Source organism: Terracoccus sp. 273MFTsu3.1, assembly GCF_000383675.1.
Taxonomy (GTDB): domain Bacteria; phylum Actinomycetota; class Actinomycetes; order Actinomycetales; family Dermatophilaceae; genus Terrabacter.
Genome location: NZ_KB911820.1, coordinates 512698 through 626753 on the forward strand (window position 1 = coordinate 512698; position 114056 = coordinate 626753).

Annotated in this window: 106 protein-coding genes and 1 pseudogene (1 of these 107 running past the window's edge); 58 read left to right on the top strand and 49 right to left on the bottom strand. The window is 72.4% G+C overall.

All coding sequences use genetic code 11. From position 1 onward, the window contains the following. The 14 genes from H283_RS0102355 to H283_RS0102420 form a co-directional block, all read left to right on the top strand. On the top strand, nucleotides 1-3154 hold the 3' portion of the coding sequence (locus H283_RS0102355; protein ID WP_020141907.1) for a PQQ-dependent sugar dehydrogenase. Its footprint begins 104 nt before the window's first position; the window shows 3154 of its 3258 coding nt (coding positions 105-3258); its start codon lies off the left edge, out of view; it ends in the stop codon at nucleotides 3152-3154. 77 nt (nucleotides 3155-3231) lie between these two features. Then, the gene (locus tag H283_RS0102360) at nucleotides 3232-4389 is read left to right on the top strand and encodes an inositol-3-phosphate synthase (protein ID WP_020141908.1); all 1158 of its coding nucleotides are present in this window, start codon (nucleotides 3232-3234) and stop codon (nucleotides 4387-4389) included. Beyond that, nucleotides 4359-5282 carry an SCO3242 family prenyltransferase gene (locus H283_RS0102365; RefSeq protein WP_020141909.1) on the top strand — a complete coding sequence of 308 codons (924 nt, stop codon included), beginning with the start codon at nucleotides 4359-4361 and terminating at the stop codon, nucleotides 5280-5282. Before H283_RS0102360 ends, H283_RS0102365 begins: the two co-directional genes overlap by 31 nt. Next, nucleotides 5279-6133 (top strand): sugar phosphate isomerase/epimerase, encoded by an 855-nt coding sequence (locus H283_RS0102370; protein ID WP_020141910.1) that lies wholly within the window; start codon nucleotides 5279-5281, stop codon nucleotides 6131-6133. The genes H283_RS0102365 and H283_RS0102370 overlap by 4 nt, the downstream gene beginning before the upstream one ends. Next, entirely contained in the window at nucleotides 6130-6705 is a 576-nt protein-coding gene (locus H283_RS0102375) for an EboA domain-containing protein (protein ID WP_020141911.1), read from the top strand. The genes H283_RS0102370 and H283_RS0102375 overlap by 4 nt, the downstream gene beginning before the upstream one ends. Before the next feature lie 9 nt (nucleotides 6706-6714). Beyond that, a complete protein-coding gene (locus H283_RS0102380; RefSeq protein ID WP_020141912.1) occupies nucleotides 6715-7602 on the top strand; it encodes a TatD family hydrolase in 888 nt (295 codons plus the stop codon). A gap of 3 nt (nucleotides 7603-7605) precedes the next feature. Then, entirely contained in the window at nucleotides 7606-8805 is a 1200-nt protein-coding gene (gene eboE, locus H283_RS0102385) for a metabolite traffic protein EboE (RefSeq protein WP_020141913.1), read from the top strand. Further along, nucleotides 8802-10208: an alkaline phosphatase family protein gene (locus tag H283_RS0102390; RefSeq protein ID WP_020141914.1), complete on the top strand. Its 1407-nt coding sequence runs from the start codon at nucleotides 8802-8804 to the stop codon at nucleotides 10206-10208. The genes eboE and H283_RS0102390 overlap by 4 nt, the downstream gene beginning before the upstream one ends. A 32-nt stretch (nucleotides 10209-10240) precedes the next feature. Next, nucleotides 10241-11251, top strand: coding sequence for a sugar phosphate isomerase/epimerase (locus H283_RS0102395; protein WP_020141915.1), 1011 nt, complete (start codon nucleotides 10241-10243; stop codon nucleotides 11249-11251). 33 nt (nucleotides 11252-11284) lie between these two features. After that, complete coding sequence (locus H283_RS0102400) at nucleotides 11285-11656, top strand: VOC family protein (RefSeq protein ID WP_020141916.1); 372 nt, start codon at nucleotides 11285-11287, stop codon at nucleotides 11654-11656. 173 nt (nucleotides 11657-11829) lie between these two features. Beyond that, nucleotides 11830-12846 (top strand): alpha/beta hydrolase, encoded by a 1017-nt coding sequence (locus tag H283_RS26420; RefSeq protein ID WP_156022925.1) that lies wholly within the window; start codon nucleotides 11830-11832, stop codon nucleotides 12844-12846. Nucleotides 12847-12927: 81 nt separating this feature from the next. Then, nucleotides 12928-13356: a YciI family protein gene (locus H283_RS0102410; protein ID WP_020141918.1), complete on the top strand. Its 429-nt coding sequence runs from the start codon at nucleotides 12928-12930 to the stop codon at nucleotides 13354-13356. 13 nt (nucleotides 13357-13369) lie between these two features. Then, the gene (locus H283_RS23775) at nucleotides 13370-14614 is read left to right on the top strand and encodes an RNA polymerase sigma factor (protein WP_020141919.1); all 1245 of its coding nucleotides are present in this window, start codon (nucleotides 13370-13372) and stop codon (nucleotides 14612-14614) included. Between the two features lie 9 nt (nucleotides 14615-14623). Further along, the gene (locus tag H283_RS0102420; protein WP_020141920.1) at nucleotides 14624-15565 is read left to right on the top strand and encodes an alpha/beta fold hydrolase; all 942 of its coding nucleotides are present in this window, start codon (nucleotides 14624-14626) and stop codon (nucleotides 15563-15565) included. A gap of 16 nt (nucleotides 15566-15581) precedes the next feature. Here the strand turns inward: H283_RS0102420 and H283_RS0102425 are convergent, their stop codons facing one another. After that, complete coding sequence (locus H283_RS0102425) at nucleotides 15582-16103, bottom strand: flavodoxin family protein (protein WP_043648223.1); 522 nt, start codon at nucleotides 16101-16103, stop codon at nucleotides 15582-15584. A gap of 135 nt (nucleotides 16104-16238) precedes the next feature. Here H283_RS0102425 and H283_RS0102430 point away from each other — a divergent pair, with 135 nt between their 5' ends. The 4 genes from H283_RS0102430 to H283_RS0102445 all read left to right on the top strand — a co-directional run bounded on the left by H283_RS0102430 (nucleotide 16239) and on the right by H283_RS0102445 (nucleotide 17990). Then, nucleotides 16239-16859 carry a bifunctional 2-polyprenyl-6-hydroxyphenol methylase/3-demethylubiquinol 3-O-methyltransferase UbiG gene (locus tag H283_RS0102430; RefSeq protein WP_020141922.1) on the top strand — a complete coding sequence of 207 codons (621 nt, stop codon included), beginning with the start codon at nucleotides 16239-16241 and terminating at the stop codon, nucleotides 16857-16859. Nucleotides 16860-16915: 56 nt separating this feature from the next. Beyond that, complete coding sequence (locus H283_RS0102435; RefSeq protein WP_020141923.1) at nucleotides 16916-17314, top strand: VOC family protein; 399 nt, start codon at nucleotides 16916-16918, stop codon at nucleotides 17312-17314. 2 nt (nucleotides 17315-17316) lie between these two features. After that, nucleotides 17317-17652: a YnfA family protein gene (locus tag H283_RS0102440; protein ID WP_020141924.1), complete on the top strand. Its 336-nt coding sequence runs from the start codon at nucleotides 17317-17319 to the stop codon at nucleotides 17650-17652. A gap of 77 nt (nucleotides 17653-17729) precedes the next feature. Next, nucleotides 17730-17990: a metal-sensitive transcriptional regulator gene (locus H283_RS0102445; RefSeq protein WP_020141925.1), complete on the top strand. Its 261-nt coding sequence runs from the start codon at nucleotides 17730-17732 to the stop codon at nucleotides 17988-17990. Nucleotides 17991-17992: 2 nt separating this feature from the next. On the opposite strand, the gene H283_RS0102450 is transcribed toward H283_RS0102445, so the two are convergent. Then, nucleotides 17993-19633 carry an FAD-dependent oxidoreductase gene (locus H283_RS0102450; RefSeq protein WP_020141926.1) on the bottom strand — a complete coding sequence of 547 codons (1641 nt, stop codon included), beginning with the start codon at nucleotides 19631-19633 and terminating at the stop codon, nucleotides 17993-17995. A 107-nt stretch (nucleotides 19634-19740) separates the two neighbouring features. Here H283_RS0102450 and H283_RS0102455 point away from each other — a divergent pair, with 107 nt between their 5' ends. Further along, on the top strand, nucleotides 19741-20280 hold the full coding sequence (locus H283_RS0102455; protein WP_020141927.1) for a hemerythrin domain-containing protein: 540 nt from the start codon (nucleotides 19741-19743) through the stop codon (nucleotides 20278-20280). Here the strand turns inward: H283_RS0102455 and H283_RS0102460 are convergent. The 3 genes from H283_RS0102460 to H283_RS0102470 are packed head-to-tail and all read right to left on the bottom strand — an operon-like array spanning nucleotide 20277 to nucleotide 23678. Then, on the bottom strand, nucleotides 20277-21557 hold the full coding sequence (locus tag H283_RS0102460) for a class I SAM-dependent methyltransferase (RefSeq protein WP_043647920.1): 1281 nt from the start codon (nucleotides 21555-21557) through the stop codon (nucleotides 20277-20279). The genes H283_RS0102455 and H283_RS0102460 overlap by 4 nt on opposite strands. Then, the gene (locus H283_RS0102465; RefSeq protein WP_231372208.1) at nucleotides 21554-23005 is read right to left on the bottom strand and encodes an FAD-binding oxidoreductase; all 1452 of its coding nucleotides are present in this window, start codon (nucleotides 23003-23005) and stop codon (nucleotides 21554-21556) included. The genes H283_RS0102460 and H283_RS0102465 overlap by 4 nt, the downstream gene beginning before the upstream one ends. 46 nt (nucleotides 23006-23051) lie before the next feature. Beyond that, a complete protein-coding gene (locus tag H283_RS0102470) occupies nucleotides 23052-23678 on the bottom strand; it encodes a LysE family translocator (RefSeq protein ID WP_020141930.1) in 627 nt (208 codons plus the stop codon). A 72-nt stretch (nucleotides 23679-23750) separates the two neighbouring features. Between H283_RS0102470 and H283_RS0102475 the strand changes: the two genes are divergently transcribed. Next, nucleotides 23751-24293: a DinB family protein gene (locus H283_RS0102475; protein ID WP_020141931.1), complete on the top strand. Its 543-nt coding sequence runs from the start codon at nucleotides 23751-23753 to the stop codon at nucleotides 24291-24293. Here the strand turns inward: H283_RS0102475 and H283_RS0102480 are convergent. The 4 genes and pseudogenes from H283_RS0102480 to H283_RS28655 all read right to left on the bottom strand — a co-directional run. Then, a complete protein-coding gene (locus H283_RS0102480; RefSeq protein ID WP_020141932.1) occupies nucleotides 24280-25533 on the bottom strand; it encodes a DUF6596 domain-containing protein in 1254 nt (417 codons plus the stop codon). The genes H283_RS0102475 and H283_RS0102480 overlap by 14 nt on opposite strands. Then, the gene (locus tag H283_RS0102485; RefSeq protein WP_020141933.1) at nucleotides 25534-25962 is read right to left on the bottom strand and encodes a YciI family protein; all 429 of its coding nucleotides are present in this window, start codon (nucleotides 25960-25962) and stop codon (nucleotides 25534-25536) included. A 118-nt stretch (nucleotides 25963-26080) separates the two neighbouring features. Then, the gene (locus tag H283_RS0102490) at nucleotides 26081-27136 is read right to left on the bottom strand and encodes a GTP pyrophosphokinase family protein (RefSeq protein ID WP_020141934.1); all 1056 of its coding nucleotides are present in this window, start codon (nucleotides 27134-27136) and stop codon (nucleotides 26081-26083) included. 166 nt (nucleotides 27137-27302) lie between these two features. After that, nucleotides 27303-27596: pseudogene (locus tag H283_RS28655) on the bottom strand (helix-turn-helix domain-containing protein); the annotation flags it as partial. A 177-nt stretch (nucleotides 27597-27773) separates the two neighbouring features. Between H283_RS28655 and H283_RS0102495 the strand changes: the two are divergent. Next, nucleotides 27774-28307, top strand: a complete 534-nt coding sequence (locus H283_RS0102495) for a GNAT family N-acetyltransferase (RefSeq protein ID WP_020141935.1) — start codon at nucleotides 27774-27776, stop codon at nucleotides 28305-28307. 18 nt (nucleotides 28308-28325) lie between these two features. Here the strand turns inward: H283_RS0102495 and H283_RS0102500 are convergent, their stop codons facing one another. Both H283_RS0102500 and H283_RS0102505 read right to left on the bottom strand, forming a co-directional pair. Beyond that, nucleotides 28326-30245 carry an APC family permease gene (locus H283_RS0102500; protein ID WP_020141936.1) on the bottom strand — a complete coding sequence of 640 codons (1920 nt, stop codon included), beginning with the start codon at nucleotides 30243-30245 and terminating at the stop codon, nucleotides 28326-28328. Nucleotides 30246-30313: 68 nt separating this feature from the next. Beyond that, nucleotides 30314-31612: an APC family permease gene (locus H283_RS0102505; RefSeq protein WP_020141937.1), complete on the bottom strand. Its 1299-nt coding sequence runs from the start codon at nucleotides 31610-31612 to the stop codon at nucleotides 30314-30316. A gap of 80 nt (nucleotides 31613-31692) precedes the next feature. Here H283_RS0102505 and H283_RS0102510 point away from each other — a divergent pair, with 80 nt between their 5' ends. Then, on the top strand, nucleotides 31693-33165 hold the full coding sequence (locus H283_RS0102510; protein ID WP_020141938.1) for a PLP-dependent aminotransferase family protein: 1473 nt from the start codon (nucleotides 31693-31695) through the stop codon (nucleotides 33163-33165). On the opposite strand, the gene H283_RS0102515 is transcribed toward H283_RS0102510, so the two are convergent. From H283_RS0102515 to H283_RS0102530, 4 genes are read right to left on the bottom strand one after another with little or no spacing between them, the layout of a single operon-like run. Beyond that, nucleotides 33128-34318 carry an MFS transporter gene (locus H283_RS0102515; RefSeq protein WP_020141939.1) on the bottom strand — a complete coding sequence of 397 codons (1191 nt, stop codon included), beginning with the start codon at nucleotides 34316-34318 and terminating at the stop codon, nucleotides 33128-33130. The two genes, H283_RS0102510 and H283_RS0102515, sit on opposite strands and share 38 nt — an antisense overlap. A gap of 58 nt (nucleotides 34319-34376) precedes the next feature. Next, on the bottom strand, nucleotides 34377-35009 hold the full coding sequence (locus H283_RS0102520; RefSeq protein ID WP_231372210.1) for a cation transporter: 633 nt from the start codon (nucleotides 35007-35009) through the stop codon (nucleotides 34377-34379). Then, the gene (locus H283_RS0102525) at nucleotides 35006-35929 is read right to left on the bottom strand and encodes a cation diffusion facilitator family transporter (protein WP_020141941.1); all 924 of its coding nucleotides are present in this window, start codon (nucleotides 35927-35929) and stop codon (nucleotides 35006-35008) included. The genes H283_RS0102520 and H283_RS0102525 overlap by 4 nt, the downstream gene beginning before the upstream one ends. Continuing rightward, on the bottom strand, nucleotides 35926-36309 hold the full coding sequence (locus H283_RS0102530; RefSeq protein ID WP_020141942.1) for a helix-turn-helix transcriptional regulator: 384 nt from the start codon (nucleotides 36307-36309) through the stop codon (nucleotides 35926-35928). The genes H283_RS0102525 and H283_RS0102530 overlap by 4 nt, the downstream gene beginning before the upstream one ends. Nucleotides 36310-36396: 87 nt before the next feature. On the opposite strand from H283_RS0102530, the gene H283_RS0102535 reads away from it, so the two are divergent. Next, complete coding sequence (locus tag H283_RS0102535) at nucleotides 36397-37377, top strand: DUF389 domain-containing protein (RefSeq protein ID WP_020141943.1); 981 nt, start codon at nucleotides 36397-36399, stop codon at nucleotides 37375-37377. Between the two features lie 21 nt (nucleotides 37378-37398). Continuing rightward, nucleotides 37399-38400, top strand: a complete 1002-nt coding sequence (locus tag H283_RS23780; RefSeq protein WP_156022926.1) for a phosphotransferase — start codon at nucleotides 37399-37401, stop codon at nucleotides 38398-38400. Here the strand turns inward: H283_RS23780 and H283_RS0102545 are convergent. The 4 genes from H283_RS0102545 to H283_RS0102560 all read right to left on the bottom strand — a co-directional run bounded on the left by H283_RS0102545 (nucleotide 38354) and on the right by H283_RS0102560 (nucleotide 40780). Further along, a complete protein-coding gene (locus H283_RS0102545) occupies nucleotides 38354-38992 on the bottom strand; it encodes a hypothetical protein (protein ID WP_020141945.1) in 639 nt (212 codons plus the stop codon). The genes H283_RS23780 and H283_RS0102545 overlap by 47 nt on opposite strands. An 85-nt stretch (nucleotides 38993-39077) precedes the next feature. Continuing rightward, a complete protein-coding gene (locus H283_RS0102550; protein ID WP_020141946.1) occupies nucleotides 39078-39866 on the bottom strand; it encodes a pentapeptide repeat-containing protein in 789 nt (262 codons plus the stop codon). After that, entirely contained in the window at nucleotides 39863-40342 is a 480-nt protein-coding gene (locus H283_RS0102555) for a hypothetical protein (protein WP_028785280.1), read from the bottom strand. The genes H283_RS0102550 and H283_RS0102555 overlap by 4 nt, the downstream gene beginning before the upstream one ends. A 42-nt stretch (nucleotides 40343-40384) precedes the next feature. Beyond that, nucleotides 40385-40780 (bottom strand): DUF2237 family protein, encoded by a 396-nt coding sequence (locus H283_RS0102560; RefSeq protein ID WP_020141948.1) that lies wholly within the window; start codon nucleotides 40778-40780, stop codon nucleotides 40385-40387. 41 nt (nucleotides 40781-40821) lie between these two features. Here H283_RS0102560 and H283_RS0102565 point away from each other — a divergent pair, with 41 nt between their 5' ends. The 6 genes from H283_RS0102565 to H283_RS26425 all read left to right on the top strand — a co-directional run bounded on the left by H283_RS0102565 (nucleotide 40822) and on the right by H283_RS26425 (nucleotide 47505). Beyond that, the gene (locus H283_RS0102565; protein WP_156022927.1) at nucleotides 40822-41268 is read left to right on the top strand and encodes a hypothetical protein; all 447 of its coding nucleotides are present in this window, start codon (nucleotides 40822-40824) and stop codon (nucleotides 41266-41268) included. 53 nt (nucleotides 41269-41321) lie between these two features. Then, nucleotides 41322-43490 carry a penicillin acylase family protein gene (locus H283_RS0102570; protein ID WP_043647922.1) on the top strand — a complete coding sequence of 723 codons (2169 nt, stop codon included), beginning with the start codon at nucleotides 41322-41324 and terminating at the stop codon, nucleotides 43488-43490. Between the two features lie 412 nt (nucleotides 43491-43902). Further along, entirely contained in the window at nucleotides 43903-45009 is a 1107-nt protein-coding gene (locus H283_RS0102575; RefSeq protein WP_156022928.1) for a hypothetical protein, read from the top strand. 105 nt (nucleotides 45010-45114) lie between these two features. Then, entirely contained in the window at nucleotides 45115-45549 is a 435-nt protein-coding gene (locus H283_RS0102580) for a hypothetical protein (RefSeq protein WP_156022929.1), read from the top strand. 34 nt (nucleotides 45550-45583) lie between these two features. After that, complete coding sequence (locus H283_RS0102585) at nucleotides 45584-46666, top strand: DNA polymerase IV (protein WP_020141952.1); 1083 nt, start codon at nucleotides 45584-45586, stop codon at nucleotides 46664-46666. Nucleotides 46667-46704: 38 nt separating this feature from the next. Further along, nucleotides 46705-47505 (top strand): phosphatase PAP2 family protein, encoded by an 801-nt coding sequence (locus H283_RS26425; RefSeq protein ID WP_081633752.1) that lies wholly within the window; start codon nucleotides 46705-46707, stop codon nucleotides 47503-47505. Here the strand turns inward: H283_RS26425 and H283_RS0102595 are convergent. After that, nucleotides 47467-47910: a MarR family winged helix-turn-helix transcriptional regulator gene (locus H283_RS0102595; RefSeq protein ID WP_020141954.1), complete on the bottom strand. Its 444-nt coding sequence runs from the start codon at nucleotides 47908-47910 to the stop codon at nucleotides 47467-47469. The genes H283_RS26425 and H283_RS0102595 overlap by 39 nt on opposite strands. Nucleotides 47911-48056: 146 nt before the next feature. On the opposite strand from H283_RS0102595, the gene H283_RS23790 reads away from it, so the two are divergent. Beyond that, nucleotides 48057-49283, top strand: coding sequence for an MFS transporter (locus H283_RS23790; protein ID WP_020141955.1), 1227 nt, complete (start codon nucleotides 48057-48059; stop codon nucleotides 49281-49283). Here the strand turns inward: H283_RS23790 and H283_RS0102605 are convergent. Together H283_RS0102605 and H283_RS0102610 are read right to left on the bottom strand one after the other, a co-directional pair. Continuing rightward, entirely contained in the window at nucleotides 49199-50845 is a 1647-nt protein-coding gene (locus tag H283_RS0102605; RefSeq protein WP_020141956.1) for an FAD-binding dehydrogenase, read from the bottom strand. The genes H283_RS23790 and H283_RS0102605 overlap by 85 nt on opposite strands. 25 nt (nucleotides 50846-50870) lie before the next feature. After that, entirely contained in the window at nucleotides 50871-51419 is a 549-nt protein-coding gene (locus H283_RS0102610) for a DinB family protein (protein ID WP_020141957.1), read from the bottom strand. A 127-nt stretch (nucleotides 51420-51546) separates the two neighbouring features. Between H283_RS0102610 and H283_RS0102615 the strand changes: the two genes are divergently transcribed. The 6 genes from H283_RS0102615 (at nucleotide 51547) to H283_RS26430 (ending at nucleotide 58081) form a co-directional block, all read left to right on the top strand. Continuing rightward, nucleotides 51547-52155 (top strand): ATP-dependent Clp protease proteolytic subunit, encoded by a 609-nt coding sequence (locus tag H283_RS0102615; protein WP_020141958.1) that lies wholly within the window; start codon nucleotides 51547-51549, stop codon nucleotides 52153-52155. Beyond that, entirely contained in the window at nucleotides 52152-52763 is a 612-nt protein-coding gene (locus tag H283_RS0102620) for a ClpP family protease (RefSeq protein WP_020141959.1), read from the top strand. The genes H283_RS0102615 and H283_RS0102620 overlap by 4 nt, the downstream gene beginning before the upstream one ends. A 212-nt stretch (nucleotides 52764-52975) precedes the next feature. Then, a complete protein-coding gene (locus H283_RS0102625; protein ID WP_020141960.1) occupies nucleotides 52976-55054 on the top strand; it encodes a hypothetical protein in 2079 nt (692 codons plus the stop codon). A 204-nt stretch (nucleotides 55055-55258) separates the two neighbouring features. Next, nucleotides 55259-56008 (top strand): D-Ala-D-Ala carboxypeptidase family metallohydrolase, encoded by a 750-nt coding sequence (locus H283_RS28615; protein WP_020141961.1) that lies wholly within the window; start codon nucleotides 55259-55261, stop codon nucleotides 56006-56008. 2 nt (nucleotides 56009-56010) lie between these two features. Then, nucleotides 56011-57114 carry an N-acetylmuramoyl-L-alanine amidase gene (locus H283_RS0102635; protein WP_196805891.1) on the top strand — a complete coding sequence of 368 codons (1104 nt, stop codon included), beginning with the start codon at nucleotides 56011-56013 and terminating at the stop codon, nucleotides 57112-57114. A 13-nt stretch (nucleotides 57115-57127) separates the two neighbouring features. Further along, nucleotides 57128-58081, top strand: coding sequence for a phage tail tip lysozyme (locus H283_RS26430; protein ID WP_020141963.1), 954 nt, complete (start codon nucleotides 57128-57130; stop codon nucleotides 58079-58081). Between the two features lie 33 nt (nucleotides 58082-58114). Here the strand turns inward: H283_RS26430 and H283_RS28620 are convergent, their stop codons facing one another. Further along, complete coding sequence (locus tag H283_RS28620; protein ID WP_020141964.1) at nucleotides 58115-58492, bottom strand: helix-turn-helix domain-containing protein; 378 nt, start codon at nucleotides 58490-58492, stop codon at nucleotides 58115-58117. A gap of 218 nt (nucleotides 58493-58710) precedes the next feature. Between H283_RS28620 and H283_RS0102655 the strand changes: the two genes are divergently transcribed. Together H283_RS0102655 and H283_RS0102660 are read left to right on the top strand one after the other, a co-directional pair. Continuing rightward, complete coding sequence (locus H283_RS0102655) at nucleotides 58711-59751, top strand: ATP-binding cassette domain-containing protein (protein WP_020141965.1); 1041 nt, start codon at nucleotides 58711-58713, stop codon at nucleotides 59749-59751. After that, nucleotides 59748-60602 carry an ABC transporter permease gene (locus H283_RS0102660; RefSeq protein ID WP_020141966.1) on the top strand — a complete coding sequence of 285 codons (855 nt, stop codon included), beginning with the start codon at nucleotides 59748-59750 and terminating at the stop codon, nucleotides 60600-60602. The genes H283_RS0102655 and H283_RS0102660 overlap by 4 nt, the downstream gene beginning before the upstream one ends. 36 nt (nucleotides 60603-60638) lie before the next feature. On the opposite strand, the gene H283_RS0102665 is transcribed toward H283_RS0102660, so the two are convergent. Next, nucleotides 60639-61676 carry a class I mannose-6-phosphate isomerase gene (locus H283_RS0102665; RefSeq protein ID WP_020141967.1) on the bottom strand — a complete coding sequence of 346 codons (1038 nt, stop codon included), beginning with the start codon at nucleotides 61674-61676 and terminating at the stop codon, nucleotides 60639-60641. A gap of 23 nt (nucleotides 61677-61699) precedes the next feature. Beyond that, nucleotides 61700-62731, bottom strand: coding sequence for a LacI family DNA-binding transcriptional regulator (locus tag H283_RS0102670; protein ID WP_231372211.1), 1032 nt, complete (start codon nucleotides 62729-62731; stop codon nucleotides 61700-61702). Between the two features lie 225 nt (nucleotides 62732-62956). Between H283_RS0102670 and H283_RS0102675 the strand changes: the two genes are divergently transcribed. Beyond that, complete coding sequence (locus H283_RS0102675) at nucleotides 62957-68077, top strand: GH92 family glycosyl hydrolase (protein WP_028785285.1); 5121 nt, start codon at nucleotides 62957-62959, stop codon at nucleotides 68075-68077. Nucleotides 68078-68137: 60 nt separating this feature from the next. Here H283_RS0102675 and H283_RS0102680 read toward each other — a convergent pair whose 3' ends face one another. Together H283_RS0102680 and H283_RS0102685 are read right to left on the bottom strand one after the other, a co-directional pair. Then, on the bottom strand, nucleotides 68138-68539 hold the full coding sequence (locus tag H283_RS0102680; RefSeq protein ID WP_020141970.1) for a DUF3224 domain-containing protein: 402 nt from the start codon (nucleotides 68537-68539) through the stop codon (nucleotides 68138-68140). Further along, nucleotides 68533-68967 (bottom strand): DUF6855 family protein, encoded by a 435-nt coding sequence (locus H283_RS0102685; RefSeq protein WP_020141971.1) that lies wholly within the window; start codon nucleotides 68965-68967, stop codon nucleotides 68533-68535. The genes H283_RS0102680 and H283_RS0102685 overlap by 7 nt, the downstream gene beginning before the upstream one ends. Before the next feature lie 99 nt (nucleotides 68968-69066). Between H283_RS0102685 and H283_RS23810 the strand changes: the two genes are divergently transcribed. Next, on the top strand, nucleotides 69067-69897 hold the full coding sequence (locus tag H283_RS23810; RefSeq protein WP_020141972.1) for a DUF4118 domain-containing protein: 831 nt from the start codon (nucleotides 69067-69069) through the stop codon (nucleotides 69895-69897). Nucleotides 69898-69971: 74 nt separating this feature from the next. Here the strand turns inward: H283_RS23810 and H283_RS0102695 are convergent, their stop codons facing one another. Further along, nucleotides 69972-70769 (bottom strand): deoxyribonuclease IV, encoded by a 798-nt coding sequence (locus H283_RS0102695; protein WP_020141973.1) that lies wholly within the window; start codon nucleotides 70767-70769, stop codon nucleotides 69972-69974. 80 nt (nucleotides 70770-70849) lie between these two features. Between H283_RS0102695 and H283_RS0102700 the strand changes: the two genes are divergently transcribed. After that, on the top strand, nucleotides 70850-72367 hold the full coding sequence (locus tag H283_RS0102700) for an MFS transporter (RefSeq protein ID WP_020141974.1): 1518 nt from the start codon (nucleotides 70850-70852) through the stop codon (nucleotides 72365-72367). Nucleotides 72368-72442: 75 nt separating this feature from the next. Then, nucleotides 72443-72979 (top strand): DUF4395 domain-containing protein, encoded by a 537-nt coding sequence (locus tag H283_RS0102705; RefSeq protein ID WP_020141975.1) that lies wholly within the window; start codon nucleotides 72443-72445, stop codon nucleotides 72977-72979. A 3-nt stretch (nucleotides 72980-72982) separates the two neighbouring features. On the opposite strand, the gene H283_RS0102710 is transcribed toward H283_RS0102705, so the two are convergent. After that, nucleotides 72983-73969: an LLM class F420-dependent oxidoreductase gene (locus tag H283_RS0102710; RefSeq protein WP_020141976.1), complete on the bottom strand. Its 987-nt coding sequence runs from the start codon at nucleotides 73967-73969 to the stop codon at nucleotides 72983-72985. 86 nt (nucleotides 73970-74055) lie between these two features. Further along, nucleotides 74056-74775 carry an MBL fold metallo-hydrolase gene (locus H283_RS0102715; RefSeq protein ID WP_020141977.1) on the bottom strand — a complete coding sequence of 240 codons (720 nt, stop codon included), beginning with the start codon at nucleotides 74773-74775 and terminating at the stop codon, nucleotides 74056-74058. Between the two features lie 124 nt (nucleotides 74776-74899). Here H283_RS0102715 and H283_RS0102720 point away from each other — a divergent pair, with 124 nt between their 5' ends. Continuing rightward, complete coding sequence (locus tag H283_RS0102720) at nucleotides 74900-75460, top strand: type 1 glutamine amidotransferase domain-containing protein (protein ID WP_020141978.1); 561 nt, start codon at nucleotides 74900-74902, stop codon at nucleotides 75458-75460. Between the two features lie 16 nt (nucleotides 75461-75476). Here H283_RS0102720 and H283_RS0102725 read toward each other — a convergent pair whose 3' ends face one another. Next, nucleotides 75477-77060: an LLM class flavin-dependent oxidoreductase gene (locus H283_RS0102725; RefSeq protein WP_020141979.1), complete on the bottom strand. Its 1584-nt coding sequence runs from the start codon at nucleotides 77058-77060 to the stop codon at nucleotides 75477-75479. A 28-nt stretch (nucleotides 77061-77088) separates the two neighbouring features. Here H283_RS0102725 and H283_RS0102730 point away from each other — a divergent pair, with 28 nt between their 5' ends. The 4 genes from H283_RS0102730 to H283_RS0102745 all read left to right on the top strand — a co-directional run bounded on the left by H283_RS0102730 (nucleotide 77089) and on the right by H283_RS0102745 (nucleotide 80714). After that, nucleotides 77089-78414, top strand: a complete 1326-nt coding sequence (locus H283_RS0102730; protein WP_020141980.1) for a M20/M25/M40 family metallo-hydrolase — start codon at nucleotides 77089-77091, stop codon at nucleotides 78412-78414. 31 nt (nucleotides 78415-78445) lie between these two features. Continuing rightward, a complete protein-coding gene (locus tag H283_RS0102735) occupies nucleotides 78446-79900 on the top strand; it encodes an MFS transporter (RefSeq protein WP_020141981.1) in 1455 nt (484 codons plus the stop codon). Nucleotides 79901-80001: 101 nt separating this feature from the next. Then, nucleotides 80002-80352, top strand: coding sequence for a TfoX/Sxy family protein (locus H283_RS0102740; RefSeq protein ID WP_020141982.1), 351 nt, complete (start codon nucleotides 80002-80004; stop codon nucleotides 80350-80352). Between the two features lie 2 nt (nucleotides 80353-80354). Further along, on the top strand, nucleotides 80355-80714 hold the full coding sequence (locus tag H283_RS0102745; RefSeq protein ID WP_020141983.1) for a TfoX/Sxy family protein: 360 nt from the start codon (nucleotides 80355-80357) through the stop codon (nucleotides 80712-80714). A 113-nt stretch (nucleotides 80715-80827) separates the two neighbouring features. Here the strand turns inward: H283_RS0102745 and H283_RS26435 are convergent, their stop codons facing one another. Continuing rightward, nucleotides 80828-82237, bottom strand: coding sequence for an HNH endonuclease signature motif containing protein (locus H283_RS26435; RefSeq protein ID WP_231372212.1), 1410 nt, complete (start codon nucleotides 82235-82237; stop codon nucleotides 80828-80830). Between the two features lie 580 nt (nucleotides 82238-82817). On the opposite strand from H283_RS26435, the gene H283_RS23820 reads away from it, so the two are divergent. Both H283_RS23820 and H283_RS0102760 read left to right on the top strand, forming a co-directional pair. Beyond that, on the top strand, nucleotides 82818-83528 hold the full coding sequence (locus H283_RS23820) for an esterase family protein (RefSeq protein WP_020141985.1): 711 nt from the start codon (nucleotides 82818-82820) through the stop codon (nucleotides 83526-83528). A 72-nt stretch (nucleotides 83529-83600) separates the two neighbouring features. Beyond that, the gene (locus H283_RS0102760; protein WP_020141986.1) at nucleotides 83601-84896 is read left to right on the top strand and encodes a RimK family alpha-L-glutamate ligase; all 1296 of its coding nucleotides are present in this window, start codon (nucleotides 83601-83603) and stop codon (nucleotides 84894-84896) included. On the opposite strand, the gene H283_RS0102765 is transcribed toward H283_RS0102760, so the two are convergent. Further along, nucleotides 84893-85531 (bottom strand): DUF1345 domain-containing protein, encoded by a 639-nt coding sequence (locus tag H283_RS0102765; RefSeq protein WP_020141987.1) that lies wholly within the window; start codon nucleotides 85529-85531, stop codon nucleotides 84893-84895. The genes H283_RS0102760 and H283_RS0102765 overlap by 4 nt on opposite strands. Before the next feature lie 149 nt (nucleotides 85532-85680). Between H283_RS0102765 and H283_RS0102770 the strand changes: the two genes are divergently transcribed. From H283_RS0102770 to H283_RS0102780, 3 genes are read left to right on the top strand one after another with little or no spacing between them, the layout of a single operon-like run. After that, nucleotides 85681-86709, top strand: coding sequence for a diacylglycerol kinase family protein (locus H283_RS0102770; RefSeq protein WP_020141988.1), 1029 nt, complete (start codon nucleotides 85681-85683; stop codon nucleotides 86707-86709). Continuing rightward, nucleotides 86702-87445, top strand: coding sequence for a phosphatase PAP2 family protein (locus H283_RS0102775; protein ID WP_020141989.1), 744 nt, complete (start codon nucleotides 86702-86704; stop codon nucleotides 87443-87445). The genes H283_RS0102770 and H283_RS0102775 overlap by 8 nt, the downstream gene beginning before the upstream one ends. Continuing rightward, nucleotides 87442-88173: a phosphatase PAP2 family protein gene (locus H283_RS0102780; protein ID WP_020141990.1), complete on the top strand. Its 732-nt coding sequence runs from the start codon at nucleotides 87442-87444 to the stop codon at nucleotides 88171-88173. The genes H283_RS0102775 and H283_RS0102780 overlap by 4 nt, the downstream gene beginning before the upstream one ends. An 81-nt stretch (nucleotides 88174-88254) precedes the next feature. On the opposite strand, the gene H283_RS27505 is transcribed toward H283_RS0102780, so the two are convergent. From H283_RS27505 to H283_RS0102800, 4 genes are all read right to left on the bottom strand, one after another. Then, nucleotides 88255-88425, bottom strand: a complete 171-nt coding sequence (locus H283_RS27505; protein ID WP_020141991.1) for a hypothetical protein — start codon at nucleotides 88423-88425, stop codon at nucleotides 88255-88257. 151 nt (nucleotides 88426-88576) lie between these two features. Then, entirely contained in the window at nucleotides 88577-89362 is a 786-nt protein-coding gene (locus tag H283_RS0102790; RefSeq protein ID WP_020141992.1) for a DUF1206 domain-containing protein, read from the bottom strand. A 106-nt stretch (nucleotides 89363-89468) separates the two neighbouring features. After that, a complete protein-coding gene (locus H283_RS0102795; RefSeq protein WP_020141993.1) occupies nucleotides 89469-89648 on the bottom strand; it encodes a hypothetical protein in 180 nt (59 codons plus the stop codon). Nucleotides 89649-89772: 124 nt separating this feature from the next. Then, entirely contained in the window at nucleotides 89773-90615 is an 843-nt protein-coding gene (locus H283_RS0102800; protein ID WP_020141994.1) for an acyl-CoA thioester hydrolase/BAAT C-terminal domain-containing protein, read from the bottom strand. Nucleotides 90616-90649: 34 nt separating this feature from the next. Between H283_RS0102800 and H283_RS23825 the strand changes: the two genes are divergently transcribed. Next, entirely contained in the window at nucleotides 90650-91090 is a 441-nt protein-coding gene (locus H283_RS23825; protein WP_020141995.1) for an SRPBCC family protein, read from the top strand. Between the two features lie 26 nt (nucleotides 91091-91116). Here H283_RS23825 and H283_RS0102810 read toward each other — a convergent pair whose 3' ends face one another. The 4 genes from H283_RS0102810 to H283_RS28340 all read right to left on the bottom strand — a co-directional run bounded on the left by H283_RS0102810 (nucleotide 91117) and on the right by H283_RS28340 (nucleotide 95399). Next, nucleotides 91117-93666, bottom strand: a complete 2550-nt coding sequence (locus H283_RS0102810; RefSeq protein WP_020141996.1) for a DEAD/DEAH box helicase — start codon at nucleotides 93664-93666, stop codon at nucleotides 91117-91119. Between the two features lie 82 nt (nucleotides 93667-93748). Next, nucleotides 93749-94234, bottom strand: a complete 486-nt coding sequence (locus tag H283_RS0102815; protein WP_020141997.1) for a DUF4333 domain-containing protein — start codon at nucleotides 94232-94234, stop codon at nucleotides 93749-93751. Between the two features lie 98 nt (nucleotides 94235-94332). Then, complete coding sequence (locus tag H283_RS23830; protein WP_020141998.1) at nucleotides 94333-95100, bottom strand: FUSC family protein; 768 nt, start codon at nucleotides 95098-95100, stop codon at nucleotides 94333-94335. Further along, complete coding sequence (locus H283_RS28340; protein WP_020141999.1) at nucleotides 95055-95399, bottom strand: hypothetical protein; 345 nt, start codon at nucleotides 95397-95399, stop codon at nucleotides 95055-95057. The genes H283_RS23830 and H283_RS28340 overlap by 46 nt, the downstream gene beginning before the upstream one ends. A 129-nt stretch (nucleotides 95400-95528) precedes the next feature. Here H283_RS28340 and H283_RS0102825 point away from each other — a divergent pair, with 129 nt between their 5' ends. The 3 genes from H283_RS0102825 to H283_RS0102835 all read left to right on the top strand — a co-directional run bounded on the left by H283_RS0102825 (nucleotide 95529) and on the right by H283_RS0102835 (nucleotide 103797). Beyond that, on the top strand, nucleotides 95529-96542 hold the full coding sequence (locus H283_RS0102825) for a family 43 glycosylhydrolase (RefSeq protein ID WP_020142000.1): 1014 nt from the start codon (nucleotides 95529-95531) through the stop codon (nucleotides 96540-96542). Between the two features lie 46 nt (nucleotides 96543-96588). Then, the gene (locus H283_RS0102830) at nucleotides 96589-101505 is read left to right on the top strand and encodes an ATP-dependent helicase (RefSeq protein WP_020142001.1); all 4917 of its coding nucleotides are present in this window, start codon (nucleotides 96589-96591) and stop codon (nucleotides 101503-101505) included. Between the two features lie 192 nt (nucleotides 101506-101697). Beyond that, nucleotides 101698-103797: a multicopper oxidase family protein gene (locus H283_RS0102835; protein ID WP_081633754.1), complete on the top strand. Its 2100-nt coding sequence runs from the start codon at nucleotides 101698-101700 to the stop codon at nucleotides 103795-103797. A 6-nt stretch (nucleotides 103798-103803) separates the two neighbouring features. On the opposite strand, the gene H283_RS0102840 is transcribed toward H283_RS0102835, so the two are convergent. After that, on the bottom strand, nucleotides 103804-104691 hold the full coding sequence (locus tag H283_RS0102840; RefSeq protein WP_020142003.1) for a hypothetical protein: 888 nt from the start codon (nucleotides 104689-104691) through the stop codon (nucleotides 103804-103806). A gap of 93 nt (nucleotides 104692-104784) precedes the next feature. Here H283_RS0102840 and H283_RS0102845 point away from each other — a divergent pair, with 93 nt between their 5' ends. After that, on the top strand, nucleotides 104785-105558 hold the full coding sequence (locus tag H283_RS0102845) for an isocitrate lyase/phosphoenolpyruvate mutase family protein (RefSeq protein ID WP_020142004.1): 774 nt from the start codon (nucleotides 104785-104787) through the stop codon (nucleotides 105556-105558). Between the two features lie 33 nt (nucleotides 105559-105591). Here H283_RS0102845 and H283_RS0102850 read toward each other — a convergent pair whose 3' ends face one another. From H283_RS0102850 to H283_RS27510, 7 genes are read right to left on the bottom strand one after another with little or no spacing between them, the layout of a single operon-like run. Further along, on the bottom strand, nucleotides 105592-106878 hold the full coding sequence (locus H283_RS0102850; protein WP_020142005.1) for a nucleotide sugar dehydrogenase: 1287 nt from the start codon (nucleotides 106876-106878) through the stop codon (nucleotides 105592-105594). Next, a complete protein-coding gene (wecB, locus tag H283_RS0102855; RefSeq protein WP_051103518.1) occupies nucleotides 106871-108100 on the bottom strand; it encodes a non-hydrolyzing UDP-N-acetylglucosamine 2-epimerase in 1230 nt (409 codons plus the stop codon). Before wecB ends, H283_RS0102850 begins: the two co-directional genes overlap by 8 nt. A gap of 14 nt (nucleotides 108101-108114) precedes the next feature. Beyond that, a complete protein-coding gene (gene wecC, locus H283_RS0102860; protein WP_020142007.1) occupies nucleotides 108115-109374 on the bottom strand; it encodes a UDP-N-acetyl-D-mannosamine dehydrogenase in 1260 nt (419 codons plus the stop codon). A gap of 18 nt (nucleotides 109375-109392) precedes the next feature. Then, nucleotides 109393-110595 (bottom strand): glycosyltransferase, encoded by a 1203-nt coding sequence (locus H283_RS0102865; protein ID WP_020142008.1) that lies wholly within the window; start codon nucleotides 110593-110595, stop codon nucleotides 109393-109395. Then, on the bottom strand, nucleotides 110592-111371 hold the full coding sequence (locus H283_RS0102870; RefSeq protein ID WP_020142009.1) for an ABC transporter ATP-binding protein: 780 nt from the start codon (nucleotides 111369-111371) through the stop codon (nucleotides 110592-110594). Before H283_RS0102870 ends, H283_RS0102865 begins: the two co-directional genes overlap by 4 nt. A 1-nt stretch (nucleotide 111372) precedes the next feature. Then, nucleotides 111373-112296, bottom strand: a complete 924-nt coding sequence (locus tag H283_RS0102875) for an ABC transporter permease (RefSeq protein ID WP_020142010.1) — start codon at nucleotides 112294-112296, stop codon at nucleotides 111373-111375. After that, complete coding sequence (locus tag H283_RS27510) at nucleotides 112293-113990, bottom strand: glycosyltransferase family 4 protein (RefSeq protein ID WP_020142011.1); 1698 nt, start codon at nucleotides 113988-113990, stop codon at nucleotides 112293-112295. Before H283_RS27510 ends, H283_RS0102875 begins: the two co-directional genes overlap by 4 nt. Between the last annotated feature and the right edge of the window lie 66 nt (nucleotides 113991-114056).

Genomic DNA, 114056 nt, shown 5'->3' on the forward strand with positions numbered 1-114056 from the left:
TGAGCCGATCGACATGGCCGTGCTGCCCGACCGCCGCGTGCTGACGACCGCCCGCAACGGCGACGTCCGCCTCGTCGACCCCGACACCGGTGTCACCAAGGTGGTCAACACCCTTCCCGTCTACAACAACTCGGAGGACGGTCTCCAGACCGTCACCATCGACCCCGACTTCGACACGAACAAGTGGGTCTACCTCTACTACGCACCGCGCACCATGACGGCGCCGTACGTGACGACGACCCCGACCGGGTCGGCGCCGAACAGCCTGCCCGCGGGTGCGGACGCCTCCTACTGGGACCAGTGGAAGGGCTACAACCAGCTGAGCCGCTTCAGGTGGGACGACGCGGCCGACAAGCTCGACCTCGCGAGCGAGCAGGTCATCCTCAAGGTGGAGACGCAGCGCGGCCAGTGCTGCCACGTCGCTGGTGACGTCGACTTCGACGCCGACGGCAACCTCTACCTCTCGACCGGTGACAACACGCCGGCGAGCGCGCCGGGCGCCAACGGCTTCGCGCCGAACAACAACGCCCCCGGCTTCAACCCGGGCTTCGACTCGCGTCGCGGCGCCGGCAACACGAACGACCTGCGCGGCAAGATCCTGCGCATCCACCCCGAGGCCGACGGGTCTTACACGATCCCTGCGGGCAACCTCTTCGCGCCGGGCACCGCCAAGACCCGTCCCGAGATCTTCGTCATGGGCGTGCGCAACCCGTTCCGCATGGACGTCGACCCGGTCACGAACTCCGTCTCGTGGGGCGACTACGGTCCCGACGCCGGCGCCGCCGACCTGCAGCGCGGCCCGATGGGCTACGTCGAGTGGCAGACGACGGCGATCACCAAGCCGGTCAACGGCGGCTGGCCGTACTGCCACGGTCCGAACGCCAACTACAACGAGTGGAACTTCGCGACGGCGACACCCGGTCCGTGGTTCGACTGCGGTGCCGGCGCCAAGAACAACTCGACGTGGAACACCGGTCTCGCCCAGGTGCCCCCGGCCACCGCGCCGACGCTCTACTACGGCGACAACAACACGCACCAGCCGTGGCCCGAGCTGACCGACTTCGACCCGCAGGGTGGCCAGGGACCGATGGGTGGCCCCGTCTACCACTACGACGCGACCAACCCGTCGACGACGAAGTTCCCGGCGTACTGGGACAAGAAGGCGTTCTTCGCCGAGTTCTCGCAGGACTACCTCGCGGTCTTCGACGTGCAGTGGCCGAACGGACCCGTCGACCACATCCAGCACTTCCTGCCCAACAAGGCCCTCGAGACGAACGGCCAGCCGATCACCGACAGCCCGATCGACATCGAGTTCGGGCCGGACGGCTCGCTCTACGTCCTCGACTACGGCGACGGCTTCTTCCGGCAGAACCCCGACGCCGGCCTCTACCGCATCGACTACTCGCCCGGGAACAAGGCACCGCAGGCCAGCATCAAGGCCACCCCGGTGAGCAGCAGCACCGCGCCGCTGACGGTCGCCTTCGACGCGTCCGGCTCGGTCGACCCCGAAGGCGGGGCCCTCACCTACGAGTGGGACTTCAACGGTGACGGCACGTTCGACGCGACCGGTGTCACGGCGAGCTACACCTACAGCGAGCTCGGCAAGTACACGGCGCGACTGCGGGTCACCGACCCACAGGGCCGTCGCGGCCTGACGAGCACGTCGATCAGCGTCGGCAACGTCGCCCCGACCATCACCATCGCGACGCCGCCCAACGGTGGCTTCTTCGACTGGGGCCAGGCCGTGCCGTTCGACGTCAAGACCTCGGACCCCGAGGACGGCGCCGCGACCGTGTGCTCCCGCGTCAGCTGGACCTTCGGTCTGGGCCATGACGCGCACGCCCACCCGCTGAGCCAGGGCACGGGCTGCCAGTTCGCGATCCCGACCCCGGCCGATGCGACGCAGCACGGTGAGACCGAGAACATCTTCGGCGTCGTCGTCATCACCTACACCGACAACGGCGCCAACGGCCTGCCCGGTGCGACCACCACCGAGCAGCTGATCCTCAACCCGAAGAAGCAGGAGGCCGAGTGGGCCGACGCGACCCAGGGCGTGGAGATCACGAACGACGACTCGGCGAGCGGCCTGCGCAAGGTCACCTCGTTCGACGCCGGTGACTGGCTGGCCTGGGACCCGGCGAACCTCGTCGGCGTCACGGGCGTCACGGCCCGCGCCTCCGGCAGCGGCACCCTGTCGCTGCGGTGGAACTCGCCGACGGCGGCTCCCTTCGGCACCATCGCGGTGAACGGCTCCGGCTGGACCGACGCGGCAGCGACCCTGTCGTCGAAGCCCACCGGCACCGGGCGGCTCTACGTCACCTCGTCGGGCGGGGTCGTCCTCGACTCCCTCACGTTCGTGGGCAACGGCGTCGCGGATGTCACGCCCCCGGTCGTCTCGGCGACGCTGAACCCGGCGACGCCGAACGGAGCGAACGGCTGGTACACGAGCAACGTCACCGTGACGGTCAACGCGACCGACAACGGCACCGTCGCCTCGCGCCAGCGCTCCACCGACGGCGGGGCCACGTGGGTCAACGCCAACACGGCGCTGACGATCTCGACCGAGGGCACGACGACCGTGCTCTACCGCGCCACCGACAACGGCGGCAACGTCTCGCAGGTCGGGTCGGTGACGGTCAAGCTCGACAAGACGGCCCCGACCGTCGCGGTCTCCGGCGCGGCTGAGGGGGCGTCCGTCAGCAACGCGGGAGACGTCACCTGGACGGCGACGGACGCCACGAGCGGCATCGACTCCGTGACGGCCACCGTCGACGGCGTCGCCGTCGCGGCCAAGCCGCTGGCGCTGTGGACGCTCTCGCTCGGGAGCCACACGCTCGTCGTCAAGGCGACCGACAAGGCCGGCCTCGTCACGACGACGACGAGGACGTTCACGACGACGACCTCCATCCTGTCGCTGACCGCCCTGACGGAGCGGCTGGCCCGTGAGGGCCTGGTCACTCCGGCCGGTGAGAAGGAGCTCGAGAAGCGGCTCCAGCAGGCCGAGAAGCACGTCGCCGGTGGTCGCACCGCGGCAGCGATCTCGCAGCTCGAGGGCTTCGTCGCAGCAGCGAAGTCCAGCTCCAACGTCCGCGACGCGGCGGCCTCGGCCGCCCTGCAGCGCGACGCCAACGCGGTCATCGCCTCGCTGCGCTGACCCATCCCGGTGGCCCGGCGGCGGGCACACGCCCCCGCCGCCGGGCCACCGGCCCCACCACGTAGAGGAGAACGACCATGACGGACGAACGAACCGGACTCTGGCTCGTCGGCGCGCGCGGCTCGGTCGCCACGACCGTCGCGACCGGCCTCGCCCTCATCACCGCCGGCGGCGCCGGACCCGACGGCCTCGTCACCGAACAACCCGACCTGGCGGGCGCCGGCCTCGTCGCGCTCGACCACCTCGTCGTGGGCGGCCACGACGTCGCCGACGTGCCGCTCGTCAAGCGCGCGGCGCAGCTCGCCGACGCCGGCGTCATCCCGCACACGGCCCTCGCGCTCGTCGCCGACGAGCTCGACCGCACCTGCAGCCGGATCCGCCACGGGCACCGGGACGCGGAGGAGCGCCAGGCCGATGCCGTCGAGCGGCTGGCCGCCGACATCCGCGACTTCGCGCAGGCCGAGTCGCTGACACGCGTCGTCGTCGTCAACGTCAGCTCCACCGAGCCGGTCGTCACCGACGACCCCGCTCACGCCTCTCTCGACGCGCTCGAGCAGGCCTGGGCCGCAGGGGAGTCCCCGCTCCCACCGAGCGCCGTCTACGCGGCGGCCGCGTTCATGGCCGGCGCCGCCTTCGTCGACTTCACCCCCTCGACGGGCGCGCGCCTGCCGGCGCTCGAGCAGCTGGCCGTGCGCCATGGCGTGCCGTGGGGCGGGAGCGACGGCAAGACGGGCGAGACGCTCGTCAAGTCGGTCCTCGCGCCGATGTTCGCAGCGCGCTCGCTCCGGGTCCGTTCCTGGGCCGGCACGAACCTCCTCGGAGGCGGTGACGGTGCCACGCTCGCCGATCCGGAGGCGATGGAGAGCAAGGCCCGCAGCAAGGCCCGCGGCCTCGAGGCCATGCTCGGTCACCCCGTCGACAGCCCCGTCCACATCGACAACATCGCCGACCTCGGGGACTGGAAGACGGCCTGGGACCACCTGACCTTCTCCGGCTTCCTCGGCACGCGGATGTCGATGCAGTTCACGTGGCAGGGCTGCGACTCGAGCCTCGCCGCGCCGCTCGTCATCGACCTGGCCCGCCTCGCCGACCTCGCGCTCCGGCGTGGCGAGGTGGGGCCGCTGCCGGCGCTCGGCTTCTTCTTCAAGGACCCCGTGGGCTCCGACGAGCACCGCCTCTTCGAGCAGCAGCGGGTGCTGACCGCATGGGCGACGGAGCGGGCGACGGCGTCGTGACGACCCTGCGCGACCTCGTGGAGCTGGTGCGTGCACCGGCCGCCCTCACCGTGCCCGGCGACACCCTCGCGGGTGCGGCGAGCGCGGGGTGGCCGGCCGGCGCGCGCTCAGCGGCGCTTCCGGTCGCGTCGACGTGCCTCTATTGGGCGGGGATGGCGCTCAACGACTGGGCCGACCGGCGCACGGACGCCGTCGAGCGCCCCGAGCGACCCATCCCGTCCGGCCGCGTACCGGCGCGCACCGCACTCGCCGTCGCCACCGGCCTCACCGCCACCGGCGTCGCCGTTGCCGCGGCCGCCGGTGGTCGTCGCTCGGCCGCCACGGCCGCGGTGCTCGCGGCGGCGGTCTGGGCCTACGACCTGTCCCCCAAGCAGGGGCCGCTCAGCGTCGCGACGATGGCCTCGACCCGAGGGCTCGACGTGCTCCTCGGCGCGAGCGCGGGCGGACTGCCCGGTCTGCGGGCCGCGGCCGTCCCGGCCGCGCTCGTCGCCGTGCACACGGCCGGGGTGACGGCCTTGAGTCGCGGTGAGGTCCACGGCGGATCCACCGGTGTGGCCCGGGCCTGCGTCGCCGCGACGGTGCTCGTCGCCTCGGCATCCGCCCTGCGGTCGGTCCCTGCCGCCGGTCGTGGACGCGCCGGGGGAGCGCTCGGCGCCGCGCTCTCCGTGGCCCTCACGGGGGCGTATGCCGTGAGCGTCCTCCGTGCCCAGCTGCCCGCCGCGCGCACCCCCGATGCCGGCACGGTGCGCCGGGCCACGGGCGCCGGCATCCGCGGCCTCGTGCCGCTCCAGAGCGCGGCTCTCGCGGCGACCGGCCACCATGCGGCTGCCCTCGGTCTCGTCGCGTCCGCACCGGTCGGTGCGGCGGCCATGAGGCGGGTGTCGGCGACATGAGCCTGCGTTTCGGCTACGGCCTCAACGGCTTCACCGACCATCGGCTCGATGACGCGCTCGCGCTCCTCGCCGACCTCGGCTACGACGGTGTCGCCCTGACCCTCGACCACGCCCACCTCGACCCCTTCGCGCCCGACCTGGCCGGCCGCACGGCCCGGGTCGGGGCCCTGTTGGAGCGTTACGGACTCGCCGTCGTCGTCGAGACCGGTGCGCGCTACGTGCTCGACCCTCGTCACAAGCACGAGCCGACGCTCGTGTCCCAGGCCGGTCGCGAGCGACGGATCGACCTGCTGGAGAGGGCGATCCGTGTCGCAGCGGAGCTCGGCTCGCCCGCCGTGTCCTTCTGGAGCGGCATCGCCCCCCGTGGCACGAGCCGGGACGAGCTCTGGGCCCGTGTCGAGGCCGGCGTCAGCGCCCTGCTGCCCGTCGCCGAGTCCCATGGCGTCGACCTCGCCCTCGAGCCGGAGCCGGGCATGGTCGTCGAGCGCATCGCCGACGTGCTCGAGCTGCGGCGCCGACTCGGCTCGCCCGACCGGCTGCGCCTGACCGTCGACGTCGGTCACCTGCGCTGCACCGAGGACGTCGAACCGGCGGCCTGTGTGCTCGGTGCGGGTGACCTCGTCGCCAACGTCCAGATCGACGACATGCGGCGCGGCGTCCACGAGCACCTGCCCTTCGGGGAGGGCGAGGTGGACTTCCCGCCCGTGCTCGCCGCGCTCGAGGCCGTCGAGTTCACCGGCCTCGTCGCCGTCGAGCTGCCCCGCCACTCGCACGCCGCTCCGTCGCTCGCGGCGTCGAGCCTCGCGTTCCTGCGCGAGGCCGCCCGACGACCCCAGGAGGTGGGCCGATGAGCCCCGTGACCACGCAGGACGCGATCGCCGAGGTGGCGTCCGACCCCACGAGCCTCGACCGGCTCTTCCCCGCGGCCGCCCGCACCGCGGCCCGCGAGGGTCTCGACGGCGACGCCGCACGCGAGGCGCTGCTGCTCGCGGTGCCCGGCCCGGCGGCATACGTCATCGACGCCGTGCGTCGCGTCTACGACCACGGCGACGCGGCCGAGCGGCGCGCCGTCCTGCTCGCGCTGCCCGCCCTCGACGCGCCCGGACGCCCCAACGCCATCGGGGACGCAGCGCTCCCCATCGTGCGGGACGCCCTGCGCACCAACGACACCCGCCTGGTCGCCGCCGCCCTCGGGCCGTATGCCGCCGTGTACCTCGACGCCGACGCGTGGCGCCAGGCGGTGCTCAAGGTCCTCTTCACCGGCATCCCCGTCGAGCAGGTCGCCGGCCTCGCCGACCGCGCCGACGCCGAGCTGGCCCGCATGGTGCGCGACTACGCCGCCGAGCGCGAGGCCGCCGGTCGCGTCGTGCCCCCGGACGCCCGAACGGTCCTCGACCTCTCCCTTGCCCACCGAGCCGACTGAGGAGCAGCCGTGCGCATCTTCGACCCCCACATCCACATGACGTCCCGCACGACCGACGACTACCAGCGCATGCACGCCGCCGGGGTCCGCGCCGTCGTCGAGCCCTCCTTCTGGCTCGGCCAGCCGCGCACGAGCGTCGGCTCCTTCTGCGACTACTTCGACGCGCTCCTCGGGTGGGAGCCGTTCCGGGCCTCGCAGTACGGCATCGCTCACCACGCGACGATCGGCCTCAACCCCAAGGAGGCCAACGACGCCCGGTGTCGCGAGGTGCTCGACGTCCTGCCCCGCTATCTCGCCAAGGACCGCGTCGTCGCCGTCGGCGAGCTCGGCTACGACTCGATGACCCCGGAGGAGGACGACGTCTTCGCGGTCCAGCTCGCGCTCGCCGCCGAGCACGAGCTGCCCGCCCTCGTGCACACGCCGCACCGGGACAAGCTCCCCGGCACGCGGCGCACCCTCGACGTCGTGCGCGAGTCGGCGCTCGAGCCGGGCGCCGTCCTCGTCGACCACCTCAACGAGATGACGGTCGGTGTCGTGGCCGAGTCCGGTTGCTGGATGGGCTTCTCCGTCTACCCGGACACGAAGATGGACGAGCACCGGATGGTCGAGATCCTCCGCCGCTACGGCCTCGACCGGATGATCGTCAACTCGGCCGCGGACTGGGGCAACAGCGACCCGCTCAAGACCCGACGCGTGGCCGAGACGATGCTCGCCGCGGGCTACACGGCCGACGACGTCGACCGGGTGCTGTGGCGCAACCCCGTCGAGTTCTACGGCCAGAGCGGTCGCCTCGAGCTGCCCGAGACGGACTCGCCGGTCGAGACCGAGCCGGGTGACCTCGTCGGGGCCGGTGCGACGTTCATGGGCAACTCCGTGCTCCGCGGCGCGAGGGAGTGAGCCGTGCGCCTGCTCCACGCCGACGGCCAGACCGTCCACGTCGCCTACTGCACCAACGTCCACCCGGGTGAGGACCTCGACACGATCATCGGGCAGCTCGACCGCTTCGCCCTGCCCGTGCGCCACCACCTCGGCGCAGACCTCCTCGGTCTCGGTCTCTGGCTGAGCGCCCCGGTCGCCCGTGGTCTCGCCGACGACCCGCGCCAGACGGACCGGCTCCGCGCAGCCCTCGACGAGCGGGGTCTCGAGGTCGTCACCCTCAACGGCTTCCCCTACCGCGGCTTCCAGGACGAGGTCGTCAAGCACCGCGTCTACCACCCGGACTGGACCGAGCCGGCCCGCCTCGCCTACACGACCGACCTCACCGAGGTGCTCGCCCGCCTGCTGCCCGACGACGCCGCGCGGGGCAGCATCTCGACGCTCCCCCTCGGGTGGCGGCACCCGTGGTTCGGCGACCGGCAGGTCCTCGCCGCCGAGCAGCTCGACCGGCTCGCCGACCACCTCCACGCGCTGCGTGACCGCACCGGACGCGAGATCCGCGTCGGCCTCGAGCCCGAGCCCGGCTGCGTCATCGAGACGACGACCGAGCTCGTCGACCGGATGGCGGGCTGGGACGAGGAGGTGCTGGGGGTCTGCCTCGACCTCTGCCACCTCGCGGTCGGCTTCGAGGACGCGGCCGTCGCCGTGCCCCGGCTCGCCGCCGCCGGTCGCCGGGTCGTCAAGGCCCAGGTGTCCGCCGCGCTCCAGGTCGACCATCCCGGTGACCCGGCCACCCGCGAGGCGCTCGCGGCCTTCGACGAGGACCGCTTCCTGCACCAGACCCGCTCGCCCGGCCAGCCGGGTGAGGGCCACCTGCTGCGCGCCCGTGACGACCTCGGCGACGCCCTCGGTGGCCCGCGCCCCCTCGACCCGTGCCCGGGTGGCACCGAGCGGCCGTGGCGGGTCCACTTCCACGTGCCGCTCGACCACGCGCCCGAGCCGCCGCTCTCCGCGACGACCTTCGACCTTCAGCACTCGCTCGACGTCCTCGTCGGCGGCGACACCGCCCTGACCGACCACCTCGAGGTGGAGACCTACACGTGGACCGTCGTCCCCGAGGCGGTGCGCCCGACCGACGACGCCGCCCTCGCCGTGAGCATCGCCGGCGAGCTCGCCTGGCTCCGCGACACCCTCATCGACCTCGGCCTCAAGGAGTCCGCATGACCACCCCGAACACCGTGCCCACGAAGGTGCTCCTCCTCGACGTCGTCGGCCTGACGCCGCGCGCGCTCGCCGACATGCCGCGACTGCGCCGCCTGGCCGGGTCCGGCTGGCAGTCGTCGCTCGAGACCGTGCTGCCCGCCGTCACGTGCTCCGTGCAGTCGACGATGCTCACCGGCCGCCCTGTCGCCGACCACGGCGCCGTCGGCAACGGCTGGTACTTCCGCGACCTCGGCGACGTGTTCCTCTGGCGTCAGCACAACGCGCTCGTCGAGGGCGAGAAGGTCTGGCACGCCCTGCGCCGCGCGCACCCCGGAGCCCGCGTCGCCAACGTCTGCTGGTGGTACGCCATGGGCATGGACGTGGACTCGATCGTCACGCCGCGCCCGATCTACCACGCCGACGGGCGCAAGTCGCCCGACTGCTACACGCGCCCTGCCGCGCTGCACGACCGCCTCACGGAGCGGCTCGGTGACTTCCCGCTCTTCCACTACTGGGGTCCCACGGCGTCGATCGCGTCGTCGCGCTGGATCATCGAGGCGACCCGCATCCTGCTGCCCGAGCACGACCTGACCCTGTCCTACGTGCCGCACCTCGACTACGACCTCCAGCGCTTCGGACCGGAGTCGCCCGAGGCCCGCGCCGCGGCGCGCGAGCTCGACGCCGCCCTGACGCCGCTGCTCGACGACGCCGAGCGGCTCGGCGTCAGCGTGGTGGTCGTCAGCGAGTACGGCATCACCGCCGTCGACCAGCCCGTCGACGTCAACCGGGTGCTGCGCCGGGCCGGGCTGCTCGAGGTCCACACCCAGGCCGGGATGGAGTACCTCGACCCGTGGGCGTCCGACGCCTTCGCCGTCGCCGACCACCAGGTCGCCCACGTCTACGTGCGCGACCCCGCCCGCCTCGACGAGGTCCGTGCGGTCCTCGCGGCGACCCCCGGCGTCGAGCAGGTGCTCGACCGGGCCGGCCAGGCGGCATACGGCCTCGACCACGAGCGCAGCGGCGACCTCGTCCTCGTCGCCGAGCCACGCGCGTGGTTTACCTACTACTACTGGCTCGACGACGAGCGCGCGCCCGACTTCGCCCGCGGCGTCGAGATCCACCGCAAGCCCGGCTACGACCCCGCCGAGCTCTTCTTCGACCCCGCCGACCGCTCCGCCAAGGCGCGGGCCGGGCTCGGGCTCGTGCGCAAGAAGCTCGGCCTGCGGTATGCCATGAAGGTCGTCCCGCTCGACCCGCGGTGGGTGCGCGGCAGCCACGGACGGCTGCCCGCGGACCCCGCGGACGGACCCGTCGTCATCGCCTCCGACGCGAGCCTGCGCCGTGAGACGGTGGCGGCAGCCGACGTGCACGACCTCGTCCTCGAGGCTGCCGGCGTCCCCGTTGTCGCAGCCGCCCACCACTGACCCAGCACCTCACAGCAGCAAGGAGATCCACGATGGCTCGACCGATCACGCTCTTCACCGGACAGTGGGCCGACCTGCCCTTCGAGGAGGTGTGCCGCCTCGCAGGGGAGTGGGGCTACGACGGTCTCGAGATCGCCTGCTGGGGCGACCACTTCGAGGTCGACCGGGCCCTGTCCGAGGACGGCTACATCGAGTCACGACGGGAGATCCTCGAGCGCCACGGCCTCCAGGTCTGGGCCATCTCGAACCACCTCGTCGGCCAGGCGGTCTGCGACGACCCCATCGACCAGCGCCACCGGGACATCCTGCCCTCGGCCGTCTGGGGCGACGGCGACCCCGAGGGGGTGCGGCAGCGCGCGGCCGAGCGGATGGCCGACACGGCCCGCGCCGCGGCGAAGCTCGGCGTCGACACCGTCATCGGCTTCACCGGGTCGGCGATCTGGAAGTACGTCGCGATGTTCCCGCCCGTGGGCGACGACGTCATCCAGGCGGGCTACGCCGACTTCGCCCGACGCTGGAACCCGATCCTCGACGTCTTCGACGAGGTGGGCGTGAAGTTCGCCCACGAGGTGCACCCGAGCGAGATCGCGTACGACTACTGGAGCACCGTCGCGACGCTCGAGGCGATCGGGCACCGCGAGGCGTTCGGACTCAACTGGGACCCGAGCCACATGGTGTGGCAGGACCTCGACCCGGCCGGCTTCATCTGGGACTTCAAGGACCGGATCTACCACGTCGACTGCAAGGACACCCGCAAACGGATCGGCAACGGCCGCAACGGTCGTCTCGGCTCGCACCTGCCGTGGGGCGACCCGCGCCGCGGCTGGGACTTCGTGTCGACGGGTCACGGCGACGTGCCGTGGGAGGACTGCTTCCGCACCCTCAACGCGATCGGCTACGACGGCCCGATCTCCATCGAGTGGGAGGACGCCGGCATGGACCGTCTCGTCGGTGCACCGGGCGCGCTCGAGTACGTCCGGGGCCTCAACTTCGAGCGCCCGACCGCCTCCTTCGACGCGGCCTTCAGCAGCAACAAGGACTGACGCCCGCGGCCCCGGCGGGTCTACCGTCGGGGCATGGAACTCGTCCAGATCGCCCAGCACGCCGACGACCTCGGCCGGGCCACCGCCTTCTACCGCGACCTGCTCGGATCCGAGCCGCTCGCGAGGTTCGACCCTCCCGGGCTCGTCTTCTTCGACGTCGGCGGCGTGCGGCTGCTCCTCGACCAGGGCGCACCGAGCGCCCTGCACTACCTGCGGGTCGACGACATCGACGCGACCGTCGAGCGCCTGCGGGCGGCCGGCGTCGAGGTGCGCGGCGAGCCACACGTCATCTTCGGCCACGACGACGACACCCTCGGGCCGGCCGGCACCGACGAGTGGATGGCGTTCGTCGTCGACTCCGAGGGCAACCTCGTCGGGCTCGTCGAGCAGCGCCCGCGCGGCTGAGTCAATCCACCTACCGGACAGGGCGATTCCCGGGACAAGGCTCGCAGTTCGGCGATATCGTCTGGCGACCTGAGTGAGGTCCGCAGCGTCACGAGGACACGCCCGGGGTGGCTCGAGCAGGGGCCACGAATATGTCCATGGGCGACTGCCCATGCAGACCGTCAGGAACCGCCATGCGCCTTGGCCGCCCAGTCCCGCTCCGCCGCAGCGTCCTTCCCGTCCTGGTGCTGGTGGCCTTCGCGGTCGCCTCCGGCTCGAGCCGGACCGCCGACGCGCAGGTCGGTCTCGTGCCGCTTGCCGCGGCGAGGGCCCCGGCGTCGGTGACGGCCGCGGCGGGGCCGAGCCGGACCATCGCGTCCACCGCGGCGACGGCCGCAGTCGCGACGTTCGCCTACGCCCTCGACGATTCGTCGCAGAACCTCGACGCCTACTACGACACGCGCTGGGTCGGGGGTTCCGGCCGTGCGGCCGTCGTCGTCATCCATGGCGGGTCCTGGGCGAACGCGACCAAGTCGGCGAGTGCCGCCACCTCCGCGAAGTTCTTCGGCGAGGGCTTCGCGGTCTTCAACATCAACTTCCGTGTCACGGCGCCGAGTGGTCGCCATCCGGGGACGCCGTGGCCGGCCCAGCGCGTCGACACCGAGCTCGCGGTCCGCTGGATCAAGGCCAACGCGACCCGGTTCGGCGTGGATCCGCACCGCATCGCCCTGTACGGGTCGTCGTCGGCGGGGCAGATCGCGCTCACGGCGAGTGGCTACTACCGCAGTGTCAGGGCTGCCGTCTCGGTGGCCGGCGTGCTGCAACCACACCGGGTCATGGACATCGCCGTCAAGGGCACGATCGGTGCGGACCGCCGCACCGAGCAGCTCGTCACACTCTCCCAGTGGGAGTCGTTGGCGGTGCAGTGCCCATACCTCTCGACGTGGGTCGAGTGCGGCGGGCGGTGGCGCACGTTCAAGCCCGAGACGTACTTCGCCTCTGTCGCACCGCCGTTCTACGCCGTCATGGGCGACCAGGACCTCGTCGTCCCCCGCGGAACGTTCTCGGGGATCGAGTACTGGGCTGATCGTGCCGGACAGCGGCACGTGAACATCCTGGTCCCGGGGTTCGGACACTCCGAGAGCATGCTCACGGGCAGCCCGACCCGATGGGCGGCGATGATCGCCTGGCTGAGGCGCGAGACGGCATGAAGGGTGAGCCGGCCCCGATTTTCCACCTCTTGTCGAGATGGGAGGGTCGCGTTCGTGTAGACGGTGGAGGGTGCACGGAGGGTGCGCCCCGGACCAGCCGGTGACCGCCGGCAGGAGGAGATCACCGTGAAGACCTACCTCATCAGCCTCTTCTCGCCCGACGGGCCGCCGCCGGAGGACCTCGACCTCACGAAGGTCATGGCCGACCTCGAGGTCGTCAACGCCGACATCCGTGCGGCCGGGGGTTGGGTGTTCGCCGGAGGCCTCGCCGACCAGGCCAGCGCGACGACGATCCGACGGTCGCGCGACGGGGTGGCCGACGCCGTCCTCACCGACGGGCCGTTCGCCGAGGCGAAGGAGCACCTGGGCGGCCTGACGATCCTGCGCTCCGACGACTACGACGTCGTCCTCGGCTGGGCCGAGCGGATCGCCGGAGCCACGGGCCTGCCCGTCGAGGTCCGTCCCTTCCAGGGCGAGGGCGACCCCGGCCAGGCGCCGACCGACCTGTGACGGCGCGGGCGTCATGACGGTCTCGGGCGCGGACATCGCGCGGGTCTTCCGCGCCGAGCACGGCCGTGCGGTGTCCGTGCTCATCCGGGCGCTCGGTGACATCGACCTCGCCGAGGACGCCGTCCAGGACGCGTTCACCGTGGCCGTGGAGCGCTGGCCCCGCGACGGTATGCCGCCCAGTCCCGCCGGCTGGATCATCACGACCGCGCGGCGCCGGGCCATCGACCGGCTGCGGCGGGAGGCGACGCGGGAGGCCCGGCACACGGAGGCGCTCGCCCTGTACGCCGCCGAGGAGAACACCGCTGCGACGCAGGAGGGACCCGTGAAGGACGAACGACTGCGCCTCGTCTTCACCTGCTGCCACCCCGCCCTCTCCCGGGAGGCCCAGATCGCGCTGACGCTCCGGCTGCTGGGCGGCCTGACGACCCCCGAGATCGCGCACGCCTTCCTCGTGCCGGAGTCGACGATGGCCCAGCGGATCGTCCGGGCCAAGAGCAAGATCCGCTCGGCCGGCATCCCCTACCGGGTGCCGCGCGACGAGGATCTGCCCGCCCGGCTCGCCTCGGTCCTCTCCGTGCTGTACCTCGTCTTCACCGAGGGCCACACCGCCACCGCCGGTGCCGACCTCGGCAGACCGGACCTCGCAGCCGAGGCGATACGGCTGACCCGGGTGCTCGTCGAGCTGATGCCCGACGAGCCGGAGGCCACCGGCCTGCTGGCCCTCATGCTGCTGACGGAGGCCCGGCGCGCGGCGCGCACGGACGCAGCCGGCGAGCTCGTCGTCCTCGCGGAGCAGGACCGCTCCCTCTGGGACCGTGCGCTCGTCGACGAGGGGCAGGCGCTGGTCCGCCGGTGCCTGCGGCGCGGCGCGCCCGGCCCGTACCAGCTGCAGGCCGCGATCAACGCCGTGCACACCGATGCCTCGACCGCGGCCGAGACCGACTGGTCCCAGGTCGTCGCGCTCTACGACCACCTGCTGCGCCTCGCGCCGACCGACGTCGTGCGGCTCAACCGGGCCGTCGCCGTCGCCGAGCTCGACGGTCCGCAGGCCGCGCTCGCCCTCCTCGACGGACTGGACCTCGACGGCTACGTCGCCTTCCACGTCGTGCGGGCCGAGCTGCTCGGTCGCCTCGCGCGGTGGCCCGAGTCGGCCACCGAGTGGGACCGGGCCGCCGGGCTCAGCGACAACGAGCCCGAGTCGCGCCACCTCCTGGCCCGTGCCGCCGGAGCTGCCGCGCGGACAGGTGACCGGCGGTAACCTGCCGTCATGACGACCCCGCCGTCCACCGCACCGACCGACATCGCGTCCAAGTGGGGAGGGGTCGGCCGCACCATCGACCTCGACGGCCCCGTCCACTGGGTCGACTTCGGCGGCCCGGACGCGGATCCGGGGACGCCCGAGGCACCGCCGGTCGTCCTCGTCCACGGTCTGGGCGGCTCGCACCTCAACTGGGTCGCCGTCGCACCGGCGCTCGCCGCGCGTCGCCGGGTCGTCGCCATCGACCTGCCGGGCTTCGGGCTGAGCCCGGCCCTCGGTCGTGCGACGAGCGTCAACCACAACGCGGCTCTGCTGAGCCGCTTCGTCCACGAGGTGCTCGGCCGCCCCGTCGTCCTCGTCGGCAACTCGATGGGCGGCATGGTGAGCCTGCTGCTCGCCGACCGTCGCCCCGAACAGGTCGTGGGCCTCGCGCTCGTCGACCCCGCGCTGCCCAACCCCGGCGCGCGCCCCGACCCGCAGGTCGCCGCCACCTTCGCGATGTATGCCGTGCCGCGCGTCGGCGAGCTCGTGCTGACCCGCTACAACAAGAGCGTCTCGGACCGACAGCGCGTGCTCGGCACCGTGGCACTGTGCTTCGCCGACCCGTCACGCGCCGACGACGACGTCGTCGAGGCCGGGATCGAGCTCGCCGCCTGGCGCCGGTCGCTCCCGGACCCCGAGGGCGAGTTCCTCGGTGCGGCACGGTCCCTGCTGCGGGTGCTCCGTGGTCGGCGTGAGTACGACCGCATCATGCGTGACCTGGACCGTCCCGTCCTGCTCATCCACGGCACCCGCGACCGTCTCGTGCCCGTCTCGGCCGCCCGCCGCGCTGCCCGGCTCAACCCGGCCTGGCGCACGGCCTGGCTCGACGGGATGGGGCACACACCCCAGCTCGAGGCGCCCGACGACGTGCTCGGGCACCTCGAGCCCTGGCTCGACTCCCTCGGCTGAACGGGACCCGACGGCGTCAGGCGACGCCGTGGGTGACGCGTGAGGCCAGCTCGGCGCCCCACTCGCGGGCGCGGTCGAGCTCGCCCGCCTCGATGGGTCCGGGCGTGCCCTGGACCCAGAAGGTCTCGCCGCGCTCGGCGCGACGGAATCCGTGGTGCCGCAAGGACTTCGCCGCGGCGCTCGCGGCCGAGCCCGGAAGCATCTTGACGTGCACGCGCGTGTCGAAGGTGACGACGGGGAGCTCGGGCCGCGGTGTCACCGACTCGATCCACTCGCGGACGCCCTCGTGCGCGGCGGTGCCGCCCTTCGTCGTCGCGTCCTCTCGCGTCTTCGGGCGGGTCATGCCGAGGGCGTGCGTGGGTCCGCCGACGAGCAGCAGGTCGACGTCGTCGGGGATGACGGTCGGGGCGTCGTCGACGTGGACGAGGCTGACGTCGCCGTCCTCGGCCGGTCTGCCACGGCGCAGGCCGTCGGCGATGGCCGAGGCGATCTCGCGGGTGTTGCCGAACATGGACTCGTGGACGATGAGGACGTTCATCATGGATCCCTTCCGCCATCCACGCTACGCGCGGCGTGCGAGGGCGCGTCCGAATCGTGACGCACGAGACGTGCCGCGACACAATGGGATTCGCGGCCCACACCAGGTCGGCCGCCGACGACGAGGAGAGTCACCGTGGACGCCAAGGACTGGGACGAGCGGTATGCCGCCCACGACCTCGTGTGGTCGGCCGAGCCGAACCGCTTCGTCGCCGAGATCATCGGCCCGCTGACACCGGGTCACGCGGTCGACCTGGCCGCGGGCGAGGGTCGCAACGCGATCTGGATGGTCGAGCAGGGCTGGGTCGTCACGGCCTCGGACTACTCGCCGGTGGCCGTGGAGCGGATGCGGTCGCTCGCCGCCGACCGCCTCGGTGACGACCTCGGCCGGCTGACCGCCGTCGTCGCCGACGCGACGCAGTCGACGCCGGGGGGCCCGGCCGCCTACGACCTCGCGCTGCTCTGCTACCTCCAGCTGCCGGCCGAGGAGTGGAGGCAGGCGCTGCGCTTGGCGGTCGAGGCGGTGCGCCCGGGCGGCCTCGTCGTCGTCATCGGGCACGCCGGTCGCAACCTCGCCGAGGGCTGGGGTGGTCCGAGCGAGCGAGCCGTGCTCTACGACCCCGAGGAGGTGCTCGACCGGGCCGAGGGGCTCCCCGTCGCGGCCCTGCAGTCGAGCATCCGGGAGCGTCCGGTCGCGACCGACGACGGTGACCGCGTCGCGCTCGACACCGTGGTCGTGCTGCACCGCGAGGGCTGAGCGCCGCGGCAGGCGCAGGAGTGGCTCGAACGGTGCGAGCCCAGCAGGATGGCCGCATGGCACTCGAGCTCTCGCACACGACCGTCAACGCCCTCGACGCGCACGCGCAGTCCGTCTGGTGGGCCGATCTCCTCGGCTACCACGAGGACCCCGCCGACCCCAACGAGCCGGGGCACGAGGAGTGCATGATCTTCTCCCCCGACGAGTCGCACCGGCTGCTCTTCATCGAGGTCGAGGACGCCAAGCAGGTGCGCAACCGCGTCCACCTCGACCTGCGGCCCACCGACCGGCCGCGTGACGAGGAGGTCGAGCGCGTCACGGGCCTGGGAGCGACCGTCGTGCAGGACTGCCGCACGGACGACGGTCGCGGCTGGGTCGTCATGTCCGACCCCGAGGGCAACGAGTTCTGCATCCTGCGCAGCGACGACGAGCGGCGCGCGGCCGGGGACCTCTGAGGATGACCGTCACCCGCTCGATCCTGCTCTTCGTGCTCGCCGCCGTCGCCGAGATCGGCGGCGCCTGGCTCATCTGGCAGGGCGTGCGGGAGCACCGCGGCTGGATCTGGGCCGGCGCGGGCGTCGTCGCGCTCGGCCTCTACGGCTTCGTCGCCACGCTCCAGCCCGACGCGAACTTCGGGCGCATCCTCGCCGCCTACGGTGGCGTCTTCGTCGTCGGCTCGCTCGTCTGGGGCATGGTCGCCGACGGCTTCCGACCCGACCGGTGGGACGTCGCAGGCGCGCTCGTGTGCCTCGTCGGCGTCGCGCTCATCATGTACGCACCCCGCTCGGGCTGAGCGGCGCTCACGGACCTTCGTGACGGCATACGGCCGGGGGTATCATGGGCGTTCCGCAACGACCCCAGGAGGATGCCGTGGAGCTCGACCTCGACGAGATGCAGTCGGTCATCCGTCGCCTCAACCGCGCCCGCGGCCAGATCGGCGGCATCGTCAAGATGATCGAGGAGGGGCGCGACTGCAAGGACATCGTCACCCAGCTCGCCGCCGTCTCCAAGGCGCTCGACCGGGCTGGCTTCGCCGTCATCGCCACCGGGCTGCGCGAGTGCATCACCAACCCGGACGGCGAGACCATGGACGTCGCCCAGATGGAGAAGCTCTTCCTCTCGCTGGCCTGAGGTCAGTGGGACAGCGCCGGCTCGCGGACGCCCGTGCCCGCGAGCCAGGTGCGGTAGCCGCCGTCGAGGTTGCGCACCTCGCGACCGGCGTGGGCGAGCATCCGGGCCGCGGTGTGGCCGCGTTGGCCGACGGCGCAGTGCACGACGACCGGGCCGGGCGGGATCTCGTCGAGGCGTCCCCGCAGCTCGTCGACCGGGACGAGGAGCGCTCCCGGGATGGCCCCGGACTCGTGCTCCTCGCGGGTGCGCACGTCGACGAGGATGGCGCCTGCCGCCATGGCGTCCTCCAGCTCGTGCCACTGGACCGAGCGGCTGACGCCGGTGCGGAGGTTGTCGGCGACGTAGCCGAGCATGTTGACGGGGTCCTTGGCCGAGGCGAACTGCGGCGCGTAGGCCAGCTCGAGGTCGGCGAGGGCTGATGCCGTCAGACCCCCGGTCATGGCGGTCGCGATGACGTCGATGCGCTTGTCGACGCCCTCGCGGCCGACGCCCTGCGCGCCGAGGATCGCGTCGGTGTCGCGGTCGACGAGGAGCTTGAGGCTCATCCCCTCGGCGCCGGGGTAGTACGTCGCGTGCGACGCCGGGTGGGTGTGGATGACGCGGTGCGGGCGCCCGGCGGCGACGAGACGCTTCTCGCTCCAGCCGGTCGTCGCGACCTGCAGGCCGAACACGCCGACGATCGCGGTGCCGAGCACGGGCCGGTCGTGCGACGGGAGGCCGGCCATGACGTCGGCGGCCATGCGGCCCTGGCGGTTCGCGGTGTTGGCCAACGGCACCAGCACCTGGTCGCCGTCGACCGCGTCCCGCTTCTCGACGGCATCGCCGACCGCGAGGATCCGCGGGTCGCTCGTGCGGAACCGGCTGTCGACGAGGATGCCGCCGAGGCGGCCCGTCTCGAGCCCGGCGTCGTCGGCCAGGCGCGTGTCGGGCCGGACGCCGACGGCCGAGACGACGAGGTCGGCAGGGACGTGCTCGCCGGTCGCGAGCGTCACCGTGTCGGGGCCGACGGCCGTGACGGACGCGCCGAGCCGCAGGGCCACGCCCGAGGCGCGGAGGTGGTCGTGGACGGGTGCGACCATCTCGGGGTCGAGCGGCGTCATGACCTGGTCGGCGGCTTCGACCACCGTGACGGCGATGCCGCGGCGGGTGAGGTTCTCGGCGAGCTCCAGACCGATGAAGCCGCCGCCGATGATCGCGGCGGTGCGGGCCGGGGTGCTCGCCGCGACGAGTGCGTCGGTGTCCTCGATGTCGCGCAACGAGAGGGCGCGCTCGATGCCCGGGATCCGCGGGCGGAGCGGCCGCGCGCCGGGGGAGAGGAGCATGTGGTCGTAGGGCAGCTCGGAGACGGTGTCGGAGGCGAGCTCGCGCACGACGACGACCCGCCGCTCGCGGTCGATCCGCACGGCCTCGGTGCCGACGCGCACGTCGAGCCCGAAGCGGCGTCCGAGGGATGCCGGGGTCTGGAGCAGCAGGGACCGGCGGTCCTCGATGACGCCGCCGACGTGGTACGGCAGGCCGCAGTTGGCGAAGGACACGTGCCCGCTGCGCTCGATGACGGTGATGTGGGCGTCCTCGTCGAGCCGGCGCAGGCGCGTGGCGGCACTCATGCCGCCCGCGACGCCACCGATGATGATGTGTTCCATGTCGCCCAAGATACCCCAGGGGGTATGAGCCCCACGAATCGTGGGCGGCTGGACTCTGGACGAACCGGGCACCGCGGCGCGACCATGGAGGGCACGGAGGTCGCGCCATGAACGTCCAGCCCAATGCCGCCATCCCGCCCCTCGCCCCGGCGGGTCAGCTCGATGCGCAGGGTTTCGATCGTGGCCGGGTCGAGACCGCCGCCGACCTCGCCGTCCATCTCGAACGGGTGCGGCGACACCGCTCCGAGCTGCGTGACTCCGTGGCCGCCGTCGACCTCGCGCTCGAGGCGCCGATCGCCCGCGGCGGGATGTGGCGCGAGCGGGTGCGGGCGGCCCTCGCCGAGCTGGCGCACGACTTCGACGACCACGTCGCGCTGACGGAGAGCCCGGGCGGCATCTACGACCGGGCCCGGCGCAGCGCGCCGCGGCTCTCGGGCCGCGTCGAGCGGCTGCTCGAGGAGCACCGTGACCTCCGGGAGGCCCTGCACGGCTACCTCGCGGTGCTCGAGCACGGCGGCACGATGGCCGACCTGCCCGTCTTCCGCGAGGAGCTGACGGTGCTCGTCGGCCGGCTCGTGCGCCACCGCCAGAAGGGCGGCGACCTCGTCTACGAGGCCTACGACGTCGACCTCGGCGGGTCGGGCTAGGGCTGGGGTTCGAACCGCGGCCGCAGCGGGAAGCCCGACACCCCCTCGCTGCTCGTGCGTGAGGCGAGCACCTGGTGCAGCTGGATCCCGCCCCGCTCGAACGCCAGTCGCGACCCCGCGAGGTAGAGGCCCCACACCCGGGCCGTGCCGAGACCGGCGAGCTCGACGCAGTCCTCCCAGTGCTTGGCGAGGTTGGCGTTCCAGGCGGCGCACGTGCGGGCGTAGTGCTCGCGGAGGTTCTCGTGGTGGCGCACCTCGAAGCCCTCGTCCTCCATGACCCGCACGATGTCGCCGCTGCCCGTCAGCTCACCGTCGGGGAAGACGTAGCGGTTGATGAAGCCGCGCTGCGGCAGCCCCGGGTGCTGGTTGTCGGGGCGGGTGATGCAGTGGTTGAGCAGTCGGCCCTCGTCGCGCAGCCGCTCGCGCAGGAAGCGGAAGTAGGCGGGGTAGTTGCCGACGCCGATGTGCTCGGTCAGTCCGATCGAGCTGATCGCGTCGAACCCGCGCTCGGTGATGTCCCGGTAGTCGCCGTGCCGGACCTCGGCCCGGTCGGCGAGCCCGTCGGCCTGGATGGCCGCCTGTGCCCACGTCGCCTGCTCGCGCGACAGCGTCACCCCGAGGGCCGTGACGCCGTAGTTCCGCACCGCGTGGCGCACCATGCCACCCCAGCCGCACCCGACGTCGAGCAGGCGCATGCCCGGTTGCAGGCCGAGCTTCCTGGCGACGAGGTCGTACTTGTAGGCCTGGGCGTCCTCGAGCGAGGCCTCGTCGGTGGGGAAGCATGCGCACGTGTAGGTCATCGAGGGACCGAGGACCTTCTCGTAGAAGGCGTTCGACACGTCGTAGTGGTGGCTGATGGCCTCGGCGTCGCGCGTCCGCCCGTGCCGCAGCCCGTGCGCCAGGCGACGCAGCTGTCCCGGCGTCTCCTCGGGCGGCAGGGTCGGGGTGTGCGGCCGGTGGTGGGCGACGAAGCGGGCGAGCTCCGCAGCCTCGTGCCGCGAGGGGCGCCGCGGGGTGAGGCCGTCACCGAGGACGCGCAGCACGTCGTAGGGGTCGGCCTCGTCGATCCCGTCGATGACGAGGTCACCGAGCAGGTACGCGCGGGCGAGGCCGAGGTCGCCGGGCGCGGTCAGGAGGTGGTTGAGCGCCTCAGGACTGGTCAGGCGCAGCACGAGCCCGTCCGGGCTGCCGCCCTCCGAGCCGTCCCACGCGACGACCCGCACCGGGGCCTCGGGGCCGAACACGTGGTCGAATGCCTGTCCCACTGTCAAGGTCATCGAGCCTGCACCGCCTTCTCGTAGAGCGTCGGGAACCGTCCCCCCGGGTCGTACCTGCGCTTGACGGGGGCGTATGCCGTGCCGCCGTAGAGAGCGGCGAAGGTCGCCTCGTCGTAGTACGCGTCGGAGTAGAGCGACTTGTGGCCGCCGAGCCGGGTCACCTCGGCCTCGATGCGGCGGTTGACGTCGCCGTCGGCCGCACCGGCCTCGACGGCGACCGTCGACCAGAAGCCGACGTTGACGTAGCGCTCGTCCCGGCGCATCGGGTAGAGCGGCCACGGCGTCTCGTCGGTGGCCGTGCCCGGAGCCGGGCGCAGCCGGATCGGGCACAGCCAGATCGGCTCGATCGGCACCTCGCGGAGGAACCAGTCGACGAACTCGGCCGTGCGCGCGAGCGGGATCTCGACGTCCTGCACGACGCGCTCGCGGTCGGGCAGGCCACGCAGCCGGTCGAAGCGGCCCATGACGCGGTGCCGGTTCTCGAAGGCGACGATGCGCCAGTAGACGTCGCTGCGCAGCAGGTGGCGCGGCCAGAGCCGGCGGATCGCCGGGACCTGGGCGCCGAAGGCCCGGCTGCACCAGAACCAGTCGGTGTCCCACCGCCAGAGGTAGTCGTGGGCGGTCAGCACATCGGTGCGCCGCTGCTGGATCGAGCGGTAGAAGACGTGCTCGCCCGTGTAGTCGCTCGGCCGGGCCTGGCCCTCGAGGTGGTCGGTCCAGCGTCCGAGGCACAGATAGGCCTCGGTGGCGCCGAAGACGACGCCGTCGACGAAGTCGACCCGGTCGCCGTCCCACGTCTGGGACGACAGCACGACGTCGACCGCGTCGGTGAGGGCCCGCACCGAGTCGAACCGCACGTGCCGCAGGGCGACGTACGGGCGCGCGGGCTCGAGCTCGATGACGAGGTCGAGCGCGTAGCCCAGCGACCCGTACGAGTTGGGGAAGGTGCGGAAGAGGTCGGCGTGGTCGCCGTCGGGCGTCGCCGTCACGATGTCGCCGGCCCCGGTGAGGATCCGCATCTCGAGGACCGACTCGTGCGGCAGGCCGTTGCGGAACGACGCCGCCTCGATGCCGAGGCCGGTGACGGCGCCGCCGATCGTGATGGTGCGCAGCTGCGGTACGACGAGCGGGACGAAGCCGTGCGGCAGGAGCTCGTCGACGAGCTGCTCGTAGGTCGTCAGGCCCCCCACGAGCGCCGTGGCCGGCCCGCCGTCGACGCCGGGGCGGACCTCGACGACGCCGGTCATGGCCGAGAGGTCCAGGCCGGGGGAGTCGGTGGCGCTGCGGTTGCGGAAGAGGTTGGACGTGCGCTTCGCGAGCCGGACCGGCCGGTCGGGCGGCAGGGCGGCATACGCCCTCCGCACCTCGTCGAGGGCACGCTCGTGATCGCGGACCCGCTGGAGGGGGTCGTGCCGATCCGCAGGAGATGTGACCTGAGGGGTTGCCACCATCTCAGTCAAACAGATTCGGATCGGGTGCGCTCGGGATGTGCGACTACTCGCGAGCGAGCATCGCCGCGCCGAGCCCGACCATCATGACCCCGCCGGTGGCGCCGAGCGTGTCGAGCCGTGCGGGCTTGCGGGCGAACCACTCCCGGGCCCGCGCGGCGAGCAGGGCCCACATGCTGTCGCTGCAGATGGCCATGAGACCGAAGACCCCGCCGAGCACGACCATCTGGACGCCCACGTGGCCCGCGCCGGTGTTGACGAACTGCGGGAGGAAGGCGACGAAGAAGAGGATCGTCTTCGGGTTGGTGAGGCCGACGACGGCACCGATGCGCAGGGCGTGTCCGCGCTTCGCCGACACGTGCGCCTCCATGGCCTCGCGGGCGTCGTGGCGGTGGCGGATGGCCTGGACCCCGAGATAGATGACGTAGGCGGCGCCCGCGACCTTGATGACGGTGTAGGCCGTGATGCTCGCGGCGATGACCGCGCCGAGGCCGACGGCGACGAAGACGGCCTGCGCCGTGACGCCGATGGCGTTGCCGACGACCGAGAGCAGCGCCTCGCGCCGCCCGACGGTCAGGGCACGACCGATGGTGAAGAGCAGGCTGGGGCCCGGGACCTGGATGAAGAGGATCGACGCGACGAGGAACGCGACCCACTGGCTCGATGACGGCACCGGACCAGTGTGCTCCCGGCAGGCGACAAAGGGCAGGCGGTTTTCGAGGCTCGGACACTAGCGTCGGGTGACATGACGACACCTGCTCGGACCGAGCGCACCGACCCGCCCCTCGCCGCCGACGAGGCGACCACTCTCGTGGCCTTCCTCGACTACCACCGGGACACCCTCCGGCAGAAGACCGAGGGCCTGACGGCCGAGCAGCTCGCCCAGCCCCTCGCGCCCTCGACCCTGACGCTCGGGGCCCTGCTCAAGCACGTCGCGCTCAACGAGGCGAGCTGGTTCGGCGAGGTGCTGCACGGGCGACCGATGCCGGAGCCCTGGGCCAGTGCCGACTGGGAGGCCGACCGCGACTGGGAGATGACCTCGGCGCGGGACGACAGCCCCGAGGAGCTGCGCCGGATCATGGACCAGTCGGTCGAGCAGGCTCGGCGCGACATCGAGGCGGCGCTCGCCGCGGGCGGCCTCGAGGTCCGCTCGGCGACACTGTCGCGCAAGGAGAACCAGACGTTCAGCCTGCGCTGGATCCTGCTGCACATGATCGAGGAGTACGCCCGCCACAACGGCCACGCGGACTTCCTCCGCGAGGCGGTCGACGGCGTCACCGGGGAGTGACGGCCCGTCGGAGGCAGAAGCGACGGAGCGGCTCCGCCGGCATGACCTCGGCGAGGTCCCGGTAGCGCTCCGCTGCGTGCTCGCGCCGCCCCGTGCGCCACTCGAGGTCGGCGAGGGCAAGGCTCGCGTCGCGACTGGCGTAGGCCGGTGCGCCGGCCTCGATCGCAGCCAGCTCGGCCTCCACCTCGGCGACGGACCCAGGGGGGTCGGCGGCGAGGATGCCCTGGGCCGTGGCGACGAGCCGTGCGACCCGGACGGAGGGGGAGGGCCAGCGCTGCTCGAGCCCACCGTAGAGCTGGACGATCCGACGCCAGTCGGTGCGCTCGAACGACGGCGCGCTCGAGTGCAGGCCCGCGATCGCCGCCTCGATGGCGAAGCGACCCTCGCCCGCAGCGGCCAGCGTGGCGTCGGCGAGTCCGGCTCGGAGCAGGGCGCCGTCCCACCGGCTGCGGTCGACCTCGTCGAGCGCGAGCCCTGTCCCGGTCTCGTCGACGCGGCCGGGGCGACGGGCCAGGCCGAGCCGGATGACGGCTCGCAGACCGCGCACCTCGGTGTCCTCGGGGTAGGCCGCGACGAGAGCATCCGCGATGGACAGCGCCTGGCGCCCGGTGTCGGCCAGGGCATCGGCAGGGTCGAGGACGGTCCGGTGCGCGACCGTGAACATGCCTGACACGCAGGCGATGACGACCGGCAGGCGCCGGTCGCGCTCGGTGGCGTCCGGCACGTGGAAGGTGCCCCGGGCCTCGGCGAGGGCCCGCTTGGCGCGCGTGAGACGGGCTGCGGCCGCGGTGTCCTGCACGCCGAGGTGGCCGGCGATCTCCGGGACCGTCAGGCCGCACACGACGCGCAGGGCCAGGACCATGCGCGAGGCGGGCGAGATGGCCTCGTCGCACGCGACGAAGAGCAGGGCGAGGCGGTCGTCGAGCCCCTCGTGCGCGTGCAGGGACAGGTCGTCGGCATCCATGGCGGCGTGGTCCGCCTCGGGACGGGCGAGCTCGGGGGCGAGGCGGCGCAGCGTCGTGCGCCGTCGGGCGTCGTCGAGCCAGGCGCGCCTGGCCACGGAGGTGCACCACGCGGCATACGACTCGATCGGCGCCCCGCCGGCGCGCTCGTGGGCGGCGGCTCGCGCGACGGCCTCGGCGGCATACTCCTCGGCGTCGTCGAGGCTCCCGGTGAAGGAGGCGAGGGCGCGCACGATGCGCGGCCACGCCTCCTCGAACTCACCCGTCCCGAGCGGCACTCACATCCCCGTCGGGAAGACCTTGCGCCACTCGATCCGACTGGTGGTCGGCACGAGGGCGGCGATCCGGCGGGCCGTGTCCTCGTCGTCGGTCTCGACGAGGTAGAAGCCCGTGATGACCTCCGAGGTGTCGGTGAAGGGCCCGTCGGTGTAGACCGCGTCCTCGACGGCGCGGTCTCCGGAGCCGGGAGTCACCGTGCCGCCGTAGCGGGAGTTCTGCAGGGCGGCTCCACCCATGATGCGAGCCCCGAGGTCGGCGACGGCCTGCTGGAAGGCCTTGTGCTCCGGGAACGACGCGTCCATGTCGGGGGCCGCTGCGGCGCTGGGGTCCTTGCCGGCGGGCCCGGCGTCGGTCGTGGGCTCGCCACCGAGGTAGGCGTCGGAGTCCCAGTCACCCTCGTGGATCAGGTAGACGTACGTGTCGGCCATGGCCGGCTCCTTCTCGAACAGGCGCGCGATGCGCGGGTGGCGACTCTCGCCACATCATCCTGACGAACTCGCCGGATGGGAATCGACACGCGGCCCCGGGAATCTCGGGCCGGCCCGGTCAGCTCCCTCCGAGACGCTCGAGCCGGCCCTCGAGCGAGGCCCGGCGGTGGGCGTTTCCCTCGAGGTCGAGGTAGCGCGTGCCGAAGGTGGCGAGCAGTGCGTCGTCGAGCCGGCGCACAGCCCCGGGCGGGTACTTGTAGCCCATCCTCTCGATGAGGCCGGCCGCGTCGACGGGCGCGATGACCTCGGCGAGCGCGTCGACGGACGTGATGCCGAGCTCGAGCAGCAGGCCGGACACCCACGTGTAGTGGTCGGTGCGCGACCAGCCGGCGTCGGCGTACTTCGAGGCGAGGAACTTCGCGAGATCCTGAGTGCTGATGCGGGAGTCCTGCTCCACCGCGTCGGGCGGACTGGCCGGGAGGGCCATCTGGAGCCGGTCGCGGATGGCCGAGAACTCTCGGTCGGCGAGCTCGATGAGACCGGCGGCGAGGGTGAAGCGGCGGTCGAGGTCGTGCGCGTGCTCCTCGGGGACGGTGCCCTTGTAGCGGATGTCGTGCTCGAACTCGGCCCACGCGTGCTGGAGCACGGTGCGGATCTGGACCGACGCGCTCCGTCGGCGGAGCCCCTCGTAGGCGGGCGGGACAGTGCGGCTCGCGTCGACCGCGACGAGCAGGTGGCGGCTCGCGTAGCCGAAGCGACCCGATCGTGCGGTCTCGAGGCCCATGTCGCGGTCGTCGAGGACGGCGAGCTCCTCGGCCAGCAGCTCGGCCACGGCGGCGACGTCGTCGTGGACGTAGGTGATGACACGGACGCCGATCTGGTCGGTGATGTCGGCGAGCGGGTCGGGGTAGAGCAGCTCGCCGTCGCGGCGGCGCTCGGCCTTGGCGGCGAAGGACGCCACGGACTTCGTGCGGCCGCTCACGCTGAGGTAGTTGATGCCGGCCTCGTCGAGCAGGCCGGTGACCATCTCGACGAAGAGCGCCGTCGCGGCCTCGACCTCGGGGCGCGCCGCGGCGTACGCCTGCGCCGCCTCGCTGCTCTCGCTGGTCTCGGTGGGCTCGCTGGGCGGGCCGCCCCCCTCGTCGGTCGCGCCTGCTCCATCGCTGTCGGACATGCCGCCATCCTGCCGTGCTCGCAGGACGGGCGGCGACCGGTGGTCGTGGAACCACCAGAGGTCCCACCGCGCCGTCGTCCTCCCAGTCGTGGCAGCGCGGCCTCATGTCGTCGCTCGCCGGACACGGGAAGAGGTGAGTCAGACCGATGCCGAAGCCGAGTGCGCGGTAGAGCGACATCGCAAGCTCGAGCGTGATGCCGTGGCGGCCGCTCTCCAGCCGGGAGATGCGGCTGTGCGGGACGTCGAGCCGGCCGGCCAGGGCGCGCTGGCTCAGAAGGTAGGTGCGGCGCACGTGCCGTAGCGCGTTGCCGAACGCGTCGGGGCCGTGGCCGAGGGGAACGGTCATGGGTCCACCGTCCGTCCTCGGTGGCCGAGCTGCCTTCTGCGTGTGGGCGCTGTGGACGAGACGGTCAGGAGGCGCGGAGGGTGTGGACGGCGGTCCCGACTCGCGCGGGGCCATGGCCCTGCCGAACGCTGTGCATTGGGTCGCCAGGCGACTCAAGCGGTGCACGGGTCAGCGTGAGTCAGGTGATGACCCAATGCACAGCGCCCGAGAGGGACGCAGCACCCGTTGCGCAACCGGAGACGGGCTGGAATGGCGTGGACGGGTGGGGTGGGCAGGTGCGAGCGTGTCGCCATGCACCTCGAGACCGCCCGCCTCACCATCCGTCCCTGGTCGCACGACGAGGCCGAGCGGCTGCTCGACATCCAGAGCCGCATCGAGGTCGTGAAGTGGCTCGGCGACGGCGAGCCGGTCCTCATGAAGGACCTCGACGAGGCGCACGCCCGGATCGACCGCTACCTCGAGCGCAGCGAGGCGCCGCCGCTCGGCTTCTGGGCCGTCGAGGTCCGTGAGACCGGGGTCGTCGCCGGCTCCGTCATCCTGCTGACCCTGCCGAACGCCGACGACGGGGAGGTCGAGGTGGGCTGGCACCTGCACCCCGACTCGTGGGGCCACGGCTACGCGACGGAGGCCGCGACCGCGGTGATCCAGCACGGCTTCGACGGCGGGCTGCCCGAGGTCTATGCCCTGACCCACACGACGAACGAGCCGTCGCAGGCCGTGTGCCGCCGCCTCGGTCTCGACGACCTCGGGATCATGGAGAAGTGGTACGAGGACGAGTCGCGGGTCTACCGCACCACCCCCGAGCGCTGGGCCAACCGCGCCTAGGTATGCCGTGTGCCCCGGTCAGCCGCCGACGTGCACCTGCGGGCGACGGTCGGCGTCGGGCTCGGCGCGCCGGATGATCTCGTGCGTCAGCGGAGGGATGTCGCCCTCGCCGGCGAGCAGGAAGCGCAGCACGTTCTGCCCCGGCGCCTTCTCGCTCCACTCGAAGTAGATGTGCGGCGGCTTGCTGACGCGGTCGCGGACGTCGAGCAGGACCGCGGCGAGCACGTTGGGCACCGACGGGCCCGTCGCGCGCAGGATGTAGTGGCCGCCGACGACGGCCGACCCCACGTGCACGGTCGTCGCGAAGTCGCTCGCGTCGCTGATCTCCACCTCGAGGAAGATCGCGCCCTGCCGGGCGTTGAGGTGGTTGTGCATGCGGACGTCGAGGGACTTCGCGCGGTACTCGTCGCGGTCTCCGGCGTTGATCTTGTTGGCGATGAACCGCAACGGCTGGGGACCGAGCGCCGCGTCGTCGAGGATCGCCCGCGCGCTGTCGTCGTAGACGACCCGCTGCACGCGCAGCTCGGTCGAGCGCACGATGCGCGACCAGACGCTGATGACGACGATGAGGGCGATGAAGATCAGGGCGATGACGAGACCCTCGGGGCGCTGCTCGATCGTGATCGTGATCGTGTAGACGAAGATCGCGCTGACGACGGCGAAGAAGGCGGCCGCCGCGCGGTGGCCGCGCCGCAGCTCGGTGAGGAACACGGCGATCGCCGCGGACGTCATGAGCGCGAGCACGCCGGTGGCATACGCCCCCGCCTGCTCGTCGACGTTGGCGCCGAAGGCGAGCGTCACGACGGCGGCGATGAACGACAGGACGAGCACGAGAGGCCGCGTCGACCGGGCCCAGTCCGGCGCCATGCCGTAGCGGGGCAGGTAGCGCGGGACGATGTTGAGCAGACCCGCCATGGCCGAGGCGCCGGCGAACCACAGGATGCCGATCGTCGAGATGTCGTAGATCGTGCCGAAGCCCTCCCCGAGGAGGTCGTGGGCGAGGTAGGCCAGGGCGCGGCCGTTGGCGCTCCCTCCCGGCTGGAACGCGTCGGCCGGGATGAGCAGGGTGGTGACGAGCGAGGAGCCGATGAGCAGGACGCTCATGATGAGCGCGGCGGTCGTCAGCAGCTTGCGGGCGTTGCGGATGCGACCCTCGGGCTTCTCCGGCGTGTCGGTCGGGTCGCCCTTGACGAGCGGCATGACGACGACGCCCGTCTCGAAACCGGAGAGCCCGAGCGCCAGGGCCGGGAAGACGAGCAGGGACGCGCCGATGATCCCGAACGGAGCGGAGTGGGCCGAGGTCATCGCGGTGATCCAGTCGCTGAACGCCGTCGGGTGGTCGCCGATCTCGACGGCGCCACGCACGAGCACGACGAAGCTGAGGCCGAGGTAGGCCACGACGAGGACGACGGCGATCCCGATGGCCTCCTTGAAGCCCTTGAGGAAGATGCCGGCGAGGAAGACGAGCAGCGTCAGCGTCACACCGACCTGGTGGCCCGTCAGGGTGCTCTTGAGGTAGGGGTTCTCGATGAGGTGCGCGCTCGCGTCGGCGGCCGACAGGGTGATCGTGATGATGAAGCCGGTCGCGACGAAGCCGATGAGGCACAGCACGAGGATCTTGCTCGGCCAGTAGGACAGGAGACGCTCGAGCATCGAGAGGCTGCCGTCGCCGTGCGGGCTCTCGGCCGCGACGCGGCGGTACATCGGGAGGGCGCCGAACAGCGTGATGAGCACGAGGACGAGCGTCGCGACGGGCGACAGCGCACCGGCGGCGAGGGCCGCGATGCCGGGCTGGTAGCCGAGGGTCGAGAAGTAGTCGACACCCGTCAGGCACATGACGCGCCACCACGGCTGCACGTGCTGCTGCTCGGTCGCCTCGCGCTCGCGCTCGTAGTAGCCGCCCGGGTCGGCCTCCTCGGCGTCGAGGAACCACCGCATGAGAGGTGTGCGCTCCGCGCGCTGTGTGATCACGGCGGCGAAGTCTAGGGGTCGGCGCTGGGAGAGCCCTACCGGCGCTGCCGGCGTGACCGGGACTGGTAGGCGAGCGAGAGGACGACGAGCCCGAGCGCCCACAGGGCGTGGGCGCCGTTGACGACGAGCAGCACGACGACGGACGCGTGGGCGACGAGCGCGGTCCACCAGCCTCGCGCGCCGCGGGGCAGCAGGCGCAGGGCGGAGGCCGTGCCGAGCACGTAGACGAGCGTGAAGCACCCCGTCGCGAGCAGCATGAGCGGCGTGAGGCCGAGGTCGAGCACGACGGCGAGGACGAGCGAGAGCATCGAGCCGGCCGTGACGAGGGCGATGCTGCGGCGTGGAACCTGTCCGGCCTCGCCGCCCTGCGCCAGCCATCGCGGCAGCGCCCCGTCGCGGGCCAGCGCGGCGCCCAGCCGTGAGCCGCCGGCGTAGTAGGCGTTCATCGCCCCGACCGTGAGCAGCACCGCCACGACGGCGGTCACGACGCGGGCCTGCTCGCCCAGGGCGATCGCCATGAGGTCCGAGAGCGGCGCCTGGCTGTGGCCGGTCGCCGGCCCCAGCACGAGGACGCTCGTCGTCGCGAGCCCGAGGTAGAGCACCCCGACGACGGCGACTGCGATCCCCGTGGCGCGCGGCACGTCACGGCGCGGGTCGCGGTAGTCACCGGCGAGCGAGGCGACGGCCTCCCACCCGGCGAACCCCCAGACGAGCACGGCGGCCGCCGTGCCGACGGCGGCCCATCCGTTCGGGGCGAAGTGGGTCAGGGACGCCGTGCTCGCGTGCGGCAGGGCGACGGCCATCGTCGCGGTCATGAGCAGGGCGAGCACGGTCGCGAGGCCGAGCTGCACGCGGCCGGAGAAGCGCAGCCCGGCGAGGTTCATCAGTCCGGTGCCGAGGATCAGGGCGGCGGCCACGACGACGGTCGTCGTGCGTCCGCCGCCCACGACGTCCGCCACGTAGCCGCCGGCCATCATCGAGGCGGGCGGGGCCCCGACGGGGACGGCGAAGTAGAAGCACCACCCGACCGCACCCGCCGCGCGGTCCCCGAAGGCGCGACGGACGTACGTCGACACGCCACCGCCATCCGGGTGGCGGGCGCCCAGCGCGGCGAACGTGCTCGCCAGGGGCACCGACAGGAGCACGAGCGCCACCCACGCGAGCAGCGACGCGGGACCGGCGACCTCGGCTGCGAGGGCCGGCAGCGTGATGACCCCGGTGCCGAGCACGGCGCCCACCGACAGGGCGGCCCCCTGTGCGACCGTGAGCGTGCCCCGGTTCGTGGAGTGGCCGGGGGTCGAGGTGGCCCCGGGGATGCGTGCGGTCGTCGCCATGGCTCCAGACTCCCGTCGAAGTGGACCGGTCGGAAGTGCCACTTCTTGTCAAGATGTTTGGGCCAATCCAGACTGGGGGCATGGACCTGCACCTCAGCCTCACCGGGTCGGGCGACCTGACCGCACAGATCTACGCCCAGCTGCGCGCCGCGGTCCTCGACGGCCGCCTCGGCGGGGGCGACCGGGTGCCCGCCTCCCGTGACCTCGCGGCGAGCCTCAGCGTCTCGCGGGGCACGGTGACGGCGGCCTACGACAGGCTCCTCGCCGAGGAGCTGCTGGAGAGCCGCCGTGGGGCCGGGACCTTCGTCGCGACCGGGTGCGTCCCGCCCGCCCGGGTGACCGGCCGGCGGGCGCGGGCGGGAGCCGTCACCGCCACGTCGCTCTGGGCGACCGTGCCGACCGCGGAGCCTGCGCCCGGTCCGCGCGGTGCGCTCCACGACTTCTCCGTCGGGGTGCCCGACGACTCGCTCTTCCCCCTCGCGACGTGGCGACGTCTCGTCAGCGGCACGCTGCGTCGGGGCCGGCTGTCCGCCGGCACCTACGACGACCCCGGTGCGAACCGTGGCGGGAGCCGTCTCGAGGCCGAGATCGCGAGGTATGCCGGCGTGTCCCGGTCGGTCGTCGCCTCCGGTGCCGACGTGGTGACCACCGCAGGGGCGCAGCAGGCCCTCGACCTCGTCTCGCGGGTGCTCGTCGAGCCCGGTGCCGTGGTGGCCGTCGAGGACCCGGGCTACACCGCCGCGGCCCGCCTCTTCGCGACGCACCGCGCCGTCGTCCGTGGCGTCCCGGTCGATGGTGAGGGGATCGTCGTCGACGCCCTTCCGGATGCCGCGCGACTCGTCTACGTCACGCCGTCGCACCAGCACCCGACCGGGGTCGCGATGTCACGAGCCCGACGGATCGCCCTGCTGGAGTGGGCCGTCCGGCACGGATCGGTCATCGTCGAGGACGACTACGACAGCGAGTTCCGCTTCGCCGACCGACCTCTCGAGCCGCTGCAGAGCCTCGACCGCGACGGTCGGGTCGTCTACGTCGGGTCGTTCTCCAAGTCGCTGCTGCCGGGGCTGCGCGTCGGCTACGCGATCGCCCCGGCGACGCTGACGCCGGCCCTGCGCGAGGCCAAGCGCGTCACCGTCTGGGACGGCGACGTCGTGACCCAGGGGGCGCTCGCGGACTTCCTCGCCGAGGGGCACCACGCCGCCCACGTCAAGCGCGCGACGAAGGTCTACCGTGCCCGGCGCGAGGCGTTGCTCGAGGTGCTCACCAGCCCCGCCGGACTCGGCGACTGGCTCGAGGTCATCCCGTCGGCCGCGGGCCTGCACCTGTGCGCCCTGCTGCGCGACCCGGGCCTCGACGACGTGGCGATCGCCGAGGCCGCCCTGGCCGTGGGAGTGTTCGTCGAGCCGTTGTCCGTTCGGCACCTCGAGCAACCGGCCCGCCACGGGTTCGCGTTCGGCGTGGGCGGCATACCCCTGTCGGGCATCGCCCCGGCGCTCACCGCGCTGCGGGGCGTCCTCAGCTCGAGCCGGCCGGGACGCCCCGGCGGCGGATGATCGCGAACTGCGTCGCGAGCGGGATGATCCCGAGGATGAGGACCATCGGCACCGCGAAGCCGAGACGCAGGTTGTCCGATCCGACGGCCCCGGTCAGCACGGCGCCGAGCAGTGCGCCGACGTAGTTGAACTGGTTGAAGCGGGCGACGACCTGGTCGGTCTTGTCGATGCGCTCACCGGCGGAGTCGGCGTCGCCCCCGGCGATGGCACCCGCCGCCGAGAAGCTGAGCGGCGCGATGGTCGCGACGGCGCCGCCGAGGATCGTGAAGCCGACGACGGCGACCACCCACGTGGGCGCGAAGACGATGACGGCGAGCGAGAGGGCGGCGACGACACCGCTGATCCGGAGCAGCCACACGGCCCCGTGGCGGTCGACGAGACGGTCGCCGACGGCGCGAGCCAGGAGCGTCGCGACGAGGTAGGGCAGCGTGGCGAGCGCGGTGAGCCCGGTCGGTGCGTCGAGCGTGCCGTCGAGGTAGACCGGTCCCCACGTCGTCGCCGCCGTGTCGACCATGTAGAAGAGCACCATCGCGACCCCGAGCAGGGCGATCCGCCGCCACGGCACGTCGACGGTGGCGTCGGTCTCGGCGAGGCGGTCGCGACGGACGTACGGCGCGGCCAGCGCCGCGACGGGGAAGACGAGCAGCGGCAGCAGGGCCGGGCCGAGGTCGACGCCCGAGGTCGCCAGGGTGACGAGGGTCCCGAGGATGCCGCCGGCGGTCCAGAAGGCGTGGAAGGACGGCAGGATGGGGCGGCGGTAGAGGTGCTCGACGGTCACGGCCTGCATGTTGGACGACGCGTCGACGAGGCCGAGGGCGAGCCCGTAGGCCGCGAGGCCCGCGACGAAGACCCCGAAGGCCGGCGCGACGAGCAGCACCGCGAAGCCGAGCGTGGCCACGACGAGCCCGACCCGCACGACCATGGCGCTCGAGGACCGCGCGGAGACGACCTCGGCGACGACCGAGCCGACGCCCGCGAGCAGCACGACCATGAGCAGCAGGCCGCTGACGGCGAGCTCGTCGAGCGACCACTTCTCCTGCACCTGGGGCAGGCGCGTCGTCAGGGAGATGAAGAGCAGTCCCTGGACGAAGAAGGCGGTGCCGGCGGCGAGCCGCGCCCGCAGCAGGGAGGAGGACTCGGCCCGGAGTGTCACGGTGGGTCACACTGTCGGTCGCGGGTCCCGTCGTCAAGACTCCGGCGGGGTCCTGGGGTCAGCAGCACGCGTCGCCGCGCCAGTTCGAGCGTCCCTCGCGTACCGCGACGGCGGCGATGACGAGCGCGGCGACTGCATCGAGCCACCACCATCCGAGGAGGGCGTTGGCGAGCAGGCCGACGAGGAGCACGCCCGAGAGGTAGGTGCACAGCAGCGTCTGGGTGCCGTCGGCGACGACCGCCCCCGACCCGAGCTCGTGGCCGGTGCGTCGCTGCCACCGCGAGAGCAGCGGCATGACGACGAGGGACAGGGCGGCGAGCGCGATGCCGACGACCGAGGTGTCGGGCTCCTCGCGGGTCACGACGGCGCGCACCGACTCGACGGTGACGTAGGCGGCGAGGGCGAAGAAGGAGAGGGCGATGAGGCGACGGGCCAGGTGCTCGCGCTCCTCCGGCACGGGGTGGCCGAACTGCCAGAGGATGACGAGTCCGCTCATCACCTCGACCGTCGAGTCGAGCCCGAAACCGACGAGCGCGGTGGAGTCGGCGATGCGACCGGAGGCGATCGCGACGACGGCCTCGACGACGTTGTACGCGACGGACGCGCCGGCCAGCAGCCGGGCTCGGCGCACGAGGGCCGCCCGCCGCGAGGGCGGAAGGAGCGAGAAGACGGGACGGGGCGGGGTGCTCACCAGTCGGCCCCACGGCACTCGGACCGGTCGGTCGTCTCGACCTGGAGGGTCGCGTGGGCGACGTGGAAGCGGTCGCGCAGCATGGCGCTCGCGGCCTCGAGCACCTCGGGCGCCGCGTCGGTACGGGTCGTCACGAGGTGCGCCGTCGCGACGTCCATGCCGGACGTCAGCGTCCAGACGTGGAGGTCGTGGACCTCGGTGACTCCCGGCACCTCGCCGAGGGCCACGAGCAGGTCGGTGGGCTCGAGTCCGGTGGGCGCGTGCTGGCCGAGGACCGCCACCACCTCGCGCCCGAGGCCGACGGCGCGCACGGCGACGAAGACGGCGATGGCGAGCGCGACGACGGTGTCCCACCATGCGCTCCCGGTCGCCCCGACGAGGATGGCTGCCGCGATGACGCCCACGGAGCCGACGGTGTCGGCGACGACCTCGAGGTAGGCCCCACGGACGTTGAGGCTCTCCCCGGCGCCCCCGCGCAGCAGGAGGAGGGCGACCACGTTGACGAGGAGACCGATCGCACCGACGACGAGCATGGTGCCCGAGGCGATCTCGGGGCTCGAGCCGATGCGCCGGAGGGCCTCGACGGCGATGTAGACGGAGACGCCGAGCATGAGCAGCACGGCGAGCCCGGATGCGAACACCTCGGCGCGGTAGGAGCCGAACGTGCGTCGCCCGGTCGTGTCGGCGCGCGTCGCGATGCGGGTGGCGACGAGTGCGGCGCCCAGCGTCACGACGTCGGCGGCCATGTGGCCCGCGTCGGAGAGGAGGGCGAGGGAGCCGGACGCGAGGCCGGCCACGAGCTCGACGCAGAAGAAGGCCGCGACGAGGCCGAAGGCGACGGCAAGCCGCCACCGGTGGCGTCCCCCGGCGTGGACCGCGGCGGCGCCCTGCGCCGGGCCGTGCCCGTGCCCGTGGCTCACCGGTGGCGCTCGCCGTCGTGGAGGGCGTGCTCGCGCGTGACGTCGAGGAGCAGGCGGACGTGGGCGTCGGAGAGCCGGTAGTAGATGTTGCGGCCCTCGCGCCGGCCGGTGACGACGGCCGAGGCGCGCAGCAGCCTGAGCGCCTGCGAGACCGTGGTCTCGGCGGTGCCGGTCGCGGCCGCGAGGTCGCACACGCAGAGCTCGCCGGCCTCGAGGAGGGCGTAGAGCATCCGCGCCCGGGTCGGGTCGCCGAGCAGCTTGAAGACGCTGGTGACGCGCGCGAGCTCCTCGACGCCCGGGGCGTTGTCCGTGGCCAGGGCGACCTTCTCGGGGTGCACGCACGGCGCGGCGCAGCCGTCGAGTCCGGTCACGGTGCTCATGGTCGTCCCTCTCATCTGAACGGATGATCAGATGTCACTGTCGTGGCACCTGCCCTCCGGCGTCAACCTCGCGGCAGACTGTCCGACATGTTGAGACTGACGGTCACCGTCCCGAGCGAGCTGACCGAGAAGGTCACCGCGGTGCTGGCCGACTCGAGCGCCGTGAGCACGCTGTCCGTCCTGCGCGGCGCGGCGGTGCGCCCCGTGGGCGACGTCGTCCACGCCGACGTCGCCCGGGAGGGGGCCAACGTCCTCGTCGACCGGCTCCGGGACCTCGGGGTCCACGAGGGCGGGACCCTCCAGATCGAGCCGGTCACGACGTGGGTCTCGCGCGCCGGCTTCGAGGCCGACGAGGAGACGCCAGGCAGCAGCGCCGACGCCGTCGTCTGGGCCCAGGTCGCCCAGCGTTCCTACGACGACAGCGAGCTGAACTGGACCTTCCTGTCCTTCATGTCCCTCGCGACCCTCATCGCCGGCATCGCGATCGTCCTCGACTCGCAGATCCTCGTCATCGGCGCGATGGTGCTCGGTCCCGAGTTCGGGGCGATCGCCGCCCTCGGCGTCGCGCTCGTGCGACGGCGCCCGCTCCTGCTCGCGGTCGCCGCCCGCGCGCTCGTCGTCGGCTTCGTCGTGGCCATCGCCGTCACGTGTCTCGCCGGTCTCGCCGGCCGGGCCCTCGGGTGGATCACCCTCGACGACATCTCCGGCGACCGGCCGGCCACCGACTTCATCTACTCGCCCGACAAGTGGTCGTTCATCGTCGCCGTCCTCGCGGCTGCCGCCGGCGTGCTGTCGCTGACCTCGGCCAAGCTCGGTGGCCTCAGTGGCGTCTTCATCTCGGTGACGACGATCCCGGCCGCCGGCAACGTCGCGCTCGGGCTCGCCTTCGGGGCGTGGGCCGAGGTGCGCGGCAGCGGCCTCCAGCTCGTCGTCAACATCGTCGGCATGGCGCTCGCCGGCTGGCTCACCCTCGCGCTCCAGGACGCCGTGTGGTCGCGGGTGCCCGCGCCGCGGTCGCACTCGAGGCTGAGCCGCCGGATCCATGCGGAGCCGCCACCGCGCCGCTAGCGTCGAGCCCGTGATGACGCCGTGATGACGCCGCCCGCGGACTTCTCCACCGACCTGCTCGCGGCGGCCCTGCGCGAGATGTGGGGCCTCGATGTCCGTGAGATCACCTATGCGCCAGTCGGTTTCGGCAGCCACCACTGGCGGGTCGATGCGCGCGACGACAGCCGCTGGTTCGTCACCCTCGACGACTATGCGGGCGCCGGGGCCGACGTCGAGCGCGGCGCGGCCCTCAGCTCGGCGTTCCGCACCGCGCGAGCCCTCGCCGACTCTGGGCTGGACTTCGTCGTCGCTCCCGTCCCGGCGCGGGACGGGGCGGTCCCCTTCGAGCTCAGCCGGCACCGGTGGGTGTCGATGACCCCGTGGCTCGACGCGCCGCGCCTGCCGTCGCCGTCCGAGCAGACGTCGGCCGACCGGCACGCCGTGACCGAGGTGCTCGCGCGGCTGCACGCGGCCACGCCTCGTGCCGTCGGCGTGGCCGGTACCGACGACCTGGCCCTGCCCGAGCGGGCGCTCCTCGACCGTGCCCTGGCGGCCGACCTGCCGCCCGGCGCCGGCCCCTACGGAGCCCGCGCCCGGGACGCCCTGGCCGAGCACGCGGAGGCGGTGCGGCGCGCCCTCGTCGTCTGGGACGAGCGGGCCGTCCGGGACCGTGCCGAGCGCGACTCCTGGGTCATCACCCACGGAGAGCCGCACTGGCGCAACGTCCTCTCCGACGCGGACGGTCTCCACGTCGTCGACTGGGACACCGCCCTGCTCGCGCCCGCGGCCCGCGACCTCTGGCACGTGGCGGGTGCCGAGGGTGTCCGTGCCGAGGAGGTGCTCGCCGACTACGCCGCGCTGACCGGTCGGGCCGTGACGACCGACGACCTCCACGCGCAGGCGTTGCGGTGGGACCTCACCGAGGTCGCGCTCTATGCCGCCTGGTTCGCTCGACCCCACGCGGACGACGCCGACGGCGAGATCGCCTGGGGCGGCTTCACGGAGTCGTTGTCGTCGGTCGGGGCGCGGGAGTCGGCAGCGTGAACGTCGTCGTCAGCGCACCGTTGACGACCGAGAGCAGGATGCCGGTCTCCTGACGGATGACGGCGTACCGGCTCTGGGCCACCGGCGAGCCCGCCGTCGCCTCGTCGGACGCGGCGCGGGCGAAGAGTCCGAGCGACGCCAGCCGACCGTAGTAGCTGGGCGCGTCCAGTCCCGGTGGCGGCCCGTTCGCGCCGAGCCGCTCGAGGTGCTGGGCCATGAGGTCGAGCTGGAGCGCGGCGGCGTTGCCGGACAACGACATCCGGTCGAGCAGCCGCACGTCGACGACGAGGTTCGAGTAGTCAGCCAGCGCGGCCGGCCGGTTGAAGACGGTGCTCGTCGTCAGGCTCGGTCGCGGGAGCGCCGTGACGGTGACCGTCGGCGTGGCCACGACCGTCGCCGTCGTCACGACCGTCGTCGTCGCGGTGACGGTCCTCGTGTCGATCTCCGTCACCGTCACGGTCTCGGTCGGCACCGGCGTGCCCGTGGAGCCGGCCACCTGGCTGAGGACGATCTCCGGCTCGCCGGACGAGCACCCAGCGAGCACGACTGCAGCCGAGAGCGCCAGCGTTGCGGCGACCGTGGCTCGGCGCACCCTCGACTCCCGTGCTCGACGTGGACAGTGGGTCGATTGTCATCGTTGGGCCGCCGCCGTGGGACCGAATGCGCGAATCGTCCTGTCAGGTGCGTGCCGCCGCGAGCTGCGGGCGGGTGAGGAAGAGCGCGCCGTCGAGCCGCGCCCCGCGCAGGTCGGCGTCGCGCAGGTCGGCACCGAGCAGGTCAGCCCACCGAAGGTCGGCGTCGCGCAGGTCCGCCGCGATGAGCAGCGCGCCCCGGAGGTCGGCCGTGCGCAGGTCACGGCCGCGGAGGTCGGCGGCGACGAGGTCGGCCCCGGCCCGCAGCCGCCGAGGAGGAGTGCGTATGCCGTCACGCCGCCGCCGCCGGGCGCGTGCCGTCGCGCTGGCGGCCCGCAGCAGGCCACCGACCCGGGACCGCACGGCGACGAGGTCGAGGGCGAGCAGCTCGTCCGGAGAACCGGCTGTCGCGGTCCTGACCTCCTCGGTCGACGCGACGAGCCCGGCCCGCGTCGCCTCGTCAGGCTCGAGCGCGAGGGCGTCACGGAGGTGGGCGAGCATCTCGTGCAGCTGGCGCATGACGGGCAGGACGGCATACATCGTCGCGGCGGTCTCGGGGGCCTCGCGCCACGAGATGCCGCCGAAGGTCACCTGCGAGACCTGTTGTCCGGCGCCGAAGCAGTCGAACGTCACGCACCCGCGCCATCCGCCCTCGAGGAGCCGGTCATGGATGCCGCACCGGTGGCCGGCGAGGAGGTTGCGGCAGGGCTCCCCGGCGGCCTTGTCGACCGGGAAGTCGGCCGATCGCGCGAAGGGGAGGGCGACGCAGCACAGGCCGAAGCACCGCGAGCAGTCGGCCTCGAGCGCCGGCGACCCGTGCGACCGGGTGCTCACGGCAGCTCGTTGCGGACCATCGTCGTGCGGTCCGTCCCGCCGTCCTCGGCCGGCGTCTCGTAGCGCACCGGCATCCCGGGGAACGCCGGCGCGAACCAGAAGGTCGCGACGCCGCCCTCGCCGTCGTCCACGGCGTAGCGCAGCGCGTCGACGGTGCCGAGCGGCAGCTCCACCGTGTCGGGCGTGACCGTCACCGCGGACACGGGGAAGGAGGCGTGGCCCTGGAGCTGGAGCCACGTCATGCGCCCCTCCTCGACCTCCCCTTCGCGGTGGCCGTCGGGCCCGATCCGCCAGCGCTGCAGGGTCGCTCCGTCCTCGTCCGGGTCGACGAACCGGTTGACGCGCTGCCACGACGGCCCGTCGGCGGGCTCCACGAGGAGGGTGATCGTGCGTCCGTCGGGACACCCCGCGCGGATCTCGTCGGCGGTGAACGGCGTCGGGGCGGTGCCCGGTGCGAGCACGTGGGGATCGCTCATCCCGCCAGTATCACGGGCCGTCGGGGCGGCGCGAAATGCCCGTCAGAGCAGCGAGCTGGGGTCGTCCGGGATGTCGGCGGCATACGACTGGAGCAGCTGGAGCGGCACGATCTCGAGCGCGCGCTCGTGCGTGGCGGCGAGGAAGACGGGTGCGGCGGCGCCGTCCTGGTGGGCCTCGAGCCAGCGGCTCGCGACGACGCACCACCGGTCGCCCGGTGTCAGGCCGGGGAAGCGCCACTCCGGACGAGGCGTCACGAGGTCGTTGCCGACGCTGCGCTGGTGCTCGAGGAACTCGCTCGTGACGACGACGCAGACGGTGTGGCTGCCCCGGTCCTCGGGCCCCGTCGTGCAGTAGCCGTCGCGGTAGAAGCCGGTCACCGGGTCGGTGCCGCACGCCTCGAGCTCGCCGCCGAGCACGTTCCGTTCCCGCGCTGCCATGACCCAAACCTAGTGGTGGCGCGCCTCGCTAGGCTGGCCCCATGCTGGGAGTGAAGGACTACGAGCAGGACTACATCGACGCCTGCCGGTCACGGGTCGAGACGCAGGTCGTGATGTTCCACGAGGTGGCGCAGGCCGCGCGCGACCACGGTGACGCCGACGTCTCCCACCTCGAGGGCGCGCTCGAGTCGCTCGAGTACGAGTACTTCAACAACATGCTCATCGTCCTCGACGGCTACTTCGTCCACCGCCTGCGCGGTGTGGAGGGCGAGGACGGCAACGCGCTCAACGAGGTGCGGGTGCTCGTGCGCTCGCTCATGGAGAACGGCGGCACCGTCATGGCCGACCCGCAGATCCGGCTCGACCCGGCGCGCAGCGTCCTCGGCCTGGAGGTCGGTGCCCCCATCACGCTGACGCTCCAGAAGTACCGCCGGATCTCCGACGCCTTCCTCCGCGAGATCGAGAACAAGTTCTCGCGCAACGACTGACCGGGACCCGCCCGCCTCCTGTCCGACATGCCCGCGATCGAAGGAGATCCGCCGTGCCCCGCGCTCCGATGTCCGCCGAGGTGCGACGTGACGCCGTCGGTGTCCCGCACCTGCGTGCTGGCGACGTCATGGACCTGGCCCGCCTCCAGGGGCGCATCACCGCCCTCGACCGGGCGTGGCAGGTCGAGCACCACCGCTGGCGGATGGAAGGGCGGACGGCCGAGTACGTCGGTGCCCACGGGTTCGCCTGGGACCGGTTCTCCCGGCAGGTGCTGCTCGAGCCGACGGTGCGCCGCTGCTTCGAGCGGCTCGACCGCGAGACGCGGACGTGGCTGACGGCCTACGTCGACGGCGTCAACGAGACCCTCGCCGAGGGGCTCGCGGGCACGCCCGAGGTCGCGCTGCTCGGGCTCCAGTCGTATGCCGCCGCGCCGCGCCCGTGGGAGCCGTGGACGCCGCTCGGCATCTTCTGGGGCATCCACCTGCTCTTCGGGACCTTCCCCGCCAAGCTCTTCAACGCGCACGTCGCCGACCGGCTCGGCGCCGAGGCCCTCGAGCTGTTCAACGCCGAGGGGGTCGAGCGGGCCGAGGCCTCGGGGAGCAACGCGTGGGTGATCGGCGGGGCGCGCACGGCGAGCGGGCTGCCGCTCGTCGCCGGTGACCCGCACCGGACGATCGAGCTGCCCGGCTGCTACCAGCAGGTCGGCCTGGCCTGCCCCGAGTTCGACGTGGTCGGCTTCACGTTCCCGGGGGTGCCCGGCGTGCAGCACTTCGCCCACACGGGAACCGTCGCGTGGGGCATCACGAACGCCATGGCGGACTACCAGGACCTGACGCTCGAGTCCCTCGGTCACGTCGGTCTCGGCCCCGACGGCTCGCCGCTGCTCAAGGCGCGCGGCATCGACGGGTGGGAGCCGGTGCGCGCCTCGACCGAGACGCTGAGGGTGCGCGGCGGGGCCGACGTGGCCGTCCCGGTCGTCGTCACGTCGCGCGGGCCGATCGTCACCGGCCTCGAGGCCGAGATCGAGCGGCTCGACGCCGAGGCCGAGGCGCCGCCGCAGTGGACCGACGAGAGCGTCCAGCCGCGCCGGGCCCACCCGGCGGCGCACAGCCTGCGCACGCCGACCCAGGTCGAGGAGGACCTCGGCTTCGGCGCCCTCCTGCCCCTGCTCCGGGCGCGGACGGTCGCCGACGTCGAGGAGGCCCTGTCGCGCTGGGTCGAGCCGGTCAACAGCGCTCTCGTCGCCGACGACACGGGTCGCGTCCGTCACCTCGTCGTCGGTCGCGTGCCCGAGCGCGACGAGGTCGGGGCGGTGCTGCCCGTCCCGGCGTGGGACCCCCGGCACGTGTGGCACGGCTACCGGCGCGGCACGGGCAGCGACGTCCCCGACGTCATGGTCAGCGCCAACGACCGGGCCAGCGGCGGCGGCCTCGGGGTGGAGTACGCCACCCCCTTCCGGGCCGGTCGCATCCGCGAGCTCGTCGAGTCGGGGGAGCGGTTGACCGTCGACGACTGCGCGGCGATCCACGTCGACACGCGCAACGGACAGGCCGACGTCATGCGCGAGCTCGTCGCGGCGGCTCAGGTCTCGGGGCCCGCAGCCGACGTGCGGTCCGAGCTGCTCGCCTGGGACGGCCACAGCGACACGGGCAGCCGAGGTGCCGCCCTCTTCGCCGGCTGGCGCACGGCGCTCGTGCGGTGGTTCTCCGAGCACCCGTCCCTCTCGGCGCTGCACGAGCCGAGCGGGCACTCCCGCATCTTCGCGGCGTGGACCGACGTCGTGACGCAGATCGGGGTGGGCTGGCACTCGATGGCACACCTCGGGCCGGCCCACGGCATCGAGGTGGACGAGGGTGTGCGCGTGGCGCTCGAACACGTCGCGGCGCAGCGTGACTCGCTGACGACGTGGGGCGAGCGGCACTGGCTCGACCCGGTCCACGCGCTCGACGCGACCGGCCGTGCGCCCCGCGTCCCGCGCGACCCCGTCGCCGGCGACAAGGGCTGCGTCCTCGCGGCGGCGAGCGCGCCCGGGGTGACGGACCACTGCTACGGCGGACCGGTCGCGCGTTACGTCTGGGACCTCGCCGACCGCGACGCGAGCCGCTGGGTCGTGCCCTTCGGGGCGAGCGGCGACGCCCGCGACCCGCACTTCGCCGACCAGACGCCGGCCTGGCTCGCCGGCGGCCTCCACCCGGTTCAGCCGACGACCGGCACGACGTAGCCCTCGCCGTCGACGGACACCTCCAGCGGTCGCCGAGCCACGCGGCCATGAGGGTAAAGGAGAACTTTGCCCGCCTTTTACTATTTGCGGTACAAAACGTGACTTTACGACGTACTGTTCTCGCGTAGCCCCGCGAACGGGCCCCGCACACGCAGGAGTAGTGAGTCTGGTGACGACGAGCATGACGCCCACGCACGGCGATCCGTTGCGCCACGGCTCGCGGTCCGTCTCCGACGGTGACCACGAGCGCTGGCTGCCCGACCCGTCCTGGCCCGTGCCGCCCCGAGGGTGGCAGCTGTGGGCTGCCGCCGGCTCGACCGCGCGTCCGCGACGAGCAGGAAATGTCGACTCCGGCCAGATCGGGGACGAGTCGGACTCCCACTCGAGGCCCTGGATCGACGAGACTGTCGACGTGAAGTCCGAAATGCCCTATTGGGCGGTCCTCGAGGACGCCTCGTTCACGCTGCCCGCCCGCCCGAGCGTCCTCGTCGACCACGAGCGGGTCGACCTGCTCGCCGACCGTCCGGGGCGACGGGTCCCGGAGGGCGCGGTCGCGGGCTTCGCGGTCCTCGGTGCGCTCGTCCTCTTCAGCTGCCTCGTCGGCGGCCTGACCGGCGGCCTCATCGTCATCGGCGTCTCGACCCTGCTCGCGGCGAGCGCGGCCCTCGTGCGCGGCCACCTCTCGCTGTCGCGGGTCGGTGGCCAGCGCGGCGCCGGGCTGCTCCTCGGGGCTGCCGTCACCGCCCTCATCCTCGGCTCGGTCGCGACGCACGACCGTCGCCCCGGTGTCGAGGTCCTGCCGAGCGCGCCCGTGCCGGTCAGCTCCGACCGCGTCACCGACACCCAGACGGCGTATGCCGCCGTCCCCCCGACGCCGTCCGCGACGTCGGTCGCGTCCACGACGCCGACCCCGCGTGCCATCCGCTCGACCGAGGCCGCCGACGCGGCGGCCGGCCCGACGCCCGTCGTGCCCACCGAGTCGGACGAGTCGGTCGTCCCGGTCGCCGACGTCACCCCCGCCGCGACGCCGGCGGACGACGACGCCTCGACCCTGGCGTCGGGCTCGACGAGTGGGGGCGAGGCCCTGACCCTCAAGCCCGACGCGCTGAGCCCGTCGGCGGTCGCGCCCGGCGGCGGCACGGGCCCGAAGGGGGCCACGGACGACAAGGGTGGCAAGAGCGGCAAGGGCGGCAAGGGCGGCAAGGGCGGCAAGAGCGACAAGAGCGACAAGGCCCCGAAGAGCCCGAAGGATGCCAAGACGTCGAAGGCCTCGAAGGACACGACGGCCAAGGAAGCGAAGACCAAGGGCGCGAAGGACAACGGCGCGAAGAACAACGGCGCCAAGGACAAGAACGGCAAGAACAAGAACGTCAAGGGCAACCCGCAGCCCACGCTCTCCGAGGCCGGCATCGGCGGGTCGGGGGCGGCGACGACGTCGGTCACCGGCTTCTCGGCGATCCCGGAGGCACGTGGCCACGCGGTCTCCCCGCGAGGCGTCGCGCCCCGTCCGGTCCGCTGACCCGTCGACCTCGGGGCGTGCCCCAGGGGGTATGCCCTCGCGCCACGGTTCACGGACCCGACCGAGGTGCTCTCTAGCGCCCCGGACCTGTGCCACAGTGACCTCGTGGGGAATTCAATGACCCGGGCCACGATCATCTGGTTCGTCGGCGCCGCGGTCGTGGGGGCGGTCGCCGGCGGCCTGCACCTGCTCCGTTCCTCGATCGGTGGCGCGCACACCGGGTTGCCGCTCGCCGTGTCGGCCTTCGCCCTGACCGCCCTCGCGGCCGCCATGCTGTTCCACGGCGTCATGCTGGCGGCGCGTGAGCAGGACGCCGCTGCCGGACCCGCGCCCCGCTTCGTGGACGAGCCGCAGGACGAGCCGCAGGACGAGCTCGCGCGCACGCAGGGCGGGGCGTCCGGCGCCGCGTCCGTCGCCCTCGACCCCGACCCCGACCAGGCCTCGTCCGACGGGCCGGCGGTCTACACCTTCCGCGGCGGCAAGCCGGTCGGCGACCGCTCCCACCGCCCGGACCGGCGCGACCGCTCGCCGCGCAGCTGACTGCACCGTCACACCCTCCGGGCACAATGGCGGGATGAGCGCGGGCCCCACCCACTGGGTGCTGCACGTCGACCTCGACCAGTTCATCGCGGCGGTCGAGGTGTTGCGCCGCCCCGAGCTCGCCGGGCGGCCGGTCATCGTCGGGGGTCACGGCGATCCCACCGAGCGGGCCGTCGTGTCCACGGCGAGCTACGAGGCCCGTGAGTTCGGTGTCGGGTCAGGTATGCCGTTGCGCCTCGCCGCGCGCAAGGTGCCCGACGCGGTGATCCTGCCCGTCGACGCCCCGGCCTACACCGAGGCGTCCGAGCACGTCATGGACACCCTGCGCGGCCTCGGCGCGGTCGTCGAGGTGCTCGGCTGGGACGAGGCCTTCATCGGCGTCGACACCGACGACCCCGAGGCCTTCGCCGAGCGGGTGCGCGCCGCGGTGCTCGACGCGACGCAGCTGCACTGCTCGGTCGGCATCGGCGACAACAAGGTGCGCGCCAAGATCGCGACGGGCTTCGGCAAGCCGCGCGGGGTCTTCCGCCTCACCCGCGACACGTGGTTCGAGGTCATGGGTGAGCGGCCGACCATCGACCTGTGGGGTGTCGGGTCCAAGGTGTCCAAACGCCTCGCCGGCCACGACATCCACACGGTGCGCGAGCTCGCCGACGCCGAGGAGGCCGTGCTCGTCGGTGAGTTCGGTCCGCGGATGGGCGTCTGGTACTCGCAGCTCGGCCGCGGCATCGGGTCGGCTGTCGTCGACGACTCCCCGTGGATCGCCCGGGGGCACAGTCGCGAGACCACCTACCAGCGCAACCTCACGACCCCCGACGAGGTGCGCGATGCCGTGGGTGAGCTCGCCTCGCAGGTCTTCGACGACACGGTCAAGGAGGGGCGCCCGGTCTTCCGGGTCACCCTCAAGGTGCGCTACGCCCCCTTCTTCACCCAGACCAGGGCCCGCAAGCTGGCCGCCCCGACGAGCGAGCGCGCCGACGTCGTCGACGCAGCCGTCGCCCTCGCCGGGACGCTCGACCCCGACCGCGAGGTGCGGCTGCTCGGCGTCCGGGCCGAGATGGTCATGCCCGAGGGCGGCGACCCGGTCGAGCGCACGCCCGTGCGCGGCCGGCTCTGACGCCGAGGCTCTCATCTTCATCGCCTACGGTCGTCCGCATGCCTTCTCGAGATGACACCGCGATGGACGTCCGACGGCGGTTCGCCGGCGGACCCGCGATGGGGGCCCTGTCCGCGCTGGCGGTCGTCGGGGTCGCCGTCGTGCTGCTCTTCCTCGTCCGCGACGCGGCCTACCGCGCCACCGCCTCCGGTGCCGTGGCACTCCCGTCGGTCGTCGGTGGTGTCTTCGAGGTGGTCGGCGAGCTCGGGCTCGTCGTCCTGGCCGGCGTCGCCGTCGCGCTGACGTGGCGGGCCCGCTCGCGAGGGCTCGAGCACCTCGCGGTCGCCGTGGTGGCCGCGGTGGCGACGGTGGCGGCCTACGTCCTGAGCGAGGTCGTCAAGGGGTTCGTGCGCGAGGAGCGGCCGTGTCGGACGCTCTCGGTGCGGACCGTCGCGTCCTGCCCCGCCGCGGGTGACTGGTCGTGGCCGAGCAACCACGCGACGATCGCGGGCGCCCTCGCCACCGCCGTGGTCGTCCTGGCCCCGGTGTGGTGGCGGCTCGTCGTCCCGCTCGCCCTGGCGGTCGGGGCCTCGCGCGTGCTCACCGGCGCGCACTACTGGCACGACGTCGTCGCCGGCCTCGCGGTCGGGGTGCTCGTCGTGTGGTTCGGCACCTGGGCGCTGGCGCCCGTGGCGCACCGTCTCCTCGTGCGGTCGGTCGCGTCGGGACCGCCGGCGTGGCGTCGCGTCCTCGGCCAGGCCTACGTCCCGAGGTATGCCGCCGGCGAACGCAGCGCCTCAGGCGTCCCAGCGACCGGCGAGTCAGACCGTCTCGCCGTGCAGGAAGCCGACGAGGGCTGAGAGCTCGGGCACCTCGCCGGCGCTGCGGAGCGACTCCTCGAGCACCGCGGCGTGCGTGGGGGCAGCCTCGCGGTAGAGGGCCCAGCCGGCCTCGGTGAGCTCGGTGTAGATGCCGCGCCGGTCGTCGGCGCAGAGCACGCGGGTGAGCAGGCCCCGGTCCTCGAGGCGGTTGACGAGGCGGGTCGTCGCCGACGACGACAGGGCGGCGGCGCGGGCGAGCTGGCTCATCCGCATGTGCCAGCCGTCCTGGCGCGACAGCGCGTCGAGCACGGTGAACTCGACGACGGACAGCTCGTGGCGTCGGACCAGCTCCCGCTCGAGCGCGCCCTCGATGTGGCCGTGCAGCGCAGCGAGGGTGCGCCACCCGGAGGAGCGCACCTCGACGGCGGAGTCAGCGATACCCATGCACCCCATCATAGCGCGCGTTTGCAATATGCCGCGTGTGCAACTAACGTCCGTCCGGTCACATAGTTGCAGACGCGGCATACCAGCGAGAGCAGACAAGCTCGGCGCGGCACCCGCACCCAGTCCAGGAAGGACACGGAGCACCCATGCCACTCGGTCTCATCGCCCTCGCCCTCGGGGGCTTCGGCATCGGCCTGACGGAGTTCGTCATCGCCGGCCTCATCAGCACCGTCGCCACCGACATGGCGGTCAGCATCCCGACGGCCGGCTACCTCATCAGCGGCTACGCCCTCGCGGTCGTCGTCGGCGCGCTGGTCCTGACGCCGGTCCTCGGGTCCTGGCGGCCCAAGCGGGCGCTCCTCGCGCTCATGGTCCTCTTCGTCCTCGGCAACGCGCTGTCGGCGGTCGCCACCGGCTACGGGATGCTGCTCGCCGGACGCGTCGTCGCGGCGCTCGCCCACGGCGCCTTCTTCGGGATCGGCTCGGTGCTCGCCGCCTCCCTCGTCCCGGCGGACCGTCGGGCGGGAGCCATCTCGATCATGTTCGGCGGCCTCACCCTCGCCAACGTCCTCGGCGTCCCGCTCGGGACGTTCGTCGGGCAGCAATGGGGCTGGCGTGCGACCTTCGCGCTCGTCGCCGTCGTCGGGGTCGTCGCAGCCGCGGGCATCGCGGTCCTCGTGCCCGACACCGGTGAGTCCGCCGGAGGGCAGGGCACGTTGCGCGCGGAGCTCGCCGCCTTCCGCAACCGCCAGGTGTGGTTCTCGCTGGCCATGACCGTCCTCGTCTTCGGCGGCATGTTCGGCGCCTTCATGTACGTCGAGCCCCTCCTGACGCGCGTCACCGGGTTCGACGAGTCGGCGGTGCCGTGGCTGCTCGTCCTCTTCGGCGTCGGACTCTTCGCCGGCAACCTGCTCGGTGGCCGCTGGGCCGACCGGGCCCTGACCCGCACACTCGTCGCGCTGACCCTGGCCCTCGCGGTCTCGCTCGTCGCCTTCGCCCTGCTGGCGGGCAGCATGGCGGGCTCGGCGGCGATGCTGCTCGCCATGGGCTTCTTCGGCTTCGCGACGGTACCGGGACTGCAGATGCGGGTCCTGACCCATGCGACGGGGGCGTCGACGCTGGCCTCGTCGGCCAACATCGCGGCCTTCAACGTCGGCAACTTCCTCGGCGTCTGGGTCTCCGGGCTCGCCATCAGTGCCGGTCTCGGCTGGACGTCCCCGCTCTGGGTGGGCGCGGCCTTCGCGACGCTGGGACTCGTCGTCCTCCTCGCCGCGAGCGGGCCCCTCGGTCAGAGCGCGGCGGCCACCGACCGGCCGGCAGTGCGGCCGCTGAAGAGGCAGCCGCCGAGGAAGGTGCCCTCGAGGGAGTTGTAGCCGTGCATGCCGCCCCCGCCGAAGCCGCTCACCTCGCCCGCGGCATACACCCCGGCCAACGGCTCACCGCCGGGCCGGAGCACCCGGCCCGCGAGGTCGGTCTCGAGACCGCCGAGCGTCTTGCGGGTCAGGATGTTGAGGCGCACGGCGATGAGCGGGCCCGCCTTCGGGTCGAGCAGCTTGTGCGGTGTCGCGACACGGATCAGCTTGTCCCCGCGGTAGTTCCGCGCACCGCGGATCGCGGTGACCTGGGCGTCCTTGGTGAAGTCGTTGTCCATCTCGTTGTCGCGCGCGACGATGGTGCGCCGCAGTGACTCGACGTCGATGAGCTCGTCGCCGGTGAGGGCGTTCATGCCCCGGACGAGCTCGTCGAGCGTGTCGGCCACGACGAAGTCCTCGCCGTGCTGCTTGAACGCCTCGACGGGGGCGGGTGCACCCTTGCGGGCCCGGCCGAGGACCTGCTTGACGTCCTTGCCGGTGAGATCGGGGTTCTGCTCCGATCCGGAGAGGGCGAACTCCTTCTCGATGATGCGCTGGGTCAGCACGAACCACGAGTAGTCGTGCCCGCTGCGCATGATGTGGCCCAGGGTGCCGAGGGTGTCAAAGCCGGGGAAGTACGGCGCCGGGAAACGTCGTCCGCGTGCGTCGAGCCACAGGGACGAGGGCCCGGGCAGGATGCGGATGCCGTGGTTGTCCCACACGGGGTCCCAGTTGCGCAGGCCCTCGGTGTAGTGCCACATCCGGTCGGGGTTGATGACGTGGCCGCCGGCAGACTGCGTGATGCCGAGCATCCGGCCGTCGACGTGCGCGGGGACGCCCGCGACCATCCGGGCCGGGGGCGAGCCGAGCCGCTCGGGCCAGGCGCGACGCACGAGGTCGTGGTCCCCGCCGATGCCGCCGCTCGTCACGATGACGGCCTGGGCCGTGATCTCGAAGTCGCCGACCTCTTCCCGGCTGCTCGGCCGGCCCCGGTCGACCCCGTCCGGCGCGAGGAGGCGACCGCGTACGCCGGTGACCGTGCCCGCGGTCTCGACGAGCTCGTCGACGCGGTGACGGAAGGCGAAGGTGACCCGGCCGCTCGCCACGGCCGCCCGGACCCGTCGCTCGAAGGGCTCGACGAGTCCCGGACCGGTGCCCCACGTGATGTGGAAGCGCGGCACCGAGTTGCCGTGGCCGTCGGCCCGGCCGTCACCGCGCTCGGCCCAGCCGACGACGGGGAAGAGCCGGTGGCCCTGCTCGTGGAGCCACGAGCGCTTCTCCCCGGCCGCGAAGTGGAGGTACGCCTCGGCCCACTTGCGCGGCCAGAAGTCCTCGTCACGGTCGAACTGGGCCGAGCCCATCCAGTCCTGTGTCGCGAGCTCGAGGCTGTCCTTGATCCCCATCCGCCGCTGCTCGGGGCTGTCGACGAGGAAGAGCCCGCCGAAGCTCCAGAAGGCCTGGCCGCCGAGCGACTGCTCGCCCTCCTGGTCGACGAGCACGACCCGCTTGCCGCGGTCGGCGAGCTCAGCGGTGGCGACGAGTCCGGCCAGGCCGGCTCCCACGACGACGACGTCGGCATCCATGCGTCAGATCATGTCATCTCCCGCGTCACTGGCCGGTGGCGCCGTCGAGGCACTCGCGGAGCAGGTCCGCGTGACCGCAGTGACGGGCGTACTCCTCGATGAGGTGGACGAGGACCTCGCGCAGGTTGATCGGGTTCGTCGGGTCGAGGCTGACGAGGTCGAGCGACTCGGCCGCGGCCACGAAGGCGTCGCCGTTGGCCGTCTCCGTGCGCCAGCTGGCCCAGGCCTCCTCGACGACGGCGTCCTCGCCGACGGCGCCGGTGAAGTCGGCGTCGCGGTCGTCGGCCCGGCGATAGAGGTAGGGGGTGTCCTCCCCGGCCATGACGCGCCTCCACCACGTCTGCTCGACCTGGGCGAGGTGGCGCACGAGTCCGAGCAGTGACATCGTCGACGGGGGCACCGAGCGCGTCGCGAGCTGCTCGGGGGTCAGGCCGGAACACTTCAGCTCCAGCGTGAGGCGGTAGTTCGCGAGGTAGTCGAGCAGGGTCGTGCGCTCGTCCCCGAGGAGCGCCTCCTGCGTCCGCGGGTCGTCCTCGGGGTCGACCCACATGTCGGGATACGTCTTTCCGGCCATGCCGCCATCGTGGTGCCCGGGGGCGTCGCGCGCCAACGGGTATCAAGGGGGCGGCATACGCTGTCGGCGAATCTGCCCGTGGCAGAGCGGGACTCCCATCTGCATGCGGCCGCGTCACGCTGGGAGCATGACCGAACCACTCACGCCCTCGCCGCTCGACGACCAGCTGTCGATGCAGCTGCTGCACCAACGGATCATCGTCCTCGGGGCCGAGGTCGACGACCCGATCGCCAACCGGATCACGGCCCAGCTGCTCCTGCTCTCGGCCCGCGACCCGCGCGCCGACATCAGCCTCTACGTGAACAGCCCCGGCGGCTCCGTCACCGCGGGCCTGGCCATCTACGACACGATGCGGCTCATCCCCAACGACGTCTCCACTCTCGCAGTGGGATTCGCGGCCTCGATGGGCCAGTTCATCCTCGGCGCAGGCACACCCGGCAAGCGCTTCGCCCTACCCAATGCGCGGATCATGATGCACCAGCCGTCCGCCGGCATCCAGGGGACGGCCGCCGACGTCGAGGTCCAGGCCGCGAACCTCCTGGCCGTCAAGCGCCGGGTCAACGAGCTGCAGGCCGAGCACACGGGCCAGACCGTCGAGCAGATCACCCGCGACAGCGAGCGCGACCGCTGGTTCAGCGCCGAGGAGGCGGCGGCGTACGGCATCGTCGACCACGTCGTCAGCTCACTCGCGGACGTCCGCCCCGGCGGCGCCGAGCGGAAGGTGGGACTGCGATGAGCAGCTACACGATCCCGTACGTCGTCGAGCGCACGCCGGGGGGGGAGCGCAGCTTCGACATCTACAGCCGCCTCCTCCAGGAGCGGATCATCTTCGTCGGCACGGAGATCGACGACGGTGTCGCCAACGTCGTCATGGCCCAGTTGCTCCACCTCTCCTACGTCGCTCCCGACCGAGAGGTGTCGCTCTACGTCAACAGCCCGGGCGGCTCGTTCACGGCGCTCATGGCCGTCTACGACACGATGCAGCTCGTCCAGGCCCCGGTCGCGACGTACTGCCTCGGGCAGGCGGCCTCGGCCGCCGCGGTGCTCCTCGCGGCGGGGGAGCCGGGGCGCCGCTTCGCCCTGCGTCACTCGCGGGTCCTGCTGCACCAGCCCTCCGCGGGCGGCCAGGGGACGGTGAGCGACCTCGCCCTGCAGGCCGACGAGCTCCTCCGGGTGCGCGCGCAGGTCGAGGAGGTGCTGAGCCACCACACCGGCCGGTCGGTCGACCAGCTCCGCCTCGACACCGACCGGGACAAGGTGCTGACGGCCCAGCAGGCCGTGGAGTTCGGCGTCGTCGACCACGTCATCGAGCGGGCGACGGAGGTGGCGCCCGTCGGGGCATGAGGTGAACCGGGCGATTCCATGGACAGGGCCCGGCGGGTGGTGCCACAGTGCTGAGTGCAAGGCCGAGCGACCCGGCGCCGAGGGCCCTCGAACGTCTGTCCATCCTCGCCCGCCCCCGGCCCGCCCACCGTCCGACAGCGACGGGTCATGCCCCGGACGGGCTCCACTTCCGCGAAGGGGAGCTCATGGCTGGTTCTCGTAGGTCGCGCCTCATGCGCATCAGTTCCATCTCCGTCCCGATCCTCGCCCTCGCCGCCCTCGGGCTGCCGGCGACCCAGGCCCAGGCCGAGTCCGGCTCGAGCGCCCACCTCGTCGGCACGTCGACGGCCGCGACCGGGGCCTTCACCCCGTCCGGCAGCGGCGACGCCACCGACGAGGAGTTCATGGGCGAGCCCGACGAGGCCGACGGCGACGCCGGCCCGCCCGCCTTCCCCGGCGTCATCAGCGACCGCAGCCTCTCGAACGGTCACGGCAGCGGGTCGAGCATCTCCGTCAAGAGCGGTCAGAAGGCCAAGTCGAACCCCCAGCTCGGGACGTCGTTCGAGGGTCTCAACCTCTTCCAGCAGAGGTATGCCCGTGGTGGCAACCAGTTCACCGTCGAGCCGCCCGACCAGGCTCTCTGCGTGGGCAACGGCTACGTCCTCGAGGCCGTCAACGACGTGCTCAACGTCTACGACAAGCAGGGCAGCTCGGTGCTGCCGGACAACACGGCGACGAACATCGTCAGCGGCTTCCCGACCGACGTGCACCACGCCGTCGACCTCAACTCGTTCTTCGGCTACGCACCGGCGATCAACCGGTCCACCGGTGTGCGCGCCCAGAACATCACCGATCCCGTCTGCCTCTTCGACGCGGCCACGCAGCGCTTCTTCGTCGCGGTCCTGACGCTCGAGACGACCCCCGCCGGGGCACTCACGCTCGAGAACCACGTCGACATCGCGGTGAGCCGGACGTCCGACCCGCGCGGGACGTGGAACATCTTCAGGTTCGACGCGACGCACGACGGCACCGACATCGGCGGCACGGGCGGCAACGTCGGCCCCTACCTCGGCGACTACCCGCACATCGGGGCCGACGCCAACGGCATCTACGTCACGACGAACGCGTACCCGTGGAACGGCAGCGGCTTTGCCGGCGCCCAGATCTACGCCCTGTCCAAGGCGCAGCTCGCGGCCGGCGCCGCCACGGTGTCGATGCAGCACATCGACACGTCGGGCACCGTCCCGTTGCCGAGTGACGCCGGCGCGACGCAGCCGGGCTTCACGGTCTGGCCGGCCCAGTCGCCGGGGACCGGCTCCTACGAGCTCGGGGCCAACGGCACCGAGTACTTCCTCAGCTCCACCGCCGCGGACGAGGCCACCCACCCCGTCGCTGGTACGGGTGGCAACTACGTGTCGAGCACCGTCGTCGTGTGGGCGCTGACCAACACGGCCTCGCTCGCCTCGGCCACGCCCGCGCTGTCGCTCAGCAACAAGGTCGTGCCGTCCGAGACGTACGCCATCCCGCCCAAGGCGAAGCAGCCGGGGGCCGGGACCGCACCGACCACGGATACTCCCCAGGGCCGCTGCATCAACGACACGACGACGTCGACCATCGCCGGCACCGGGTGCTGGAGGCTCCTCTTCGCCGGCGAGCCGGCCCACAACGAGGTCGTCTCGACCCCGGACTCCAACGACACCCGCATGCAGCAGGTGACGTATGCCAACGGGAAGCTGTGGGGCGCCCTCGACACCGCGCTCAACCCGGACAACGGGGCCCAGCGCGCCGGCATCGCCTGGTTCGTCGTCAAGCCGACGGTCGCCACGGGCTCCGTGACGGCGAAGATGGCACTGCAGGGCTACCTCGGCAAGGCCGGCGCCGACCTGACCTACCCGGCCATCGGCGTCACGTCGAGCGGTCGCGGGGTCATGGCGTTCAGCTACACCGACGCGACGACCTACCTGAGCGCCGGGTATGCCGCCATCGACGCCCTCGTGGGCACCGGACCCATCTCGATCGCCGCGGCGGGCAAGGCCACCGACGACGGGTTCACGAGCTACAAGGCCCAGGTCGGCAGCCCGCCGCGCACGCGCTGGGGTGACTACGGTGCCGCGGCGGTGGACGGCAGCACCGTGTGGATCGCCAGTGAGTACGTCGCGAGCGCCTGCGACTACGCGACGTGGGGTGGCCGCTTCTTCGGAGGCACCACCGGCGACAACAAGCTCGGCACCTGTGCGGCCTCCCCGGGGGCAGCAGGGTCGCGCACCGCGCTCGGCAACTGGTCGACGCGGATCAGCCAGGTGACGCCGTAGCGCCATCGGGCAGGGGACGGGTGGCGGTGGCGCAGGGAGGCGCCACCGCCACCCTGTCCTGAGCAGCGTCCGCCGCGGCACGCCCACGTCCGGCGCGAAGTCCGGGTGCATGGGGAGTGCTCCCCATGCTCTCGGCGCGCGCCGGTAGCGCGCCTCCGACAGTCTCGACGTGCAGGAACAGGCACCTCACGAAAGGGACATCGCATGCGCAGGAACCGACTGACCCATGTCATCGCCGCCGTCGCCCTCGCTCTCGGAGGCCTCGGCGTCGCCACGGCCACGGTGACGGCCACAGCACCGGCCGCCCACGCCGACGAGTGCTACTCGTGGCCCCGCACCCTCAACTCCGGTACGTCCGGCGCCGACGTCACACAGCTGCAGATCCGTGTCGCCGGCTGGGTGCCACGCGGGCAGGTCATGGGCGTCGACGGCTCCTTCGGGGCACAGACCAAGACGGCCGTCGCCAACTTCCAGAAGGCATACGGCCTCACCGCCGACGGCATCGCCGGCCCGGCGACCTTCTCGAAGATCTACGCCCTGCAGGACCCGGACTGCTCGCCACTCCACTTCACCTACGCCGAGGCCAGCTACAACTGCGGTCGGGGCTTCACGGGCACGGCGGCCAACAAGGAGAACATGAAGCGCGCCCTCTGGCGGGCCGAGGCGCTGCGCCACCAGCTCGGCGACCACCCGCTCACCGTGACGTCGGGCTTCCGCGACGCGACGTGCAACGCGTCTGTCGGTGGGGCGAGCAACAGCGTGCACCTGAGCGGTGGCGCCCTCGACCTCGTCCCGGGTGACAGCGCGACCTCGATCTGCAGCATCGCCAAGCAGGCCCGCTACGCCGGGTTCGGCGGCATCTTCGGGCCCGGCTACCCGGCGCACGACGACCACGCCCACGTCGACATCCGGTCGAGCATCGCCTGGGACGCCGACGCGTGCGCCGGCTGGTGACGGTGAACGCCGCGCCCGCCCTGGGTCGTCGCTCCCTCCTCGTCGGCGCCCTCGGCGTCGGCGCGGCGGGAGCCCTCGGGGTCGCCAAGGCGACCCCCTCGAACGCGGCCGTCGCGGCGGTCGCGGCCGTCGCCCGCCCGACCATCGCGTCGTGCGCGACGTGGGGTGCCCAACCGGCGACGGGCACGGTGAGCATGACCGGGCCGCCGCAGAAGATCCTCGTCCACCACACCGCCTCGGCCAACACGACCGACTACTCGCAGGCAGCGGCATACTCCCTCGCCCGCAACATCCAGCAGTGGCACTTCGCCCGGGGGTGGATCGACTCGGGACAGCAGTTCACGATCAGCCGTGGCGGCTACGCCATGGAGGGTCGCCACCGGTCGATCGAGGGGCTGGGGTCGGGGTCGAGCACCGTCTTCCCGCTCGGCGCCCACTGCACCGGGCAGAACTCGACGTCGATCGGCATCGAGAACGAGGGCACCTACACGTCCGCCCTGCCGACGACGGCGCAGTGGAACGCGCTCGTCACGCTCTGCGCCTACCTGTGCCAGACGTACGGTCTGGGTCCGGAGGACATCTACGGTCACCGCGACTTCCTCGACACCGACTGCCCGGGAGACGCGTTCTACGCCAAGCTCCCCCAGCTGCGCTCCGAGGTGGCGGCCCGGCTCGGCACGAGCAACCCGCCGCCGGCGCCGACGCGCACGTGGCCGACGCTCCAGCAGGGCACCAGCGGCTTCCGGGTCACCACGGCGCAGTACCTCCTGCGCCACTCCGGTCGCTCGCTCACGGTGGACGGTGCCTTCGGGTCGGGCACCAAGGCGGTGGTCGTGTCCTTCCAGCAGTCCAAGGGCCTGACCGCCGACGGCGTCATCGGCGCCGCGACGTGGGAGGCGCCCCTGGCGGTCACGTGCAGCCAGGGCCAGACCTCCGACGCGGTGCGCGGGGTCCAGACCGCCCTCACCGCGCAGGGGTATGCCGTCTCGGTCGACGGCGTGTTCGGCCCGGGCACCGCCTCGGCCGTGAAGTCCTTCCAGACCGCCCACGCCCTCGACGCCGACGCGGTCGTGGGTCCCAACACGTGGAGCAGGCTGCTCGCGTAGATCGGAGGATCAGATGAAGACCACCACCACCCGCAGGGGCCTCGCCGGGCTCCTCGCCGCTGCAGCGGTCGCCGTGCTCGGCGTCGTCGCGGCGCCGAGCGCCCTGGCCGCCTCGAACGACGAGATCGCCTTCGACTACTTCGTGTCCAAGGGTCTGACCGAACGCCAGTCCGCCGGCGTCGTCGGCAACCTCATCCAGGAGTCGGGCAGCCCGATCAACCCCTACGCCAACCAGCCGGGCGGCCCCGGGATGGGTATCGCCCAGTGGAGCGAAGGTGGGCGCTGGGACACCGACTCCCGCGACAACATGGTCTGGTACGCCGGCCTCAGCGGGCGCAGCCGCTATGCGCTCGCGGCCCAGCTCGACTTCACGTGGTACGAGCTGTCGACGTTCTCCTCCTACGGTCTCGCCGACCTCAGGTCGTCGACGTCGGTGAGCACGGCCACGACCGTCTTCATGCAGAAGTTCGAGCGGTGCGGCACGTGCGCGACGACCCAGCGCATCGCGTACGCCAACGACGTGCTGTCGAAGTACGGCACCGGCGGCACGGGCGGCGGCACGACGGAGACGAGCCTGCCGATGTTGCGCAGCGGCAGCAGCGGGACGGCCGTACGCACCCTGCAGTACATGCTGAGGGCGTCGGGCCGCAGCGTCTCCGCCGACGGGTCCTTCGGCCCCGCAACGGATTCCGCCGTGCGCACCTACCAGTCCGCCAACGGGCTGTCCGTCGACGGCGTCGTCGGCAACAACACGTGGTACTCGCTGCTGCCCGTGCTGCGCCAGGGCGCGAGCGGCGAGGCCGTCACGGGCCTGCAGCGCGAGCTCGTCGACGCCGGCTACGCGTTGACCGTGGACGGGTCGTTCGGCTCGGCGACGTACTCCGCCGTGCGCGCCTACCAGTCCAGGACCGGCCTGGTCGTCGACGGGGTCGTCGGCACCAACACGTGGGGCAGCCTCATCGACTGATCCGGCTCCCGTCGCCGACGGGCCCGGTGCCGCTCACGCGACGAGCAGCACCGGGCCCGTCGCTGCGTCCGAGGGGGTCGCGATGCTCGACCCGACGCGCGAGGTGAGGTCGAGGACGCGACCACCGGTGCCCTCGGAGGTGAGCTCGCGCAGCTCACGGTGCGCGGCGCCGACGAGGCCGGTGATGCTGGAGCCGAGGGCGACGCACACCGCCTCGAGCACCTCGGAGGACGGCTCCTTGAGCCCCCGCTCCACCTCGGAGAGGTAGGCGACCGAGATGCCGGCGCGCGCGGCGACCTCGGCGAGGGTGCGTCCCTGGCGGGTGCGCAGGCCGCGGAGGAGTCGTCCGTAGACCTCGCGCAGCAACGGCGTCCGGAGGGTGGTCTGACGGCGCGGGGCCAGCTGGGTCATGGCGGTCTCCGATCTCGGTGCGTCCGTCCAGCGTCGCACGCGAGCTCTCGGATCGTGCCGACTGCGGCAGCCGACGCCGTACGCCGTGGGCGAACTCGCCAAACATGTTGACGGCGTTCACTTCGTCGATGAGGCTTGTCGGTGGTGACGTCTAAGGTCGTCGCACGTCGCAACTCACACCTCGTCCCACAGGCACGACTCACCCGGGGAGCCCGCACATGACCATCACCACCGACGCGCGCGCCGCGCGCGACCGGTCCACAGGTCCGGCCATCGAGGCCGAGCACCTCGTCAAACGCTTCGGCGACATGACCGCCGTCGACGACGTCAGCTTCACCGTGCCCCAGGGCACGGTCCTCGGTCTGCTCGGCCCCAACGGTGCCGGCAAGACCACCACCGTCCGCATGATGACGACCCTGAGCATCCCGACGAGCGGCTCGGCCCGCGTCGCCGGCCACGACGTCGCGCGCGAGCCCGAGCTGGTCCGCCGCAGCATGGGTCTCACCGGTCAGGCGGCCACGGTCGACGAGCTGCTCACCGGTCGCGAGAACCTCCGGATGATGGGCTCGCTCTACGGCCTGCCGAGCGGTGAGGTGCGCCGTCTGTCCTCCGAGCTGCTCGAGCGCTTCTCGCTCACCGACGCCGGCAACAAGGTGGTCAAGGACTACAGCGGCGGCATGCGGCGCCGGCTCGACCTCGCGGTCAGCCTCATCGCCACGCCGCCCGTCCTCTTCCTCGACGAACCGACGACGGGTCTCGACCCGCGCAGCCGCGTCGAGCTGTGGGACGTGCTGCGTGGCCTCGTGCGCGACGGCACGACGCTGCTCCTCACGACGCAGTACCTCGAGGAGGCCGACCAGCTGGCCGACCGCATCGTCGTCATCGACCACGGGCGCATCATCGCCCAGGGCACGCCGCTCGAGCTCAAGGACCAGTCGGGCAAGGCCGCCATCGTCCTGACGGTGTCGCACGCCGACCAGCTCGAGCCGGCACGCGCCCTGCTCGCTGCCCACGTCCCCGAGGTGCACGTCGACGTGGCGGCCCGTCAGCTGACCGCCCCGGCCGACGGGCTGTCCGACATGACACGAGTCGCGACGGTGTTCGAGCGCAGCGAGATCGTCCTCGACGACCTGGGTCTGCAGCGGCCCAGCCTCGACGACGTCTTCCTCAGCCTCACCGGCCACCGCGCCGAGCCGCCCTCCGGCGACGGCGCCGAGTCCTCCACCGAGCCCAGCACGCAGATCGAGGAGCAGCGATGACCGACTCCGCCGTCAAGGACGCCACCCGTGTGGCCCACGTCGAGCCCCACGACTTCGAGCCGCCGGGCTTCGTCCGTCAGGTCACGACGATGGTGTGGCGCAGCCTGAAGCACATCAAGCGACAGCCCGAGATGCTCACCGACGTCACGATCCAGCCGGTCATGTTCGTGTTGCTCTTCGCCTTCGTCTTCGGAGGCTCGATCGTCATCCCCGGCTTCAACTACCGGGAGTGGCTGATGCCGGGGATCATGGCCCAGACCATGGCCTTCTCGGCGTTCATCGTGGCGATCGGCCTCAACATGGACCTCGGCAAGGGCATCATCGACCGGTTCCGGTCGCTGCCGATCTCGAGGGGCTCGGTCCTCGTCGGACGCAGCATCTACAGCATCATCCACTCGAGCATCGGCATCTTCGTCATGTCGCTCACGGGCCTCGCGATCGGCTGGCGCATCCACAACGGCGTCGGCAAGGCCCTGCTCGCCTTCGCGCTGCTGCTGCTCTTCGGCTTCGCCATGATCTGGGTCGGCATCCTCGTCGGCTCCTCGATGCGCTCGCCCGAGGCCGTCAACGGCCTGATGTTCACGACGATCTTCCCGATCACGTTCCTGGCCAACACCTTCGCCCCGACCGTGGGCATGGCCGGCTGGTTGCGGACCATCGCGGAGTGGAACCCGATCAGCTCACTCGTCCAGGCCATGCGTGAGCTGTGGGGCAACGGGCCCGAGGCGCTGCCCGACGCCGCCCTGCCCCTGCACCACCCGGTCCTCACGACGGTGATCTGGTCGGTCGCGATCACCGCCGTCGTCGCCCCGCTGGCGGTGCGTGCCTTCATCCGCCGCACGACCGACTGAGGGCAGGAGCGACTCGGCCCCGGGTCCGGCCTCAGGTCAGCCGGCCGGCATGCAGCGGATGACGGTGACGTCGCCCTCGAGGCGCACGGCCCCGGCTCCGTACGGCAGGAGCAGCACGTCGCCCCGCGCCACCTCGGTGGTGCGGGGCGCGTCCGTTCCCGTCGTCAGCCGGCCCTGGCCGTCGACCACGACGACGACGGCGAACGCCGCCGCGCCGTCGGCCGGGGCTCCCCGCGTCGCGCTCAGCACCTCGGCCCGGAAGAACTCCGCGGCCTGATCCGGCAGCGCGTGGCCCGCACCCGTCACGTCGACCCAGCGCCGCCGCAGCGCGGCGAGGCCCTCGGCGGTCAGGGGCCCCCGGTCGACGCTCTCGAGGGCGCGCGGGACCGTGAGCCCGAGGAAGGCGTGCGCCTCCTCCAGCCCGAAGCGCCGGTGCTCGAGCATGACCGAGAGGTCGGTCGGCTCCTGCAGCTCGAGGACGAACACGCCCTCACCGATCGCATGGGGCTGGCCGCCGGGCACGAGCAGGGCGTCCCCCGGCGACACCTCGATCCGGTTGAGCGCGGCGAGGAGGCGCTCGTCCTGGGCCTCGACGAGCTCGGCCAGCTCGTCCGGAGGCAGCTCGTCGCGGAAGCCCAGCCAGACGCAGGCACCCGGTTCCGCGTCGAGGACGATCCAGGCCTCCGTCTTGCCGTGGTCGCAGTCGAGGTGGGCCGCGGCGAAGGCGCGGTCGGGATGGGAGTGGACGGGCAGGCGCTCTCCGGCGTCGAGCAGCTTCGTCAGGAGTCCCGGCTCGATGCCGTGGCGGGTCACGTGGTCGGTCCCGAGCCAGTGGTCGGGGTCGGCGGCCAGGGCGTCGGGCAGCGGCGTGCCGTCGGCGAGCACCGTGACCCCGTCACCGCCCTCGGCGAAGAGGCGCGTCGTCGACGCCAGCCAGTCCTCGGGACGGTGGTCGTCGAAGGCCTCCGGCACCTCGAGGCCCCGGAAGGCGAGGATGCGCTCGCCGCCCCGGTAGAACCGGTGGGGCGTGTTGGGCGGCAGGCGGGTCGGGTCGGACACGGTGGTCTGGGACACGGGGCTGGTGCTCCTCGGTTCGGTCATCGGGTCGGGGTGCCGCGGCGGACGCCCGAGGCGCGGACGATGAGCCGCGTCGGCATGACGACGGTCTGTGCCTGCGACTCGTCGCCGAGCAGACGGGCGAAGAGCTGCTGGGCGGCCTTCTGTCCCATGGCCGCCGGGTCCTGGTGGACGACGGTGACCGGGGGGTCGATGAGGGCGGCGAGCTCGAAGTCGTCGTAGCCGACGAGCGACAGCGGGAGTCGCAGCTCGCGCAGGGCGAGGAGGGCTGCGAGGGTGATCCGGTTGTTGCCGGTGATGACCGCGGTGATCGGCTCCGGGCCGGTCGCCCACTGGCTCAGCGACTCGTGCACGGAGGCCGGACTGTGCGGACCCATGGAGACACGTGGGGTCGTGGGCAGTCCGAGGCTCTGCTGCGTCGTGACGAAGGCGTCGCGGCGTTGCCGTGCCGTCCAGAACGCCGGGTCGTCGCCGTAGAAGGCGATGTTGCGGTGCCCGTGCGCGACGAGGTGCTCGACAGCGCTGCGGATGCCGCCGTGGTTGTCACTGAGGATCGTGTCGCGCGGGGTGCCCCGGACGGGACGATCCATGTAGACGATCGGGGTGTGGCTCGCCTCGAGCACGGCGTCCGAGGACGCGCTCTCGTCGGCCGGGACGACGACGATGCCGTCGACGCGGCGGTTCACGAGCGCCTCGATGACGGCGCGCTCACGTGACGGGGAGCCCTCCGCCGACGCGGTGATGAGCTGGTGCTGGCGGATGCGCGCCTCGCGCTCGACGGCCGCGCCGACCTGCGAGTAGAAGGGGTTGGCGAGGTCCTCGACGACGAGGGCGATGGTGAACGTACGCCCCTGACGCATGAGGCGGGCGCCGTCGTGGCGGCGGAAGCCGAGTCGCTCGATGACGGCCCGCACCCGCTCGGCCGTGTCAGGACGCACCCCCGGCTCGTGGTTGACCACGCGCGAGACGGTCTTGACCGAGACGTGCGCCTCGGCGGCGACGTCGGCCATGGTCGGGCGGGCGGCTGTCCGGTGGTCAGACAACGCTGTCATGCCCGCAGTCTCGTCATCGAGCGCTCGAATGGCAACGTCAGGACCTCCTCGGGAGCCACCGCGGTGACGTTCTGTCCGATCCGATGTCCTGACCGGACAAGATCGGTTCGGGCTGTTGACGCCCTTTGTCGGGTGAGGCGAGTCTCGGCCGGGTCGGAGGCGGCTCGGGGTCGCCAGCGCCGACCTCACATTCAGCACGGCTCAACGACGAGCACGGAGGAACCCATGCCCATGAGATCCGGGATCCACAGAGGCGTCATCGCCCTGGCAGTCCTGGCCACGTCGACCGCGGGTGCGGTCGCCGGTCCTGCTTCAGCGAACGCCGCCGGCAGCCCTGCCGCGGCGCCGCTCTCAGCACCCACCGCCGTCGCCGGCGCGGGTGACTTCACGACGTCGTTCGAGACGGGTCAGCCGCAGCCGGCCCTCTCGACGGTCGAGGCCGGCCCCGCCGGCCCGCGGCAGCAGAACGTCTCCGGCACGGCCAGCGCCAACGGCAGCCTCCTCGGCTCGGTCGTCGGCGTCACCGCGAGTGCGGAGAACGCGCCGGGTGAGGTCGCGGCCAACCTCGCCGACTCCAACCCCGACAGCAAGTGGCTCGCCTTCGCCTCGAGCGGCTGGGTGCGCTACCAGCTCGGTACGCCGGCCAAGGCCGTGCGCTACTCGCTGACGTCGGCGAACGACTCCCCGGAGCGGGACCCCAAGGACTTCACGCTCCAGGGCTCGGCGGACGGCACGACGTGGACCGACCTCGACCGCCGCACGGGCATCGACTTCTCGGGACGCTTCGCCACGCGCACGTTCGACGTCACGACGGCGGGGACGTACGCGTACTACCGGCTCAACGTCACGGCGATCCACTCCGGCGGCACGGTCCAGCTCGCCGACTGGGACCTCTCCGACGGCAGCACCGGTTCCGGCCCGGCGACGCCGATGAAGACGATCGTCGGCTCGGGTCCCATCTCGGGCTTCAACATCAAGCCGCTCGTCGGCTGGACCGGCGTCAAGGCGCTGCGCTACTCCGGTGGACACACCGCCGACGGCCGCGGATACGCGTGGAACCGGCTCTTCGACGTCAACCTGCCGGTCACCTCGCGGACCCAGCTGAGCTACAAGATCTTCCCCGACATGATCGCGGGCGACCTCGAGTACCCGTCCACGTATGCCGCCCTCGACGTCCGCTTCACCGACGGCACGTACCTGTCCGACCTCGGCGCCGACGACCAGCACGGCGTCGCGGGCAGCCCGAGCGGCCAGGGCAAGGGCAAGATCCTCTACGCCAACCAGTGGAACGCCGTCTCGCTCGACGTCGGCAAGGTCGCCGCGGGCAAGACGATCGACCGCGTCCTCGTCGGCTACGACAACGTCGGAGGTGCGACGAAGGACACCCGCTTCGGCGGCTGGATCGACGATGTCGCGGTCCAGGCTGACCCGGCGGTCATCGACGGCTCTGACCTGACGAACTACGTCGACGTGCGACGCGGCACCAACGCCTCCGGCGGCTTCTCGCGTGGCAACAACCTGCCGATCAGCGCGGTGCCCAACGGCTTCACGTTCTTCACCCCGGTGACGAGCGCCAACTCGCAGTCGTGGGAGTACTACTACCAGTCGCAGAACAACGCGGCGAATCTCCCTGTCCTGCAAGGCCTTGCGGTCTCGCACGAGCCGAGCCCGTGGATGGGTGACCGCAACCAGATGTCGGTCATGCCGTCCATCGCGACGGACACCCCGACGGGCAGTGCGTCCGGCCGCGGTCTCGCCTTCGACCACGCGACCGAGGTCGCCCACCCGGACTACTACAAGGTGGCCCTCGCCGGCGGCCTGACCGCCGAGACGGCCCCGGCCGACCACGGCGGCGTCTACCGGTTCACCTTCCCCGCCGCGGCGAGCAAGGGCAGCCTCGTCGTCGACACCATCGACGACAACGGCACCTTCACCGTCGACGCGGCCACCGGCACCATGACGGGCTGGGTCGACAACGGCAGCGGCCTGTCCGCCGGCCGCAGCCGGATGTTCGTCTATGGCACCTTCGACCGGCCCGCCACGGCGGTGGGCACGGCGCCGGGTGGTCACACGGGCACCCGCTACGCCTCCTTCGACACGAGCACGAGCAAGCAGGTCGTGCTCAAGCTCTCGACGTCGTTCCTCTCGCTCGACCAGGCGAAGAAGAACCACGCCCTCGAGCTCGCGTCCCGCGACTTCGACGCGGTGCGTGCCGCGGCGAAGACCGCCTGGAACGCCCGCCTCGGCGTCGTCAACGTCAAGGGCGCCAACGACAGCGAGCGGACGACGCTCTACTCGAACCTGTACCGGCTCAACCTCTACCCGAACAGCCAGTTCGAGAACACCGGCACGGCTGCGGCCCCCCGCTACCAGTACGCGAGCCCGGTTGCGGCCAAGAGCGGTTCGGCGTCGGCGACGACGACGAACGCCGCCGTCAAGGACGGCAAGATCTACGTCAACAACGGCTTCTGGGACACCTACCGCACCGTGTGGCCGGCCTACAGCCTGCTCTACCCGGAGGTGGCGGCCGAGATCGCCGACGGCTTCGTGCAGCAGTACCGCGACGGTGGCTGGGTCGCACGGTGGAGCTCGCCGGGCTACGCCGACCTCATGACCGGCACGAGCTCCGACGTCGCCTTCGCCGACGCGTACGCCAAGGGCGTCAAGCTGCCCGACCCGCTCGCGGCATACGACGCCGCCCTCAAGAACGCGACGGTCCTGCCGACGTCGAGCGCGGTCGGTCGCAAGGGTCTCGACACGTCCACCTTCCTCGGCTACACGAGCACCGACACGGGCGAGAGCGTCTCGTGGGGTCTCGAGGGCCTCGTCAACGACTTCGGCATCGGCACCATGGCGGCCAAGCTCGCCAAGGACCCGGCCACGCCGACGTCGCGCCGCGCGCAGCTCACCGAGGAGTCCGCGTACTTCCTCGAGCGGGCGACGCACTACGGCAACCTCTTCAACCCGAAGGTCGGCTTCTTCCAGGGTCGTGCCGCCGACGGCACCTTTCCGTCGAGCTTCGACCCGGAGGACTGGGGCGGCGACTACACCGAGACGAACGCCTGGAACTTCGCCTTCCACGCTCCGTTCGACGGCAACGGCCTCGCCAACCTCTACGGCGGCCGTGACGCGCTCGCGAAGAAGCTCGACACCTTCTTCTCGACGCCCGAGACGGCGACGAAGCCCGGCGGCTACGGCGGCGTCATCCACGAGATGCTCGAGGCGCGCGACGTCCGCATGGGCCAGCTCGGCCAGAGCAACCAGGTGAGCCACCACATCGCCTACATGTACGACTGGACCGGCCAGCAGTGGAAGACGGCCGAGAAGGTCCGAGAGATCATGCGTCGCCTCTACGTCGGCGGCGAGATCGGCCAGGGCTACCCCGGCGACGAGGACAACGGCGAGATGTCGGCGTGGTACGTCCTGTCCTCGCTCGGCATCTACCCGCTGCAGGTCGGCTCGGCCAACTGGGCCATCGGCTCGCCGAAGTTCGACCAGGTGACGGTCAAGCGCACGCAGGGTGACCTCGTCGTCAACGCTCCCGGCAACTCCGAGCACAACATCTACGTGCAGGGCGTCACCGTCGACGGCAAGAAGCACAAGAGCGTCTCGATCAGCCAGGACGAGCTCACCGGCCCGACCACGGTCGACTTCGCGATGGGTGCCAAGCCGTCCGACTTCGGCGCTCGCGCCCAGGATGCGCCCCCGTCGCTGACGCAGGGCACCGAGGCGCCGACGCCGCTCAAGGACGCGACCGGTCCCGGCCGCGGCTCCGCGACGGCGACCGACCTCGCGTCGGGCTCCGACGCCAAGGCCCTCTTCGACAACACGTCGCGCACCGGGGTGTCCTTCACCTCGGGCACGCCGTCGGTGACCTTCGCCCTGTCGGGCGTCGGCCAGCGGGCCACCTGGTACACCGTCACCTCCGGACCGAAGGCCGGCGACCCGTCGGCCTGGCGTCTCGAGGGCAGCAAGGACGACGGCAAGACGTGGCAGACGCTCGACACGCGCACGGGGCAGGTCTTCCCGTGGCGGGTGCAGACGCGTCCGTTCGAGATCGCGCACGCCGGCACGTTCACGACCTACCGGCTCGTCGTCACGGCGACGGCAGGCGGGGACGCCGCGAACCTGTCCGAGCTCGAGCTGCTCACCGACGGATCCAAGGCCCAGAACACCGGGCTCAAGGTCTCGGCGGCCGAGCCGTTCGAGGTCGCGGAGGACACCACGTGGTCCGGTGCCGTCGCCACCTTCTCGGGTGGCGTCGGCCAGGGCACCGACCCGTCCGCCACGGCCACGGCGACCATCGCGTGGGGTGACGGCACGAGCTCGGCGGGCACCATCGAGCCCGGTGACCTCGGCTCGTACACCGTTCGCGGCACCCACACGTGGGCCGAGCCCGGGCCGTACCAGCCCAAGGTCACCGTCACGACGGGGAACGACAGCGGCTCGGCGCTCGGCGCCGTCACCGTGCACCAGGCGTCCACGCCGGCGTATGCCGCCGGGTTCGACTCCGTGTGCTTCGGCAACGTCGGCGACGTCGTCCACTGCGACGGCAAGGACGCGGGCCTGTCCCGTGAGGCCCTGGCCGCCGCGGGCGGGGTGCCCGGCAAGCTGCTCACCGTCCCCGGGACCGACCTGCGCTACTCGATGCCGGGGATCCCGGTCGGCGAGAAGGACAACGCGACGGGTGCGGGTCAGACCCTTCCCGTGACGCTGGCACCCGGGGCGACGAGGCTGTCGCTCATCGGCACCGGCACGCAGCGCAACCAGGACACGACCGCCACGGTGCGCTTCACGGACGGCTCGACGACGAGCTACCCGGTGCAGTACGGCGACTGGTGCGGCTCGGCCCAGTTCGGCAACACGGTCGCGCTCGAGATGGCCTACCGCCTCAACGGGACGGGCACCGACGGCTGCCGCGCCAAGCTGTTCGCCACGGCTCCGCTCACGGTGCCGACCGGCAAGACGGTCGCGTCGGTGACGTTGCCGACACAGACCGGTGACCCGACGACGGCGGGGCGGATCCACGTCTTCGCCGTCGCCGACAACGGCTCGGCCCTCACCGTCGCGGCCGCGGCGGACGCCACGGCGGCGACCGGCGCCGACACCGATGTCACGCTCGGCACCGCGTCGGGTGGCGTCCCCGCCGACACCGGCTACACGGCCCGCGTCCAGTGGGGCGACGGCACCGTGACCGAGGACGCGACGGTGACGACGGCGGCCGACGGCACCGCCACCGTCACGGGGGGTCACACCTGGGGCGCCGCCGGCACCTACTCGGTGCGGGTCCTCGTCTCGGACTCCCGGTCCGACGTGCTGAGCTCGCTCACCGTCACGGTCGGCTAGCCCGGAGGCAGCACAGCAGAGCGGCGCGGGGAACACGCCTCCCCGCGCCGCTCTGCCGCGTCACCCGAGGTTGTGGTCGAAGTCCATCCGGTGGGTGCCGTCGGCGTCGACCGTGAGGCGCACCGAGCCCTCGATGCCGACGAGCTCGCCGGTCCCGCTCCCGGGGACGATGAGGCCGTACTCGTGGGCACGGTCGGTGCCGCTGGTCGAGGCGGCGTGGACGAAGTTGAACGCACCGCGGCGTCCCGCCACGGTGCCTTCGAAGGACTCCATGGCGACGTACGTGCCGACGCCGGAGCTCTGGTCGAAGGCCGACGTGAACTGGGTGACGCTGCGGCCCTCGACGTCACCGGCATACGTCTTGCGCATCCGCAGGTGCCCGGTGGGCAGGGCCGTCGTCACGTCGGGGACGTAGTCGGTGACGTCGAAGTCGGACGTCGTGAAGGTCGAGGTGCTCAGCACGCGCGCATCCGGTTGTTGTGCGGCAGGTGCTCCACCTCGGCGAGACCGAGCTCCTCGAGCAGGGGCGGCAGGTACATCCCGACGCGCCCGCGGTAGCCCTTGCGCAGGCCGTACCAGCCACCCACGGGGTTGTCGGCCGAGCGGGCCCACGCCTCCACGGTCCCCTCCTTGGCCGGCTTCTGCTCGTCGGCCGCCCCGAGCGGGACCCAGTCGCCCTGCTCCCGGAGCCACGCGTGGAGGTCGTCGACGACCCGGGCGTCATAGGTCAGCCGCGTCGAGCCCACCTGGCAGACGAGCTGCGGCGGCTCGGTGCCGTCGTCGCGGTGCATCGTGTACTCGGAGGTGCCCGGCGGGGTGCGCAGGACCCACGGGTCGTCGGTGGTTCCGGTCCCGCTCACGGGGTCCTCCTGGCTCGGGGTCGTCGTCATCACCCTTTGTACTCCCGCGTCGTCAGGATGACGTCAAGATCGCGTCAGGATGCCGCCCGAGCAGCCCCCCGCCCCGAGCGCCGGGTGTTGTGTGGGGTCATGACCACTGACTGGCTGGCCGAGCACCGCGCATCGACGCGGTGGGCCGCCCTGCTCCTGCCGATCGTCGTGGGTGCCGGCCTCGGCCTGCTCCGCGACGGGATGAACCAGAGCACCGCCGCCATGGTGCTCGTCCTGACGGTCGTCGCGGCCGCCGCCACGGGTGACCGGGTCGCCGGGGTCGCCGCGGCGCTCGCGGCCGCCGGCGCCTTCGACTTCTTCCTCACCGAGCCGTTCTACTCGCTCTCGATCCACCACCGGGACGACCTCGAGCTCGCCCTGGCGCTCGTCGTCGTGGGTCTGGCCGTCACCGAGATCGCGCTCTGGGGCCGCCGCCAGCAGGCCGCCGCCCAGCGCCGGGACGGCTACATCTCCGGCCTGACCCAGCTGCTCGACCTGCCGCCCGACACGACGGAGGACGCCCGGTCGACGGCCATCGCGACCGCGATCACCACGGTGCTCGGCGCCGACCGGTGCACGTGGGACGCCGGCCGTCCCCGCTGGAACGACGCCGTCATCGGGGCGGACGGCCAGGTCAGCACGGGCGGGCGACGACTGCCCGTCGAGCGGGCCGGGCTGCCCACCGACGGCTACACGGCGGTCGTGGTCCGTCGTGGCACCGACGTCGTCGGCCACTTCCGCGTCACGGCCTCGACGCACGTCGTGCGGCCGACCGCCGAGCAGCTGCGGGTCGCCGTGCTCCTCGCGGACCGGATGGCCAACGCACGAGCGCCGCGGCCCGCCACCGAGGAGGGGATGGCGGGACACGGCGCAGGCGTGCAGGCGCGAGGAGCCGGCATCGTCGGCGACCCGTTCGCAACCCCTGAGTAACCTAGGGGCCCGCGAGCACCCGTTGGGTAAAGAGACGGTCAGGAATTCCTGAGACGCGGCTGGGAACGACGGAATCAGTCGACCTGCGACCTCAACCAGGCGATATCGGCCGTCTGGCCCTCGAGTCCGCCGGGTGTTTCGCACACGACGGGCGCCCCTGCCGCGCGAATGACGCCGGCGAGGGCCTCGCCCGCGATGTGCCCCGAGCCGAAGTTCGTGTGCCGGTCGGCGCCCGAGTCGAACTCGTCGCGCGAGTCGTTGGCGTGGACGAGGTCGATGCGTCCGGTGATGGCGCGCACCTCGTCGACGACGGTGCCGAGGTCGTTGCCGCCGGCGTGGGCGTGGCACGTGTCGAGGCAGAAGCCGACCTGGTCGCTGCCGGACGCCGAGCCGATGGCGTCCCAGAGGCGGGCGATGGCCTCGAGCCGGCGAGCCATGGCGTTGTCGCCGCCCGCGGTGTTCTCGATGAGGAGCGGCACGGGCAGGTCGAGGCCATCGATGCACTTGCGCCAGTTGTCGAAGCCCGTCGCGGCGTCCTCGTCGGCGCCGAGGTGGCCACCGTGCACGATGACACCCTTGGCGCCGATCTCGGCCGCGGCGGTCAGGTGCTGCTGGAGCAGCTTGCGGCCGGGGATGCGGATGCGGTTGTTGAGGCTCGCGACGTTGATCGGGTAGGGCGCGTGGACGTAGAGGTCGATGCCCGCGGCCTCGGCATCGGCCTTGAGCGCTGCCGCGCCACCGGCATACCGGATCACGGGGCCCTTGTAGCTCTGCGGGTCGCCGAGGAAGAGCTGCGAGAGCGACGCCCCGCGCGCCCTGGCCTCCGCGATGGGGTCCTCCTGGTCGACGTGCGCACCGATGTGTAGAGCCATGTCGCCAGCGTATGCCGCCCGGCCGACACCGATTTCCCGTGGCCGTGTCGAGACGGCGCGGGCTCGTTCGACGTGAGGGCATGACGACGACTTCGCAGCCCCAGACCCTGTCCACCTCGCGGCCGACCCGTCGGCAGTGGGTCGCCCTGGGCGTCCTCGCGCTGACGGCCCTGCTCCTCTCGCTCGACGTCAGCGTCCTCTACCTCGCGCTGCCCGAGCTGTCCGCCGACCTCGGCGCCAGCACGACCGAGCAGCTGTGGATGCTCGACATCTACTCCTTCGTCCTCGCCGGCTTCCTCGTGACGATGGGCGCGGTCGGTGACCGTATCGGCCGCAAGCGCCTCCTGCTCATCGGCGCCGTGGCCTTCGGCGTCGCGAGCGCGGCCGCCGCCTACGCCTCGAGCCCCGGTCAGCTGATCTTCTGGCGCGCCCTGCTCGGCATCGCGGGCGCCACGCTCATGCCGTCGACGATGGGCCTGATCCGGACGATCTTCACCGACGAGAAGGCGATGATGACGGCGATCGGTGTCTGGTACTCGTGCTTCATGGGCGGCATGGCCGTCGGTCCGCTCGTCGGCGGCGTCCTGCTCCAGCACTTCTGGTGGGGCTCGGCGTTCCTGCTCGGCGTCCCGTTCATGGTGTTGCTCGTCGTCGTCGGCCGTCGCGTGCTGCCGGAGTCCGACCGGCACGCCGGCGCCCCGGTCGACGTGGCCTCCTCGGTCCTGTCGCTGGCCGCGATCCTGCCGGTCATCTACGGCTTCAAGGAGATCGCCCGCGGCGGCGACACGACGACGGCACTCCTGACGATGTCGGCCGGCGCCGCCCTCGGCATCGTCTTCGTCCGCCGTCAGCGGCGCATCGCGAACCCGCTCGTCGACCTCACGCTCTTCCGCAGCCGTGCCTTCTCGACGGCGCTCGCGGTGATGCTCGTGGGCGGCGTGGTCATGGCGGGCGTGTCGTTCCTCTGCTCGCAGTGGCTGCAGCTCGTCGCGGGCCTCGACCCGCTCGGCGCGGGCCTCACGATGCTGCCGGCCAACATCGCCCTGCTCGTCGGTGCGTCCTCGTCGGCGCGGATCGCCCAGCGGCTCGGTACCGCCCGCACCATGGCCACCGGCCTGCTCGTCTGCGCCGTCGGACTCGCGCTCTACACCCAGGTCGGCCCGGCCCAGGGCCTCGGCCTGCTCGTCCTCGGCATGTGCCTGACCTCCTTCGGGATCATGCTCCCGTCGACACTGACGATGGGCGTCATGATGCAGTCGGCGCCGCCGGAGCGCGCCGGGTCGGTCGCCTCGATGTCGGAGACGTCGGGTGAGTTCGGGATCGCCGTCGGCATCGCCGGGCTGGGATCCCTCGCGACGTTCGTCTACCGCGACCAGCTGGCACCGTATTCCGACGCGCACAGCGGGAGCGCCGCCGCCCTCGACTCCCTGGCCGGCGCCGTCCGCGCGGCGACCACCCTGCCGGCCGAGGCCGCCCACGGGCTCGTCACCGCGGCCCAGGAGGCGTTCACGACCAGCCTCGCCGCCGTGGCCGGCGTGGGGGCCGCCCTCTTCGTGGTCTGCGCGGTCATCGCCCTGCGGGTCCTGCGCTCGCGCTGACCGTCTCGGGGAGGCGGGTTCCGGATGCTGACCACGCGTTGCATAACCTCTCCTTATGTAGTGCATAATGCGTGGATGAGTTCATCGCGCTTCCCCGCCGTCGTCGACGAGATCACGGTCCGGCTCATCGCCGCCGTCGTGCTCGTCATCGGCGTCGTCGCCCTCGCGACCCAGCAGTGGTGGCTCTACGCGGTCCTCGCGGTGGACTTCAGCCTGCGGGCCGCGCTCGGACCCCGGGTCAGCCCGATCGCCCGGCTCGTGCAGCGGTGGATCCGACCCGCCGTCTCCGCGCCGAAGCGACCGACGGCCGGCCCGCCCAAGCGGTTCGCGGCGGCCATCGGTGCGGTCATGACGGTCGCCGCGACCGCGCTCTGGGTGATCTCCCTCGTCACCGGCTCCACGGGCGTCATCGTCGCCGTCGTCGTCATCGGCGCGGTCATGGTGCTCTTTCCGGCGCTCGAGTCGATCCTCGGCATCTGCGTCGGCTGCATCCTCTTCTCGGGCCTCATGCGCCTCGGTGTCATCCCCGAGGAGGTCTGCCTCGAGTGCGCCGACATCACGAAGCGTCGCGAGCGCCTCGTCGCCGAGCGTGCGGGCCAGCAGGCGGCCTGACCGTCAGCCGGCCGCGGTCCGGAGCCTGTCGAGCAGCGGCCCGGCAGCCTCGTCGAGGAAACGGGCCTGGGCGTCCCCGCCGATCTGGACCAGCGCGATGTCGGTGAAGCCCGCCTCCCAGTAGGGGCGCACGGCCTCGACGATCGCGTCGAGGTCGGGTCCGCACGGGATCGAGGCGGCGACGTCCTCGGGGCGCACGAACTGGGTGGCTCCGGCGAAGCCGGCCGGGGTGGGCAGGTCGGCGTTGACCGACCAGCCCCCGCCGAACCACCGGAACTGCTCGTGGGCCCGGGCGACCGCCGCGTCGCGGTCGGGGTCCCAGCAGATCGGGATCTGGCCGATGGCGCGGGCCCCGGAGCCGATGCGCTCGGCGCCGTCGGTGCGGTTCCACGTCTCGACGAGCTCTGCCTCGGGCTGCACCGCGATCATGTGGTCGGCGAGCGGGGCGAGCCGCTCGATCGACGCGTCGCCGCTGACCGCCACGGCCACGGGGACGAGGATGTCCGGCAGGTCCCAGATGCGCGCCGAGTCGACGTCGAAGTACTCGCCGTGGTGGGTCACGAGCTCGCCGGAGTGCAGCTCGCGGATGATCTCGATGGCCTCGACGAGCATCTCCTGTCGGGTCACGACACCCGGCCATCCCTCGCCGACGACGTGCTCGTTGAGGCTCTCGCCGCTGCCGACACCCAGCGTGAAGCGGCCGTCGGAGAGCAGCTGCATCGTCGCCGACTTCTGGGCCACGACGGCCGGGTGGTAGCGCATCGTCGGACACGTCACGTAGGTCATGAGCTCGAGCCGCTCGGTGGCCTGCGCCACGGCGCCGAGCACGGACCACGCGTAGGGCGCGTGCCCCTGCTCGGTGAGCCAGGGGGAGTAGTGGTCGCTCGAGACCGCGAGGTCGAAGCCGACCTCCTCGGCGCGCACGGCCCAGCGGACGAGGTCCTTGGGGCCGCTCTGCTCGGTCATCAGGGTGTATCCGAAGTTCGTCACGCGAGGGACCTACCCATTCTCGAGGCACTGCGTGTACAGGGTCTGTCCACAGTTGTGGACAGGTCTGTGGATCGTGGGGCCCGTCGTCAGGACGGGCGGTGCCTCCCGAGGAAGGCGCGGATCGCCTCGCGCGGCTGGTCGCGCAGCTCGGTGCCGTGCGTGAACGCAGCGACGTCGTAGTCGAGCTCGCCGAGCAGGTGGGCGGTCTGCTGGGTCATCCGGAAGTCGGTGCAGAAGGCCTTGACGGGCCAGCGCAGGCCCATGACGTTGAAGATGGCGTCGCCCGTGATGAGCGTGCGCGACTCCTCGTGGAGCAGCGAGACGTGCCCGGGGGAGTGCCCGGGTGTGTGCACGACCCGGAGGCCGCCGGCGATCGGGAGCACCTCACCGTCCGTCATCTCGCGCTCGACGGTGAGGGGCTCGAAGTCGCGGCCGGGCCGCGAGAAGCGGTCGAGGAGGCGGCCGAGCCGGAAGCTGCGGTCGCGCGGCGGCGAGGACCCCTCGGCGGCGTAGGCCGCGTCGTCGTGGTGGATCGTGAAGCCACGTCCCGTCTCGCGGGCCACGTGCGCCGCCCCGCCCGCGTGGTCGGGGTGGGCGTGCGTCAGCAGGAGTCGGGTGACGTCGGCCGGGGCTGCTCCGATCGCGCCCAGGGCGGCGATGACCGTGGGCCCCGAGCGCGACAGGCCCATGTCGACGAGCGTCACCTGGCCGTCGTCGTCGCGCAGGATGAAGCCGTTGACGAGGTCGCGCACGAGCGGGATGCGCCAGACGTTCGGCGCGAGCGGAACCACGAGGTCCTTGGCCATGGGCCGACCCTAACCGTGACCGGTGCCGGGCGCCTGCGCTGTCGAAGGTCGGGTGATACGTGACGGGTGTGCGGGTAGGAGCCGAGGGTGGCGGTCGACGCCACCCAGAGCAAAGGAGGGCCACATGGCCAAGCGAGTCGCATTCCTCGTCGCGGGCGAGGGCATCGAGCAGGTCGAGCTGACCGAGCCGTGGAAGGCCGTCACCGACGCCGGGCACGAGGCCGTCGTCGTCAGCCCCGAGGCCGGCGAGGTGCAGATGTTCAACCACCTCGACAAGGGCGACACCAAGCCCGTCGACGTCACGGTCGCCGACGCAGCGGTCGAGGACTTCGACGCGCTCGTGCTGCCCGGCGGCGTCGCCAACCCCGACGCCCTCCGCACCGACGCCGATGCCGTCGCGCTCGTGCGCGACTTCGTCGCGTCCGGCCGGCCCGTCGCCGCGATCTGCCACGCCCCGTGGACCCTCATCGAGGCCGACGTCGTCAAGGGCCGCCGCCTCACCTCGTGGCCGAGCCTGCAGACCGACATCCGCAACGCAGGCGGAGAGTGGACCGACGAGTCGCTCGTCGTCGACGGCAACCTCATCACGAGCCGCAAGCCCGACGACCTGCCCGACTTCTGCGGCGCCGTCGTCGAGGCGCTCGAGCACGGCTCGGCGGCCGCCACGGCCGCACCGTCCGCCTGAGGGCCGACCTGAGGGCTCAGCCGAACCCGTGACGGGCCAGCGGGTGGAGCAGCTCGCGCTCCTCGTAGGCGAGGTGTGACAGGAGCGTGTCGGTGAGCAGGTCGAGGGCGCGCTGGATCTCGTCCAGCGCGTCCTCTCCGGCCCGGCCGTAGGACTCGGTCCCGACGAGCCCGACGAGGGCGTCGTCGACCTGCTCGAGGACGTCGGCGATGACGTGGTGCTCCTCCTCGAGCCGGTCGATGGCCGGGCCGAGGTCGGGCTCGGCGCCGCGCAGGTGCACGAAGATGCTCCGGTCCTCGAGGGTGTGGTGCCCGGTGACGAGGCGGCAGTACGTCTCGCAGTAGGCGCCGAGCGTCCAGTTGTTCTGCCGCATCGCCATCGTGTTGATGACCGACCGCGCGGCCCCGGTCGACATCGCGCCACGCCGCACCTGGCCGACGATGTCGCGCAGCTGGGCCAGCTCGCCCCGCAGGTGGTCGTGCACGTCGACGAGGTGCTGCGGGACGGCCTGCTCGGCGGCGGAGTATGCCGCGTGCTCGGGCTTGGCGGTCACGGGACGGTCGGCCTCCCGCCAGGGAAGGGTCGGGCTGAGTCGCACGCCGTCATCCGGTGTCGCGCGGACGGTGAGTGGGGCGCCGTCGACCGGGGCCGCCGAGGGCGGCGGGGTCGTTGGCTCCAGCGAGCCGACGCGGCCGTCGGCGCGCCGGGCGCGCTCGGCGTCGACGAGGTCGCGCACGGCTGGGGCGACCTCGGCGGCATACCGCCTCACGACGTCCGGGTCGTCGGTGCCGAGGACGAACGTGCCCATCCCGTCGGTCAGGGCGAGAGCGGCCAGCTGCTCGGCCCAGTCGTCGGCCGTGCCCCGGAGGAAGCCCCGGCCCGTGCCGAACGAGCCGAAGACGTTGTACATCCGGCGGATCGCCTGGGGGCCGCGACCTGCCCGCTCGGCGGCCTCGTCGATGACGGCGTTCATCCCCGGGAGGGCCTCGGGGTCGGCGTAGCCCAGGCTCGGCAGCCATCCGTCGGCGAGGCGGGCCGTGACCCGCAGCATGCGCGGCTTGTAGGCGCCGAGCCAGATCTCGACGGGGTGCACCGGGAAGGGTCCGGCGTGCATCCCCGTCACCGTGTAGTGCACGCCCGGGACGGTCACCGACCGCGCTCCCGGCTGGTCGGGGTCCTGGCCCCACACGCCGCGGATGATCCGGATCGCCTCGACGAGCGCGTCGACGGCCTCCGCCGGTGTGCGGCGCTCGCCGCCGGCCGCGACGATCGCGTCCCAGAAGGCGCCGGTGCCGAGACCGAGCTCGGCACGGCCGCCGCTGATGACGTCGAGGGTCGCGATGTGCTTGGCGAGCCCGACCGGAGGCCGGAGCGGCAGGTTGGCGACGTTGGCCGCGACGCGGATCGAGCTCGTGCGCGCTGCGACCGCCGTGAGCAGGGTGGACGTGTCGAGGTGCTTGGCGTTGTAGGGGTGGTCCTGCACCGTGAAGAGGTCGAGGCCCACGACGTCGGCGAGCTGGGCGAGCTCGAGCGTCTCGTGCACCCGGGACGCCTCGGGGCTCGCGAACACCCCGAACCGGAGCTCGTGCAGGTAGTCCATGCGGTCAGGGTGGCATACGCTCCGGGCCATGAACGGGGACGACGCTGCCGTCGAGGCGCTGCGGGCGCTGATCCGCATCCCGACGGTCTCCGACTGGGACCCTGCGCACGAGGACCGAGCCGTCTTCGAGGCGCTCCTCGCCGAGCTGCGCGAGCGCTTCCCGCGGCTGCACGCCGAGTGCGAGGTCGACCGCATCAGCGGAGACGCCCTGCTCGTGCGCTGGTCGGGCCGTACGCGTGAGGCGCCCGTTGTGCTCATGGCGCACCTCGACGTCGTCCCCGTCGACGACGCGTCGGTGTGGACGCACCCGCCGTTCGCGGCAGAGGTCGCCGACGGGCACGTCTGGGGCCGTGGGGCGCTCGACTGCAAGGGGTCGCTCGTCGCGACCTGTCAGGCGGTCGAGGAGCTCATCGCCGAGGGCATGACCCCGGGCCGGGACGTGTGGCTCTCGTTCGGCTGCAACGAGGAGGTGTCGGGGCGCGCCGCCAAGGACGCGGTCACGATCCTGCGCGAGCGAGGTGTCGACCCGTGGTTCGTCATCGACGAGGGCGGCGCCATCGTGCAGGGCGCTCTCCCGGGGGTCGAGGCGCCCATGGCCGTCATCGGCGTCTCCGAGAAGGGCACGGTCGACGTCGAGCTCACCGCGCGGGGCGATGGTGGCCACGCGTCCGCACCGCGCCGCATGGGCGCGACGAGTCGGCTCGCCCGCGCGATCCTGCGACTCGAGCGCAAGCCCTTCCCGAGCCATCTGCCCGACGCCACCGTCGACATGCTCGAGCGCGCCGGCGTCCATGCGCGGATGCCGTATGCCGCGGTCTTCGGTCGCGCGCGCCTGCTGCGGCCCGTGCTCTCCCGGGTCCTCCCGCGGCTCGGACACGAGACGGCGGCGCTGACCCGGACGACCGTCGCCGTGACCCAGCTCTCCGGGTCGCCGGGCGCCAACGTCATCGCCGCGACCGCGCGCGCCCACGTCAACATGCGGGTCATGGTCGGAGAGACCGTCGACGGCGCCATCGAGCGGATCCGCCGCACGGTCAAGGACCCCCACGTCGAGGTGACGCTGGTCAGCGGTGACGAGCCCAGCCCCGTGTCGCCGACGGACGACACGGCATACGCCCTCCTCGAGTCGACGGTGGGGGAGGTGTTCCCCGGGACGGTCGTGGTGCCGTACGTGATGCTCGCGGCCACTGACTCACGGCACTTCCACCGCATCTGGCCGCGGGTCTACCGCTTCACGCCGTTCCGGATGACCGACGCGCAGCGCTCCTCGATCCACGGCGTCGACGAGCGCATCGGCGTCACGGACCTCCTCGACGGCATCGCGTGGTACCGCCGCCTCATCGAACAGCTCTAGTCGAGTCAGCCTGAGAGAGAACGAGATCCGCATGTCAGACAGCACGGCCGTCTCCGACGCCGCCCGGGCCGTGGCCCGCAGCCCGATCACCAAGGTCGTCGGCTTCCTCATCTGCGTCGAGCTCGCGAGCGGCGTGCTGCAGGGCTACTACACCCCGATCTTCACCGACATCGCACGGCACTTGTCCATCAAGGACGCCGACGTCAACTGGTTCGAGGCCGCCCAGCTCATCGTGTCGGCGCTCGTCGTGCCGCTCCTCGCGCGGCTCGGCGACCTCATCGGGCACCGCAAGGTGCTGCTGCTCTCGACGGTCGTCACGGCGGCGGCCTCGTGGGGCGTCGCCTTCGCGCCGAGCTTCGGGCTCTTCCTCGTGGCGTGGGCGATCCAGGGCTTCTACGTCGTGTGGCTCCCGATGGAGGTCGCGATCATCCACCGCCGCACCGGTGGCTCCGAACGGCGCGTGCGGGGTGCTGCGGGACTGCTCGTGGCCGGGCTCGAGCTCGGGGTCATCGCCGGCGCCCTGACGAGCGGCGCCCTCGCCGAGTCGCTCGGCATGACCGCCCTGCTCGCGTTGCCGGCCGTCGTCGTGACCCTGGCTCTCGTCGCGATCTGGTTCGGTGTCGAGGAGTCTCCCGTGCTCGCCCACGGCACCGTCGACTGGCGTGGCTTCTGGCTCATCACCCTCGCCCTCGGTCTCGTCATGGGTGGCCTCGTCACGCTGCGCGTCCTCGGGCCGGGGAGCCCGTGGCCGTGGGTGCTCGTCCTGCTCGGCGCGGCCGCCTTCGTGCCCTTCGCACGGGTCGAGCTCGCCCACCCGGAGCCGCTCGTGGACCTGCGCATCCTCGGGGCGCGTGGCCAGTGGCCCGTCCAGGCGACAGCCTTCCTCTTCGGCGTCTCGGTGCTCGGGGCGCAGATCCCGCTGTCGACCTTCGCCCGCACCGACCCGGCCGTCACCGGCTACGGCCTCGGCGCCTCGGCGGGCAAGGTGTCGATCATCATCGGCGGCTACGTCCTGTCCCTCGCCGTCGGGGCCCTGTTGCTCCACCTGCTCGCACACCGGACGGGGACGCGGGTGGCCATGGTCGTGGCAGCGGTGCTCGTCGCGGTCGGCTACCTGCTCTTCCTGCCCTTTCACGACACCCTCGCCCAGACGATGACGAACATGGTCATCGCGGGACTCGGGTCCGGCGCGCTCGTCGCGGGACTGCCCACGGCCGCAGCCGCGCAGGCGCCACCGACCCACACCGGCCTGACCACGGGGATGACGAACACGACCAAGACGATCGGCGGAGCGTTCGCCTCGAGCGTCTTCGCCATTGCGCTCTCCTCGACGGGCACGGTCGACGCAGAGGCGACGGCCCACGCCTCACTCTCCGGCTACCTGACGGTCTGGGCGATCTGTGGCGTCACGGCCCTCGTCGCAGCGGTGTTCCTCGCGGTCGTGCGACCCGCCGGTGACCGGCCGGCTGTCGCCGTGCCCGGCTGACCACGTCGTCGTCGACCACGGTCAGGTGCTCGAGACGGCCGGGCCTCGATGGACGGGCCGGGGCGACACCATCGTCACTGCGGGGGTGGTGTCATGGAGTCATGGACATGCCGAAGCACAGCGACGCCGCCAAGGCCCACTTCCGGGGGCTCGTGAGTGACGGGCCAGGGGTCGAGGTCAAGCCGATGTTCGGCAGCCTCGGGGCCTTCGTCAACGGCAACATGTTTGCCGGGCTGTTCGGCGAGAACATCGGCGTGAAGCTCGACGCGGCTGGGCTCGAGGAGCTGCGAGCGGTGCCGGGCAGCGGCCCCTTCGGCCCGGCCGGCCGTCCGATGGGCGGCTACCTGTCCCTGCCCCACGACCTCGACGACGCTGCCCTGACCGCCTGGGTCGAACGTGCCCGTGACCACGTCGCGACGCTCCCGCCCAAGGTCAAGAAACCGAACACGTAGCCATGGTGGCCGCCAGCGAACCCAGCGAACCCACTCACTCGGACGACACCGAGCCGGTCTCTCGGTCCGAGCTGCGCACGCTCGTCGGCGACGAGCCTGGGGTCGAGCTGCGCCCGATGTTCGGCACCCTCGCCGCGCTCGTCGACGGGCACGTCTTCGCCGTCGCTATGGGCGACCTCATCGGGGTGAAGCTCGGTCCGGACGCGCTGGCTGAGCTCGCCGCCCTGCCGGGGTCGGAGATCCTGACGATGGGCACTCGGCGGATGAAGGCGTACCGAAGCCTCCCCGCGGGCATCCCTGACGCGGAACGCCGAGCCTGGCTCACGCGGGCGCGTCTCCACGTCGCACGCCAGCACTCCTGACGCTCGTTCCCGACGCCGTGCAGCTGACGCACCCGTGACGCGGTGCAGCTGACGCGCTCGTGACGCGCGCTCGTGACGCGGTGCAGCTGGTGTCTGCTCGCTGGCGGGGCCGTTCAGAAGGGTGGCGGGTCGAGCTCGACCAGCAGGGTCTCTCCGGAAGCGCGTCGGGGTCGCAAGACGTCGCGCGCGTCATCGGGTGGTGTCATCGACGTGCGGGGTCGAGGGGGCGGGCCCGGTGGGTCGATGCCGTCGCGCCAGTTCTTGGGGTGGGTGGTGTAGGTGCGGCCGGTGAGGGTGGTCCAGGTGAGGCCGTCGTCGGGGCTCGGGGCGCAGGTCCAGGTGCCGTCGGTCTTGAGGTTGTGGTGGAGGCGGTGCTTGGCGTGGAGGTTGTCGATGCTGGTGGGGCCGGTGGGCCAGGGGGTCTCGTGGTCGAGGTCGCAGCGGGTGGCGGGGACGTGGCAGCCAGGTCCGCGGCAGATCCCGTCGACGGCCTGGACGTGCTCGACCATGGCGGGGGTGGGTCGGTAGCTGCGGGTCGGGCGGGAGATCGCTCGTCCGGTGCGGATGTCGACGGGCAGGGTGGCCCAGAGCGAGCCGGGGCGGGTGATGATCTCGCGGGCGTGGCCGGCGGTGACCCAGCCGTGGCCGGGCAGCTCGCAGGCGGTGTCGGTCTGGCCGGTGGCGACCTCGAAGGGGACGACGATCCACGCCAGCGCCGCCGCCTGCCCAGAGTCGTCGCCCGCCCCGTGGCCGGACGCGGTCCCGGACGCGGTTCCGGGCGCGCCACGTAGGAGGGCGGTGGTGGCGAGGTCGGCGCGGAGCTGGTCGAGGCTGCGCGGGTCGCCCGCGCCGCGCAGGCGGCGGGCGGTGGTGTCGAGGCGGTCCATGACCGCGGTGATGGTCGCGGCGTCGGTGGTGACGGTCAGGCAGCCCGTCCCGTCGCCGGTCAGCCGGGCGAACACCCCGCGCCGGGACCGGGCGTGCGCGCGCCGCTGGGCGGCGCCGCGGGCATCGACCGAGGCGACGGCCCGCCGGAGCCGGGCGGTGAAGGTGCGTTGCGCGACGGGCTGCCCGTCGCGGGTCGGGGCGAGCACGGCCTGCGCGACGGTGGTGACGTCCGTGTCGGGCAGCGCCGCGGTGTCGGAGGCGACCTGCAGGGCCCGGTGCAGCGACATCGCCCCCGAGCGCAGCGCGTCGAGGGCGACCCGGTGCCGCCGGGGTGCGGTGGCCAGGGAGAGCCGGCGGGCGACCTCACCGACGCCGACACCGGTCGCGAGCGCGATCTCCTCGGTGACGACCCGCTCAGGCAAGACCCGGGCCGAGACCCGGGCCGCCGCCCCGGCGGGCAGGGCGTCGATCTGCTGGGCCTCGATCGTGGCCAACGCGCCGTACGCGGCGAGCAGGTCGGCCTCCAGACGCGCCTTGGCGACCTCGAGCGCCTGGATCTGATCCAGCACCCGCTCCCCGGCCCGCGCCAACCCCTCCAACGCCATCGCCGCGGCCGCCCGCTCACCCTCGGCCACCGGCGCAAGATCGCGCCGACCTCCAGCGGGCTCGACGGCGTGCTCGCGAGCCGAGCTCCGAACGGGCACCCGGGCAGCGGCACGCGCAGCAGCGGACGCTGTCGCTCGCGCAGCCGCGGACGCTGTCGCCCGCGCAGGACCCGAGGCGCGGCCCGGCCCAGCACCCACCGAGGCCAAGGATGCAGGTCCCGAAGGAGGAGCCGACACGGGTTCGAGGGTGGCGGTCGGCTCGTTGCCGGACGGTGGGGGAGACCCGGCAGCGGCATGCAGGCGCGACAGGAGGGTACCGAAAGCGTGGGCGAGATGGTCCGGGTCGGCGGACCACTCCACGCGCAGCACCGGCCAGCGACCAGCCGAGAGCACGCTGTGGCGCTCGGGTGGCGTCGGGGTGTAGGGCACGCGAGGCTCCTCCGGATGGGGGTTCAGTCCATCAATTAGAACATGTGTTCGAACGCAACGCAAGGGATGGACGCCAGCTGTGGACAACGAATTCCTCTCGCCCGCAGCGGAACTCGACAGGTAGTCAACAGCCGTGCCGGCCTAGGTCGTCCGCGTCGGCGTCCGCACGTAGGGTCACCGCATGGCGCGCAGCAAGCTCACGGTGACCGGCACCCCGGTCGGGGACGTCGAGATCGCGGTGGTCACCCCGATCGGCACGCGCCGCGACCAACCGCTCCCGCTGCTCGTCGCCCACGACGGCCCGGAGTACTCCCGCCGCGCCCACCTCCTCTCCGTCCTCAGGGCCGCGACGGAGGCCGGGCGCGTCCCGCCGACCCGCGTCGTCCTGCTCGAGCCCGGCCCGCGCAACGAGCGGTATGCCGCCAACCCCCTCTGGGCCGAAGCGCTCACCGAGCACGTGCTCCCGACCGTCGGGACGGCATACGCCATCGACGGGAGGCCGACCCTCATGGGAGCGAGCCTGGGGGCGCTCGCCTCGCTCCAGGCGGAGTGGTTGCACCCGGGGACGTTCGGAGGGCTCTTCCTGCAGTCCGGGTCCTTCTTCCGCAAGCGCGTCGACGACGAGGAGGACTTCGAGTTCTGGGACCGCGTCACGACGTTCGTGACCAACGTCAGGCGGGTCCGGCGGCGACGCACCGACGCGCGCATCGTCATGACGTGCGGCACCGCGGAGGGCAACCTGACGAACAACCGCCAGATGGCGCAGACCCTTGCCGCGAGCGGCCACGACGTGTCGTTCACCGAGCTGCCGGGGCGCCACTACTGGCGCTCGTGGGAGGCGGCCTTCGACCCGTGCCTCCTCGACCTGCTCGGCCGCCCCGGCACCCGCTGACCGGCGACAGATGCCGCCGTTCCTGCAAGGATCGCAGTCGATGACCCGACCCCCGACGGTAGGAGCACCACGATGACCGACACCGCACAGCAGGACCCGTCCGCCGCATCGAGCACCTCGTCGACGAGGACGCACCTCGTGGGTCTCCTGCTCGGAGCCGAGGAGGACTGGCCCACCGCCTTCGAGGCGTTGCTCGCGCTCGTCGGACCCATCACGACCGACGACGGCGTCACCCACGAGCTGACGAGCGAGCGCCTCACGATCGAGCCGTTCGACCTGCGCCAGCCGGTGCGCACCGAGCTCGTCATCGACCGCCTCGCGTACTGGTACTACCACCCGCGCGAGTGGCTCAAGAAGGCCGCGCTGATGAACGACACCTACCTGCTCAACAGCCCCTTCACCTTCCAGTCCATGGAGAAGCACAGCGCCTACGTGGCCCTGATGCGCTTGGGGCTCAAGGTCCCCGAGACGTGGCTCGTGCCCTACAAGCACCCCGTCGACAACGTCCGCTGGGCCTACACGTCCGCGAAGTACAACCGTCCGTTCGACCTCAAGGCGATCGCCAACCGGCTCGGCTACCCGATGTACATGAAGCCCTTCGACGGCGGCGGCTGGCGCGGTGTCTCCCGGATCAACGACGAGAAGGACCTCGTCAAGGCCTACGACGAGTCCGGCGAGATGCTGATGCACCTGCAGTCGACGATCGAGTACGACCACTTCGCCCGGGCCCTGTCGATCGGTCCCGAGACGATGGTCATGGACTTCCGGCCCGAGCAGCCGATGCACAACCGGTATGCCGTGAGCTACGACTTCCTGTCACCGTCGGCCGGCAAGCAGACCGCGGCCATCAGCCGCATCGTCAACGCGATGTTCGGCTGGGAGTTCAACTCGTGCGAGATGCTCGTCAAGGGTGACGACGTCTACCCGATCGACTACGCCAACGCCTGCCCCGACGTCGCCGTCACGTCGCTGCACTACTACTTCCCGTGGGCCATCAAGGCGCTCGTGCGGTGGTCGACCTTCTGCGTCATCACCGGTCGCCGCGGTCCGATGGACCTCGAGATGCGCCGCTACTTCGACGTCGCCGACCGGGACGACCTCACCGACGAGGAGAAGCTCGACGCGTTCCTGGCGATCGCCGACGAGTACTTCGACACGGCCGCCTACTGGGCGTGGTGCGAGCGGCACCTGCCGCACCTCGACGCCGCGGTGCTCGAGTGGGTGCAGTCCGACGTCTTCGCCAACCTGCTCCGCTCGACGGTCGTCACGACCTACCCGGCACACGAACGCGACCGGTTCATGGCCCACTTCGGCGGCCTCATCGGCCTGTGGGTCACGGACGAGAAGGCTCGGTTCGGGATCTCCTAGCCGATCGAGCCACCGATGCCCGCGACGAGGTTGATCGTCGCGGCGATGACGATGGTGCCGTAGAGGTAGGCGAGCAGCGTGTGCCCGAGCACCACCCGGCGCACGTCCGAGCTCTTGAGGTCGGTGTCCGAGACCTGGTAGGCCATGCCGAGGTTGAAGGAGAAGTAGGCGAAGTCCGAGAAGGTCGGGTCCTCGTCCTGGTTGAAGTCGATGGGTGGGCGCGGGCTCGCGTAGTAGACGCGGGCGTAGCGCAGCACGTAGACGGTGTGGACGCAGAGCCAGCCGACCGCGACCGCGCCGACCCCGACGACCGCGTCGACGACCTCGGCGCCGCCGAGGGCGCGCCCGCCGACGAGGAGGATCGTCACGCCTGCGAGGCTGGCCAGCCCGACGAGGATGACGACGACGTCGTACCACGCGGCATCGCCGTCGCGGCCCTGCACCTTCTCCCGCGTCGCGGGAGCGTCGTGGCCGAGGATGTGGACGAGCAGCGGCACGGCGAAGGCGAGCCCGGCGACGACGAAGCCGGAGAGCCCGTGGACGAGGAAGCCGTGCGCGGGCCCCAGCGGCACGAAGACCCCGGCGAGCACCCCGACGAGGACGGCGAGTGCGAGACGACGTCGGATGGTGGGCACCTTCGGAGGCTACCGCCGCACGGACCCCCGAGGCTGGACGCCGGCTGGTGGTGCGCTGGTGGTCGGCTGGGTGCCGGGTCGGGGTATGTCACGCATCGGCCCCGCTCGACGGCCGCCCCCCTCACGCCCCGAGCCCTAGGATCCCCACCATGTCGGACACGCCCAGCGCTCGTCGCAGCCTCACCGTCGTCTACAACCCGGTCAAGGTCGACGACCTCGTCGCCACCCAGGAGCTCGTGGCCAAGGCCGCGGCCCGGCACGGCTGGGAGGACCCCTCGTGGATCGAGACGACCGAGCAGGAGACCGGCGAGAAGCAGGGCCGCGAGGCGGTGCGCGCCGGCTCCGACGTCGTCGCCTCGCTCGGCGGTGACGGCACCGTCCGCGCGGTCGCCTCGGCGCTCGTCGGCTCCGACGTCGCCCTCGGTCTGCTCCCCGGCGGCACGGGCAACCTCCTGGCCCGCAACCTCGGCCTGCCCGTCGACTCCCTCGAGGACGCCGTCGAGGCGATGCTCGGTGGCACCGACCGCCGGATCGACGTGGGCCTCATGCGTGTCGCCGACAAGCCGATCGAGCCGCGCGAGAGCCACGGCACGCACGACGGCGGGGCCAAGGTCGACGACGACGAGGAGGTCTTCCTCGTCATGGCCGGGCTCGGCCTCGACGGCCAGGTCATGGCCGGCACCAACGAGAAGGTCAAGGCCGCCGTCGGCTGGGTGGCCTACGTCTTCAGCGCCCTGCGCCAGGTCTTCAGCCGCGGCTTCCGCGTCGACGTCGCCTCGAAGGGCGGCTCCGGTGTGACGGGCGAGAGCGGCGACCACGAGCGCAACCACGACGAGCACAGCGGGTCGGTCAGGCGCCACGCGCGCACCGTCGTCATCGGCAACTGCGGCACCCTGCAGGGAGGCCTCGAGCTGATGCCCGAGGCGAAGATCGACGACGGCATCCTCGACGCCGTCGTCGTCGCCCCCAACGGCGCCTGGGGCTGGTTGTCGGTCATCTCCGACCTCGTGACCCGGCACCGCGCCGGTCACGGCCGGCTCGACCGCTTCCGCGGCCGCGAGTTCACCGTGACGGCGGGCCGACCCGTCGAGGCGGAGATCGACGGCGACCCGATCGGCGAGCACGTCTCTCTGGGCATCCGCATCCTCCCCGACTCCCTGGTGGTCCGGGTTGGCTGAGCGACGTCCTGACGGCCGGCGACCCGCGGGTCGCGGCCGCCGCCTGCTCAAGGCCGTCGGGTTCGGGCTCGCCTTCGCGATCCCCGTCACGGCCCTCGCGTTCGTCGTGCGCGAGAAGTTCCTGCCCGTCATCGAGCTCGACGAGCGGCTCATCGTCGCGGCGACCGACATCACCCGCGACAACCCGTGGCTCAAGACCGTCCTGCTCGTGTGGCAGGAGGCCACCCAGCCGAAGTGGGTCTACATCGTCGCCTCGGCCGTGTGCCTCGTCGTGTGGCGCCGTCACCGTGAGCTCGCGACCCGCTGCCTCTGGGCCTTCCTCACGATGATGGTCGCCTGGAACCTCCAGCTCGTCCTCAAGGAGGTCGTCCGGCGGTCCCGCCCCGTCGTCAGCGACCCCGTCTCGCACGCCCCCGGCTACAGCTTCCCCTCCGGCCACGTGGCCAACGCCGCGGCCATCGCGACGGTGATGACGTTGCTGCTCTGGCCGCTGCTGACCCCCGTCGCCCGCCGCTGGCTCGTGGCCGGCCTCACGGCATACGTCGTCCTGACGGCCCTCGACCGCGTCTTCCTCGGCGTGCACTACCCCTCGGACGTCCTGGCCGGGATCCTCTTCGGCATCGGCCTGGGCACGGCGTCCTACATCGGCTACCTCGGGTGGAACCCCCAGAGTCCGGACGAGTCCCCTCCGCCGGAGGGGGACGTCGGGCCCGAGTCAACGAAAGGCAGCACGTGAACCACACCTTCGTCCACCGTTACGAGATCGACTCCTCGCGACCGACCGTCGGGTCGGCCCTCCGCGACATCGCGCTGCGGGTGCTGGCGCCCGCCGTCGTCCTCTTCGGTCTCATCGTCGGGCTCGGCTTCCTCATCGTCGGCCCCCTCAAGGACCTCCCGTGGGAGAACGACCTGAGCAAGTCCGTCGCCGCGGGCCGCACCGCGACGATGAACTCGATCACGGCGGTCTGGTCGCACATCGGCAACACCGAGATCGTCATCGGCGTCTGCGTCGTCGTCGTGGCCATCGTGTGGTGGCGCACCAAGCAGTGGTGGTATGCCATCATCCCGGCGATCGCGATCGCCGCGCAGGCGAGCGTCTTCGTCGCCGCGACGACCCTCACCGACCGCAAGCGCCCGACGGTCGAGCACCTCGACCCGGCACCCCCGACGTCGAGCTACCCCAGCGGGCACATGGGCGCCTCGACCGCGCTCTACCTGACCTTCGCGCTGATGGCCCAGCGCATCGAGACGGTGTGGCTGCGTCGCGTCGTGACCGTGGTCTGTGCGATCGTGCCGCTCCTCGTCGGCTATGCCCGGCTCTACCGCGGCATGCACCACCTCGTCGACATCCTCGTCGGCATGGTCAACGGCATCGTGTGCGCGCTGCTCGCGTGGAACTACCTGCGCCGTCGGACGACCGGCGACCGCGCGGCCTCTGCCGTGCGGGAGGCCGTCTCGCGCTGACGCGACCGCGACCCACGAACGGCGATGGCCGGGAGCCCGATTCGGGCTGCCGGCCATCGCCGTTGTCGTTCCCGCGGCGCTCTACCCGGGGGACACCTGCGACCGGTGCAGCCGCCACCCGAGGATGAGGATCATGCCGCGGCGAGGCGTCGTCTGCGGGTCGACGACGGGTCGCTGGGCGCGCCGGGTCCGGCGACCGAGGTCGGCGGTGCGCTGGCGGGCGATGGCCTCGTTCAGGTACGTCGTGTTCATGGTGTCCTCCTGCACTCGTGATGCGTGAAGACACAGAGCAGCGGGAGGCGCCGGTGATGCACCCGACACGGAAACGGCCCCGAGTGCCCGGAAATGTCCGGGTGCTCGGGGCCGTGTCGCGTCGGCGTCGGCGTCGGCGTCGGCGACGGGCTCAGACGTCGGCGTGGCGAGCGCGTCCGAAGGAGTAGACGCCGAAGGCGATGAGGCCGAGCGCGACGAGGGCGAGCAGCACCGGGCCGCCCGGGGCTCCGAGCAGGTTGCGCAGCGCACCGTCGAGGCCGCGGGCCTCGCTGGGCTTGTGCCGCACGGCGGCGAGGACGAAGAGGCCTCCGACGATGGCCAGGGCGATGCCCTTGGCGATGTAGCCGACGCGTCCGGCCTTGACGATCCACTCGCCCGGGTGCGACTCGAGGTCCCGGAGGAACGTCTTCTTCCAGCCCTTGACGACGTGGTAGACGCCGACCCCGATGACGGCGAGGCCGACGAGGGCGACGAGCCACTGGCCGGCGGGCTGCTTCATGAGAGTAGCGGTGAAGTCGGTGGTCTGGCTCTTGCTCGACGAGCCGCTGCCGCTCGCGAACCGGAACGCGGTCCACGCCAGCGCGAGGTAGACGAGGGCCTTGCCGGCCGCCTTGAGACGGTCACTCGTCTCCCAGCCTCCCGAGATGGCCTCCGTGACCTGCCAGAGCGCGAGCCCGAGCCAGGCGATGACGGCGACCCAGAGAAGCACGAGTCCGAACCCGTTGTCGGCCATCGAGCCCAGGGCGCCGGACTGGTCGGCGCTCGTGCCCTTCGAGCCGAAGGCGAGTCGCAGGGCGATGGCGCCGATGATGATGTGGAGCACGCCGTTGACGGCGTAGCCGATGCGTGCTGCCGTCTCGAGCGCCGGGTGGTCACCCGCGCGCGCAGATGCGGCCTTGACGTCTGTGGAGTCCATGCACGTGATCCTGTCGGTAGAGGGGTCCCCGATGGGCCACTGGGGAACATACCCACGTGGGGCAGGGAACTGGCACGGCGGACGCGCACTTCTCGGGCGGAGGGCGTCAGACGACGCGCAGGTGTCGGCGGCGGCCGCGGAGACGTGCCGTGCGGCGGCTCCCGCTGGGGGGCGTCGCCGGCTCCGGCTCGGGCTCCGGGTGCCGGAGCCGGGCGAGCTCCGCCCGGCGTTCGAGGTCGGCCTCGCGCTGGGCGAGGAGGGCGCTGACGATGTGCGGAGAGAGCATGGTGGTGATCCTTCGAGGTCGCTGTCGTGCTGACCTCTCCACCGTCGGCCTGAGGCCCGCCCCGCCACATCGGAAGGATGGCGTATGCCGTCCGCCCAGGCGCCTCAGATCCGTGGCATCCCGCTCAGGCGAGGTCGAGAACGCGGCGGATCTCGGGCCACGCGCGCTCGCCGAGCTCGCGGTCGGCCGCCTCGGTGCCACCCCGGGCCATCCGCTGGCCGCCGCCGGGGACGGGCTCACCTGGCAGGACGACACGGTGCCCGGCCCCCGGGTGGGTCACGAGCGTCGTGGGCAGGTCGAGGGCGCGCCGCCGGTCCCGGACGGCCTCCGCGAAGGTCACCGACGGCCAGACCTGGTCGTCACCGCCCGCCACGAGCAGCACGTCGCCGAAGAAGCGCTCGACGGGGATGGTCGCGGCCACGACCCGCTCGGCGGCGGCGCGCAGGCTCTGGGTGTAGACGGGGGTGAAGGCCGGAGGGTCACCGGCCGGCTCGGCCGTGTCGTCGTAGGGCACGAACGGGAGCGGGTCACCGGCCCGGGACCACGACGAGTGCTGCGGGCGCAGCTCGCCGTCCGGTCCGGCGCCGACGTTGCCCCACACGACGTGGCTCGGCGCGAGCGCGACGACGGCGTCGACGGCCGGGTCGTCGGCGGCATACGCGAGGAAGGCCTCGGCCGTCTTCGAGACGCCCATGAGCACGACGCGGTCACAGCGCTCGGCGAGCGAGGCGACGGCCGGGGCGAAGGCCTCGAGGGGGTACTCCCAGATGCCGGTCGGCTGGCCCTCGCCGCCGAACCAGCGGTAGGTCAGGGCGGCGGTCACGCCGGCGCCGGCGAGCAGCCGCGCCCGGTCGCCCTCGACGCGCCCGCTCGAGCCGGACAGGACGAGCACCCCGGTGCCGTTGCCGCCGTCGGCCGGGGCGACGAGGACGCCGTCGTGGTCGTAGGGGCGGGTTCGTAGATCCACGCCTCCAACCTATCGATGGTGGCAGCATGAACCCATGCCCGACTACTCGCACACCGAGACCGTGAACGCCCCTCCCGCAGCGGTCTTCGCCATCCTCGACGACGTCACGCGAGCGCCGGAGTGGCTGAAGCGGTGCACGCAGCTCGACAACCTCTCCGGCGGTCCGACGGCGGTCGGGACGAGGCTGAAGTACCACTACAAGGACGGCAGCCGGACGGGCGTCATGGACGGCTCGGTCGTCGCGCGCGAGCAGGACCGCAAGCTCACCAACCGCTTCACCGACAAGATGATGGACGTCACGGTCGACTTCGACATCGCGCCGGGCCCGACACCGCAGCAGACCACGCTCACCCACACGATCACCATCGACACCAAGGGCTTCGGCAAGGTGCTGACGCCGGTGATCCGGCGCCAGCTGCCCGACCAGACCACGGGGGCGATGGCAGAGCTCAAGCGGCTGGCCGAGTCCGCCTGACGCCCGGTCTCCCGGGCGGGGCCGGCTCAGCCGCCGAGGCGCTCGAAGGCCGTCACGGTGAGGACGGCAGCGCCGGCGTCATCGCTCGCCGCGAGGTCGACGACGGCCGTGATGCCCCAGTCCTTGTCGTCGTCGGGGTCGACGACGACCTGGCGCAGCCGCCACTCGGTCGGTGTCCGCTCGACCTGGAGGAGCGCCGGTGAGCGCGCACCCTGGTCGGTCGCGATCGCGTCGTGGTCGTCGTAGTAGGCGCCGAGCGCGTCGTTCCACGCCTGCGCGTCCATGACGACCTTCTGCGGCGGCTCCGTCAGCTCGGCGACACGGGCCTCGAGCTGGCCGAGCGCTTCCCACTCGTCGCGGGAGGCGAGCTCGACCCGGTGGAACATCGCGTTGCGGATCATCACGGTGAAGGCGCGCTCGTTGCCGGTGATCGGGCGCGCCGGTGGGGCGATGTCGGTCTGGGCGAGCACGGCGTCGCTCGGGTTGACGAGGTCCTCCCACTCGTCGAGCAGGCTCGAGTCGGTCTGACGCACCAGCTCGCCGAGCCACTCGATGACGTCCTCGAGCTCCTCGGTGCGGTTGCCCTCGGGGATGGTGTGGCGCAGGGTGCGGTAGGCGTCGGTGAGGTAGCGCAGGACGAGTCCCTCGGACCGGGACAGGCCGTAGTAGGAGACGAACTCGTTGAACGTCATGCCGCGTTCGTACATCTCGCGGACGACGGACTTCGGCGAGAGGGCGTCCTGCGAGATCCACGGATGGCTCTGGCGGTAGGCCGTGAGGGTCACCTCGAGCAGCTCGGCGAGCGGCTTGGGCCAGGTGACCTCCTCGAGCCGCTCCATCCGCTCCTCGTACTCGACGCCGTCGAGCTTCATCGCCGCGACGGCCTCGCCACGCGCCTTGAACTCCTGGGCCCACAGCACCTGCCTCGGGTCCTCGAGGATCGCCTCGATGACCGAGACGAGGTCCTTGGCGTAGCTGTCGCTCTCGGGGTCGAGGGTGTCCATGACGGCGAGCGCGAAGGGCGCGAGCGGCTGGTTGAGGGCGAAGTCGCGCTGGAGGTCGATCGTCAGGGCGTGCCGCCGGCCCGAGTCCTCGGCCGACGCCAGTCGCTCGACGACGCCGGACGTGATGAGCTCCTTGGCGAGCACGAGGGCGTGCCGCTGGAGGCGCCGCTGGTCCTTGGCCTCGTGGTGGTTGTCCGAGAGCAGCCGCGCGGCATGGGCGACCGGGTTGCCTTCTCGGGCAAGGATGTTGACGAGCATCGAGTGCGAGACCTTCATCCGCGGCTGCAGTGGCTCGGGCTCGGCGACGATGAGCCGCTCGAACGTCTCCTCCGACCAGTTGACGAAGCCGTCGGGCGCCTTCTTGCGCTGGATCTTCTTCTGCTTCTTGGGGTCGTCGCCGGCCTTCTCGACGGCGCGGAGGTTCTCGACGACGTGGTCGGGGGCCTGGGCGACGACCCAGCCGCGGGCGTCGAAGCCGGCGCGGCCGGCCCGGCCGACGATCTGGTGGAACTCGCGGGCCTTGAGCAGACGCTGCTTCGTGCCGTCGAACTTCGTCAGGCCGGTGAGCAGGACCGTGCGGATCGGCACGTTGATGCCGACGCCGAGCGTGTCGGTGCCGCAGATGACCTTGAGCAGGCCGTCCTGGGCGAGCTGCTCGACGAGGCGGCGGTACTTCGGCAGCATGCCCGCGTGGTGCACGCCGATGCCGTGCCGCACGAGTCGCGAGAGGGTGCGCCCGAAGCCCGCCCCGAAGCGGAAGGCGCCGATGCGCTCGGCGATGGCCTCACGCTCCTCGCGCGTCGTGATCTTGACGGCCATGAGGCTCTGGGCACGCTCGAGGGCGGCCGCCTGCGTGAAGTGGACGACGTAGACGGGCGCGCGGTCCTTCTCGAGCAGCTCCTCGATGGTCTCGTGGAGGGGCGAGACGGCATACGAGAACTCGAGGGGGACGGGACGCTCGGTGCCGCTGATGACGGCCGTGGAGCGGCCGGTGCGTCGGGTCAGGTCGTCCGTGAACATCGTGACGTCGCCGAGCGTGGCCGACATGAGGACGAACTGGGCCTGGGGCAGCTCGATGATCGGCACCTGCCACGCCCACCCGCGGTCGGGCTCGGAGTAGAAGTGGAACTCGTCCATGACGACGAGACCGACGTCAGCCGAGCTGCCTTCTCGCAGAGCGAGGTTCGCGAGGATCTCGGCGGTGCAGCAGATGATCGGGGCGTCCGCGTTGACCGACGCGTCGCCGGTGATCATGCCGACGTTGTCGGCGCCGAACTGCTCGCAGAGCGCGAAGAACTTCTCGGAGACGAGGGCCTTGATGGGTGCCGTGTAGAAGGAGACGCGGTCGTCGGCGAGGGCGGTGAGGTGGGCGGCCGTCGCGACGAGCGACTTCCCCGACCCGGTCGGCGTCGACAGGATGAGGTTGCTGCCGCTGAGGATCTCGAGGAACGCCTCCTCCTGGTGCGGGTAGAGGGTCAGCCCCCGCTCGGTCGTCCACTCGGTGAAGACCTCGTAGAGGCCGTCGGGATCGGGGTCCCGCGGGATGCGCTCGCTGAGGTTCTTCGTCACCACGTGAGTATGCCGCCGGGCCGGGACGTGCACCGAATCGTCCCGGCGCGGTTTCCGGGTTCCGGGTTCCGGGTCGACCGAGCCGTCAGGCGGGCAGCAGGGTGAAGGTGCCGTTGTCGTCCTCGAAGAAGACGACGACCGCCCACTCGTCGCCGTCGATCGTGCCGTGGCAGACCGTCGTGACGTTCTGGGTCACCTGCCGCGTCTCCGGGCAGGTCATGTCGACCGCGCCGGCTCCGTCCTGGGTGATCCGGGTGGAGACGGCCCGCTCGAGGTCGGCGCCCGACAGGGGGGCGAGCGTCGTCGTGCTCGGGAGCGTGCCCGTCAGGGGAACCATCCCCCCGGTGCCGTCGCCCGGGCCCAGGGAGGCGAGGAGCCCGAGCCCGGCGATCGCGACGACGCCCAGCAGGGCCAGCGCCGACATGACGAAGGCCGCGATCGTCAGACCGCGGTACGCGTTCGACGTCGGTCCCACGAGCATGGGCCCGGGTGCGGCCACGGGGCCGGTGGCCGGCTGCTGCCCGTAGTACGCGTACGGCGCGGGGTTCGGGCTGGGGTTCGGGTCGCTCATGGGGGCCTCGGCAGGGGATCGGGACGTGCAGCAACGGCGGCACCCGGATGCTAGGGCCGCTGACCTCGTGACGTGAGGGGTTCGGGGATCACGATTCGTCACGAACCGGACGGAGCGGCCCGGAGGCGATCCGGGACGAGGAGGAGGACGACGGCGCCGACGAGGGCTCCGAGCACCGTCTCGAGGAGGCGGTCGCGCAGCAGCGGAACCTCCGGGGCGGCGTGGACGAGCTGGCCCATCATCAGGGCGAGCGGGGTGATGAAGAGCAGCGCCACGGCGTAGTTGCGCCCGACGACGAGCTCGGTGAGCACCTGCAGGACGACGATGACGAGCACCGCCCAGACGCCCTGCGGGGCCCAGGCGAGGATCGGCGCCGCCACGGCGAGGCCGAGGACCGTGCCGACGACGCGGTGCACGCCTCGCGTGAGGCGGGACGTGAGGTCCGGTCCCGACAGGACGGTCACCGCAGCGACCATGGCCCAGTAGGGGTGCTGCCAGTCGAGCCCTGTCGCGACCGCCCCGGCCACGAGGAGCGCGACGACGTGCCGGATGAGGTGGGCTCGGGCCCCCGGCGCCTCGAACGCGTCGCGGAAGCGCGGTGCGGGCAGCTGCGGCCGGTGCCAGCCGTCGCGGTGTCCCAGGGCCCCGACGTGGGCGATGGCGAGCGACACGAGCACGCTCGCCGCGGCGACGCCGGCCGCGACCGGGACGGTCGTCGGGACGGCCGGGACCATGGCGCAGACGGCGAAGGCGAAGACGAGGAAGAGCGGCCCCGGCGGGTGCCACCGGTACGCGTCAGAGGTGAGCGAACCGGCAGCCGCTAGGAGCGCGCCGAGGATGACGACCAGCCAGCGTGAGCCCGGCACGGCGACACGACGACGCCGAGTGTGACTGCGAGAGTGAGGAACCCGCCAGCCACGACCTGCATCCCGGCCCGCTCGGGGCGGGTGTGGTTGCGTCCGTAGAGCGAGGTGAAGGCTCCGAACGCGGCATACGGCGTCCACTCGACGCGACCGACCAGCACGAGCACGAGGAGGGGGACGAGGACCGACAGCCCGGCGCGGAGCGCGACCCGGTGGGCGCCGCCGTGCGGTCCCCACCGCAGCAGTCCCGTCCAGGCCGGTCGGGGTGTGGGCTGAGGGGGCGGGACCGGGGCGGGGTTCATCGATCTCCACTCTAGGACTCGCCCGGATCCGGGTAGGGCTACCCATCGACGCGGCCGACCCGGAGGGCGCAGAATCGCGCTGACCGGGCACGCAGCCCGGTCTGTCCAGGGGAAACAGGGGAACACCTCATGAAGAAGCCAGCAGTCGCCGCTGCCCTCGCTGTCGCGGCGGTCGCCCTCACCGGATCGCTCGCGAGCGCGCCCGCGCAGGCCGTCACGACCGGCGCGAGCGCCCGCAACGTCATCGTCAAGGACTTCCCGGACCCGGGCTTCGCGAAGTTCACGACGCGCGCCCAGGGCACGAAGTATTACCTGTACGCCACGGGCGGCGGCTTCCGCGTCGCTCGCTCGGCCTCGCCCGGCTCGGGCTTCGCGGTCGTCGGCACCTCGATGAACGCCCGCCCGGCCTGGACCTTCGAGGCAACCGACAGCTCGCCCGCGCAGCTGTGGGCCCCGCACGTCTTCCAGACCGCGACGACGCCCGGCTCCGAGCGCTTCACGATGTACTTCGCCGCGCGCCGCGAGGCCCCCGGCACGGCGAACCACGATAAGCACTGCATCGGCGCGGCCCGGTCGTCGTCGCCGACAGGCCCGTTCAGCCCGGTGTCGACGCCGCTCATCTGCCCGCCGGCCGGCTACTCCGAGGCCATCGACCCGGTCGAGTACCGCACCCGCTACGGCAACCGCTACCTCGTCTACAAGATCGGCAACTACAGCCCGCGCCGCTTCCAGATCATGGCCGTGCGCGTCGACAACTCGGCCGGCACGACCCTGGCCGGCTCACCGAAGGTCGTCCTCAGCGCGAGCCGGATCGGCTCCGCCGTCGCCGAGGCTCCCGACGTCTACCGTGACTCCGCCGGCAAGGTGCACCTCTTCGTGTCGCGCAACGGCTACAAGGACTGCAACTACGCCACGCAGGTCTGGTCGGGCAACGACCTCTTCGCCCTCGGCAACCCGCGCTGGGTCGGCGGCATGGGCATCTCGACGACCGACCGCTTCTGCGGTCCGGGCGGCGCCGAGGTGATCAACGACGGCGGCGTGCTCCGCGTCGCCTTCCACGTGCGCAAGACGGCCGACCCGCTCGTCCGGCCCGCCTGGACCGGCGTCCTGAAGTGGAGCGGCGGCACCCCGTACCTCTCCTGAGGCAGCGGCCCTTGTGGTGTCGGCGGGGGATGGCAGGCTGACCCCGATGGCGAAGGGCAGACGGGCCGACGTGCTCGACCGATTCTCTCCGGCGACCGCAGAGTGGTTCCGGAGCAGCTTCAGCGCGCCCACGACCGCCCAGGCCGGCGCGTGGGACGCGATCAGCTCGGGCCACCACACCGTCGTCGTCGCCCCGACGGGGTCCGGCAAGACCCTGTCGGCCTTCCTCTGGGCCATCGACCGGATGGCGAGCGAGCCGGTCCCCGCGGAGCGGCTCGAGCGGTGCCGAGTCCTCTACGTCTCACCGATGAAGGCGCTCGCGGTCGACGTCGAGCGCAACCTCCGCGCGCCCCTCGTCGGCATCGGCCACGCCGCGACACGGCTCGAGCTGGCGCCGCCCGACATCACCGTCAGCGTCCGCTCGGGCGACACCCCGGCCAACGAGCGACGGGCCTTCGCCCGCACGCCCACGGACATCCTCATCACGACGCCCGAGTCGCTCTTCCTCATGCTCACGTCCTCGGTGCGGGAGGCCCTCAAGGGGGTCGAGACGGTCATCATCGACGAGGTGCACGCCGTCGCGGGCACCAAGCGCGGCGCCCACCTCGCCCTCAGCCTCGAGCGCCTCGACGCCCTCCTGCCCACCCCGGCCCAGCGTGTCGGCCTGTCGGCGACGGTGCGTCCCGTCGAGGAGGTCGCGCGCTACCTCGCGGGCGGGCGGCCGGTCGAGATCGTCCAGCCGGAGTCGACGAAGCAGTGGGACCTCGAGGTCGTCGTCCCCGTCCCCGACATGGGCGAGCTGGGCGGCGCCCCGGCCGAGATCTCACCGGGTGTGCCCGACCTCTCGGGGCCGGCTGCGGGCCAGGCGCCGCAGGCGAGCATCTGGCCGCACGTCGAGGAACGCATCGTCGACCTCATCGCCGAGCAACGCTCGACCATCGTCTTCTCCAACTCGCGCCGGCTCGCCGAACGGCTCACCTCTCGCCTCAACGAGATCTGGGAGGAGCGTCTCGCCGAGCAGGAGGACCTCCCGGTCCCCAGCCTCGCCGCCCTCTCGACGCGGCCGCCCGCTCAGGTCATGGCCCAGGCGGGGGTCTCCCGCGGCGCGCCGGCGGTGCTCGCCCGTGCCCACCACGGGTCGGTGAGCAAGGAGCACCGGGCCACCATCGAGGAGGACCTCAAGGCCGGGCGCCTGCCCGCCGTCGTCGCGACGAGCAGCCTCGAGCTCGGCATCGACATGGGCGCCGTCGACCTCGTCATCCAGGTCGAGAGCCCGCCGTCGGTGGCGAGCGGGCTCCAGCGCGTGGGTCGGGCGGGCCACCAGGTGGGTGCCGTCAGCCAGGGCGTCATGTTCCCGAAGTTCCGCGGCGACCTCGTGCAGACCGCCGTCGTCGTCGAGCGCATGCGCGCCGGCGCCATCGAGTCGCTGCGCATCCCGGCCAACCCCGTCGACGTGCTGGCCCAGCACGTCGTGGCCATGTGCGCCATGGACGACTGGACCGTCACCGACGTCGAAGCCCTCGTGCACCGGGCCGCGAGCTTCGCCGCGCTCCCGCGCTCGGTCCTCGAGGCGACGCTCGACATGCTCGCCGGGCGCTACCCGTCCGACGAGTTCGCCGAGCTGCGCCCCCGCATCGTCTGGGACCGCGTCACCGACACGCTCTCCGGCCGCCGTGGGGCCCAGCGCCTCGCCGTCACGAGCGGGGGCACCATCCCCGACCGGGGGTTGTATGCCGTGTTCCTCGCTTCCGGCGAGGGGCCCGGTCGCCGGGTCGGGGAGCTCGACGAGGAGATGGTCTACGAGTCGCGCGTCGGCGACGTCTTCACCCTCGGCACGTCGACGTGGCGCATCGAGGACATCACCCACGACCGCGTCCTCGTCACGCCGGCGCCGGGACAGGCGGGCAAGCTGCCCTTCTGGAAGGGCGACCAGCAGGGCCGGCCGGCCGAGCTGGGGCGCGCCCTCGGCGGGTTCGTCCGCGAGATCGTGGCCCTGACGCCCGAGCGGGCCCGCGCGCGGGTCACCGCCGCCGGGCTCGACGCGTGGGCCGCCGACAACCTCATCGGCTACCTCACCGAGCAGAAGGAGGCGACGCGGCACGTCCCCGACGACCGCACCATCGTCGTCGAGCGCTTCCGTGACGAGATCGGCGACTGGCGTGTCGCGGTGCTCTCGCCCTTCGGTGGCCAGGTCCACGCACCGTGGGCGCTCTGCGTCGCGGCACGCATGCGCGAGCGCTTCGGCATCGACGTCCAGGCCATGCACGGCGACGACGGCATCGTCTTCCGCCTGCCCGACCTCGAGTTCGAGGACGGCGCCGCCGTCGGTCAGCAGCTCGTCGAGCTCGTCACCCTCGAGCCCGAGGAGGTGAGCGAGCTCGTCACGCAGGAGATCGGCGGATCGGCCCTGTTCGCAGCGCGGTTCAGGGAGTGCGCGGCGCGGGCGCTCCTGCTGCCCCGGCGTCGACCCGACAAGCGCCAGCCGCTCTGGCAGCAGCGACAGCGCGCCGCCCAGCTGCTCGAGGTGGCGAGCCAGTACCCCAGCTTCCCCATCGTCCTCGAGGCCGTGCGCGAGTGCGTCCAGGACGTCTTCGACGTGCCGGGCCTCGTCGAGCTCATGGGCGACATCCGCTCCCGCGCGGTCAAGGTCGTCGACGTCGAGTCCAGCCAGCCGAGCCCCTTCGCCAAGTCGCTCGTGTTCGGCTACGTCGCGCAGTACCTCTACGAGGGCGACTCGCCGCTGGCCGAGCGCCGGGCCGCGGCGCTCGCGCTCGACCCGTCCCTGCTGTCCGAGCTGCTCGGCCAGGGCGAGGCGCTCGCGCTGCGCGACCTGCTCGACCCCGAGGCCGTCGCCCGCACCGAGGCCGAGCTCCAGCGGCTGACGCCCGAGCGGGGTGCCCGTGACGGCGAGGACGTCGCCGACCTGCTCCGGGTGCTCGGCCCGCTGTCGGTGCGCGACATCGTCGCCCGTGCGGCCGAGGGCTTCGCGCCGGCCGCCGTCGAGGCGGCGCTCGCCGAGCTCGAGGCGGCACGCCGCGTCATCGCCGTGCGCGTCGGTGGCGACGACCGCTGGGCCGCCATCGAGGACGCCGCGCGGCTGCGCGACGCCCTCGGCACCGCGCTGCCGGTCGGCGTGCCGCAGGCCTTCCTCGACCCGGTGCCCGACCCGCTCGCCGACCTCGTCGCGCGTTTCGCCCGCACCCACGGGCCCTTCGCCGTCCAGACCGTCGCGGCGTGGTGGGGCGTGGGGCCGGCGGTCGTCCACGATGCGCTGCGCCGCCTCGTCTCCGCCGGTCGGGTCGTCGAGGGCGAGCTGCTCCCCACCGAGAACGGCGGCGGGCACGGCCCCGAGTTCTGCGACGCCGAGGTGCTGCGGCTGCTCCGGCGCCGCTCGCTCGCCGCGCTGCGCCACGAGGTCGAGCCGGTCGCCCAGCCCGACCTGGCACGCTTCCTCCCGCAGTGGCAGGGCGTCGGCGGCGGCCTGCGTGGCCGGGAGGGGTTGCTCCGTGCCGTCGAGCAGCTGACCGGCGCCGTCGTGCCGGCGAGCGCCGTCGAGTCACTGGTGCTTCCGGCACGTGTCGCCGACTACCGGCCCGCGCTCCTCGACGAGGTGATGAGCTCGGGCGAGGTCGTCTGGCGCGGCCACGGGTCCCTGCCCGGCGACGACGGCTGGGTCAGCCTCCACCTCGCCGACGCCGCGCACCTGACGCTGACCCCACCCGAGGTCGTCGACCTCACCGACGACGAGCAGGCCGTCCTCGAGGCGCTCGAGGGCGGCGGCGCCTACTTCTTCCGGGCGCTCTCGACGCGCGTGGGCCTCGGCGACACCGAGCTGAACGACGCGCTGTGGTCGCTGCTGTGGTCGGGGCGCGTCACCAACGACACCATCGCGCCGCTGCGCGCCCTCCTCGCAGGTGGCCGCACCGCCCACAAGCGCACGACGTCCGGACCCCGGTCGAGCCGGTATGCCGGCCGCCGGGGCTCGCTGGGCCGCTTCGGTTCGCTGCGCGGTCCCCTCGCCGGCACGAGCCCGTCCCAGGTCGAGGCCGCGGAGGAGGCTGCGTCGGGCAAGGCGCTGGCGGCGGGTCGCGCGGTCGGGTCGGGGCCCTCGACTGGCGTGGGCCGCTGGACCATGCTCCCGCCCGCCGAGTCCGACCCGACGGTGCGTGCCGTCACCAACGCCGAGCTGCTCCTCGACCGCTACGGCGTCCTGACGCGCGGGTCGGTCGTCACCGAGGACGTCCCCGGCGGCTTCGCGGCCGTCTACCGCGTGCTCGCCGCGGCCGAGGAGGCCGGCAAGGTGCGGCGCGGCTACTTCGTCGAGGGTCTCGGCGCCTCGCAGTTCGCCTCCACCGGAGCCGTCGACCGGCTCCGGTCGATGTCGCGACTCCCCGGTGGTGACGATGGTGGACGACGGGTCGACGCCGCGGACGGTGACGAGTGGCTGGCGCCGTCGTCCTCGTCCTCTGCCACGCCCGGCCGAGGCGGTGCGCGCGGCCGGGAACGTTCCGGGCCCCCGGCGCTGGTGCTCGCGGCCAGCGACCCGGCCAACCCCTACGGCGCCGCCATCGGCTGGCCCGAGCGCGGGCTGACCGACGCCGCGGACGAGCCGGCCGCCGAGGCGATTTCACCCGCCCACGACGAGGCCGCACCGAAGGCGTCCCGTCGCAAGGGCCACCAGCCCGGTCGCAAGGCAGGGGCCCTCGTCGTCCTCGTCGACGGCGAGCTCGTCCTCTACGTCGAGCGCGGCGGCAAGACGATGCTCTGCTGGTCCGACGACCCCGAGCACCTCCAGGCTGCGGCCGACGCGCTCGCGCTCGCCGTCCGCGAGGGAGCCCTCGGTCGACTCACCGTCGAGAAGGCCGACGGCGCCTCGGTGCTCGGCTCCGACCACCCACTCGTGCAGGCCCTGTCGCAGGCCGGCTTCCACATGACACCACGAGGTCTGCGCCTGCGTCGTTGAGGCGGCCTCGAGCGTGCCCAGGCACCGGTGTGACGCACGAGACGCTCGTCGCGCGCCCCCTGTCGTGGGTTTCCCAGCGATCTCCCAGCCGCGGTGTCACGCTGAGGAGATCGGGGGAGATCGACGACAACGGCAGCGTGGCGCTGAGGGGGGCGCCGTCGGGTAGGTGCAGGGATCTGGGTGGTGGCCAGGATGAACGATCTTGGAGAGCTGGGCAGTCGGCCGCTGAGCCGACGGAGCTTCATCAGGGCGGCAGGTGTGGCGGGGGCCGGGTTCGTGCTCTACGCCTACGGACCGGCAGGTACGAGACAGGCGGTGGCCGTCGTCCCCGGCGGCACGATGGACCCGAGCGTGGTGCCGAAGTTCGTGACGCCGCTGCTCATACCACCGGTGATGCCGCGTGCGGGGACCATCAAGCGCAGGGGTGGCAAGCCGGTCGACTACTACGAGATCTCCGTCCGGCAGTTCTCGCAGCAGATCCTTCCTACCGGACTACCGGCCACGACCGTGTGGGGCTACGGCGCGGTGTCGTCGGGGAGCAGGAAGGGGCAGCTGCTGCACCACGCTCCGTCGCTGACCATCGAGTCGAGCTGGGACCGTCCCGTGCGGGTCAAGTGGGTCAACGGTCTTGTGGACGCCGCTGGGAACTACCTGCCGCACCTGCTGCCGGTCGACCCCACCCTGCACTGGGCCAACCCGCCGGGTGGGGTCGGAGGTCGCGACTCGCGGCCGGACTTCGAGGCGACTCCGGGTCCCTACACGGGTCCCGTGCCGATGGTGCCGCACCTCCACGGAGCGGTCGGGGTCGGGGACGAGAGCGACGGCTACCCAGAGGCCTGGTTCCTTCCGGCAGCCCAGGACCTCCCGATCGGCCATGCCACGAGGGGCAGCTGGTACGACTTCTTCGCCGCCAAGGCGTCGGCCCGCTTCGGCGCCTCCTGGGGACCCGGGTACGCCGTCTTCCAGTACCCGAACGACCAACGTGCGTCGACACTCTGGTACCACGACCACACGCTTGGCATGACCCGACTCAACGTCTATGCAGGGCCGGCAGGGTTCTTCCTCGTCCGTGGGGGCCCCCAGGGCGAGAAGGCCGTCATCGACGTCCGCTCCGGCGTGCCCGCCGTGCTTCCCGGTCCGGCTCCGGCGGAGGGGGACCGGTTCCCGTCGAGCAAGACGTACTACGAGATCCCCGTCGCGATCCAGGACCGGGCGTTCAACGAGGACGGCTCCCTCTTCTACCCCGACAGCCGCGAGTTCTTCGACGGGGCCACGGCGACGGACCCCGGCTTCGTCCCGGACACGGACCTCTCACCGATCTGGAATCCCGAGTTCTTCGGCAACATGATCATGGTCAACGGCAACACGTGGCCCTTCCAGGCCGTCGAGCAGCGCCGGTACCGGTTCCGCTTCCTGAACGGCTGCCAGTCCCGCTTCCTCATCCTCGACTTCGCCCACATCCCTGGCGTGGAGGTCTGGGCCATCGGCAACGAGGGCGGCTTCCTGACTGAGCCGGTGAACCTCACTGCCGACCACGACAACCGGCTCCTGATGGGCCTTGCCGAGCGAGCCGACCTCGTCGTCGACTTCACGCACGTGCCCGTCGGGAACCACGTCCTGGCCAACATCGGCCCCGACGAGCCCTTCGGCGGTGGGGAGCCGGACAACGACTTCGACGCCGCTGACCCCGGCACGACCGGCCAGGTCCTGCAGTTCCGGGTCGTGCCGGCAACCGGGCCCGACCCCACGACGCCACCCCGGTTCCTGCGCCTTCCGGCCCTCACGCCGCTGCCCGTCGAGACGCGCATCCGGTCGCTCGCACTGCTCGAGATGATGTCCGTCGCCTGGGACGGGCCCGCCGAGGCGATGCTGGGCACCGTGGACCGCGACGGGAGCCCGGAGCACCACATGTGGGCTGACCCGGTCACCGAGACTCCTCGCGTCGGAGACACCGAGATCTGGGAGTTCCACAACTTCACGGCCGACGCCCACCCCATGCACGTCCACGAGACGACGTTCGAGGTGGTCGATCGCCAGGCGCTGGTGACCAACGAGGACGGTGAGACCGAACCACCGTCCCGGCTGGCGGGCGATCCGCGCCCGCCCGAGGCGTGGGAGAGCGGCGTCAAGGACACCGTCATCGCCTACCCGGGCGAGGTGACGCGCATCCGGGCCAGGTTCAGCAACCCGGGCCAGTTCGTCTGGCACTGCCACATCGTCGAGCACGAGGACAACGAGATGATGCGGCCCTACCGGATCGGACCCGAGCAGCAGGGCCAGCCGGCCGGCTGACCGGGCTCAGGAGAACGGGTCGCCGTCGGTCATCGTCCCGGCGCTCGGCGCCGTGGGCCGCCACGCGAGGGACTCCTGCGTGCCGAGGCGTGCCCGCAGAGCCGGCTGGGCGGCATACCACCCGATGAGCTCGGAGAGCTCGTCCGCCCGGAGCCAGAGGTAGGCGACCGGGACCGCGACCCGGCCGGCGACGGGCTGGTCGGTGACGTCGTGGGGCACGTCGACCGGGAAGGTCCGGGCACCGGAGGCGGCCGTCGCTCCGGCCAGGCCGTGCGCGAGGTCGTCGGGCGCGCCCAGCACCGTCTCCCAGGGGACACTCGCCGATCGCACGCCCCAGCGCAGCTCGACGGCGGTCGGCGTCAGGTAGACCCCGCCCGCCGAGGCGCGCCCCAGGACGAAGGGCGCCAGCCGGGCGCAGGAGGCGAGCGTGAGGAGGCCGAAGACCACGGCTGCCACGGGCGCGGCCGCCGTGAGCACGACCATGAAGGCGCACCACCCCGTCACGAGGACCGCATTGGCCAGCGGCGTCGCGAACGACCCGCGCGAACGGAGGACGGCGGTCGACGCTGCGCCGGACGGGGCCGAGGCGAGGACGAGCCGTCCCGGGCGCCGCACGCTCCACGACCAGCGGGAGATCGCCTCGACGACCCACACGGCGGCGCCGCAGGTGGCCATCGCGAAGGTGCCGACGCCGAGCGCGCGCAGCCAGAGGGGTTCGTCGCGTGTCACGACGAGGAGCGCCACGCACACGCCCGCGAAGACGGCGAGGACCCCGAGCTCGGCGAGGAGCAGCAGAGCGTACGTGCCGGCGCGCTCCCGGTCGAGCATCCGCCGGATCAGGGCCGGACCGTTGCGGGCACCCCAGGCACCAGCGGAGGCGTAGGACCCGATCACGTCGCGATGCTAGCCGCGAGCGAGGACGTCAGAGCCTCGTCGCGTCCGGGTACCGTCGAACCGTCGAGCACCGCGACCGAGAGGACCGCAGAGATGGACACCGCCGCCAAGGCCCACGAGCTCCAGCGCCTGCACCGTGACCCCGAGCTGCTGCTCGTCGTCAACGTCTGGGACGTCATCACCGCCCGCGTCGTGGCCGACACCCCGGGCACGAAGGCGCTCGCCACCGCGAGCCACTCGATCGCGGCGTCGTACGGCTACCCCGACGGCGAGCAGATCCCGCGCGACCTCATGATCGAGGCCGTCGGGCGGATCGCCGCCGCCGTCGACCTGCCGGTGACGGCCGACCTCGAGGCCGGCTACGGCGACGCCGGCGAGACCGTGGCCCGGGCCATCGACGTCGGCATCGTCGGCGCGAACCTCGAGGACCAGATGAAGCCGCTGCCCGACGCCGTCCGCGCCGTCGAGGCGGCCGTCGCCGCGGGAGAGCGGGCCGGCATCCCGTTCGCCCTCAACGCCCGCACCGACGCGTACGTCAGGGCGGGCGATCGCGACCCCGCCGACGTGCTCGCCGACGCCGTCGAGCGGGGTCGTGCCTACCTCGACGCCGGTGCCTCGACGGTCTTCGTTCCGGGCAAGCTCGACGAGCCGACGGTGAGCCGGCTCGTCGAGGAGCTGGGGCCGCAGAAGCTCACCGTCATCGCCGTGCCCGGCTCTCTCGACCTCGCGACGCTCCAGCGTCTCGGGGTCGCCCGGGTGTCCTACGGGCCGTGGAGCCAGAACGTCGCGCTGACCGCTCTGGCCCGGCTCGCCGAGGACGTCTACGCCGGTGGCGCGCTGCCCGAGGGCACCCGCAAGCTCAACTGAGCACTTCGCGTCTCGCGAAGACAAGGAAGGGCGTCAGAGACGCTCGGCGTGCTCGCCCGGCGTGACGACGCCGCGGGTGTCGAGGAAGCGCTGTGACGCCCGTGCGAGTGCGTCGACGTCGTAGCCGCGGTGGCGCTGCAGCAGCACGACGACGTCGGCGTCCCCGACGGCCCCATCGAGGTCGGCCACCGACGTCGCGGCGTCGCCGAGGTCGGGACCCAGCTCGTCCCAGTGGTCGATGAGGGGGTCGTGGAACGACAGCCGTGCGCCCTGCTCGAGGAGGCGGCGGGCGACGGGGACGGCGGGCGACTCGCGCTGGTCGGCGATGTCGGCCTTGTACGTCACGCCGAGCAGCAGCACCCGCGCCCCGCGCAGCGCCTTGCCGTCCTCGTTGAGCGCGTCCTGCACGCGCCGTGCGACGTAGGCCGGCATCGAGGCGTTGATCTCCTGGGCGAGCTCGACGAAGCGGAAGGGATAGCCGAGCCTCGTGCGCACGTTGTGCGACAGGTAGTTCGGGTCGATCGGGATGCAGTGGCCGCCGACACCCGGACCCGGGTAGAACGCCTGGAAGCCGAAGGGCTTCGTCCGTGCGGCCGCGATGACCTCCCACAGGTCGATGTCGAGGTCGTGGCAGAAGCGCGCCATCTCGTTGACGAGCGCGATGTTGATGTGGCGGTACGTGTTCTCGAGCAGCTTGGCCGTCTCGGCCTCGCGGGTGCCCCGCGTCGGCACGACGGTGTCGACGAAGCGCGAGTAGAAGGCGCAGGCCGTCTGCGTGCACGCGGGCGTGTGGCCGCCGACGACCTTCGGGGTGTTGCCGATGCCGTATGCCGTGTTGCCCGGGTCGACGCGCTCCGGCGAGAAGGCGAGGGCGAAGTCCACGCCGGCGCGCAGACCGGACGTCTCGAGGATCGGGCGCACCACCTCGTCGGTCGTGCCGGGATAGGTCGTCGACTCGAGGACGACGAGGGTGTCGCGGGTCAGGTGTCGGGAGAGCTCGGTCATGGCCGCACGGACGGCGGCGAGGTCGGGGCCGCCCTCGTCGCCCAACGGCGTCGGCACGCAGACGACGACCGCGGAGGTTTCGGCGAGGCACGTCGGGTCGGTCGTCGCCTCGAAGCCGGCGCCCAGCATCTTCGTCACGTCCTCGTCGGTCAGGTCGTCGACGTGGGACCGACCCGCCGCGAGGGAGGTCACGACGGCGCCGCTGGAGTCGAGGCCGACGACGGACAGGCCCGCCCCGACCGCGGCCTGCGCGAGCGGGAGGCCGACGTAGCCGAGCCCCACGACGACGACGTCGTGGCGTCGCCGGTCAGACACGGACCAGTCGGGAGTCGCTGTCGGACGCAGCCTCCCGCGCCGACTCGATCGGGTCGAAGTCGGGGGCCCGGTGGCCGAGGCCGAGCAGCTCGGCGATGGCGGCGACCGACCGCTCGGCGGCCCGACCGTCCCCGTAGGGGTTCACGGCGTTGGCCATCGCGGCGTAGGCATCGACGTCGTCGAGCAGCTCCTCGACCGCGGCGCGGATCGTCGCGCCGTCGGTGCCGACGAGGCGGACCGTCCCGGCCTCGACGGCCTCCGGCCGTTCCGTCGTGTCGCGCATGACGAGCACCGGCTTGCCGAGGCTCGGGGCCTCCTCCTGCACGCCGCCCGAGTCGGTGAGCACGACGGTCGCGCCGGCGAGGGCGTGCGCGAACTGGTGGTAGTCGAGCGGCTCGGTGAGAAGCACGTTGCCGAGCGACCCGAGGAGCGGCTCGATGACGTCACGGACGATCGGGTTGCGGTGCATCGGCAGGAGCACCTGCAGGTCGGGTCGGTCGAGCGCGAGGTGCCGGATCGCGGTCATCGTCTCGACCATCCGGGGCCCCCACGACTCACGGCGGTGGGAGGTGACGAGGAGCAGGTCGCGCCCACCCGCCGCGTCCTCGACGGCCTCGGCCACGCGAGGGTCCTCGAACTCGACGGGCTGGGCGGTCGTCCACTGGAGCGCGTCGATGACGGTGTTGCCGGTGACGGGCACGCGGCCCGCGTCGATCGACTCGCGGACGAGGTTCACCTTCGATGTCGCCGTCGGGGCGAGGTGCAGGTCGGCGAGCGGCGCGGTGAGGCGTCGGTTGGCCTCCTCGGGGAAGGGCGATCGCACGTCACCCGTGCGCAGTCCTGCCTCGAGGTGCACCACGGGGATGTGCTCGTAGAAGGCGGCGAGCCCCGTCGCGAGCACCGTCGTCGTGTCGCCCTGGACGACGACGACGTCGGGCCGCGTCTCCCGCAGGAGCGCGGACGTGGCGAGGACCGTGCGGGCCGTGATCTCGGCGAGCGTCGCTCCGGGGGCCATGAGGTCGAGGTCGTGGGCCGGGCGGATCCCGAAGAGCGCGTTGACCTGGTCGAGCATCTCGCGGTGCTGGCCGGTCACGGCCACGACCGGCTCGATGCGGTCGTCGGCCTCGAGGGCCGCGACGAGCGGCGCCATCTTGATCGCCTCCGGGCGGGTCCCGTAGACGGTCATGACGCGGTGACGGGCGGTGGACTGTGCAGTGGTCATGGTCCGGATCCCCTTCAGCGCCAGAGGCCGCGGGTGTCGACGAGCTCGCGACCGCGGAGGTCGCCGAGGCTGATGGACCGGAAGGCGGCGTGGTCGACGAGGAGGACGACGACGTCCGCCTCGTCGATGGCGTCCGCGGTCGCAGCGAGCTCGACGTTCGGCCGGGCGGCCAGGGTCGGGGGCAACGCGTCGACATGAGGCTCGACGGCGAGGACCCGGGCCCCGGCGAGCTCGGCGGCGAGCGTCTCGGTGATGAGCAGGGCCGGCGACTCGCGCAGGTCGTCGATGTCCGCCTTGAACGCGAGGCCGAGGCAGGCGACGGTCGCGCCCTGTCCGTCCCCGCGGCCCGCGGCCACGAGGGCGTCGGACACCTTCCGGATGACGGTGCCCGGGCGGGCGTCGTTGGTCTCGCGGGCGGCGCGGATGATCCTCGCCTGCTCGGGCGCGGCCGAGACGATGAACCAGGGGTCGACGGCGATGCAGTGGCCGCCGACGCCGGGTCCGGGCTGGAGGATGTTGACCCGCGGGTGGTGGTTGGCCATCGAGATGACCTCCCAGACGTCGAGGCCGATGTGCTCGCAGATCTCGGCCAGCTCGTTGGCGAAGGCGATGTTGACGTCACGGAACGCGTTCTCGGTCAGCTTGGACATCTCGGCCGACTTCGCGTCGGTGAGGATGATCTCGCCGGTGACGAAGAGCCGGTAGACCTCGGCGGCGCGCAGCGCGCACTCGGGTGAGAGCCCGCCGACGATGCGGTCGTTGGAGAAGATCTCGACCATGATCCGGCCGGGCAGCACGCGCTCCGGGCAGTGTGCGAGGTGGACGTCCGACATGCCGCCCATGTGGGGCAGCTTGAGGTCGGGGCGCAGGTCCGAGATCCACTCGGAGATCAGCTCGGTCGTGCCGGGTGGCGACGTCGACTCGAGGATGACGACCTCCCCGCCACGGAGCATCGGCGCGATGGCCTCGGTCGCCGCGCGCACGTGCCGCAGGTCGGGCTCGTGGTCACCCGTGAACGGGGTCGGCACGGCGATGAGGTAGACGGACGCGTGGGGCATCGTCGTCGTCGCCGTGAGCAGGCCGTCGGCGACGGCCGAGGCGATCGCCACGTCGAGGTTCGGCTCGACGATCGGGACGCGTCCGGCGTTGATCTCCGAGACGGTGCGCTCGTTGACGTCGACGCCCGTGACCCGTAGGCCGTGGCGGGTGAGGGCGGCGCAGGTGGGCAGGCCGATGTAGCCGAGGCCGATGACGGCGATTCCGTCCTCGAACATGTGGTTCTCCCTGTGCTGTCAGTGCTGCTGGTGAGTGGCGGGGTGGGCGTAGGTGCTGGGTCGCGCGGCGACGTCACGGGGCTCGTCCACTCCGCGGTGCCGCTGGGCGAGGTCGGTGACGTGGCGCACGAAGTCGCGGCCGATGACGTTCCAGTCGTGGTGCTCGCGGGCGTATGCGTGTCCGGCGCGTCCGAGGGCGGCGCGCCGCTCCGGGTCGCGGGCCAGCTCGATGAGGGCGGCGGCCGTGGCCTCGGCGTCGTCGAAGGGCACGACGATGCCGCAGCCCGACCGCTCGACGAGGTCCGCCGCGAGCGGCAGCGGCGTCGTGATGACAGGAAGGCCGTGGGCCATGTACTCGATGACCTTCGTCGGCATCGAGTGGCGGTAGTTCGGGCGGTCCTCGAGCAGCGACAGGCCGGCGAGTGCGCCGTCGAGCATCGGCAGGGCCCGCGCGCTCGGCACGAAGCCGTGGTGCACGACGTGGCCGCACTTGACGCCCCAGTCGAGGGTGTCGGTGGTGCGGGCATCACGGGCGCCGCCGATGATCTCGACCTTGACCTCGCCCCGGGTCGCGACCGTGAGCAGGCGTCCGGTCTGCAGGAGGGTCGCCGCCCCGCGGGCCATCGTCAGCGAGCCGAGGTAGACCGCTCGCGACGACCCCGGCGGGGGCGCCGTGGCGGGGACGCGCACCGTGTTGGGCACGACGACGTGGTCGCGCTCGAAGCGGTCGGAGTAGGCGTACTCGGCGAGGATCAGCTCGTGGTGCCGTTCGGCGTGCCGCTCGATGGCGCGAGCCGCGCGGGCCAGGGGAGCGCGGGCCCGCGCCGGCACCCAGGGCTTGGCCTCGATGGCGGCAGCGGTGTCCTCGTGGACGTCCCACACGAGGTTGTCCAGACGCAGACCCGCTGCGGCGGCGACGATCTCGGGGTCGTGGACGAGCACGACGTCGTGGTCGCGGGCCTCGTGGGCGAGCAGGCGCCGGGCCGCGCGGAACGCCTCGCCGCGCGAGCGCCCGGTGGCGTGCGGGAGGTCGACCGGGCGCAGGCCGGCCACGTCGGGGAGGTCGACCCCGTGCGCGACGAAGGGGGCGGCATACGTGACCTGCACCCCGGCGTCGAGGAGCGCGCCGATCTCGCGGTGCCGGATGCGGGCGTCCTCCGGGTGGTGCACGACGGTGACGACGAGGGCGCTCAGCGGGCGTGCGGGGGCACGGGGGCTCACGCGGTGGCCTTCCGGTGGGACTGCTCGTAGGCGCGGACGACCTCGTCGGTGGGGCCGTCCATGACGAGTCGGCCCTGCTCCATCCACAGCACGCGGTCGCACGACTCGCGGATCGCCGCGTTGCTGTGGCTGACGAGGAAGACGGTGCTCGCGTCGCGGCGGATCTCGGCGATGCGGTCGCGGCTGCGGGCCTGGAACTCGGCGTCGCCGGTCGCGAGCGCCTCGTCGATCATGAGGATGTCGGGGGCGGCAGCCGTCGAGATCGCGAAGCGCAGCCGCGCCCCCATGCCCGACGAGTAGGCGCTCATCGGCAGGTTGACGAAGTCCCCGATGCCGCTGAAGTCGACGATGTCGTCGTAGCGCTCACGGACCTGGCGCGGCGTCAGGCCGAGCGCGAGACCGCCGATCATGACGTTCTTCGCACCGGTCAGGCCCGTGAGCAGCACGGCGTTGACGCCGAGGAGCGACGGGCGCCCGGAGGCCCAGACGCGCCCGTTCGTCGGGGGCATGAGCCCCGCGACGGCGCGCAGCAGCGTGCTCTTGCCTGACCCGTTGCGACCGATGATGCCGACGGCCTCGCCGTGGTTGACGACGAACGAGACGTCCTTGACGGCGTGCACCTTGCGCACCGAGCTGACCGGGTTGCGCTTCGTCAGCAGGCGCTCGACGAGCGGCAGCTCGCCGCCCGTGTCGGTGCCCTTCTGCTTGGCCCCGAAGACCGTGTAGACGATGTCGAGCCCCGAGCACACGACGCTCGGCGACGTCGTGTCGGCCACGTCAGCTGCTTCCATAGCGACCCTCCCCGCGCCAGAAGAAGACGATTCCCGTCACGCTGAGCGCGACGCCCCAGGCCGCGGCGGCGACCCAGCTGCCCCACGTCAGCGGGTACTGGTCCATCAGCGCCTCGCGGGCGGTCGTCATGCTGACGGCGAGCGGCTGGTAGAGCAGGACCGCGCTGAGCAGGCCGTGCCCCGCGTAGTGCGGGATCGAGAAGAAGACGCCGGAGACGTACCGGGCGAGGCGCACGCCGACCGGCACGAGGTTGGCCGAGTCCCGGGCCGCGTTGACGACGCGGGCGAGGAAGAAGGCGAGGCCGAGGTTGATGAGGCTCTGGAAGACGAGCGCGACGGGGAACAGCAGCCAATGCGGCGAGAACGGCTCTCCCGTGAGCGGGATCATGACCATGAGCACGGCGAAGGCCGGGACGTTGACGAGGAACTGGGTCAGCGTCACGGAGATGGGCAGCACGGCCCGGGGGAAGCGCAATGCGCGCACGAGCCCGATCTGCCCGACGACCGCCCGCGAGCCGGCGATGATCGCGCTCGCGGAGTAGCCGAAGACGAAGATGCCGATGGTGAGGAACGCGATGTAGTTCGACGTGCCGCCGCGGGTCTTGAGCAGCAGGCCGAAGATCAGGTAGTAGGACCCGACGAGGAGCAGCGGGTTGAGGACCGCCCACAGCTGGCCGAGGTAGTTGTTCTGGTTCGTCGCCCAGGCCTGCGCCGACGACAGGTGCCAGACGAGGTGGCGATAGCTCCACACCTCACGGGCGTAGCCGAGCAGGCCCGGTCGCACGCCCAGCTCCTCGAGACCGGCCCCGCGCGCCAGAGCCGCGGCCTCCTCGGGGGTGAGCCGTGCCGGCTCGGTCCGTGCCGCCGGCGCCTCGACGTCCTCCACCACGTTGCTGTGCCCGATCGTCATGCCGCCACCGCCTGCACCTGCTCGTAGACCTGTCCGTATGCCGCCGCGGCCACCGACCACGTCCGCTCGCTCGCGACGTGGTCGCGTCCGTTCGCCCCGAGCCGGTGACGACGGCCCGGGTCGGCGACGAGCTCGCCCAGCGCCTGCGCGAGCAGCTCAGGGTCGGCGCCGCTGACGACGACCCCGCGATCCGGTCCGACGAGCTCGCGCAGCGGCGGGAGGTCCGTGACGACGACAGGACGTCCGAGCGCCATCGCCTCGAAGGGCTTGAGGGGCGGCACGAGGGCGGTGACCGGCGTCGCCCGGCGGGGCACGCAGAAGACGTCGATGGCCGCGTGGTGCTCGTGGGTGCGGCCGTGCGGCACCCGTCCGGTGAGGACGAAGCGCGTCCTCGTGCCCGACCGGCGCAGCTCGGCGGCGCGGCGTGTCAGGCGCTCGCGGGCGGGACCGTCCCCGACGACGAGGACGACGAGCCGGGCGTCGTCGAGCAGGCCACCCGCGTCGAGGAGCACGTCGAGGCCCTCGTAGGCGTTGAGGGTCGACACCGTGCCGACGACGACGTCGGTGGGGCGGATGTCGAGGGCCTGGCGCACGGGCCCGCCGTCGACGACGTCGGTGAGCAGGGCGTCGGGGACGCAGTTGCCGACGACGTGGACCCGTGACGGGTCGACGCCGCGCGCGACGACGTCGTCACGCATGCTCTGCGAGAGGGTGACGACGGCGTCGGCGAGCGAGAGGCAGCGCGTCTCGGTCCGGCGGGTCCAGCGGTAGAAGTCGCTGTCGGCGTCTCCGCCGCGTGTGCGCCACGTGTCCTCGAGGAACCCACGGGCCTCGTAGACCACGGGCACCCCGAGGCGCCGACCGGCGAGCAGGGCGGCCTGTGCGTTGACGTGCTTCGAGTGGGCGTGGAGGACGTCGGCACCCACGGAGCGGGCGAGCGCGGCGACCGTGACGGCATACGCCTGCAGGTGGCGGTCCGGGAGGTCGAGCCGGCGTCCGGCCGCGAGGTCGCGGTGGTAGGGCACGCCTGCGAGCGTCGTGAACGGCGCGGCGCCGAGGTGTCCCTGAGCCACGGGGAAGCCCGGCGGGGTGCACACGTGGGCGTCGATCCCGGCGGTGCGCTGCGCGGAGACGAGGCCCTGCGTGCGCACCGTATAGCCGGCCTGCACCTCGGGAAGCGAGTTCGTGACGACGTGGACGACGGAGGTGCGGCCGGCCGTGGCCAGAGCCCGGCGGGGACCGTCGGTCGCGGCGGGCAGTCCGTCGATGGCCGCGCCCGTCAGGACGGAGCGCTCGCCGACGAGCCAGCGGCGATGCGCTCGGGCGGCCGGGTTGCGCAGGCCCTCGAGGGCGCGCTGCGCACCGCCGACGTCGCCCGCGGCGTGCGCGAGGTAGGCGGCGGCAGACCCGGTGGTCGCCTTCCTGAAATCGCTTGCGGGGCCGTCGATCCCGGCCAGCTGGCCCGTCGCGGCCGCAGCCGCGAGGAGGTGCTGTGCCCGGCGGGGACCCGCGCCACGAAGCTCATCCGTGAGGCGGCGCCGGGCGAGCTCGCGCTGTCCGGAGGCCGCCGCGGCGATGACGGACAGCGGCCCGCGGCTGCGCCGGCTCAGCTCGCGCTGGGCGCCTGCCGGGAGCACCCGGGCGCCGACCCACACCGCCTGCCACGGGTTGCGGGCGAGGTGGGAGCGGGCCACGCACGCGGCGACGGGAAGGTTGGCGACGAGCAGTGCCGTCGTGGTCGGGACGTCACCAACTGTTCG

Coding starts and splice junctions, on each gene's coding strand:
- H283_RS0102400 (WP_020141916.1), top strand. CDS start 11,285: ATGGAACTCGTCCAGATCGCCCAGCACGCCGACGACCTCGGCCGGGCC.
- H283_RS28620 (WP_020141964.1), bottom strand. CDS start 58,492: ATGACCCAGCTGGCCCCGCGCCGTCAGACCACCCTCCGGACGCCGTTG.
- H283_RS0102555 (WP_028785280.1), bottom strand. CDS start 40,342: ATGAGCGATCCCCACGTGCTCGCACCGGGCACCGCCCCGACGCCGTTC.
- H283_RS23810 (WP_020141972.1), top strand. CDS start 69,067: ATGACCACTGACTGGCTGGCCGAGCACCGCGCATCGACGCGGTGGGCC.
- H283_RS0102620 (WP_020141959.1), top strand. CDS start 52,152: ATGAGCAGCTACACGATCCCGTACGTCGTCGAGCGCACGCCGGGGGGG.
- H283_RS0102725 (WP_020141979.1), bottom strand. CDS start 77,060: ATGGACTACCTGCACGAGCTCCGGTTCGGGGTGTTCGCGAGCCCCGAG.
- H283_RS23820 (WP_020141985.1), top strand. CDS start 82,818: ATGGCGCGCAGCAAGCTCACGGTGACCGGCACCCCGGTCGGGGACGTC.
- H283_RS28615 (WP_020141961.1), top strand. CDS start 55,259: ATGCGCAGGAACCGACTGACCCATGTCATCGCCGCCGTCGCCCTCGCT.
- H283_RS0102535 (WP_020141943.1), top strand. CDS start 36,397: ATGTTGAGACTGACGGTCACCGTCCCGAGCGAGCTGACCGAGAAGGTC.
- H283_RS0102705 (WP_020141975.1), top strand. CDS start 72,443: ATGAGTTCATCGCGCTTCCCCGCCGTCGTCGACGAGATCACGGTCCGG.
- H283_RS27505 (WP_020141991.1), bottom strand. CDS start 88,425: ATGAACACGACGTACCTGAACGAGGCCATCGCCCGCCAGCGCACCGCC.
- H283_RS0102510 (WP_020141938.1), top strand. CDS start 31,693: ATGGACCTGCACCTCAGCCTCACCGGGTCGGGCGACCTGACCGCACAG.
- H283_RS26420 (WP_156022925.1), top strand. CDS start 11,830: ATGCGCCTTGGCCGCCCAGTCCCGCTCCGCCGCAGCGTCCTTCCCGTC.
- H283_RS0102615 (WP_020141958.1), top strand. CDS start 51,547: ATGACCGAACCACTCACGCCCTCGCCGCTCGACGACCAGCTGTCGATG.
- H283_RS0102795 (WP_020141993.1), bottom strand. CDS start 89,648: ATGCTCTCTCCGCACATCGTCAGCGCCCTCCTCGCCCAGCGCGAGGCC.
- H283_RS0102830 (WP_020142001.1), top strand. CDS start 96,589: ATGGCGAAGGGCAGACGGGCCGACGTGCTCGACCGATTCTCTCCGGCG.
- H283_RS0102760 (WP_020141986.1), top strand. CDS start 83,601: ATGACCGACACCGCACAGCAGGACCCGTCCGCCGCATCGAGCACCTCG.
- wecB (WP_051103518.1), bottom strand. CDS start 108,100: ATGACCACTGCACAGTCCACCGCCCGTCACCGCGTCATGACCGTCTAC.
- H283_RS0102375 (WP_020141911.1), top strand. CDS start 6,130: ATGAGCCCCGTGACCACGCAGGACGCGATCGCCGAGGTGGCGTCCGAC.
- H283_RS26425 (WP_081633752.1), top strand. CDS start 46,705: ATGCCTTCTCGAGATGACACCGCGATGGACGTCCGACGGCGGTTCGCC.
- H283_RS0102460 (WP_043647920.1), bottom strand. CDS start 21,557: ATGACCTTGACAGTGGGACAGGCATTCGACCACGTGTTCGGCCCCGAG.
- H283_RS0102560 (WP_020141948.1), bottom strand. CDS start 40,780: ATGGCAGCGCGGGAACGGAACGTGCTCGGCGGCGAGCTCGAGGCGTGC.
- H283_RS0102700 (WP_020141974.1), top strand. CDS start 70,850: ATGACGACGACTTCGCAGCCCCAGACCCTGTCCACCTCGCGGCCGACC.
- H283_RS23775 (WP_020141919.1), top strand. CDS start 13,370: ATGACGGTCTCGGGCGCGGACATCGCGCGGGTCTTCCGCGCCGAGCAC.
- H283_RS0102595 (WP_020141954.1), bottom strand. CDS start 47,910: ATGGGTATCGCTGACTCCGCCGTCGAGGTGCGCTCCTCCGGGTGGCGC.
- H283_RS0102675 (WP_028785285.1), top strand. CDS start 62,957: ATGCCCATGAGATCCGGGATCCACAGAGGCGTCATCGCCCTGGCAGTC.
- H283_RS0102435 (WP_020141923.1), top strand. CDS start 16,916: ATGGCACTCGAGCTCTCGCACACGACCGTCAACGCCCTCGACGCGCAC.
- H283_RS0102845 (WP_020142004.1), top strand. CDS start 104,785: ATGGACACCGCCGCCAAGGCCCACGAGCTCCAGCGCCTGCACCGTGAC.
- H283_RS0102770 (WP_020141988.1), top strand. CDS start 85,681: ATGTCGGACACGCCCAGCGCTCGTCGCAGCCTCACCGTCGTCTACAAC.
- H283_RS0102715 (WP_020141977.1), bottom strand. CDS start 74,775: ATGGCCAAGGACCTCGTGGTTCCGCTCGCGCCGAACGTCTGGCGCATC.
- H283_RS0102655 (WP_020141965.1), top strand. CDS start 58,711: ATGACCATCACCACCGACGCGCGCGCCGCGCGCGACCGGTCCACAGGT.
- H283_RS0102455 (WP_020141927.1), top strand. CDS start 19,741: ATGAACGTCCAGCCCAATGCCGCCATCCCGCCCCTCGCCCCGGCGGGT.
- H283_RS0102745 (WP_020141983.1), top strand. CDS start 80,355: ATGGTGGCCGCCAGCGAACCCAGCGAACCCACTCACTCGGACGACACC.
- H283_RS0102475 (WP_020141931.1), top strand. CDS start 23,751: ATGACGACACCTGCTCGGACCGAGCGCACCGACCCGCCCCTCGCCGCC.
- H283_RS0102605 (WP_020141956.1), bottom strand. CDS start 50,845: ATGGATGCCGACGTCGTCGTCGTGGGAGCCGGCCTGGCCGGACTCGTC.
- H283_RS23825 (WP_020141995.1), top strand. CDS start 90,650: ATGCCCGACTACTCGCACACCGAGACCGTGAACGCCCCTCCCGCAGCG.
- H283_RS0102490 (WP_020141934.1), bottom strand. CDS start 27,136: ATGTCCGACAGCGATGGAGCAGGCGCGACCGACGAGGGGGGCGGCCCG.
- H283_RS26430 (WP_020141963.1), top strand. CDS start 57,128: ATGAAGACCACCACCACCCGCAGGGGCCTCGCCGGGCTCCTCGCCGCT.
- H283_RS0102395 (WP_020141915.1), top strand. CDS start 10,241: ATGGCTCGACCGATCACGCTCTTCACCGGACAGTGGGCCGACCTGCCC.
- H283_RS0102500 (WP_020141936.1), bottom strand. CDS start 30,245: ATGCGGTGGTTCCTCGACGCCGAGGAGGCCGACCCGGGCGGCTACTAC.
- H283_RS23790 (WP_020141955.1), top strand. CDS start 48,057: ATGCCACTCGGTCTCATCGCCCTCGCCCTCGGGGGCTTCGGCATCGGC.
- H283_RS0102365 (WP_020141909.1), top strand. CDS start 4,359: ATGGGCGACGGAGCGGGCGACGGCGTCGTGACGACCCTGCGCGACCTC.
- H283_RS0102660 (WP_020141966.1), top strand. CDS start 59,748: ATGACCGACTCCGCCGTCAAGGACGCCACCCGTGTGGCCCACGTCGAG.
- H283_RS0102825 (WP_020142000.1), top strand. CDS start 95,529: ATGAAGAAGCCAGCAGTCGCCGCTGCCCTCGCTGTCGCGGCGGTCGCC.
- H283_RS0102730 (WP_020141980.1), top strand. CDS start 77,089: ATGAACGGGGACGACGCTGCCGTCGAGGCGCTGCGGGCGCTGATCCGC.
- H283_RS0102875 (WP_020142010.1), bottom strand. CDS start 112,296: ATGACGATCGGGCACAGCAACGTGGTGGAGGACGTCGAGGCGCCGGCG.
- H283_RS0102720 (WP_020141978.1), top strand. CDS start 74,900: ATGGCCAAGCGAGTCGCATTCCTCGTCGCGGGCGAGGGCATCGAGCAG.
- H283_RS0102565 (WP_156022927.1), top strand. CDS start 40,822: ATGCTGGGAGTGAAGGACTACGAGCAGGACTACATCGACGCCTGCCGG.
- H283_RS0102530 (WP_020141942.1), bottom strand. CDS start 36,309: ATGAGCACCGTGACCGGACTCGACGGCTGCGCCGCGCCGTGCGTGCAC.
- H283_RS0102450 (WP_020141926.1), bottom strand. CDS start 19,633: ATGGAACACATCATCATCGGTGGCGTCGCGGGCGGCATGAGTGCCGCC.
- H283_RS0102425 (WP_043648223.1), bottom strand. CDS start 16,103: ATGAACGTCCTCATCGTCCACGAGTCCATGTTCGGCAACACCCGCGAG.
- H283_RS0102835 (WP_081633754.1), top strand. CDS start 101,698: ATGAACGATCTTGGAGAGCTGGGCAGTCGGCCGCTGAGCCGACGGAGC.
- H283_RS0102495 (WP_020141935.1), top strand. CDS start 27,774: ATGCACCTCGAGACCGCCCGCCTCACCATCCGTCCCTGGTCGCACGAC.
- H283_RS0102585 (WP_020141952.1), top strand. CDS start 45,584: ATGAGCGCGGGCCCCACCCACTGGGTGCTGCACGTCGACCTCGACCAG.
- H283_RS0102790 (WP_020141992.1), bottom strand. CDS start 89,362: ATGGACTCCACAGACGTCAAGGCCGCATCTGCGCGCGCGGGTGACCAC.
- H283_RS0102440 (WP_020141924.1), top strand. CDS start 17,317: ATGACCGTCACCCGCTCGATCCTGCTCTTCGTGCTCGCCGCCGTCGCC.
- H283_RS0102740 (WP_020141982.1), top strand. CDS start 80,002: ATGGACATGCCGAAGCACAGCGACGCCGCCAAGGCCCACTTCCGGGGG.
- H283_RS0102610 (WP_020141957.1), bottom strand. CDS start 51,419: ATGGCCGGAAAGACGTATCCCGACATGTGGGTCGACCCCGAGGACGAC.
- H283_RS0102505 (WP_020141937.1), bottom strand. CDS start 31,612: ATGGCGACGACCGCACGCATCCCCGGGGCCACCTCGACCCCCGGCCAC.
- H283_RS0102695 (WP_020141973.1), bottom strand. CDS start 70,769: ATGGCTCTACACATCGGTGCGCACGTCGACCAGGAGGACCCCATCGCG.
- H283_RS0102370 (WP_020141910.1), top strand. CDS start 5,279: ATGAGCCTGCGTTTCGGCTACGGCCTCAACGGCTTCACCGACCATCGG.
- H283_RS0102625 (WP_020141960.1), top strand. CDS start 52,976: ATGCGCATCAGTTCCATCTCCGTCCCGATCCTCGCCCTCGCCGCCCTC.
- H283_RS0102815 (WP_020141997.1), bottom strand. CDS start 94,234: ATGAGCGACCCGAACCCCAGCCCGAACCCCGCGCCGTACGCGTACTAC.
- H283_RS0102485 (WP_020141933.1), bottom strand. CDS start 25,962: ATGGCCGACACGTACGTCTACCTGATCCACGAGGGTGACTGGGACTCC.
- H283_RS0102685 (WP_020141971.1), bottom strand. CDS start 68,967: ATGACGACGACCCCGAGCCAGGAGGACCCCGTGAGCGGGACCGGAACC.
- H283_RS0102420 (WP_020141920.1), top strand. CDS start 14,624: ATGACGACCCCGCCGTCCACCGCACCGACCGACATCGCGTCCAAGTGG.
- H283_RS0102670 (WP_231372211.1), bottom strand. CDS start 62,731: ATGACAGCGTTGTCTGACCACCGGACAGCCGCCCGCCCGACCATGGCC.
- H283_RS0102735 (WP_020141981.1), top strand. CDS start 78,446: ATGTCAGACAGCACGGCCGTCTCCGACGCCGCCCGGGCCGTGGCCCGC.
- H283_RS28340 (WP_020141999.1), bottom strand. CDS start 95,399: ATGAACCCCGCCCCGGTCCCGCCCCCTCAGCCCACACCCCGACCGGCC.
- H283_RS0102360 (WP_020141908.1), top strand. CDS start 3,232: ATGACGGACGAACGAACCGGACTCTGGCTCGTCGGCGCGCGCGGCTCG.
- H283_RS0102390 (WP_020141914.1), top strand. CDS start 8,802: ATGACCACCCCGAACACCGTGCCCACGAAGGTGCTCCTCCTCGACGTC.
- wecC (WP_020142007.1), bottom strand. CDS start 109,374: ATGTTCGAGGACGGAATCGCCGTCATCGGCCTCGGCTACATCGGCCTG.